A 115343-nucleotide genomic window follows, 5' to 3' on the forward strand; every position below is an offset into this window, starting at 1 on the left:
TAATCCACTTTTCTTAAATAAACTAATAATTTCTTTCCACTCTTTATCAGTTTTAATATCTGACATTAAAACACCTCCATGAATTGGATTATATCATGGAGATACTAATAATTGAATGTGTGGTGGGTTTGTCGCTTACGGAATTTCAGTGTTAACATTTTTTCAAGACTATTTAACAGTCACTTACACAAAAACAAAGAGTATATGATATACTATAGGCTAACTATATCGCTAAGCTATATATAACTAATATAGCTTAGCATTTTAATGTTAGGAGCAAATAAATATGAAAAGAATGATAATTGGTATATTTTTTATGATATGGGACGTCATCTTTTTTAACACTTCATATAACTTCGATATATGAATTAGAACCATATATTGGACTTTTTTTGATTAAATTGAATATCATGACAAATGGTGTTATAATTTGTTTAGGTAAATAAAAAAATCGAGGGATTTATTTAATTTAGTACTATGTTGTCGAAAAACATTGAAATAATAGTTTCTAAGAGGAGGGCTTTTAAGTGAAAAAACAATCTGTATATTTTCGATTAGTTAATAAATTATCTCTTAGAACCATAATTGTAATTCCAGTTTTTCTAATTTTGCTATTAGGTAGTTCTTTAATTTATTATCAAATTGAAACATTCTTTATTAAGTATAGTGCAAAAGTTATAGAAACTAATCAAGTAAGAATTAAAAATCATGTTTATGACCATTTAGATGATTATTTTGAGATTCCTGTCATGGTGAACAAATATAATGCTATTCTTGTAAAAAACAAACAACTCAATTTGCAGGATGAACAGCTGTTGGGGAGAATACTTTTAAACGAAGTAAAAAGCAACACTGCTATTGATTATGCATATTTTGCTAATAGTGATGGTGGAATAGTCTCATCAGGATTATATCAAGGTACTAATCGAATTTCTTACACTAAAGATATGAAAGCTGGAGAGTTTAGAATATATGAAGCTGATGAAGATGGTAATATCCTAAATTATATTAAATCTGTAGAGTTTGACTCAAGGAAAAAACCTTGGTATATTGAAGCGAATCAAGATGGGATACCATATTGGACTGGGGTCTATTCTGGTGCTCAGGAACCTATTTTAGGAATGAGTACTTCTTACCCAGTTATTTCACCTAGTGGAGTAAAAATAGGTGTTTTTGGAACAGATATTTTACTAGATCAATTGTCGAAATTTCTAAAAACTATAGAAATAACCAAGAATAGTGTTGTTTGTCTAGTCGATGAAAAAGGATTAATTGTGGCATCATCAACAAGTGAAAAACCTTTTAAAGATATTAATGGGTCACAAGTTAGATTGGCTGCTGTAGAAAGTAAAAATACTGTAATTAGAGAAGGATATAATAGAGTAATCACTAAATATAATCATTATTTTAATGAAGAAATAAAAGACAGAATTAAAGTAAGGGGAGAAGATTACTATTATTGTTTTAGTAAGTATTCTTATAATGATAAAATAAATTGGAATCTAATGATATCAATTCCTAGAGATGATTTAATAGGTGATATAGAGATGCTATTTTTAAAATTCAGTATAATATTTTTTGCCGTTGTCATATTAATATTGATTGCATATACAATTATCTCTAGATGGATAATGCAACCAATAGAATCTCTTAATAGTAAAGTGAATCAAATGACTAACGATAATTGGGGCATACAAATTGAAACAAATAGAAGAGATGAACTTGGTCAGCTAACTAGGTCGTTTAATAGTATGTCTATTAAATTAAGGGATTATATATTGATGCTAAATAATAAGCAAGAGGAGTTAGAGGAGATTAATACTACTTTAGAAGAACTTGTACATGAGAGGACAAAAGAATTAGAACTATTAACTATAACAGATAGTTTAACTAATATTTATAATAAAAGATATTTAATGGAGAAACTTAACCAAAATATTGAGAAGGCTAAAAGATACAATGAAACATTTTCTATAGTTATTTTTGATATTGATCACTTTAAAAAAGTCAATGATACTTATGGTCATTTAGAAGGTGATGTAACATTAAGAGAAGTATCAAATTTCTTAGCATCAACAGTAAGAGATGTTGATGTTCTTGGTCGGTATGGTGGCGAAGAATTTATGATTATTATGACAAGTACCAAACTTGATGAAGCTTATATCGCTGCTGATAGGGCTAGAGATAAATTAAGTAAATTGATTATAGGGAGTAAAAATATTAAAATAACAATTAGTGGAGGTGTTGCAGAATATAGGACAGATGATTCATTATTAGATATTATTAAAAGAGCAGATAATAATTTATACATAGCGAAAAAAAGTGGTAGGAATAAAATAATTAAATAGAAGACTTATATATACAAAATAGCGTTATATATCAAATAAGCTGTTTATCATAGCTAACTAGGTACTTAATCATTAGCTAAAATCATTAAAATTATTATCTATTAAAATTTCTTCAAGGGTTTTAATAATATCATAATTGATTTTATAATATTGATTTTCAAAGTAGATAGTTGTATTTTTATTATTATTTATATTATCAGAGTATAAATACATACTATATTTCTTACTTGAATCATCATATAAATCCATACGTAAATTATATATGACTTTATCAACATCCGTGGTAAATGTTAATAAAGAGTATTTACCTAATGAATTCTTAAGCTTTAAAAAATCATTATTGCTAAGTGTTAGAGGATCTTGACCTTTCTCAGCTACATTAATGATTACGATTCTATCAATATTAGAATAGTTGAGGTATTTAATAGGTTTTATTAAATGAATTATTATGATAATAAATAGTATAAATATAAGTAAATAATTGCTTTTCTTAAACATGTATATTCTCCTGCCTATAATTCTTATTATGAAACTCTTAAAAAAACTACATAGATTTAGTATTAACACAATATGAATTATTTAACTATACAATTTTAATAATATAAACATATGAAAATCTTTTCATGCCAAAACCATAGACAAACCCATACTCAATTTGTATAATAAACTTATCATAAAAAGATAATCACTATTCAATATTATTATATTAATATTCTAATAATTGGATTAGGTTAATAAAAGTATAAAGAATAAGGCTAATGTGGGAAAGGAACAAAAAAATGAAAAAAGGAAATATCTATCGAGAAGCAAGAGAAAAATTCAATGACAACAATCCATGTCCTCTCAACAGAGAAGAAGCAGCTGATAGATTACATGTCAGTGCTGCAACTCTAGGAAGATATGAAACAGGTGAAAATGCACCAAGTCCAGAAATTGTATACGCAATGAGTAAAGTATATGAGAATCCAGTTTTAAGACGCAAACACTGTTCAGAGTGCTGTCTCATTGGTAAAGAGGATCATCCATACACGGCTCCCAAAACACTATTTGAATCTGGTTATGGATTGATAAATGCCAATAGGGTACTGGAATCATTCAAAAATGAACTATTTGAAGTTTTGGCCGATGGAATCGTTGATAAAAATGAGATTATCAGACTAAGGCAGATAATACCTCAGATCAAAAACATACAAAAATTACTTAGCGATATAGAAATAGAAATAGAAAAACATTCTCTAAGATACGATATAGATGAGTAAAAAAGACAATTAAATAAGGCAAATTATATGAATGCTACATTAATCTAATATATATATCAAATATGAGTCAGTTTATTAGATGAATGTAACATTTTTGTTATTGAGACTTTTTCTATGTGATTCTATAATAATAGTATAAACGATATTAATATCACAATAAAATATTTTATGTGTATTTATACTATAAAGCTTTAGGAGGCATACATCATGAAACATACAATAATAGGAGTAGTCTTAGGAGCTATAATCAGCTTTCTGCTTGGAATATTAATACTACCAGTTATGAGCTTAAAATTCGTAGGGGTAATATTAGTAATTATAGTTTTTGCTGCAGTAATCACAGTAGTTGGTTACATTGGAGTATATGATAAAAAGAGCAGTAAATTACCAGTTATAATAGGTTCAGCAATTTTCTTGCTTTCAGTTGGATACCTAATAATTGGTGGAATCGCATCTTCAGCAATATTTAACGCTGGTACAAAACAGAAAATGTTAGATGTTGAAGAAGTTGTATTTGACGAAACAGTCTCTAACGTAGATATGGAAAACCTCATAATATGGGACGAATCAGATGCAATAAGGTTTGGTGAAAAGTTAATTACAGAAAAAGATCCTTCACTTGGCTCAATGTACTCTATATCAGAAGAATACGGGACACTTTCTGTAATAGAGGGTAAACCATTTTGGTTATTCCCACTTGAACACTCAAGCTTTTTTAAATACATCAAGAACAAATCAATACCAGGATATATTAAGGTAAATGCAACAACAGGTAAGGCAGAATTTGTTGATACAGAATTCAGTGTTGCACCATCAGCATTTTTTAGCAATGATCTTAAGAGGGTAGTATATTCAAAATACAAAAATTACGGTCTGACTGATTATTCATTCGAGGAAGACACAGAAGGAAATCCAAAATGGGTTATAACAGCTTACACACATAAAACTGGATTTTCTACTAAAGATGTCAAAGGTGTAGTAATAGTGGACCCAGTAACAAAAGATGTTGAATTTTATAAAAAAGGTGAGCAGCCTGAATGGGTAGATAGAGTTACTTCAGCTAAAATATTTAATGAACAACTGACTTATTGGGGAAAATATATCAATGGTTGGTGGAATCCTTCAGATACAGGAAAACTGAAGAATACAGAAAGTATCGGATATGTTTTCAAAGACGGCAATGTATATTTCTATACAGGAATTACGTCTTATGGAGGAGATGAAGCCACAACGGGATTCTTAATATATAATCCTCGAAATAGTAAAGCACACTATAATAGGATATCAGGATCAACAGAACAAAAAGCAATGGGCTTGATGGAAGAATTAGTTCAAAATGCTGGTTATACAGCCAAATATCCATATTTGATTAACATCAATGGTGAACCAACATATCTATCAACACTAAAAGGGAATAGTGGAAATGTAGTCGGCTATGCATTATGCTCAGTAAAAAATTATAGAGCAGTTGCATGGGGTAAGACACTTAGAGAAGCTCAGACTAAGTACAATAGAATATTGATTACAGAGGGGAATAATACTAATGCACTAAGTGAGCAATTTGATTCATTTGACCATAGCTTTGGAACAGTTTCAAGGGTTGGAGTATTCAAAGAAGGATATTTCCTAATTAAGATAGAAGGAAATAATACTCTATTCATTGTATCAGCTGACCAATATCCATTGGTAGCACTTACTGAAAAAGGTGACCAAGTAGTTATAACTTATATCCAGACAGAAGAAACAAACAAGATTGACGCTATAGAATTCAAGAATAGTTCAATAAATTAATTAATACAGAATAGATAACCACTTAGTTTAATTACTAAGCCGGTTATCTATTTTGTTATATATATTTTGAGCTTCTATACTGACTTTATTATTGGCAGTATCTTTTCCATATTTCATATCCACTTAAAGGCTCTATGAAGATGTCTAATATATTATTGTAAAAGCTTAATATCTAATTTATAATATGCTATAATAACTCAATGTAATACACTAAAGAAATGAAATATAGATTACAAAAATGTAAGATTGGGTTTGTATATGTAAGTTATTACAATGGAATATGAACTTTTTTTAATATATAATATACTAAGAAATTGATAAGGAATAAATACTAGAAATAGCTTTTATGATAGGAGAGGAATAAAAATATGTTGAAAAAAGGAATGCTTGTACAATTAATAATAGTAATAATTTTTAGTATAACAGCATGTGGAAAGGTTAAAACAACTGAAGAATGGTATGATAAAAATGTAGATGAAATAACACCTCTTGATTCAGAAGATTACAGTGACTTGGAGTTCTTGAAACCGTTGTTAAAAGATAAAAAGATAGTTTCTCTAGGAGAAAATTTTCATAGTGTAGGAGATTACATAACAATAAAAACTAGATTAATCAAATATTTACATGAGGAACTTGGATATGATGCAATAGGATTTGAATCAGGACTAGGCGAGTGTGAAATGGTTATGAACAGTAAAAATCTAACAGCAAAACAAATGATGGAATATAGTGTCTTACCAGTATGGCATTCACAAGAAACTCTAGACCTATTTGATTACATAAAAGAGCAGAAAGAAACCGACAATCCTCTTGATCTTTTTGGTTTTGATATGCAATTCACCAGTATGTATTTTATTGAATATATGGCACATTGGTTAGAAAAAGTTGATGAAAAGGTAGCAGGAGATTATTATAATATGGAAGTAGAATTTTTCCAGAGTTATTATACACTAATTAATAAATATGGTTTTGATACAGGACATAGAGAAAAATATCAAAAGATTATTGATAAATACACATCAGATTATGATAAAGTAATTGAGTACATAAAAGACAATAGAAGTACATTAGAAGCTATATATCGCAAAAATGATATGCTGTTAGATAGCGCACTTCGTACACTTGAAAACAGAATGAATATTGTTAGAATGAGTATGGTAGATAATGTTGAAGGATACGAAATAAGAGATGTTATAATGGCAGATAACGTAAAGTGGTATATGGAAGCTAATCCAGATAAAAAAATTATCTTATGGGCACATAATAATCATATTGCCAAAAACACTTCACAGATGTTTGCATTGGAGAGTGATGAATGGATTAATAGTTTTGTGAGTATGGGAGAACTATTAAGTAAAGAGTTAGGAAACGATATGTATGTAATAGGATTATACATGCAAGGAGGTAATGCATCAGCTATAACAACACAAGAGCCTTTTGATATACCATCAGTTCCAAAAGATAGCTTAGAAGAAATAATAAGTAGAAGTGGATACGAAACCTCTTTTGTTGATCTATCCCAGCATAAAAATAAAAATAAATTCAATAAATGGATGTTTACCAATCAATATGCAAGCGAAGACGGTTTGACTGCAGAGATTATAAGGTCTAATGTATCACAATTTATACCGAAACAACAATATGATGGAATAATCCTGTTAGATCAGGTATCACCACCAAAGAAATAGATGACAGATAGATTTTCATAATTATTCATACAATAAGAAATTATTACGAAAAAATGCATTTCATCCCATAAAATAAAAGCTATACTAAATATTAGAAGTCAAATTGATAAAAATTTATTAAAAGTTAGAACAAACCTTATCTCCATATGGGATAGACCGGAGCAGCAGTAGAAGCTACAGGAGGAAATATATATTTTGCTGTACCTCTTAGTTTTATGATTTATGTTGCTAGTACTAATGAAAATATGCCCGGTGAAAAACCAAGTAATATTGATGATGCTTTTGGCTGGACAGATGCAAGGAAAAATGAAATCTATGTAACAACTAAAAAACTAGAATATATATTGAAATCTGATTATAGGTATTTTATGGATTTGTATGGATATAAGAAGGTAATGATTAGAGTTTTGGAAAAAATGAAAGAAGAAATTGAAAATGAGACATATAAAATTTATCAAAATAATGATTATAATAAAATTTATATAGAGAGTCAGCTCAACTATATTGATAAACTGATTATGATGAATAAAAATGAAAAAATTTATAAGAAAAAGCTTAATAATGACTTAAAGGTTATTGAGCAATATGTTGGACGTGGTAGATTATGATTATAAAGGGAGATTTAATGAGTAGGATTAAGAGATACTGTATAATAAATTTGTTAGTAGTATTATGTATAACATCAGGTTGTAGCAATAAGAAAGGCAATACATATAATGAATTCTTGGAGGGTTTTTATGATTCATATTTTCAAATTGCAGAAACGTTATATCATTGTGATCCAGAACAAGTAGTAAATTTAATGGCAGCTAAAGAAATTCAAGATAAAATGAGTAGTATAGAAGAATTATTAGACAATATTAAAGATGACGTTCCAAAGGGTAAAGAAAAAAATTATAAAAAGCTAAGTGAATGGTATAAAGAATTATTAGTTATAGGTGATAAAAAGTATGAAGATTGGTGGGGAGTAACGGTGGAAGACAGAATTACAGTACAAAATACATTACTGGACATAGCCATAAGATATTCAGATTGGCAAGACAAGGAGAGTGGAATAATATGGGACAAATAATTAAAAAAAATAATTATAAATATATATTTACATATATAGCAACTATAATGGTTATATACCTACTAAATACATTAAACATTAAATTTATTCAACAACTTCCACTTGAGTATAATGAAGAAAGCACTATGATGTTATCAGCAATAATATGGTTTATCATAATATCAATGATTTACATACTATCATACGTAATATTAAACAAAATTACAAACTACAGAAATAATCCATTTTCATATTTTCTACCATATTTTGTTATAATATATTATTAGCCATAATATATTATGCTTGCATCAAGTTAAGAATCGACAATTGTATAACATATTATATTGATAACTGGTTTTGTTGGACAAACGTTGTTGCAGGCTTAATACCATCTGCATATGGTCTGAAAGTGTTATTATATCAAACAATAGTCTATAATATATGGATTTTACTATTAGCATCTATAGCTAAAATAATCAAAACCAAGTAATTCAATGATTAATGTTGCTGATTATCATTATAACATTGATAATCATAATCAGTAGAAATGCAGAAAAAAGGAAATGCTTGCAATACTTATCTTTTTTGTCATTAATACATCCTCCGTTGGACTTAAAGTTATTCCATAACCTCAGTTAAATATTGAATTATATTTTCAATGTTCTCTATATAATTTGGAGCCAAGGATGATAAATGTGTATAAATTTAGTATTATTAATTTAGGTGCTCCTTTAGTTCTTCAAGGCGGTTCGGTGGGAACTAGGTTAGAAAAAAATCATCCCCATCTTTTGGAAATATTTTTCTCATTTCACGATTGGATTTATCATGTTATTATATGAGTAAATATAATAATTATCTTATGACATAGAAAGGAACAATCAATATATAATAGACTTTGCAGACTACAAAGATATAGATGAATGAACATGGTTGATATTGTAAAAGACGATTTTCCAGGCTTGGATATGGATGATTACAGAAAAGGCATGGAAAAAACTATAGAACGGAAAACAGGAATACTAGCTAGACATTCATTTATGAGGTAAGAAAATAAACTAATAAAATAATTAGAAATAGAAATATGGAGGGTATTATGAATATACTATTTAAAGAGATAAATAACGATAATTGGGAAGAATGCTTTAATTTAAAGGTTTTTAAGGAGCAAGAAGAATTTGTCGCACCTAATTCATACTCATTGTTAGAAGCTCATTATGGAAAAAATTTATTTCCATTAGCAATATATGATGACGATATAATGGTTGGGTTTATCATGTATGAGATTGATGAAGAAGATAATAGTATGGCTATGTGCAGATTAATGATAGACCAAAAACATCAGAAAAAGGGATATGGAAGAGCAGCAGTACTAAAGCTTCTGGATTTCATAAGAGAAAAATATGGCAAGATGCCTTTTTATACTAGCTTTGAACCAGAAAATAAAGTAGCTGAAAAACTATATGAAAGTGTAGGATTCAAGAAAACAGGTGAAGTTTTGTACGAAGAACTCGTTGCTAAGATTGATTTATAAGTAGTTCTTAGATACTTCCTATATAGCTTACATATTTTTTAGAGATCAAAATTTAATTTTATTATATTTAATATATGCTCTATAGTTTGTATTTACAAGCTATAGAGCATATATTTTAGTGTAATTCATAAGGGGTTAGATGATTAAAGTAAATTATTGGATAGGCAACTTTAGATTTTTTTAGTATACTATAAGAGATGCAACAAATAATCTTGGATACACTAACAACATTAAAAGAAGACTATAGAAAATTATAGTTGATAAGAAGAAATATAGAAATTATTAAGAATACAAAGGAGTCCATAACCATGAGTAGTTATATAATGTACCTAGTAGCTATTATTTTACTAATTATATCATATTATAAAGATAAGAAAAAAACCAAAAAGGCTTTAAAAAAAGCCTGGAAATCATTTAATAATATCCTTCCTCAGTTTCTAGGAGTAATACTGTTTGTCGGTATATTGCTAGCAATATTTGATGCTGAATTCATCTCCAAGATAATAGGAGCTAGATCAGGCTGGATAGGGGTCATTTCCTCAGCTGTTGTCGGAGCAGTAACATTAATCCCAGGATTCGTTGCATTTCCAACTGCTGCAATGTTACTTGAAAGTGGAGCAGGATATATGCAAATAGGTGCATTCATATCAGCACTAATGATGGTAGGCGTAATAACAGCACCTGTTGAGATTAAGTACTTTGGTAAAAAACTCACCATAATAAGAAATATATTAGCCTTTGTATTTTGTTTTATCGTTGCATATATCATTGGAAAGGTGGTAGCTTGATTATGAAGACGCTAAAAAGATATACTTTTGCACTAATCATCATAGCCACAATAATATTACTATTAATATTTAATAGAGAGATAGGATTAAAAGCCATAAAAATTACAGGCAGTAATCTAAAAGAAATGATTCTCGTCATACCACCTGTTTTTGTACTGTTAGGATTATTAGATGTATGGGTTCCAAAAGAGACCATGATGAAATACATGGGAGATAAATCAGGTATTAAGGGAATAGTTCTATCAATAATACTAGGTTCAGCAGCAGCAGGACCACTGTATGGAGCGTTTCCTATAGCAGCTGTATTCATGAAAAAAGGAGTAAAATTCAGTAATGTATTAATATTCATAGGGGCTTGGTCAACCACCAAAATACCAATGTTCTTATTTGAAATATCAGCTCTAGGAGCAAGATTTGCTGTAACAAGATTACTGATAGATATCCCTGGAATTATTATAATTGCATTTATTCTAAATGGACTAATCAATAAAGATGAAGTAAAAAAAATATATGAAAATGCCAGCTCAATGTAATGGTTCATATTATTTTTTATCAACATGTAGTCTATCCATATGAATCTCTTGATAATCAGGCTAAGAATTATTATTCAATAATTGAAATTACTTCTTCAATAGATTTTCTACTAGGACTTTTAATTGGTAAGTTAGGAACTCCTATTGGTACTATAGCAGCAAGGGAAAAATCATTATTATTGAATTGTACAACTTCTGATATTTCTCTAGCCGCATAGTTACCACTTGTCATCCAGCAAGTTCCATAACCCATTGCTGCAGAAGCTAGAGTTAAATTTTCTATTAGTGCCCCTATACTTTGCATCTGTGGTGACATACTAATTATGTGATTTATTTCTTGCTCATAACCACCAGCTTCTTGTAATTCATCAAGACCGTTTGGAGTATAGGAACTAGCATATACAAGAATTACAGCAGGAGCATTTCTGAAAAGAGTAGCAAATCTAATGAACTTGGTAAAAGATGCTTTTTTGCTTTCATCATGTAATTTATCAGCAATCTCACTATTTTTATTTTCAATAGATTTGGCGATCTCTTCGATCTTTTGTGTATTCTTCACAACAACAAAATGCCAATTTTGAGCATTTTTTGCTGAAGGGCAGTATGTAGAAGCTTCAAGTATTTTCATTATATCCTCCATCGGAATCTCTTGGTTAGTGAATTTTCTAACACTATGCCTATTGTAGATAAAATTTAAATTATTCATATAATACATATCCTTCCTTTGTTTATTATAAAGATCATTTATTCAGCTTATCCACTACAAAAATATTTTGCTATACTTGATTTTTGGTGGTAGAAAAGTTGAATTAATTATATTATATAGTAAAAAATATATTTTATACATAACTAAAAAAATGGCATATTAAAATTATTAGTATTTTTTATAATTACAACTGATTATAAGTCGTTCTTAAAGCAACTAATAATTATTTGCATTTTATTAAAAGTAAGATAATAAAGTAATTAATTGAAAATACATTGAATTAATTGAACAAAATAAAATTAAGTGATATAATATATAATAAATATATAATTGATATCTATGTATAAACTTAATAGTATGAAATTTATTGGAGGGTGTTAAAGATGAAAAGCAGATTAAAAAGTACATTAATTTACGCTTTGTTTTTTGGAGGAATTTGGGGTATAACAGAAGCTACACTTGGATATCTATTGAATTTAAGTACTATTGGTATTAGTGGTTGTATTATGTTTCCTATTGGGTATTGTATTTTACGTAAAGCCTATAAGAAGAGTAATAATCTGTCGGTAATTTTTTATTCAAGTTTGATAGCAGGTATCATTAAATTAGTCAATTTGTTTATGCCTATCTCTCATCCTGTAAAAGTTATTAATCCAGCTTTTGCGATAGTTTTAGAAGGCTTGAGTGTAATGGCTTTAGTAACATGGAGTGTTAAGAAAAACAAGGAAATAGGATTTTCTAGTGCATTATTAGCAGGTTTTTCATGGAGAATCATATACTTTTTAGATGCAGTATTTCTATTCAATATTGGTATTCCATCCAGAATGATTAGTAAAGGACCACAAGAATATCTGTTGAAATTCTTCATAATTAATAACTTGGTTAATGCCTTCATCATAATGTTAATTGCAAAAGCAGAGAAAAAAGGTAAGATATTAAATGTTTCAGAAGGTGCTGTAAGACCTATCACTGCTGTATGTTCACTTGTATTAGCTGTAGGTGTTCAATTATTGATGACATATATAAAAACTATAGCATAGTACATATTTTATGATTGATAAAATTTTATATTTACAAAATGAGAAATGCTGTTATAATATGTATGTAAAAGTAAATATGTTCGGATGAAGATTGCGGAAGAATTATCGACCGCTTTTGGACGAACCTCTGGAGAGACTCTTTATGAGCACCGAAGGGGAAAACTAATCGATGATTAGTGAAACTCTCAGGTAAAAGGACAGAGGATATATTCACTATAGAATATATTTTGTAACCAGAGGTCAAATCATATGATTTGGCTTTTCTTATTAGTAAGCCATGGAATCATACCATTGGCTTTTTTTATTGCAATAAGATACTATATTTTTCTATATCAAGACATAAATTATTAAAGACGGAGGATTTTGGATGGATACAATGATTGAAATATTTAAGAGAATTGATAGTGTGGTTTGGGGACCTCCATTACTTATACTATTAGTTGGAACAGGGCTATATCTAACAATTAGACTTGGAATTATACAGGTCTTTAAACTACCTCTAGCACTCAAATATCTGTTTGGAAAAGACAAAGACAATAAGGCTGATGGAGATGTATCTAGTTTTGCTGCCTTATGTACTGCTTTAGCAGCGACTATAGGTACGGGTAATATTGTCGGGGTTGCAACAGCTATAAAAGCAGGAGGTCCAGGAGCACTTTTCTGGATGTGGATTGCTGCATTTTTTGGCATGGCAACTAAATACGCTGAATCATTATTAGCAGTAAAATATAGAGTAGTAGATGAGAATGGTCAGATGTCAGGTGGTCCAATGTATTATATAGAAAAAGGATTAGGGAATAAATTTCTTGCTAAACTTTTTGCTATATTTGGTATTGGTGTTGCATTCTTTGGTATAGGAACATTCACACAGATAAATTCTATAACAACTGCTGTAAACATTACTTTTAATGTTCCTGTAGCAGTGACAGCAGTTGTATTGACATTGTTAGTAACTTTCGTTACATTAGGTGGAATAAAAAGTATTTCAGGTGTGTGTGAATACATTGTTCCTTTTATGGCCGTTTTATACATAATTGCTTCTCTTACAATAATTATATATAATATAAAATCTGTACCAAGTGCAGTTTCACTGGTTATAAATAGTGCTTTTACACCAACGGCAGCTGCAGGTGGATTCTTAGGTACAACAGTTATGAAAGCTATTCAGAACGGAATATCAAGAGGAGTATTTTCTAACGAATCAGGACTTGGCTCTGCTCCAATAGCGGCGGCAGCGGCTAAGACTGATTCATGTGTTAAACAAGGTCTAATATCTATGACAGGTACTTTTTTCGATACTATCATAATATGTACAATGACAGGTATATCATTAGTTATGACAGGAGCATTCAAATCAGAGTTTGCAGGAGCCAAGATGACTAACTTGGCATTCAAGAAGGGGTTACCTATAGCTGGTGGAGAATTCATAGTTACTATAGGACTTATCTTTTTTGCATTTACAACAATACTAGGATGGAATTATTACGGTGAAAGATGTACTGAATATCTATTCGGTGTAAAAGGTATTATACCATACAAATTAATATTTATAGCATTAGTAGGAGTAGGGGCGTTCCTAAAACTAGACTTGATATGGGTTATAGCTGATATCGTTAATGGATTGATGGCAATACCTAATCTTATTGGAATCATAGGTTTAAGTGGAGTTATATCATTTGAGACTAAACAGTATTTTAGAGCTCTTAAGGAAGAAAAATATAGATAGTTACCTCAACTTTCCAACTTCAATATGCTATGCAGGTAAACCTTTAATTTATCTACATTAAATTAAAGGTGGGAAAGTATGGGGGTAGATAATGAGTCTGTTTAGCGAAGTATACGGAAAATATTATAGATTGATAAGTGAAATATTGAATGAAGCTCAAGATAAAACCGTTTCAGTGGAGTATATTTATGATTTGATAAGTAACCAAGGTTTTGGAGATACTTTACTGACTCTAGCTCCTAGAATTATAAACGATGATGAAGATAGTTATAATTTGTTAACCAAGAATAAAGAAGGTTACCAATCTATACTAGATAAGGAACCATCAGTTTTATTGACAACACTGGAGTTAAGATGGATAAAAACATTATTAATAGATAAGAGAATACAGTTGTTCTTGGATGAAGAAGAATTAAATGTATTAAAGGAAAAATTAGCAGATGTAGAAGAATTGTTTGACCAAGATACAATAATCTACATAGGTCAAGCAAAAGACGGAGATCCTTATGATGATATGATTACATTAATAATTTTAGAAAATTATTATATGCAGTTAATAATAAGAAATGTCTTAACATAACATACTTGAATTCAGAAAGTGTAAGAAGAAGTGCAAGTTACGCAGGGTACAGAATAGAATACTCAGCTAAAGATGATAAATTTCGGCTGAACGCAGTTTTAATCAATCGAGGTAAGATCGTATATCATAGCAAGATCAATGTGGCAAGGATAATAAGAGCAGAGATTATTGAACAAGCCAAGTATCCATCAGGTATATCTGAGTACATATACAATCATAAAATGCCCGAACCAATAGAAATCATTTTAAATAATGAAAGAAATGGCTTTGAACGAGTATTTGTCCATCTTTCCAACTATGAAAGAAATTCAGAATATGACGAAGAAACCAATACTTGCAGAGTTAAAATATACTATTATGACTTTGACGAATCAGAATTATTGATACAACTGTTATCATACGGACCAATTCTAAAAGTGGTAGGACCAGAAGGATTTAAGCGAAAATTAGTAGATAGGATTAACAGGCAGAATAGATTATTTAATACTCAGTTACTTAACGTGTATAATAAAAAAACATAATGAAGATAATAGAGTTAGAAAAAGTATATTTTGTGGAGATGAGACTATGAAATTAGTAGCAGGTGACATGATTTGGACTAATCTAACTAAAGTACCTAATAAATACCCATACCTAAGTAACAATATAGAATGTGATGCTCTTATAATAGGTGGTGGAGTAACAGGAGCAATTATTGCTTACTATCTAACTAAAGAAGGTATAAATACAGTTTTAGTGGATAAGAACATCATCGGTTATGGAAGTACGAGAGGATCGACAGCCATATTGCAATATGAAGTTGATACTGACCTATGGGGATTATCACATATGATTGGTGAAAAACAGGCTGTAGAATGCTTTAAACTCAGTGAAAAAGCTGTTTATGATATAAGAGATATTGTTAATACATTAGAAGATGACTGTGATTTCCAGTTAAAAGAATGCTTATATTATACTTCCAATTCCTCACATATCCCACCATTAAAAAAAGAATTTTATATTAGGAAAAAATATGGATTTGACGTTGAATTCTTAGATAAAAATAGTGCAAAAGATAAGTTTTCCTTTTCACTTGAAGCAGGAATATATTCAAAATCTGGAGGGGCATTAATTAATCCATACAAGTTTACTAATGCACTCATAAAAGAAGCAGTAAAAAATGGGCTTACTATTTATGAGAATACAGAAATCAATAATATTAAATCCCAAGATAACCATGTATTATTAAGAACTCCAAATGATTTTAGTATAAAAGCAAAGAAAGTAATTATGGCAGCGGGATATGAAAGCAAGAACTATATAAAAGAAGATGTAGTAAGTTTAACAAGAACATTCAACCTATGTACAAAACCAATAAAAGAATTTCATGGCTGGCATAATACCTGCATATTTAGAGATGATAATGATCCGTATATATATCTAAGGACAACAACTGATAATAGAATCATAATAGGTGGAGAAGATGAAAAAGTAGGTAAAGAGAGTAGTAAAATGTCTAATCTAACTAATGAAGATACAGTTTCTATTAAGAAATATGATATCCTCTTAGAAAAACTCAAGGCATTTTTCCCTGATATAAAAGACATTGAAGTAGAATATAAATTCAGTGGTCTATTTGGTGTCACTAAAGATGGTCTGCCATATATAGGAGAGTATCCTCAGATACCTAATACCTATTTTGCTTTAGCATATGGTTCTAATGGTATTGTTAATGGTATTCTTTGTGGACAGTTAATAAAAGATTTATATCTAAATAGTAAAAGACCAGAACTAGATTTATTCAAATTCCAAAGGTAACGAGATAGCTGTACTGTATGAAATAATTTCTAATATATATTAGAAGCTAAATGGTCATCATAATATTATCGGGTATATAATGGTTGAGCTTGAATTGAATATGCTTTATAAAGGTATCGTCAATTCAACTAAAGATAGTATATATGTATAAGCTTATATATTATCCCACGGAAGGTTTTATATGGTTAACAATAGTTTTATTATAATCAAATTTATTAGATTGTAATAAGGCTAGGTATAATCATATAGTGCCGAGCAATAATCATATATAGTGCTTATATTGGTTTTATATAGCCGAGAGGTTATATATTGCTTGTATAGTATTATATATGGTTGAACGAACCATCAACTTGGGTAATGAAATGTTAGATTATGGTTTAAATCATAGTTTGGCAAGAAGTTATCTTGGTTGGTGTAAGGTAAATCATTATATACTTGATTTATATAATCATATAAAATAGGACATAAACAAATATTTGAAATTGTTCCCATGATTTGAAGTTCTTAATATAATAATATATTGAATGATTTATATATTGACAATATCAAATACTTTGATTTTGTCAATTTTTTTATTGAATTATTTATCTATAATAGAAAGTGAATAAATACTATTTATATTAATACATTAAAAACAGTGTTTTAAAATAGCAATTATTACGATATATGATTATATAATATTAAATGAACATATTAGGGAGATTATTTCTAGATGGAAGATTTAGTTAGAATGTTAAAAGATTGGAAATCTTATAGTTAAAGGTTAAAAAGAGTATAAAAAAACAAAGCCGGGTAAATAACTTGGCTTATTTTGGGTTAATATTAGAATTCAAATGGAGGGATAACAATGAAAAATTATAATGGAATACCAGTTTTATTATTTGAAGAAAATGTTCCTGAATTTATTCAAACCAATAATAATGCTGTATTATCTATAGCTAATTCCTATTATAAATTTGGAAATGCTTCTTTAAAATGGCAATTTAAAAATAACAGTGAACTTATTATAAATAGAAAAATTGGATATAGAAAATCAAATGATAATGATTCTGATAAGAAAAGGGATAGTTTTGTGATATGGATCTATAATGAAATTCCAATAGAAGATAAATTAAAGTTTGAATTTGGTAGAAAAGATGAAAAAATACCATATTGTCATTTTAGTTTTGGACTTAATTTTCAAGGGTGGCGTTGTTGTTGGGTTATGTATGATAGGGATATGGAAGGTGCTCCAATAGAAGATATGAATTTGTTGACTATTAAGGCACCAAAAAATATTGTAGATCATACTCTTTACATAAATAAAATAATATTATCAGTACCTATAGATACAAGATTTCACTCAAGGGATTACCAGGTGCCTTTTGTCAATTTGGAAGCAGATAGAAAATCGAATAGTCATTGGATGAGTTTATTTACTTTTTCAGAGGTAGAGAAACATGCTCCATATGATAATGAAGTTACTACAAAAATGAAAAATGATTGTAATATTATTAGTGAGAGGTTTAAAGAATATATTTTAATAGATAAAAAAGACGACTTAGATTCTTTAATAGAAGAATATAAAAAATATAACATTAGTATCAAAAAAGATGTTATTAAAGGTAGAAGTGTAGACTTCTTACGATACTTTGAGTTATTTGATGTGTATGATGTTAATAAATATGCAGAGAAGTTTAATAGTATTAATGTAAAAAGCTATATAAACCTTATGTATAGGCTAGCTTTATTGTATTATAGAAGTAATCAAGTTAATAAATTGAAAATACAAGATATGTTTATTACACTTTTAGAATATTTATATTATCAAGGCTTTGCAGAAGGTAGTGGCATAGGAACATATCATCATTTTGGATATGATTTTCAAGATTATTATAAGGCAGTATACTTAATGAAAGAAGTTATTGAGAAAAAAGGTTATTTAGAAAGAACTCAAAAAACTATGAGTTGGTTTAGTGGACTTGGAAGAATTTTTTATAATAGTTATGAAGCTGAAGGTTGTAATATGGATGTACTTAATACATTTCTTCTAAGCATGCTTGCAAGTATTTTAATTATAAAACACAGTAGCAAGAAGGTAAACTTACTGAAACAATATGGCAAATGGCTAGATTATGCTGTAGATGAGAAAGATGGTTTAAAAGGACCTTTTAAACAGGATGGTTGTGGATTTCATCATTGTAATTTATATCCAGCTTATACTATAGGTGGTTTAAAAGGAGTAACTCCTATTATTTACCTATTAAGAAGTACTTTATTTCGATTATCCGAAAAAGGACATAAATTAGTAAAAAAGGTTACACTATGTTTAAGGTTATATAGTAACAAATATGAATGGCTAGTGAGTCTATCAGCTCGTCACCCAAAGGGAGAGGGCCAGCATTGTGAACTAGATTTATTACCATTTAAGTATTTAGCCTTAGCGGGAACACCAGATGGAAAAAGATGTATTGATGAAGAAATGGCAGCTGCTTATTTAAGATTAATAGACAATAAGAAGGATGAAACAGCAATAATATTTAGAAAATATGGTATTAAGGCAGAAGAATTAAGGGGTCATTGGTCATTGAATTATGGAGCATTGGCAATACATAGAAGAGATGATTGGCTTGTAGGTGCAAGAGGACACAGTAGATATTTATGGGCTAATGAAAGTTATATGGATGCTAATTTATACGGAAGATATATTACTCATGGACATCTACAGATTATGGCAGGTGGAAGTCCTATTAATAATAGAGATAGTGGATATGTACAAGAGGGGTGGGATTGGTGTAGTTGGCCTGGAACAACAACTATTCATCTACCAATGGAAAAGATGAAAGGGAAGGTTACAAATGTTGATAACTATAGTGGATATGAAGAAATGCTTTTGTCAGATGAAACATTTGTAGGAGGACTTAATATACAAAATGAGAATGGTATGTTCGCTATGAAATTACATGAACATCCAAAATACGAAGGAAGTCATATAGCAAGAAAGTCTGTATTTTTCTTTAATAATAGAGTAATATGCTTGGGAAGTAATATAAATAACAATAATAGGATGTATCCAACTAGAACAACGCTATTTCAAAATCATTTAAGTCCTAAAGACCAAGAACTTATTATTAACAAAAAAATTATAACTAATGCCAATTATTGCTCTACATATACCATAAATGAGGGAATATGGATAATGGATAACAAAGAGAATGGATATTATTTACCAGCAGGGCAAATATTAAGTATAAAAAAAGGTATTCAGTATTCAAAGGCACAAAACACAGGGGAAGATACTAAGGGAAGATTTGCAAAAGCTTTTATTGAACATGGAAAGGCACCACTGAATGGTGAATATGAGTATATGATTATAATTAAATCCAATTATGATGAACTGGAATATATAAAAAATATGCAACTTAATAATTCAATCTATGAAGTCATTCAAAAGGATGAAAAGGCACATATTGTTTTTGATTATGAAACAAATATCATGGGATATGCATTTTTTGAAATATCAGAAGATATTGATAAAGGTCTCGTTGCATCAATAGACACACCTTGTATGGTTATGACCAAAGAGGTAGATGAAAAAGTTATATTGAGTATTTGTGACCCTGATTTACGATTATATAAAGGCACTGATAAAAGTCAATATGACAAAGATGGCAATAGAAAAGAAGTAAGTGTTTATTCTAGAAAATGGATTAATAATGCAAGTAAACAGTACCTATTAACAATTAAAATTAAAGGAAAATGGGAATGTATTGGAAAAAGAAAAGAATGTAGGAAAATAGTAATTGAAAATAATAACAGTATTATACAATTTATGGTAAAAGATGCTAAACCCATTGAGTTGGAATTAAAGAAAATTAAATAATTATAATAGAGGAAATATCTTTACTAAGAAAAAGGTTAAAAGAGTAAAACTGTTGATATAGTCAACAGTTTTACTCTATCCAAAATAACAACAAGTTCCAATTTATCTCTTGGAAGGGAGAACAACTGAGAATGAAGATTTTTAAAATTAGAAGAGTATATGTAACATGGGTTGTATGCTATTCGGTTATTATACTGATTTCTATTCTATTTAACGGTTTTAACGGTTACAATGTTAATAAACTCATGATGGATGAAGTTAGATTGAATAATCAATTAGTGCTGAAACAGTTTAAGCAAACGGTTGATGAAGAATACATAGAAATAAAAGCGTTAATTTCAGAGATTGCTATGAATTCTCAATTAGAAAAAATATTATATTATAACAAGCCAATAACGGGAGAACAGCGATATAATATTCATAAGTTTATGGATAATATATATAATAAATATTTTTTATCCTTTAAGTCTGAGCGATTTTATTTTTATTTATCCTTTATTGATTCAATTATAACTGATTCAATATTTATGGATAGTAAACATTATTATGAATATTATGCTTATCAAGATTTTGATAGTTACGAAGAATGGCTGGGGATTATGAATAATAAGCATTATAATTATGTTATAAATAATAAGGGCAATAATAATCACAAAGTAATGTTTATAAAATCTCTACCCATATTTAATGCTGATAAAGCATACGGCAATATCTGTATTATTCTTGATTTATCAATTATTATGGAATCTGTGATACACTCCATTGATCAGTTAAATGGTACACTAGCTATTATTGATAAAGATAATAATATTGTATTCTCAACAAATGAATATCACATTTCGAAAGATTTCTATCAAGATAAGCTAATGGATAATGAAGATTTATTAATTTATGATAACAACATTATTTCATATATGACTTCTCAAAATGAACAGTGGAAATATTTATATATAATACCAAAAGATATCTATGCTAAAAAAACTAAAATAATACAAAACAAAATCTTCTTTTTTATGATTATATATTTAATTATAAGTAGTACTTTAGTGTATTTTATTATTAATAAAAATTATAAGCCTATTAAGCAATTGATTAATAGTTTTGGCAGAAAACAAAAAACAAATGTTAAAAATCAAAATGAATTTCATATTATTAGAGAATATATTAATATGATGGATGCAGAAAATAAAAAATTAGATACCTTCATTAATAAGCAGAAAAATATATTTAAAAATGAATTTATAAGAAAATTATTGAAAGGTCAGCAGATTAATTATAGTGATCAAACTTTACGCCAGATTGACTTGAATTTTCAATCCGATTTATTTGCAGTAGCTTTAATTTATATAGATAGTATAGGGGATGAATTAAAGGATGATTATAACTTTCATTTAATACAGTTTATTATAACCAATGTTTTTGAAGAAGTTATTGGTATAAAGGAACAAGGACACATTCTCTATATAGATGGAGTTTTAATATGTCTTATTAACATGAATAGTAATCAAGATCATAAGGATCAACTTATAGAGCGTATTAGTGAAGCAGTTAACTTCCTAGATATCCAGTTTAATATTGAATTAACCGTAGCAGTTAGTAATATTCATAAAAGTATATCAAATATTGTAATGGCTTATGAAGAAGTATTAGAAACAATTAATTACAAGTTGATTATGGGAGATGATAAAATATTAGACTATAATGACATTATGAACGTAAATCATATTGAAAAATACTATTATCCTATAAAAAAAGAAAGGGAATTATCTAATGCTATTCAATGTGGTCATTATGAAGAAGCTAAAAAAGTTCTGAACAGTATTTTCAAAGAGAATTTTGAAGCCAATACCCTTTTGCCAAAGGTAGCAAAATCTCTAGTACTTGAGTTATCAAGTACCATAATAAAAGTATATAAAGATTCCAATATAGTTAATGAAGAAGAACTTGTTAATGAAGTAATTTTATTCGAACGTTTATTAAGCTATGATAATATTATTGACATTAAAAATGGTATTTTGGATATCATTAAGACTTATTCTAACAGAGTCAATAACTATAATAATAATGCGGATAAATACATCAAATACGATATACAAAACTATATAATAAAGAATATAGATGATCAAGATTTGAATATTTCAACTATAGCAGAATATTTTTCTTTGCATCCGTTTTATTTATCAAAAATATATAAGGAAAAGAATGGGGAAGGTATTTTAGATACTATAACAAAAATACGCATTAAAAAAGCAAAGGAATTATTACAGAAATATACGGTAAAAGAAGTTGCAAAAAAAGTAGGTTATACCAATACGAGAACATTTACTCGAGGATTTAAAAAGCTAGAAGGGATGACTCCTGGTGTATGGACAAAAGCAAATAAATGATATATATTTGCTTTTGACAATTTTTTTTTGCTTACTATGAGCCTATAATAAAGTGGAAAGGAGATGACTTAGAGTGAGCAATAAACAAGGAGTTTTTTTTATTAATAATAAGGCAACTAATTTATTACGTTATTGGCAATTATATATAATGCTAATTCCTTTTGTCTTATTTTATATTATATTTTTGTATAAACCCTTGTATGGTATTCAAATTGCTTTTAAAGATTATAGTATCTTTAAAGGAATAGAGGCGAGTCCTTGGGTAGGATTCAAACATTTTTCAACTTTTTTTAATAGTCCATATTTTATGAGAACCTTAGTCAATACTTTTTTAATTAATTTATATGGATTGGTATTTGGATTTCCATTACCTATTATATTGGCTTTGTTGTTAAATGAAGTTAAAAATAAATATTTCAAAAATAGTGTTCAAACAGCCATATACTTACCACATTTTATTTCAACTGTGGTTGTAGCAGGTATAGTAACTAATTTTTTAGCACCTACTAATGGTATTGTAAACATTATTCTTGAAAAACTAGGTGGAGAAAAAATATATTTTCTAACCAAACCAGAGTATTTTAGGACAATCTTTACCAGTATGAACATATGGAAGGAAGCTGGATTTGGTACAATTGTGTATTTATCAGCTTTAGCTGGTATCGATCAAAATTTATATGAAGCTGCTAAGATTGATGGTGCTAATAGATGGAAACAAACATTACATGTAACTATGCCTAGTTTAGTACCCACTATTGTTATTTTATTAATTCTTAAGATGGGTTCTATTCTGAAAGTTGGTTATGAAGCTATTATATTATTGTATCAACCAGTTACCTATAAAACAGCAGATGTAATAAGTACTTATGTTTATAGATCAGGAATAGCTGATTGTCAATATGATTTTGCAACAGCTGTTGGAATCTTTAATTCAGTCGTATCATTAATCTTGGTTTGGACGGCCAATCGATTAAGCAAGAGAATGTCAGAGACTTCGTTATGGTAGGTGTGAAATAATGAAAATAAGTGTAGGAGAAAAGATATTTAATAGATTCAATTATATCTTATTAGCTTTAATAGCTTTTATAGCTTTATATCCTGTAATCTATGTATTATCGGCATCTATTAGTTCTGCAGATGCGGTATCTACAGGAAAAGTGTTACTATTCCCAAAAGATATAACATGGGTGGCCTATAAAAATGTTTTTCAAGAGAAAGGTATATGGTTAGGTTATGCTAATACTATTTTCTATACATTAGTAGGGACAGGGGTCAATCTATTTATTACCATATGTGGGGCTTATCCTTTATCAAAAAGAGAATTACCTGGACGTAAATTCTTTACTATAATGATTGTTGTTACTATGTGGCTAGATGCAGGTATCATTCCATTTTTTTTGAATCTTAGAGATTTAGGTTTACTAGATAAAAGGATTACAATTATTATAGCCTTTGCATGTTCCACATTTAATGTCATATTACTTAGAACCTTTTTTGAAAATGTTCCTAGATCTTTGGAAGAAGCAGCAAAAATAGATGGAGCTAATGATTTTAGTGTTTTAAGAAAGGTTTATTTACCACTATCAAAACCTGCATTAGCTACAATTGGATTGTTTTATGCTGTTACAAGATGGAATGGATACTTTTGGGCTATGATTATACTAAAAGATAATAGTAAAATACCTTTGCAGGTTGTATTAAAAAAAATGATTGTTGAAATGTCTGTTTCTACAGAAAACATGGATGTAGGTTCAGCTTTGGGGCTTGAAAACTTAATCTATGCAACTATTATTGTATCCATTGTTCCTATGATGATCCTTTATCCTTATATTCAAAAATATTTTAGTAAAGGTATTATGATGGGTGCTGTAAAAGGTTAATAAATGTTTAGAGGTTTTAATTTAAGGAGGAAGATTATGTTAAGAGGAAAGAAAATTATAAGTGTTTTATTAATACTAATAATGGTATTAGCCATTTCAGGATGTGGTGAAAAGAAACAAACAGATAACCAAATATCTAAGGAAAGTTCAAGTAGTACTGACAATAACCAGTCAAAAGATAATAATGATGAAATAGAAGCAAATTCAATGTTAGTATCAGATAAAGCTATTACCTTTAAAGTGTTTGAATATTCAGATAAACCATTTAAAGATGATTATCCTGTTATAAAGAAGATTAAAGAACTAACAAATGTTAGTTTAAAAGGGGTTCTTAATGATAGTATAACAGATCAAAAACAGGCTTATAATATGATGATTAGTTCTGGTGATATAGTAGATATTATATTCTTCTATAGAAATGAATTATTCAGAGATGGTGTTGAAGGTGCTTATATACCTTTACAAGATTTAATAAAAGAACATGCTCCTAACATTCAAGCTATTCTTGACCAATATCCAGAAGCTAAAAAAACAGCAACAGGTCCAGATGGAAATATGTATTATGTTCCTAACTTCAATGATGGCCAAGCAGCTACTGGATATTATATTCGACAAGACTGGTTAGATAACCTAGGGCTTGAAATACCAAAGACAGTAGACGAATTTTATAATGTATTAAAAGCTTTTAAAGAACAAGATGCAAATGGTAATGGTGATCCTAATGACGAAGTTCCTTATTTCTGTAGGGATAACCAAGCTGTTTTAACACATTTATTATATATGTGGGATGCTAAAAATGAATATTATGTAGATAATGGTGAGATTAAGCATGGACATATTGAACCGGAATTTAAAGTTGCTATGACAGAATTAGCAAAATGGTATAAAGAAGGACTTATTGACGCTGAGTTATTTACTAGAGGTGGTAAAGCAAGAGATATTATGTTAAATGATAACATTGGTGGTTCAACTCATGATTGGTTTGGAAGTACAGCTTCTTACAATGATAAACTAAAATCATCTATTGATGGATTTAACTGGGTACCATTTCTTCCTCCAGCATCCACTTCAGGTAAAGTAATTGAAAGTCGTTCAAGAGGAACAGGGAACAACCGTGGAGCAGCTATTTCAAGTAAGTGCAAAGATCCTATTTCTGCTATTAAATTCTTAGATTTCTGCTATTCAGAAGAAGGTAGAAGATTGCTTAACTTTGGTATTGAAGGTGAAGATTATACAATGGTTGATGGAATACCTGTATTCAAAGATGAAGTATTATCTGAGGATAATGTATTAGTTGCTCTTAGAAAAAGAGGGATACAAATTAATCTTGCATACCAACAAGATTTTAATTATGAAAAACAGTGGATTAATCCAATTGCTAAACAAGGTATGGAAATGTATATTAATGCAGACTGCTTTTTCCCATCATTCCCATATATGAATTATACAACAGAAGAACAAGATCGACTTAATGAATTAAATGCACCTATTAAAACTTATGTTGCTGAAGTAGTTCAAAAATGGATTTTAGGTGTTGAAGATATTGATGCTACTTTTGATAAGTATTTAGAAACACTTGAAAATATGGGAATAAAAGAAGTTTTAGACATACAAAATAATGCGTATAAACGTTATTTAAATCAAAATTAAGAACTACAAGAGTATGTAACTCATAGGTGTAAAAAAATCTCTAACCTAGATATAATGGTTGGAGATTTTTTTTATTGAAAATATCAAGCAGGAGTATCATCTTAGTTAATAACTTATACTTTTTATACAATTGGTTAATACTTAATTAATAATTATTTAAAATAATATATAACATAATCTTAATAACTTACTGGTATTATATATTTTGATAAAATGTTTTTTTAACAATACATAATATAATCTAAGTTAGTGGAAAGGAATGGACTATAAGAATGAAAAAACTAAATGCAACTATAATAATAATTACTGTTCTAGCTATATTTTTTACAGGTTGTTCAACTAAGGATAAACCAACCTCTACTACAGAAGAATCTGGAACAATAGATTCAGGTAAACAAAATGAAGAAGATATTACAGATAAAGATTCAGATTTAGAAAAACAACCTGAGCAGGAGGTTGATAATATAAGAATAAGCGACCAAGAATTAAATATTGAGGCTAAAAACTTTACTGAGGATGATTTTGGTATAAGTAATGAGTCACCAGAGCAAATAATTTTTTCTAAGGTAAAACTACCAGATGATTTTACAATAGAAGATGTTATCATTAAGAAACATGGTGGTATCGACTGGAATTATTCCAGTTATGTTTGTTCTTTTCAACTATTGATAGGGGATAGAAAACAGGCTCGGTTCTCATTCGGTAATGATGGTGGAGATGAAGATGAGAGCATTTTAATTGAGAGTAAATACAGTTTACAGTCAGGTTATCTAGGATGGGATGAGCATATTGTATTATTATCCTATGATAAAGAGCTAGGAGAAATATGTTTTGATTGTACTGATTATTTCAATAAATCTATGATTAACTATAAATTCAAGAATTATAGTGATGCAAGTAATTTAAAGCTGATATCAGCAAGTATAACATCATTTTATCTAATCTATGACAAAGAAGGTAAGAAATTCATTGATACATACTCTTATGGTAAGGATGGAATAACTTTTGTTAAGAAACAATTATTCAAAGATGATGTAGTTGATATCTATGAAAGTGTAAACACAATATTTGTTGAGTATAAAAATGAGGATAAGCGTTATGTAGCTATATGTAATAAATCCTTTGCTGTGCTAGATGTGATTCAATTGGACAGTAAGATAAAGATTGATTCATTTAAATATAATCTTGAAGGAGATGAGAAATGCCAATTAAAACTTTATACTAAAAAAGATGATAAATTATACGAGGCGGATATACCTATAAATAATAATTACTCTCAATTATATTCGTATACAGTACTAATAGATCAAGATTCTAATTATAACAAAAAGTATGAACACCATTATATTATCAATAAAGGAAATTGGATATTTGATAATGGTAATATTGTTGAAGATGAAAAATTATTAGATGGTAATTATGGTGGGATCAATTATTTCTTGTTAAAAAATGGAGACATAGTCAAAAGTAATTCTGAATATGATTTGTGTTACATGCTAGAAAAACCATATAATAACGTTACTAGATTTATGAAGATAAATGATTACTATGTTGGATTAGATGGTAGGGACGAGATTTGTTATATTGATGAAGAATATAAAGATAGAGGTATTAATAGTGATTTCATAGGTGAGAAAATGTCTTTTGACAATATAATATTTGACTCAGTTAATGAAACTATAACTTACATTAATAAAGAACAAAAAGCTATATATACAATAAATAAAGATGGTGAAAGAAAACTTGATGCAATAATTCCAGATGAGATATGGGAAGCTGCTTATAAAGAACAGTATAATAACTATTTAAAAATGGGGTATGATGAGAAAGGAATAGGTATCATAGGATACCATATATTATATTATTATGATTGTACTGATAAAGAATGGAATACTGTAAAAACAGAGGAAGAGATTAGATACATACCTGATTATGGATTTACATATAGTGATATGGATAGTTCATATATATTTGATACAGATAAACATGTATTTCGACCTTACTATATAAATAAATCAGAAATATATAACGACATGATTGTTGAAGATATGTTATATGTTAATGTATATTCTGAATATGAATGTGAAGAGGTTATGGAAGATACTAACCACAAAATCTTAGAGTCAGAATATGTACCACTAGAGACACCTAATAGAAATTATCGTTTAAGTGATTATAAGATGGCAGATAACCACAAAGTTTTTAAAGAATATGCAACCAACTCCTTATATAGTCTTGATAAGGATAAATGGAATAAAATTATCTCTGAGCCAGTAAGATTATATAGTATCACAGATAAAGGTATCTTATATACAGGTTATGAAGATAGAGCATATTTATATTATTATAATTTTAATAATGGATCCACCATAACACTATATGATGATTGTTATGTAAGTGACTTGGAATTAATAGGCGATTATGCGTATTTTAGACCAGTTAATTATTATACATTAAACAGAATTGATCTTCAAAATGAGATGATGGAATCTTTAAAAGTTGAGAAATCAAGATTGCAGTTTAAAGCTTCAGATAACTATATAGCTATTAATACAGAAGGAAATAATAATATAAATATTATTGACTTGAATAAATTTGAAATAATTGATACTATTGAAGGCTCAGATTTCAAATGGAATGATGATTATTTATACTATGATTGTAGTGGATACTTAGTTAAATATGATCCATCAAGAAAAGAAAGCATAATAATGGCGAATATTACTTATCCATCTATTCAAGCAATACATAAAGATAATATTTACTTCTTAATTTGTTTTGATGGTCCAGCACCATTAGAAATGATGTCTGTAGATAAAATCTATGAGTTTGATGATAGTGATACAGTAGTAGACTATTATTTATTATACAATGAAACAGATTATGTTACACATCTATTAATATATGATAATAACAAGAAAAGACTTAAATCTTTGGAGGATGCAGATAAGATTACTTGTGAAGTAAATGGGAATGTTATTAGATTCAAAGGAGATTCTTATGAAACTAAGGGGAAATGGCAAGAGATTGTTGTCGAAGAGGAAGCAAATGTAAAAGTTATTAAGTTGAATTAAATATTGCTATAAAGCAAACAATTAAGCTCAAAAAGTTATAAAAAGGAGTATATTATGAAAAAAAATAATATTGTAGGTAAACTGAAAAACATGACCAAAAAGCAGAAAATGATAGCTATTATAATGTCTGTAGTTATTCTTGCTGGTATTACAACAAGTGTAGTTATGTTGTCTGCTAATAGTAACAAGGAAAATAAAGACTTAGTAAATGCTAATAATAAGAATAAAGTAGAAGAAGAGGCTAATATGGCGGAAAATAATATTCAGGATATGCCCGAAAATACTGATATTCTAGTTGAGTCCATATCCAATACACCGTATGGCATTGATACAAAACCAAGATTAAAAGTAACTTCTAAAACTCCTATGAGAGAAGATGCCATAAAGAAAAATTTGAGTTTCAGTCCTCATAGAAGTTATGATATTGAGCAGGTAAATGATAAGGAATATATTCTATCAGTCAATTCTCCTTTTGCAAATAATGAGCTTGTAAAAGTAACTTATAATACCAAGGAAGAGAAATTAGGATGGGCTTTCCAAACAGTTAAAAAATTTGGTGTATCTACAACTCACCCAGCTAATGAAGGTTATAGTGTTCCAACTAATACAGGTATAGAAATACAATTCACCAAAGATATAGGCGAACACAACTTCGACCAATATTTTAATATTAAGCCATCTGTTGAAGGTGAATTCAAATATGAAAAAGATAAAATAATATTCGTTCCAAAGAATAAATTAAAAGAAAGAAAAGAATATGAAGTAACCATTAAAAAAGGATATAGTGATGGTACAGAGACTATAGACAAAGATTATTCGTTCACTTTTAAGACAGATGGACATAATTTTAATGATAAGTATCTTAATCTATATGGTACTACAGAGTCTATTACATATATGAAACCAAATGAACCACAAATGCTTACATGCTATGCTAATGGCAATGATGAGGAAAAGAAGATAAGTCTTAGTATATACAAATATAAGGACAAAAAGGATTTTGTAAAAGGTTATTATGATAGAAATGATATTGATATAGATAAATATGCCTCAAGTCTCACTGCAACTGAGAATTATACATATGAGGTGACTGCCAATGATTTTGGATATGAGGATGTTATTGAATTACAACATCTAGATGAAGGTTATTATTTCTTAAAAGCCAAGTATTATGATTCAGTGGATTATATGTTCATTCAAGTATCTCCTTACAACGCATATACAGCAGTTGATAATGATAAGGTAATGGTATGGATGGTGAATGGAACAACTAGTGAGTTAGTAAAAGATGCAAATATAGTAATTGATGATAAGAATATAGGTAAAACCGATGAGAATGGTTTTGCATTTTTGGATAAAAAACAAGAGTACAGTGAAAATGTGCTTATGGAACTACAGAAAGGTAATGATGATCCATTGATGATTCCATTGGTAATAGATGATCATTCCAAGAATCCTAACTGCGTTTATTGGTCTTACATATATTTTGATAGAGGGATATATCTACCTACTGATGAGATAAATGTATTTGGTTTTGTACAAAACAGAGAAGGCAAGAGTATAAAAAATGTCAGGGTAGAATTGTTGAATGATAATAATACCCTTATGGAAGCAAAAGAGGTAAAATTAAGCAACATAGGTACTTATGAAACAAAATTCAATATAGATAATTATCTTGATAGTTATCTAAGAATAAGGGTAATAGTAGATGGTGAATACGAGATTGAAAATGAGTATATAGATATTGCCAGATTCGAGAAACCTACTTACAAACTGGATACTTCCCTTGATAAAGAATTCATAATGATGGACGATACAGTCAACTATTCAGCTGATGTTACATTCTATGAAGGAACGCCAGCTGCTGATTCACATATCTCTATAGAAACAAGTGGATTCAGTTTGCTTGGTAAAGAAACGAGTTCCAGTAAAGAATATATTTGTGATGAAAAGGGACATAAAGAAGTGGAGTTAATACCTTATCTTGATACAACTAAATGGAAACCTAGATTTATCAACATACGAACAAGGTTTGATGACTTGGATAGGAATTATATAAGAGATGTGTCCAGTGTTATTCTCTTTCCAAGAGATATAATGATAGAGACAGAGGATAAAAAGATATCTGATGAAGAAGTTGAGATATCAGTTAACCTAAATAATATTGATACAAGTAATTTTAATGGACAGTTATATGATTATGAGTCATATAGGGGAGATGGGATTTCCTCCAAAGATGTAGAAATAGAAATAGAGGAAACCTATTATGAAAGGATTTATCAAGGCAAAGAATACGATTATATAAATAAAAGAAGCTATGACAGTTATACATATGAAAGACATGATAACATTTTAGGTACTATAGAGGGAATAACAGACGAGAATGGTGTATTAACCTTCAACTATGATGAAATAAAGGAAAATAGAGGATATAGATTCTATATACGAACCAAAGACAGCAAGGGTAGGTTGATTGAACAGATTCACTATTATTCAGAAGCCTATTATGTTAATGATAACCAAAACTACTTGCAGAGATATTCATTGCATATGAACAAAGATTTATTCAAAAAGAATGACAATATGGAACTAGCTATTAAACAAGGGAATGAAAATATATCAGAAAGAGAGAATGACAAATCTTTATTCTTTATATGTAAAGAAGGAATAATTGATTATATAATCAGTGATGATACAAAAGTCGATATTAAATACTTACAAAAATATATTCCAAATGCTACCATATATGCTGTATATTTTGATGGCAAATCATTACATAATGATTATAGTATGAAAAGATGGTTCGGATATGACTATGAAGACGAAAAGCTTAATGTAAATATTGAGACAGACAAGAATGATTATAAACCAGGAGATAAGGTAAAATTAACAGTCAAGGTAACAGATAAGGATGATAGACCAGTTACAGCTGATGTAAATATAAGTGTAGTTGATGAAGCATTCTTTGCAATCTGTGAAGATTCTACATGGGTGTTATCTGATCTCTATAGAAGTGTATTTTCATCAGGATTAACAAGTCAATTTCTAGCAGCTTACAATATATATAATAATTTTGGTGGAGCTGAATGCGGTGGCGAAGGTGATTCGGAAATAATAAGAAGTAAATTCAAGAACACAGCAGATTTCGGCATCATCAAAACAGATGAAAACGGGATATGTACCAAGGAATTTGAATTACCAGATAACTTGACTAGCTGGAGAATTACATGTACAGCCATAAATGACAAATTAAAGGCAGGAAAAGAGAAATATAATATAAATGCAAAATTGCCATTCTTTATATCATCACTTGTATATGATAGTTATATGAAAGGTGATTATATCAACGCTACCATAAAAACAGGTGGTGCTAAGCTTAAAAAACAAGATTCAGTAGAATTTACTGCCAAGATAGAACAAGAAGACGGTAAAGTAGTAGAGGTAACTGAAACAGGAAAAGGCCATGAGTATGTTAACATTCCTATTGGTAAACTTCCAGAAGGTAAGCATAAGATAACTATTATAGCTAAAACTGGTAATTATAAAGATGGTGAACAATATGATATCGAAATAAAAGATTCTCTTCATTATTTTGATGTTATAAAACAAGAAGACCTAAAAGAAGATATGGAAATAATAAGTAATGACCAATATGTCAATCTTATATTCCTCAACAAAGATTTATGCGAATATTATCTTGGTTTACTGGATATATATTATTCAAACTATAACGATAGAAGTGAGTATATAATATCATCCAATATAGCAGGAAAAGAGCTGAATAAGAAATTTGAGACAGATTTTAAATTAGATGAACCAAGATGTGAAGAATTCGTATCTTATAATGGATTATATAGAGATTTTTCATATGGAAACAATAGTGCAGAGATAACAGCCAATCTAATATCAGTAGGCTTTGTAGAAGATAGAGAGAAACAGATAAACGGACTACTACAAGTAGCTAGAGATAAAGATAAGACTCTAAAAGAAAACATAGCAGCTCTATGGGGATTATCCTTGTTGGATGAACCAGTGTTACTAGAGACAAATGCAATGTATACTAAAATAAATGGCACAAGTGAAACACTAAGTTTTGAAAAGATGTATATGATGTTGACTTTTATTGAAAATGGAGAGTTACAAAAAGCAAAAGAAGTATATAATGATATAAAGGATAATCATGTTAAACAAAAACATGAGATGCTATATATAGATGATGCTGATACAGGTAATAAATTTACAGCTATGATGATGGTGGCAGCTATTAAGTTAAACAACTTGGAAGATGCAAAAGGTATGTATGCTCACCTACAACATAAAGGTGAATATAAATATCCTACCATAACAGAAAGACTCTATTATCTGCAAAACATGAAACCAAAAGAGGATAAAGCATCTTTTAAATATGAATTAGATGGCAAAGAAGAAACTGTATCATTAGGAATAAATAGATATCATTCCTTGGATTTAACTAAAGAACAAGCAGGAAGTATCAAGTTCTCAGAGATTGATGGCAATGTTAGGGTTATAAAAGATTTTATTGGAACAGTAAAGGACATTGAAAAGACCGACAAATACAATATAGAAAGATGGTATTCTTCAGATGGTTCAGGAGAAGACATAAAACAAGGGGAGATTGTAACGGTCCATATAAAAGTCAATGTTCTTGATAACCGTTTATCAGCATTTGTATTAGAGGATATTTTACCAACTGGACTAACTTTCATAGGTAAAGAGAAGACGAATTCCGATAAACTAGGTGTATGGGCAGATAATGAAGCAAGAAGAACTAAATTACATGTATATGTTGGTTGGGATTACAGGATGGCTGATGAATACAGCTTTGAGATTACTTACAAAACAAAAGCAATTCTAGCAGGAGAATATATTGCAGAGCCAATCATAATCAGAGATTATATGAATGATGAAATAACTTGCAGTAAAGAAAATGTTGTGAAAATAAAATAGCAAATAACAAGGAATGAGATAATGAAACGATTAATAATTAGTATTATAGTATTTATAATCATAATGACTCTATCATCTTGTAATAAAGAAAAATCAGATAAGATTGTTGTTGACGATGCTGTAAGTACTGAAACTGAAATAATTATACCAAGGGAAGAAGTGAATGAGGTTAGACCACCTTTACTTGATAGCTGTAATTTCATAGATGAAAGATCATTTATCAAATCCATAAATGAAAGTACACTAATAAGTGAAGAGGACAATATTATAGCTGGGATAATACCACATCATGATGTAGCCAGTAAATATGTGGCTTCATTATATATGACTATAGCTAACAAAAAACAACCAGAAGTCATTATATTGATAGGACCCAATCATCCTGGTGAAGGACCAAGATTCCAGATAGGTAATTATGATTTCAACACAAGAGCAGGAGTTGTAAAGAGTGATTCTGATATAATAAATAACTTAGCAAATTATCCTGACATTAATTATGCCATAGAAGAAGTTTTTAAAAATGAGCATTCAGTAGGGCTACATATGAATTACATAAAACAGTATTTCAATAAATCGAAGGTCGTTCCTATCACAATAGGTGAAACTAGAAACGATGAGGGTATATTAGATGTGGCTAAAGCAATAATAACAGAAATAAAAGATAAAGAATTTATTATCATAGCTTCAATAGATTTTTCACATTATCTTACATTGGAAGAAGCTAATGAAAAAGATGAAATAACCAGAAAAATCATTGAAGAATCAGATGTAGATAGAATGATTGGTTTGAGTAATGACCATATAGATTCACCTTCTTCCTATGCATTACTAATTGAAATACTTAATGAACTTGGAATAGACTATACTTGCAAAATTAATGGACATGATAATTCAGCTAATATAATAGGAGATAAAACGATACAAGAAACTACCAGTTATTTTTCGGTTAGTTATATTAAGTAAGTTGATTCAGATACCCTGCTTTACTACTAAGGCAGGGCTTTTTTATTTATAATCTTTTAAAATTACAAAAATGTAAGGTTAGTAAGTATAATGTAAGTCAATGGAATGGTTGTTAGTTCCTCCAAGGGGTAAAATACAGTTAAAGACAGAGTCAGATATGTATTAGGAGGAATTGTGATGGCAAATGTAATTGAAACAAAAGGAATAAAAAAAATATATAAAGCCAAAGGGATAGAAACTTATGCTGTAAATGGTGTGGATATATCAATTGAAGAAGGCGAATTCTTTGGAATAATGGGTCCTTCAGGGAGTGGTAAAACAACTTTGTTGAATCTTATGTCAACCATTGATTCGCCAACAGAAGGACAAATCAATTTTAAAGGCATGGACTTGGCTACAATGAAGGGAAAGAAGTTAGCAGAATTTCGTAGAAAAAACATTGGATTCTTATTTCAGGATTTCAATCTGCTTAATAACGTAAGTATAATGGACAATATTGCTCTACCACTAGTATTGGCAGGAGTCAAAACAGCAACTGTCAAAAAGAAAATTAACGAGTTAGCTTCCTTCTTTGGATTGTCAGAGCATTTATATAAATATCCATATCAACTATCAGGTGGACAGAAACAAAGAGTAGCAGCAACAAGAGCTTTGATTACAAAACCTGCTGTAATTCTAGCTGACGAACCAACAGGCGCACTGGACTCAAAATCTGCTTCAGAACTATTAGAAAATCTTAGAAAGACCAATGAAAAATTTGGTTCAACTATAGTAATGGTTACTCACGATGCCTTTACAGCTAGTTATTGTGATAGAATAATTTTTATTCAAGACGGTAAAATATTGACTCAGTTAAAAAAAGATGGAAACAGAAAAGATTTATATAAAAGAATTTTGGATCAGTTAGCTAGCATGGGAGGTATTAACCATGAATGCGATTAGTATTGCTTATAAAAATATGAAAAGTAATCTTGGTCTATATAAGCTTCATTTTCTTGCGCTGGTTTTCTCTGTAATGGCATATTATCAATTCAGTGCCATGAGATATAATCCAGAAGTGCTGACTGTATCTGAACAAGAGATGGTATCAACTCTAGGACATGTAACAGATATTATGCTTATAGTATTTCTCTTATACTTTTCATGGTTCTCAAGTTCTTTTTTCCTACAACAGAGGAAAAAGGAGATTGGATTATATACATTAATGGGAGTAAGCAACTATAAAGTAGCTTTAATCTATGCTATGGAAAACCTGATAATGAGTACTTTGGCTATTATTACGGGATGTCTTATAGGTGCTGCTTTTGGTAAACTGTTCATGATGATCTTAGCAAGATATTGCAATATGGGAGTAGACATCAAGTTTTTTATATCAGGTAAAGCAATCCTAGAAACAGCAATCATTTTTGGGGTTATAAGTTTGTTCTTCTCAATAAAAGGATACATTAATATCATCAGAAGTAGTCTTTTATCCCTTATAAACGCAATGAAAAAAGAAGAAGCAATTCCAAAAGCAAGTATAATAACAGGAATATTATCATTAGTAGTAATTGGAGCTGGATATTACTGTACTAGATTAGCCATGGGACTGAATTTTTTACTTTTTACCCTCATAACTACTATACTTGTTATAATAGGAACTTATATGCTATTTAGAAGTACCACAACCATTATTCTAAAAAGATTGATAAAGAATAAAAATATACTATACCGTAAAACCAACATAATGACTATATCCAATCTATGCTATCGTATAAGAAGAAACTATAAGGTATACGCAACTATAGCAATACTTCTTACTAGTACCATTACAGCATTTGGAACAGTAACATCACTTAACTATACCAATAATAGTATAAAAGATATTGATTATCCGTTTTCATTTACTGTATTAGCTGATAATGAGCAAAGAAAAGATGAAATAAATAGGGTACTACAAGATGAACAAGTTGATATGGCATTTGATAACCATTTTGAAATATTAAAAGTGGATAATGCCAAAACAAAAGATTATAATTATCGTGGTGCTACAATTGTACGATACGAGGATTATAAAAAAGTTATTAATAATGTTGGATATAAATTTGATAATGGGATATTCGCAGATAAGCCTCTAAATGACTTTGAAGGCATGTTCAATGAGAATTCCCATACCTTATTTAGCTTGTTTAAAGTAAATGAAGTAGAAATAAACGGACAGAAAATAGATATAAGAAAAATGTTTAGAGCACCACTATATGGAACAGGAATACCTGTTGATGCTATTATTGTTAATGACAATACCTATAAAGCTTTTGAAAGCATAGGTGAAAAATATTATTTCAATGGGTATAAACTAAAAGATGAAACCATACTAACTGTGAAACATTATAGGAAATTAATAAAACAATAAGACTTTATTAGCCAATAGTTTGCTAATTTAGAAGAAAAAGTGTTTTGTGATTATACTTACGCTCACTAGGCAGCAAAATAGTATATGTATATGTGAAGTAGTGAGGCAGGACGCCGAACCCAGCTTTTTGCTCAGGACGAGCAAGTAGCTGGCGAAACATATACATATACTATTTTGTAAAAGCCAAGTCAGAACAAGATACTTTTTCTGACTTACCTGTATAATAAAACATGTAGTTTCACGCTTTAAAGTATGATATAATTAATTCTGCTGACTAAAAGGAGGAACTACATGATACGTACAATTTTTTGGTTTATAGCTTTTTGGATATATCAAGTATATAGTTTGTTCAACCGCTTTAGATACTGGTATCTAGGAAAACTAGGAAATGAAGAAAAACAATTACAGGTATTACAAAAAACAACAACCAAATGGGCTAAAAACATGGTTAGATTTACAGGAAGTAAGGTAATAGTCGAAGGTGTAGAAGATATTCCAGACAGGAATGTCCTATTCGTATCTAATCATCAAGGTAATTTTGATATACCATTATTGATGGGATATATACCTAGATTAAAAGGTTTTGTAGCAAAAGTAGAGCTTGAAAAGTTACCTATAGTAAGTGGATGGATGAAAAAATTAGGTTGTCTTTTTCTGGATAGAAGTAATCCAAGACAATCATTAAAAGTAATTCTAAAAGGAATAGAAGAATTAAAAAAAGGACAAACATTGGTAATCTTTCCAGAAGGAACAAGAAGTAAAAGTAATGATATGGGTGACTTCAAAAAAGGCAGTTTAAAACTAGCTATAAAATCAGGAGTACCAATAGTACCTATTACTATTAATGGTTCATACAAATTACTGGAAGAGAAAAAAAGAATAAGAAAATCTAATGTAAAAATAATAGTTCATCCACCAATATATATGGATGACATGTCAAAAGAAGACAAGGACAATTTAATCACTAATGTCTACAATATAGTCCGATCTGGATTAGATAAATAAAATAATATAAAAATTATTATAAGCAAGTATTTTCTATAACGAGAATACTTGCTTTGTGTTTACGGATATTCTATGCTATAATTATATTATTATGGATATAATTTCCTAATTTTATAAAATATTATTTAAAATGGGGTGGTTATTTTTGAGAGAGTTAGTTGAAAAGCAGAGAAAGTACTTTTTAACACATGAAACAAAAGATATAGCTTTCCGCAAGAAACAGTTAAGCCTATTGAGAGAAGCTATACAAAAATATGAAACCAGACTCTTTGATGGCTTGAATAAAGACTTCAGAAAATCAAAATTTGAGACTTATGAAACAGAAATAGGTATGGCCCTAGAAGAAATAAGATACACCATAAAACATCTAAAAAAATGGGCAAAACCTAAGAAAAGACCAACACCATTAGCACATTTTAAATCAACTAGTAGAATATATTCAGAACCATATGGAGTAGTATTAGTAATGTCTCCATGGAATTATCCATTTCTATTAACTATTTCACCAGTTATTGGAGCTATGGCAGCAGGTAACTGTGTAGTAGTAAAAACATCTAGGTATGTACCTCATACATCATCAGTAATAAAGGAAATGATTGAAGAATACTTTGATCCAAAATATATAACTGTTGTTGAAGGAGGACGTGACGTCAATACAGCATTGTTAGCCGAGAAATTTGATTATATATTCTTCACGGGAAGTCCTACTGTAGGTAAAATAGTTATGGAAGCTTCGGCTAAGAACTTGACACCAATAACATTAGAATTAGGCGGAAAAAGTCCTAGTATAGTAGATGAAACAGCCAATATCAAGATAGCAGCCAAAAGAATTATTTGGGGAAAATTAGTCAATGCAGGTCAAACCTGTGTAGCACCAGATTATATTTTGGCTCACAAAAGTATCAAAAATCAACTCATTGAAGAACTAAAGAAAGTTATAACTAGTTACTATGGTGATAACATCTATAAATCACCTGATTTCCCAAGAATAGTTAATGAAAAACACTATAACAGAGTATCTGGTCTGATTAATAAGGATAAAGTTGTTTTTGGTGGCGAAACAATTGAAAAAGATAATTATGTATCACCTACAATAATGGATAATGTAACATGGGATGACGACGTAATGAAAGAAGAGATATTTGGACCATTAATCCCAGTACTCGAATTTGATAAAATAAGAGATGTCATAACACTACTGAATAATAAACCAAAACCATTAGCATTATATTATTTCTCTACTAATAAATCCAATATAAATGAAATACTAAAAAAAGTCTCATATGGTGGAGGATGTGTTAATGATACAGTGGTTCATCTTGCTAATATTAATATGCCATTTGGAGGAGTAGGAAACAGTGGAATGGGCGGCTATCATGGCATAGATAGTTATAGAACATTTAGTCACCATAAAAGTATCCTCACAAAAGCAATGTGGATTGATATACCAGCTAGGTATCCTCCTTACAATGAAAAAGATCTAAAGACTATTAGAAAATTATTAAAATAAAACAGGGATACAATTAGTACTCAATTATAAATCACAGCTGTAATAAAAATATCTAATTGAATAAAATATACTATTGAAAATATGATTATATATAAGATATAATTAGAATAGTAAAAAATTTACATCTTGGTTATGTATTATTACTAGAGGGAGGATCAAAATGTTAAGAAAATTACAAACAAAGATTATTATTATTATGGTTTTAAGTTTTGTTTTAGTTACTAGTTCTATTGCTATTGTACTTTTAACAATGGCTACTAATTCAGTAAAAAATGATGCATCAAATCATCTTACTTCTTTGGCGGAACATGAGTCTACAATGCTAGATAATAAGTTTCTAGTAATCCAAAAAGAGGTTATGGCGTTAGAAGAATCATTAGTAGTATTTTTACAAGATGAGAATTATAAAAATATTGATGATAATGAAAATCGACAGAAATTAAGGAAAAATCTGGCAAAAATGGTAGGGAAATATGCTAATATAATAGAAGGAAATATGAATACATATGTCCAATTTAAACCAGAATTTGCCAAGCTTGACTTGCAAGTAGTATATAGTAAAGAAAATGATAAATATGAAGATCAGGGTGAAGTTATAACAGATGAAAAAGATCTAACAGTTAGATCTGATGAATTAAACTGGTTTTTTGAGCCTATTGAAACTAAAATAGGTGTTTGGAGTCAGCCTTATCATGATAAATTCTTTGATGTAGAGCTGATTACATACTCTTATCCAATCACCTATAATAATGAAATCATTGGAGTTGTAGGTACAGATATTTTATTTGATGACTTTAAAAAAATAATTGGAGATATTAAAGTATATGACACATACTGTGCTTATTTATTAGATGATGAATACAATTACTTAGTACATCCAGATTATTCAAGAGAAGATTCTTTCATTAATTCTATAGATAGGGAGAATTCTACAAGTGTAGAGAAAAAATTAAATGATGCAGATTATGGAATTATCAATTATAAGATTAATGGAACAAAGAAAATGATGGGTTATAATCGTCTAGAAAATGGATGGGTATTGTGTGTAGCCCCGCCTATTAAACAAATTTTTAGTTCCATTTATACAATTAGGTATTATGTAATTTTGATATCTATAATAGTATTTGCAATCTCATTTATTATCTCATTCATTATAGGTAAAAAGATATCAAAACCAATTATGGAAGCTTCACAATATGCAAATACAATGGCTACAGGAAATTTAACTCTGAGTATTGCTGAAAAGTATTTGAAGAATAAAGATGAGATTGGTTTATTAGCAAAATCTCTTGATTTATTAACAGGTGAATTTAATGTAATGATATCAGCAATTATTGAAACTTCTACAGAAATATCTACAGCATCAGGAGATTTATATACTAGAAGTACCGAAGTATCTAGTATATCTAATGAAGTAGCTCTTACTACAGAAGAAATTGCAAAAGGTACTACAGAGCAAGCTCAGAGTACAGAAAATGGTGCACAAAAAATATATGAGATGGGTAACATAATTGAATTAAATAAAGAGTTAGTCAATAATATTAATGAAAAAACCAATCATATGTCTAATCTAATTGAAGAAGGTTTAATAATAATTAATGAGTTAGTAAATATATCAAATGAAACAAAAGATTCAGCAACAAATATTTCTGATATAATTTATCAAACTAATGAAAAAGCCAATAATATTGGAGAAGTGAGTAATTTAATTAAATCCATTTCTGAACAAACTAATCTATTAGCTCTAAATGCGGCAATTGAAGCAGCAAGAGCCGGTGATGCAGGCAAAGGGTTTGCAGTAGTTGCAGAAGAAATTAGAAATCTTGCTGAACAAACTACTCATTCATCAGATAAAATAGATGAAATGGTAAAACAACTTACGCAAAGTTCTGTTGTTGCAGTTGATACAATCAATAATGTTCTTGATATTGTGAAAAAACAGTCTCAATGTGTACAAGAAACGGAAGTTAAGTATAATGAAATATCAGATGCTATAGATACTTCAAAAGATGGTTTAAACAAATTAAATGAATCCGAAGAACAAATGGCACATAAAAAAGTTGATGTTATGGATACGATACAAGGACTTTCTGCAATAGCTGAAGAAAATGCAGCTGGAACACAAGAGGTATCAGCTTCCATTGAAAGCCAAGTAACATCTATAAATAATATAGAAAAATCCAGTCAGCGTCTTGCTAAATTAGCTGATGAATTAGTAGCAGCTACATCAAAGTTTAGTGTCAAATAAATATTTGTTGGAAATAATATTATAAAAGTGCGCCCAATATGGGCGCACTTTTCTCTATAATAAGTATTTGTTTTACTAATAGATAAACTTCTAGCGATGGTACTAGGTACATAATTAAGTTCTTCTATTGCAGTTAATGATTTTGATTTAGTTGACTTTTTTTAGTTAGTAATAACATAAAAAGTATATTTGATTTTAATATATTTAATATAAATATATTAAAAAATAATATAAAATATAATAATATCCTATTGATATAATTAATAAACATAAGTTATAATATTAAGATATATTACAACTTTTATTACTTAATAGTTACTAGAGGAGGATACAAATGTTCAAAAAATTACAAACGAGAATAATTATCACTATGGTTTTATCTTTTATTTTAGTTACTAATATTATTGCTATTATATTATTAACAATGACATCTAATTCAGTTAGAAATGACGCATCAAATTATCTTATTACTTTAGTAGAACATGAATCATTAATGCTAGATAATAAGTTTCTAAGTATTAAACAAGAGATTATATCATTACAAGAAACAATATCAATTTTTATACAGGACGAAAATTATAAAGATATTAATAACATTGAAGTGCGACAAAAATTAAGGCAAAATATAGCAAAATTAGTAGATAAATATTGTTATCTATTAAAAGGTAATGTTAATACATATGTTCTATTTAAACCAGAATTTGCAGATGTTGACTTACAGGTAGTATATAGTAAAAAAAATAACATATATGTGGATATGGGAGAAATAGTAACAGCTAAAGATCTAACAACTAAATCTGAGGAATTAAATTGGTTCTTTGAGCCCATGGAATCTAAAGTAGGCGTTTTGAGCAAGCCTTATTATGATAAATATTTTGATAAAGATTTAGTTACATATTCTTATCCAATTACATATAATGACGAAGTTATTGGGGTGGTAGGTACAGATATATTGTTTGAAGACTTTGAAAAAATGATTAGAGATATTAAGGTATATGATACAAATTGCGCATATTTATTGAACGATGATTTAGATATTTTAGTACATACCGATGATTCTATAGAGGGCTCTTTCATGGATTGTATTGAAACAGATAATTTGTCTGGAGTAGAAAAGCAATTAGCTGATATTAATAAAGGAATCATTAATTATAAGATTAGTGGAACTAAGAAAATGATGAGCTATTCTCGTATGAGTAATGGATGGATATTGTGTGTAGCTCCTCCTATCAAACTAATTTATGCTTCTATTTATACAATTAGATATTATGTTATTATAATATGTATAATAGTATTCTTTATCTCATTAATTATTTCATATTTTATTGGTAAAAGATTATCAAAGCCAATAATACTAGCTTCACAATACGCAAATACTATGGCAACAGGAGATTTAACTCAAAATGTTTCAGATAAGTATTTTAACACCAAAGATGAGATTGGTTTATTAGGGAAATCACTTAAATTATTAACTGCAGAGTTCAATAAGATAATATCAGCTATTATTGAAACATCTGAGAATATATCTACGTCTTCACAAGATCTCTATTCCTTGAGTACTCAAGTATCTAATATGTCTAATGAAGTAGCTCTTACTACAGAAGAAATTGCAAAAGGTACTACAGATCAAGCTCAAAATACAGAAAGTGCAGCACAAAGAATATATGAGATGGGTAATATGATTGAGATAAATAAAGATTTAGTCAATAATATTAATGAGAAAATAAATTATATGGCTAATCTAATTGAAGAAGGCTTAGTTATAATTAATGATTTAGTAACTACTTCAAGTGAAAATAAAGAATCTGCAACTAACATTTCTAGTATTATAATTCAAACAAATGAAAAGGCTAATAATATCGGGGAAGCAAGCAAATTAATTAAATCCATATCTGAGCAAACAAATCTATTAGCTTTGAATGCGGCAATTGAAGCAGCTAGAGCTGGTGATGCTGGCAAAGGGTTTGCAGTAGTTGCAGAAGAAATTAGAAATTTAGCTGAACAAACTACCCAATCATCAGATAAAATAGATGAAATGGTAAAACAACTGACACAGAGTTCTATTGTAGCTGTTGATACTATAAATAATGTTCTTGATACTGTAAAAGAACAATCAAGATGTGTAGAAGAGACAGAAATGAAATATAATGAAATTTCAAATGCTATAGAGATATCAAAAGATGGTTTAAATAAACTTAATGATTCAGAGGTAGGAATGGGACAGAAAAAAAATGAGGTTATGGATACTATTCAAGGACTTTCAGCTATAGCTGAACAAAATGCAGCTGCAACACAAGAGGTTACGGCATCTATTGAGAGTCAATTAACTTCTGTAAATAACATAGAAGAATCAAGCAAAAAGCTTGCTAAATTAGCTGATGGGCTAGAGATAGCTACATCAAGATTTAATGTGAAGTAATATATAACATTATATAGGTGACAGATATTTAGTACTGTTAGGAAAAATCACCTAAAGAAGAAACAAGAGAAAGAATATAGAATATTATTAAGGAATTGTTTCAATATCTTAGATTTGAATATAAGCTGTAAGGGATTAATTATTAGTAAATTGTAGAATAGAGCGGTGGAATTACAAGAGATTGTGATTTCACTGCTTTATTTTATGGAAGAATAACCCAAAGATTGTGAGTATCAATAGCTATGATGGGAATATTAAAAATATTATTTGTGTATAAAATAAATACTTAATTTAACAAAATAATAACCTAATTATCAAACTTTTGTAAAGATAATGAGTTATTTTGTATAAATAACAAGAAAATAAAAAAAATTATTAATTGACATTTAATATTAATATATGTATAATATTTGTGCATGCATTTTTAGGGATAATTTAACAAGTGAGTACATAATCTCATTAATCCTTTGTCCTTATGTAAGGAAATAACAAATGAAAGGGGGATTTGTGATGGCTAAAAATCCATTTGATCTAGAAGTAAAAGTTGATAAAATTAATGGTGCAGAACTAGAAGGGCTATATACGTCTACTTGTTATACATCATCTTGTTATACGTCTACTTGTTATACATCTACTTGTTATTCATCTGAATGCTATACTGGGCAAAAGATGTGTGGATACACTCATACTTCAAGTTGCTAATGTATAGAGTTAGAGTAATATTAAACATCAAAAAACATCAAAAAGATGTTTTTTGATGTTTATATGAAATGAAAGGAGAAAATAATGAATACACAGAGTATATTCAGATGTCTTGATTTTTTTGCACTACGGATGCCTATACTATCTACTAATGTATTTGAAAATAAGTTAACATCCTTAGATGAACCTATCTTAGATGAATTATGGGAATTTACACAAGACCCATTAATAAGAGAAGCAATTGCTGTTTCAAGTATATCACTTCTGGATGCTCTAACTAACCTTTCATCAGATAGTCCATCTCGTAAAAGAGAACAAGCTACCAAAGCTTTTTTACGTTATTTGATTAGAATGTCTACTAGACCAACACCTTTTGGTTTGTTTTCTGGTGTGGCGTATGGAGAATACGGAGAGTATTATAAGGTTGCATTAAGGAGCACTGAGTATCATGAAAAGCGTACTCGTCCTGATATGAATTGGTTATTCAAGATAATAGCACAAATAGAGAATACCCCTAATATAATTAAGCAGTTAATAGTAATAACAAATACTATGGCTTATGAAGTGGGTAATAGAACATATCTTCCATACTTAACAAATTTAGGTCAAGCTAAGGGTAGCGGCAACAAAATGGAACGTACATCAGTACGAACTACAAGTGCCGTCAAACAAGCACTTAACTTAGCAAAGACACCTTTGACCTTTGAAGAATTAATATCAAAATTAAATGTTGAATATCCAGATACACCACGGGAGCAAATAAACCAATTTGTTTATCAGTTATTTAAACAAGAGTTGTTAATTTCCGATTTACGCCCACCACTAATAGAGGTAAATCCATTGAATTACCTATTACAACGAATAAAATATATAAAAGGAATAGATAAATTAAAAGCTCAGTTACAAGAAATCTCCTTCATGATAGATATGTATGATAGAACTCTATTAGGAGAAGGCGAAGAATTATATCGAAACATAATTAAGAAGATGAAGAAAATAACTGAAAGTAAAAATTATCTACAAGTTGATCTTAAGATTCAAACGGATGAAGTTGTTTTACCCTTTTCTATTAAAGAAGAGGTGGAAAAAGTAGCAGAAACACTATGGAAAATCAGTAATAATGAATATGGATTATCACATTTCTCAGAATATAGAAATGATTTTATAAAAAAATATGGATCATCAAGAGAAGTTCCATTATTAGAGTTATTGGATGAAGAGATAGGATTAGGAGCACCAGCAACATATGAATATCCACCTTCCAAAAGAAGACCAAAGAAAAATATAACAAAATATCAACAACGTAAGAAATACTTATTATCACAATGGTTAACCATGAGCTTATTAAAAGGAGAACAAGAAATTGTTCTAGATGATTATAAAATAGAAGAATTAGCAGGAGAAGATATTGATAGTCGCTATACTCCTCGTTCTTTTGAACTCTTTTTTTCATTGGCTGCCGATTCAAAAGAAGCTGTAGAAGCAGGAGATTATACTCTTATAAGTGGAGCAACAGCACTTTCCTATGGTGCGGGAAGGTCAATTGGGCGTTTTAGTGACATTATGGGTTCAGATTTTCAAGATTATCTTAAAAATGTTGGGAAATTAGAACAAGAGATGTGTTTTGATAAAATAATAGCTGAATTGGTATACTTACCCATAGATGGCAGAGCAGCTAATGTTGTATTAACCTATGAAAATCGTAACTACGAGATTGTTATGGGAACAACATCTTCTAAGAAATCAGAGAATATTATTCCCTTATCAGATTTGGTAGTTGGTATAGATAAGAGAGGATTTTATCTTCGCTCATTAAAGTTTGATAAAGAGGTTGTAGCTGTAGTTAATCATATGTTCAATGGCTCTAAATCACCTAATGTCTATAGGTTTCTTAGAGAATTGGCTATGGAGAGACAGAGGAATATTGAAAATTTCCATTGGGGGGAATTTGACTCATTGCCATTTTTACCTCGTATAAAATATGGACGTTGTATTTTATCGCCTGCTAGATGGATTCTTAATAACGAGACATTATCTATTGATGAAAATATGAATAAAGAAGAATGGATAGAAAAATTCAATATATACAAGAAAGAATGGCGACTTCCCCAATATGTCTATTTGACTCAGACAGATAATAGGTTATTATTGGATCTAAATGAGAATGAGCATATTGAAGAAATACGGAGGGAATTCGGTAAACTCAATTTTGGGCAAGGAATCATATTAACGGAATTGGGGCATGAATTAGGGGAACTACCTAAAAATAATAGGGGTAGATATTATACTGAATTTGTATTTCCAATTATAAAAAATTCTACAGTAAATAATAGAGAATCCATACCTAAAAATCAGTATAAACCAATTGATCCTGTTGAACGTTTTAGACTTCCAGGAAGTGAATGGATGTATGTTAAATGGTATGGAGTCTGTAATCGTATAGAGGAATTTTTGGGAGGACCGTTAAGAGAGTTCTGTAATAAGGCAGAGCAGAATGGTTGGATTGGGTCAAGTTTTTTCATGAGATATTCAGATCCAGAGGCACATATAAGGTTACGATTTTTTGGTGAACCTAAGAAATTACAAAGTGAGTTATTACCACAGCTCAATAATTTTGCTAAGAATTGTTTAGAGGAAGGTATGCTCTCACGAATGGTTATTGATACATATGTCCCTGAACTTGAACGTTATGGTGGTCGGGAATTAATGAATATTGCAGAGCAATGGTTCTGCATAGATAGTAGAATTGTAATGGATTGGATAAGATCAAATGAACAAGGTCTTTTACCTATAGAAAAGGATTTGTTGGCGGTAATTAGTATTATTGATATCATGGAGCAATTTGGATTAACATTTGATGAACAACTTGCTTTTTTGGATAAGATTGTGAACTATAAAGATTATCTTGATATGTTTAGGTCTAAGAGGTCCCTCTATGTGAAATTAGGGGATGCAAGAGATGGATTTGCAGAACTTAGGAGACATGAAGCAGGACAATTCATATTACCAGCATTACAGGGAAGAAGTAATACATTGCATTATTATGGAGAACAATTATCTAAGAAAGAACTTAGTGGAGATTATTATGTTAAGTCCATTGACGCAATGCATAGTATAATTCATCTTCATATAAATAGATTATACGGTATTGATAGAGGTGATGAAACAAGAGTACTTACTTTAACACGACATACGCTACACAATTTAGTATACATTCGCAGGAGGTGAACATAATGGCAGTAGATAGAGAGGATTCAAGTATAATATCAGTAGCTAATATTTTAAAATCATTTAGATATTGGCCTCGTATTATGAGGCTGTTGTGGGCTACAGATGCAAAAAGTTTGATTGCAATAATGATTTTAAATCTATTTCATGGTATTTCACCAATTATTGTTTTGATATTGACCAAAGACTTGATTAATTCCATTACTTATTCTTGGACTAATGGGTTTAATATAATTCTTAAGGCATTTGCTATATTAGTTGCATTTACACTTTTGAGTCAGTTGCTGAATCTAGTTCAGAGTTATATAGAGAGCTTATTCAAAGTCCTTTTGATGAATAGAATCAATAAGCTCATAATGGAAAAATCAGTATCATTATCATTAAAAGATTTTGAAAACTCGGAAGTGCAAGATGCTTTGAAGCTTGCACAAAATGAAGCAGGTCATCGTCCATATCAGATTATGCAGCAGATGATGTCCCTCATAAGTGGTATTGTGACACTTATTTCTGCAGCAGGAATGCTGATAATTTTTAAATGGTGGATGGCTTTTATATTACTTATTATACCACTTACATCGTTTTACTCTTTTCTTCGTATAGGACAGCAAGAGTTTCTAGTTCAGTATAATCGTATACCTAAGATGAGAAAGGCATGGTATTACTCTTATCTAATGACAAACGATAAGAACTTCAAAGAAGTGAAGCTATATCAATTAGGGAAATATCTTCAAAGATGTTACAATGGACTATTCAAAAGCTTCTATAAAGAAGATAAGAAGATAGCTAAAAAAAGGTTAAGTACTGGAATTATATTTCAAGTTATTAATGTTATAGCTAATGTATTAATGATGATAGTTGTACTTAGGTCTGCATTTCTTAGAGAAATAGAGATTGGTACTGTAGTAGCACTGACTCAAACTATAACTATGACACAGAGTAACTCCCAAGCACTAATTTCTGGATTGCTTTCATTATGTCAGCATAATCTTTTTCTAAAACAGCTATTTATATTTTTGGACTTGAAAGTCAGTAAGACTAATAAAGGTCAATATACTGATATTATGGATATTGAAACCGTTGAATTCAAAAATGTATCTTTTATGTATCCAGATACTAATAGGTATGCTCTTCATAACGTTAGTTTTAAGCTGAAACGTGGAGAGACAATGGCAATTGTTGGACGTAACGGTTCAGGTAAAACAACCTTGATGAAGATATTAACTGGGTTATATGATGATTTTGAAGGTGATATCCTTATTAATGGAATATCAATTCGTTCGTTTAATCAAGAAGCATTACGCAAACATATAGCTGTAGTTTGTCAGGACTTTGTCCAATATGAACTTAATATGAGGCACAACATAGGATTTGGTAATGTTAATAGACTTGAACGTGATGAAGAATTGTTAGAATCAGCACGAAGAGCAGGAATAGATAGTTTAGTAGATCAATTACCACAAGGATTAGATACCCAGATTGGAAGGTTGTTTGATCAGGGCAGTCAATTATCAGGAGGACAATGGCAGAGGGTTGCAATTGCCCGTGCATTTATGCGTAAAGCTGATTTGTATATACTTGATGAACCTAGTTCCATGCTAGATCCTGAGTCTGAACTCCAAGTGTTTGCAAAATTCAGAGAATTAATTCATCAACATATAGGTATATTTATTTCACATCGATATACCTCAATAAAGTATGCAGATCATATAATCATGATGGATCAAGGAGAAATTGTTGAACAAGGAAGTCATCTTGAATTGATGAAAAAAGACGGTATGTATGCTTATCTATATAAAATGCAGCTTTCTGCATATAGTGATAACGATAAGGAGGAAGTACAATATGAAATGGTCTCAGGTGACAGATGAAAAAATCTGTAATAAGATACAACAGATTGTAGATGAAGGAGCACATAGATTAGTTAATCCAGAGCAGATACAACAGGATATGCTTGAATTAATTAAGATACGTAAAGAATCTGGAGCTGAGTATATACCTTGGTCACCTACTGATTTAGCCAGAGGGTATAGTGGCTTTTGTGTGATGTTTGGAGCTTTGGATAAAGCTAATCCTCAAGGGGGATGGGATAATATTGGACATTCCTATTTACAAGACATACAGAAAGTAATTATGAAAGAGAGTATCAGAGAATTCAGTCTTTGGACTGGATTAGCTGGTGTTATTATAGCCGCAAGAGCATTATCAAGAGGTGGGACAAGATATGGGAACTTCATAAAAGAGTTAAATTCATTTTTCATCAAGTCCTTTCCTAGTATAATGCAATATATGGAATCAAGACTAGAGCAAGGTATTTCTCTAAAAGAGTTTGATGTTATTCAAGGGTTGAGTGGTATTGGGCGTTATGTGCTCTGTTTCATTGACGAACATGATATGAAACTGGCAATGGAACAGATTCTTACATATCTAATTAAGGTATGTGAAGATAAAAAATATAAAGGTTTGGTTGTACCTGGCTGGTATGTATATTCTAATAGATATACTGGATATGATAGCCAATATCCTAATGGTTACTTCAACTGTGGAATGTCACATGGTATACCTGGTGTTCTTGCTTTGATGTCCATAGCTATGATGAAAGGAGTAGAAGTATCAGGCCAACATGAAGCTATACATAAGATTGCTCAGTGGATAATGAAGTGGAAAGAAAATGATGAATTTGGACCACTATGGCCTGCTAGAATTACATGGGAAGAGAATCTGGAAGAAAAAGCACAAAATGTTGTTCCACGAGAAGCTTGGTGTTATGGAGGTCCTGGAGTTGCACGTGCACTTTGGTTAAGCGGCATAGCTGTTAATAATGATGAATACAAGAGTGTAGCACTAGAAACATTTAGAGGAACAGCCATGAGACCAGAGGAAAAATGGAATATAGAATCTGACACATTCTGTCACGGGAGAGCAGGATTACTTCAAATGGTACAGAGAATGTATTCAGAAAGTGGAGATAAATTGATTGGAGAGTTGAGAGATAAATTATTAGAGCAAGTAATAGATTTATGGAATAAAGAAGCGCTTTATGGATATCAGGAAAAAGAACTTTCAGACAAGCAGGATATAGGTGGATTACTAGATGGAGCAGCAGGAGTATTTACAGTATTAATAGGATTGATACAGGAACAAGATACTGATTGGGATTTAATATTTTTGATTAGTTGATTAAAATATTATAATTTGGCATTTAAGTCAATATATATGAATGAATATTATATATTATTAGATTTGAATATGCTATTTACTAATTTTTATAATACAATAAAAAAATAGACTAAAGTAAAATATTAGTCTATTGATAATGTTGTTGCAATCTTCCAAGTTCTCTATCTAACTCAGAATCTATCTGCTTATCTATTTCTTTTTTATAATCTGTAATAAGCTTTGATTTTTCTTTATCTAATTGTTTTATAGTTTCATTAACTTTGTCATTTACGACTTTTCTAGCATCTTCCGCTTTTGATTGTTTATAAGCTTCTAAATCATTTTTAATATCATTTTTATAATCTTTAATATAATTATCTAATTTTTTCATAGCTTCATTTGTATTTCTTTCAAGTCCTGAATCCTTCTTTAATACAGCATCTTTAACAGCGACTATTCCTTTTATTATTCCACTATATATATCAATATTAGCTGCATAAGCTACTGTGTTAATAAGGATAATAGAAAGTATGCTTATAGTAACTATTTTTTTGAATTTTTTCATTTATAATTCCTCCCCATTTCTTTTTACAGGACTCATTATAGATGATTTATTATCAAAATACTACATGTATATGTTGGTAATTATACCATATCCATTATATACTCTTCGTCTGGGATTGAAGCCATAAGCACTCATCTTCGTTAAGATAAGGAGAAAGCTTATTATATACTTCGCAGTGATAATTATTTAACCAATCTTTTTCATCATTGGTAAGTATTGTAACATCAATACCTTTTAAATCTATAGGACAATAGGATATTGTGTCAAACGCCATAAAACGACCATCAGAATTATTCATTACTTCCTTAACCAATATAGAGTTTTCTATACGTATACCATATTTGTTTTCTTTGTAGATACCTGGTTCGTTAGTAAGATACATTCCTTCTTCAATTACTACATCTTTAGATTCTCTGCGAATTCTTGCTGGTCCTTCGTGTACACCTAATAAATAACCAACTGAATGACCAGTTCCACACTTATAATCCATATATTCTTGCCAAATAGGCTGTCTTGCAATAACATCAAGATTAGAACCTGTTGAACCATATAAAAAGATTAAACGTGCAAGGGCAATATGGGATTTTAGAACTAAAGTATAGTCATGACGTTCTTCCTCTGTAATATCACCCAATACAATAGTACGTGTTATATCTGTAGTACCATCATAATATTGTCCACCAGAATCAACTAAGAAAAATCCTTCTGGTTTCAATGTCTTAGTAGTTGCCATATCAGGCTTATAATGCATCATTGCTGCATTTTCCCTGTAAGCTGGGATTGTTGCAAAACTATCTTCAATATATAGAGGATTTTCTTTTCTGAAACTTGCTAATTTTTCTGCTGCAGTGATTTCTGTTATATTTCCACTTGGAACAGCTTTTTCTAACCAATATAAGAATTTTACTAGCGCAACTCCATCTTTTATTTCACATTCTTTTAGATTTTTGATTTCGGTATTGTTAAGTTTAGCTTTTATAATAGCTGTAGGTTCAAGTGTTTCTACAATACGGTTAGAAGAATCAATCATTGACTTTAGACCGTAATTTAACTTAGTAGGATCATATATAACCGTTAAATTCTTAGTATATATTTTTATATCATCAAATATATCATCATAAGATTTTATGACAATATTTTGTTCTTCAAGTATTATTCGTATATCTTGAGGAACTTTGTCAAGTTGTATATATAGTATAGCTTCAGTCAGAGTTATTATTCCATAAGCATATGGGATAGGGGTATATATTATATCATTACCTCTAATATTAAATAGCCAAGCAATATCATTGAGAGAGCTGATTAGATATATTTCAGAATCTTTCTTTTTCATTTCATTTCGTATTGAATCAATTTTCTCGGCAGATGTTGAACCTGTATATTTTATGTCATGATAAAAAACTCTGTCAGTAGGTAGGGCTGGTCTGTTCTTCCATATATTTGATATAAGGTCTACACTACCTACAAATTCTATTTTATCATTATTTATTATATTTTTAAGCATTTTCATATCATTCACTGAGAATAAACGCTGGTCAAAGCCTATTTTTTCACCAACCTTAATGTTATCTTTTAACCATTCTTGATATGTAGGCACACCTGGTTCAAGCATTTTATATAGAACAACTTCACTATTACTAAGTTGTTTTTCAGCTTGAATAAAATATCTGCCATCAGTCCAGAGACAACTTTCTGACATAGTAATGATAACTGTACCTACTGAACCTGTAAATCCAGATATGTAAGCTCTGCTCTTGTAGTATTCAGCTACGTATTCGCTTTGATGGGGGTCAGCACTAGGGATAATATAGGCAGATAAGCCTTCCTTATTCATTTCTTGACGTAATAATTCTATCCGCTCATTTACTGTAATTTCAGCCATTTTCATACATCCTTTCATAACTTTTTATAACGTAGATATAATCGTTACTGGTATTGTATCAAATTATACTTTTTAATAAAAGCCTATAGCATAAATAATATTATTAAATTAAAATAAAAAATTAAAAACTTATTAAACAATAGTTATTATATGTTTTAGTATATATGTTAAGCTCTTTCACTTTAGCAATGTCAAATGCATATAATAGTAAAAAAAGCAGAAGGATAGTATATGTTTAACGAAGAAGTTGAAGCTACTAGATTCGGTAGAGGAAGACGTCCTTATCGATACCCTTATTATTATCCATATTCATATTACAGGAGATATCCCTACTATTATAGAAGAAACCCCTATTATGTAAGATATCCATATTATAGAAGACCTTATTACTATGGAAGACCTTACTATTACGGAAGACCTTATTACAGACCATATAGAGGAAGAGGCAGAGGTAGACTATATGGTATGGAAGAAGATAATTATTCAGACATCATATATGTATAGAAGGACAAAATATAAAAGCGCAGAAAAATCTGTGCTTTTATATTTGGATTAATATAAATTCGTATTATCTTTTTAGGATTAATCTAGGTGCGATTATATTGATAAATTAAAATAATTAACCTAGAATAGTTTGCAAATCATGGTCTGGTGTTGAAATCGACTGCAGATTAAATTTATCGACCAATACTTGTAGAATGTTTGGGGTTATAAAAGCAGGTAATGTAGGTCCCAGATAAATATCTTTCAAACCAAGGTATAACATTGTTAGTAATACCGCAACCGCTTTTTGTTCATACCAGGTTATGATATAGGACAATGGAAGATCGTTCACATCACATTCAAATGCTTCTGATAAAGCTAAAGCAATCTTAATAGCTGAATAAGCATCATTACATTGACCTACATCCAGTATTCTTGGGAAAGGACCGATAGAACCAAGATCTAATTTGTTGAATCTATATTTACCACAGGCAAGGGTTAATATGATAGTATCTTTTGGTGTCTTTTCAGCAAATTCTGTATAATAATTTCTTCCAGGTCTAGCGCCATCGCAGCCGCCAATCAAGAAGAAATGCCTTATTTTACCGTCTTTGACAGCATTAACAATTGCATCAGCATTACTTAGGACAGCCTTTCTGGCAAATCCCATAGGTATTCTTTTCTCTGGTTCATCGGTAGTGAAGCCTTCTAATTCTAAAGCTTTTTCAATAACAGGTGAAAAATCCTTATGACCATCAATAGTAGGGATGTGGGTTACATTAGGCCAGCCAACAATACTTGAGGTGAATAACCTGTCTTTGTAATTTTCCCGTGGTTTCATTAAGCAGTTACTTGTCATTAATATTGCTCCAGGCAAGTTATCAAACTCTTTCTGTTGATCTTGCCAAGCACCACCAAAGTTTCCTATTAGATGCTTGTATTTTTTTAATCCAGGATAAGCGTTACAAGGAAGCATTTCTCCATGAGTATATATATTAATACCTTTTCCTTCAGTTTGCTCAAGCAAATCTCCTAAGTCATTTAAATCATGACCTGATACTACAATAAAAGGTCCTTTTTTCTTGGTTATGAGCATTTCTGTGGGTTCTGGGTCACCATAAGCACCAGTATTTGCTGCATCAAGTAGCTCCATACATCTAAAATTGGTTTTACCAAGTTCCATGTTTAGGTTGAAATAATCTTCAACAGTTAAATCTCTATTAAGGGTAGAACCAAGAGCTTTGAACATGAAACTAGCTATTTCAGCATCATATTTTCCAAGTACATATGCATGATGAAAATATGCTCCCATACCTTTTATACCATATATTAACAACTCTCTTAATGAACGAATATCCATATCTAAGTCTTCATCATCCATAACACCTAAGTTCTTCATATTAGGAATACTAAGAATCTCTTCTTTTGTTTCAGGAGCAATATAATCTGCTCCCTCAGGTGCGTCAGAGGTGGAAGCTTTATTCATTAAGGCCTTTTTATAGTAATTAGTTTTTTTGATATATTTAACGAATCTTTCAGGTGCAAAGTTAACATTAGTAAGTGTTGCGAATACACACTCTGTACAAAACTCTCCTAATTCTCTAGGTATATCCTGTCCATCTTCAATTAATCTTGTTGCATAATATCCTAATCCTTTTAATATGAAAATTAGAACGTCCTGCATTTTAGCTACATCAGGGTCTTTGGTGCAAATTCCCATTTTAGTACATCCTTTACCACCTGCTGTTTGTTCACATTGATAACAAAACATAGCGTTGTCCATATATACTTCCTCCTTAATATTGATATTTTTTCTTCATAGTTATCTTAGGCTAATCACAAGAAGAATATTCTACAATTGGAAGATTATTATATTAAATTATGCATTAAACAATAAATAATGGATTTCTGATTAAATAGCAATTCTTAATAATTACTTATCTATGATATTAAATAGAATATAATCGTGATATAATGATACTTATATTTATTAGATACAAAGACCAAATAAATGAAAGGAGTAATATATATGATACATAATGTCAAAGATAACTCATTAATCTTATTTCAAGGAGATAGTGTTACTGATAGTGGTAGAACAAGTAATGAATATTTAGAACTTGGTTTTGGTTATGCTAATATGGTTGCATCATGGTTAACAGCATTACACCCAGAAAAACAATTACAATTTCTTAACAAAGGAATAAGTGGTAATAGAGTTTCAGACCTTAAAAAAAGGTGGCAAGAAGATTGTATAGATCTAAGACCAGAAGTAGTTTCTATATTAATAGGTATCAATGATTGCTGGCGTAGATATGATAGTAATGATCCTACTTCAGTTGATAATTTTGAAACTATATATAGAGAGATTCTTATGAATATAAAACAAAAATTAGATGCTAAGATAATAATTATGGAACCTTTCTTATTACCTGTAATTGAAGAATCAGAAGGCTGGTCTGCTGGGCAGGGTAGATGGAGAGAAGACTTAGATCCTAAAATCCATGTAGTAAGATCTCTAGCAAGAGAGTTCAATGCTACATTAATTCCTCTAGATGGTATATTTGCAAGAGCAGCAACAGTTCAACCTATGGAGAAATGGACTTTGGATGGAGTTCATCCTACACAAGCAGGACATGCATTAATAGCAAGACAATGGTTAAAAGCTTTTTCAGTAATGTAAATAATTTATATATGGATAATTAAAATAAGTTAATAAATGACTTGATAAAATAATAAAAAGATTATATAATAAAAGAAAACGATTACTATACATTATGTAATTGAATTCTTTTATTTTTATATTAACTAGTGTATGGCATATGTTTATGTGTCATATGATGAAACAAGTATATATAGAAGATGTATATTCTTATATTTTTTGTATTCATAGTAAACGATTACTATAGTTGTTTCATATTAGTTTCAATATCATATACTACCTCTTTATTAAAGGGGTTAAGGTTAATAAATTTTAAGGAGGAATAATTTATGACAGGTACAAATAGGTTACAAGGTAGAATGCCAAAGGTAGGAATCAGACCAACAATTGATGGTAGACGTGATGGGGTTAGAGAATCACTTGAAGATCAAACAATGGATATGGCAAAAAGTGTTAAAGAGTTTTTAGAAGCAAATCTTCGCCATCCTAACGGTTTACCAGTAGAATGTGTTATCGCTGATACAACTATAGGTGGGGTAGCTGAATCAGCAAAATGTGCTGATAAATTTGCAGCAGAAGGAGTTGGAGTATCTATCACTGTAACTCGTTGTTGGTGTTATGGAACTGAGACACTTGATATGGACCCATCAACACCAAAAGCTGTTTGGGGATTTAACGGAACTGAACGTCCAGGAGCAGTATATCTTGCAGCAGCATTAGCAGGTTATGACCAAATAGGAATTCCAGCATTTGGAATCTATGGAAAAGACGTTCAAGATCTAGATGATACAACAATACCAGAAGATGTAAAAGAAAAATTATTACAATTTACAAATGCAGGATTAGCTGTTGCTAATATGAAAGGCAAATCATATTTGTCTCTTGGAAGTGTTTCAATGGGAATCGCAGGTTCTGTTGTTGATCCAGCATTTTTCAAAGATTATCTTGGTATGAGAAACGAATATGTTGATATGTCTGAATTCATTAGACGTATAGATAATAAGATATATGATCCAGTTGAATACGAAAAAGCTATCAAATGGGTAAAAGAAAATTGTGTTGAAGGTGAAGACCGTAACGATAAAGAATTAATGCATACTAGAGAGCAAAAAGACGATGAATGGGAAACTGTTGTTAAGATGACTCTTATCGCAAAAGACTTAATGGTTGGTAACCCTCGTCTAGCAGAGTTAGGTTATATCGAAGAATCATGTGGACATAATGCAATAGCTGGTGGATTCCAAGGTCAAAGACAATGGACAGATTTCATGCCTAACGGTGACTTCATGGAAACAATCCTTAATTCATCCTTTGATTGGAACGGTATCAGAGAAGCATTTGTATTCGCTACAGAAAATGACTGCTTGAATGCAGTACCAATGTTATTTGGACATTTACTTACTGGAACAGCTCAGATATTCTCAGATGTAAGAACTTATTGGAGTCCTGACTCTGTGAAACGTGTAACAGGAAAAGAATTATCAGGCAAAGGTGCTAATGGAATTATCCACTTAATCAATTCAGGTTCAACTACTCTTGATGCAACAGGACAACAATCAATAGATGGAAAACCAGCAATGAAACCATTCTGGGAAATTACTGAAGAAGAAACTAAAAAATGCTTAGATGTAACTACTTGGGGACCAGCAAGCTTAGGATACTTCAGAGGTGGCGGATATTCTTCAACATTCAAAACAGATGGTGAAATGCCTGTAACAATGGCAAGAGTTAATATCATAAAAGGTCTAGGACCTGTTCTACAAATAGCAGAAGGTTACACTATTGACCTTGATGAAGACATTCATGATGTACTTAACATGAGAACTGACCCAACTTGGCCAACAACTTGGTTTGCACCAAACTTAACAGGCAAAGGTGCTTTCATAGATGTATATTCTGTAATGAACAACTGGGGAGCTAACCACGGTGCAATAAGTTATGGACATATCGGTGGTGACCTTATCACACTAGCATCTATGTTAAGAATACCTGTAGCTATGCACAATGTACCAGAAGAAAGAATCTTCAGACCTAAAACTTGGGGTGCATTCGGACTTGACGATTTACAAGGTGCAGACTACAGAGCATGTAATAACTTTGGACCAGTTTATGGTAAATAATCAAGAGCATATTTACTTATAGGGTATCCAATGTCATTTAGTTAAGAAAAAGCATAAAGAGTTTTGTTCTAAAAATAGAACAAGGCTCTTTTTTTCAACAATTATTTTTTTAACAATAAAATAACACTTGGCAAATCATAAAAATTAGGTAAAGCCTCTTAAATATATCATTCCTGTAAAAAATGCAAAGGAGCTACACAAAAATAACTTGAAGAAAATAAAATAATTATATATAATATAGTAAACGATTACTATAGATTATAAAAATAGAAGATAATGATGGGATGATAGTATGGTCACTATAAAACAAGTAGCAGAAAAAGCAAATGTATCGACAGCAACAGTATCTAGAGTCATTAATGGAAACTATCCAGTTAGTGAAAAGGTAAAAAATAAGGTTATGAAAACTATAAAAGAATTAGGATATAGACCTAATTCAATAGCTAGAAGTCTTAAATGCAATAAAACATATATGGTAGGAATGGTTGTACCTGATATCTCTAATAATTATTTTATGGATATTGCAAGAGGTGTAGAAAGTGTTATCAGCCCTCTAGGATATAGTCTTATCTTCTGTAGCACTAATGAAAATACAGACAAAGAACTAAGACTATTGAATGCATTAAATGATAAAAGAGTTGATTATGTCCTATTAGCATCAAGTACACAAGAAGACCATAAATTACAGAAATTTATAGACCAGGGTATGAACATCATTATGATTGATACAAGTCTTGAAAACCTTCAGATCGATAGTGTCGTAGAAGATAATTATAATGCAACGTACAAATTAATTTCATATGTCATAGATCAAGGACACAAAAGAATTGGTGCAGTAAATGGACTACTAAGTGTTAGTACTGCAAAAGAACGTTATAATGGCTTTTGCAAGGCACTAGAAGACTATGATATTTCTTTAGAACAATCATATATAGTAAACGGTGCTTACAATAGAAAAAAATCATACGAAGAAGTAAAATTCATGATTCAAAGAAATATAAATAATCTACCAACTGTACTATTCGCCGCAAATAATGATATGGCAGAAGGTGCTATGATTGCATTAAAAGAAATGAATCTAAAAATACCTGATGATATATCTATAGTTTCATTTGGAGATATCAATCTAGCAGAATTGATTGAACCAAGATTGACAATCATATCTCAGAATGCTGTATTGATTGGTCAGAAGGCTGGAGAATTAATGTTGAAAAAAGTTTCTGGTAATAGTGAAAACGATATTACTAAAGTTACAATACCGTCAGAAATCATCATAAGAAATTCCGTAAAATCAATTTTAGATTAAGTTTACATAAATGTATTATATTATTTGAATCTTATATCCAACAATATACAGTATTTCTAAATAATTATAGTGGATTATTATACTTGTAACATGTATAATTATTATATTATGTTAACTTAGGGGTGAATGGAATTGAAAAATAAGAAGTTGGTTATTATAGTGATTAGCGTTTTTATATTGATAACATCTATTACCATGTTTTTATCAACTAAAAAAGAATATGAAGATATGACATATAATGAGTTCGTTAACTATGTTGAACAAAGTTTAGTTGGGGAAGTAACAATAATTGATGATAACACGTTGTATGTTAAGTTGAAAGATAATGAGAAAGAAGTATATAAAGTTCCAAATCCTCTAAAGGATGGTTTTAAAGAGTATCTGTTATTACAGGACATTAAAGTAGGAGTTGGAAGTAGTTCAGGGCTTGAAAAAACTTTTCAGACTGTTGGTGTTGGATTGCTTCTTATTGGAGTATTATGGTATATCAGAAAAGGTTCAGGCAATAACAAACAAGTCATAGTTGATGCCAATAAGAATAAGATAAACAATAACAATGTAGTCAATTTCAGCAATGTGGCTGGAAATGAAGAAGCAAAAGATTTAGTAGGAGATATTATTGATTTTATTAAGACACCTGAAAAATACTCTTCAATGGGAGCTAGAATGCCTAGAGGTGTATTATTATATGGTCCACCAGGAACAGGTAAGACTCTTATGGCAAAAGCAGTTGCTGGAGAAGCAGATGTACCTTATTATGCAGTAAGTGGTTCTGATTTTATACAGATGTATGTAGGGGTTGGAGCTAGCAGGATAAGACAATTATTTAAAAAAGCCAAAAAAAGTGAAAAAGCAGTTATTTTTATAGACGAGATTGATGCAATTGGTAAGACAAGAGCAGGTAGAGCTTCAGCAAGTAATGATGAAAGAGATCAAACATTAAATGCTCTTCTTACAGAGATGTCAGGTTTTAATGATAACGAGGGTATAGTAGTAATTGCTGCGACTAACCGTATTGATACACTCGATCCTGCGTTACTAAGACCTGGTAGATTCGATAGACAAATTGAGATAGGGTTACCAGACTATAATGCTAGAAGAGATATAATATCTTTACATGCCAAGAATAAACCTATTAATGATACAGTAGATATTGATAGTATAGCTAAGGATACAGTATATTTTAGTGGTGCCATGTTAGAGAATCTAATGAATGAGGCTGCTATAATTACAGCAAACAGTAATGAAAAATCTATAAGAAAAGAACATATAGACAAAGCGTTCTATACAGTTATAGCAGGTGCAGAGAAAAAGGATAGAAGTAATATTACTGATAAAGATAGACAGATAACTGCATATCATGAGGCAGGACATGCACTAATGACAAAATTATTATTACCAGATAACATTATATCAAAAGTTACTATAATTCCAAGTACCAGAGGTGCTGGTGGATTCAGTATGAGTATACCAAAAGATAAAATGTATCAGAGTAAAAAAGAAATTATTAGTAATATAAAAGTTTTGCTTGCAGGTAGAGTTGCTGAAGAAATCATTTTTGGAGAAGATGGTGTAACAACTGGTGCAAGTAACGATATTGAAAAAGCATCCAATCTTATAAAAGACTATATTGTAAAATATGGTATGGATGACAACTTTGGATTATTTAATTTTGAATCAGCGGGTGTTAATGATATGGCAATAATAGATCAATGTAGAGAAGAAATCAAAAAAGCGTATATAAGTGCAAAAGATATATTAGAAAAAAATAAAGTATATCTTAGTAGAATTGCAAGTATGCTTATTAAAAAAGAAACTATTGATAATAATGATATAGAAGAGATTTGTGCATAAATTATACAAGTATGTAATATTGGAAGAAGATAATATTAAGTAAATTATGTAATCAGCAACGATATAGTCAATTAGTCATATGAATTTTCATATGGCTTTTTTTGTCTTGATGTTAAAAAAATGTTGACATATAAAGTCCAACTGTATATAACCATTTTATACAGTTAAACTATATAGTTTTGCTGTATAGCCAGAGGATACGGTTATTAAGGTTGATTATAGAGTTTTTAATAAGAGGGATGCTTATGAAGATTATTTGATGTTGTTTAAAGATAGTGGTTGGGAACATATTTGTGGAAATCGTTCTTGTGGAGCTCAATATTTTAAGAGAATTGATGAGAGTAGTGATTCTGATATATTTTCTGATCTTTCATCAAAAGCTGGTAGATATAAAAGGTTATCTAATGTATGGATGTCTTTAGCAGGTTACTATAGCAAAATAAAATGTGAAAAATATTATAGAAAGAGTGGAACTTTTTACCAAGAGCTTTCGTCTAACTAGGGATGGAAAAATTACGTAGTTATTTAAAATGTTAAGGAGGATATTTATGAGAAGAGTGTTGAAGAGAGTTATGGCAACAGTATTATGCATTTTAACGTTGTCACAAGGAATTTATGCTAATGAATTAGTTGCTGTGAAAGAAAAAGAAGTGGATAGCAGCATATTGAAAGTGGATGAAATTGCAGAAATAGTAAAGAAAGAATTAAAAATAGGTAAAGAGTTTGAAGTAGAAGATTCAAGTTTGTCTACTGATGATTATTATCTTAAAAAAGTATGGAACTTGATATTTGAATCAGATGATAAGAATATTCAGGTTAGAGCTGATGCTGAAACAGGCAAAATCATCGAATTTGAACATTGGGGTAGAAACGATGGTGAAGTATTAAAATATACTAAGGACCAAGTAAGAAAAACAGCTGAAAAGTATATTGATGATAATTATGCTAATATAAAGAAGGAACTAGTTGAGATAGAAGAAGATAAGTTCAATAGATATATTTCTTATTATGGAAGAGATAATTATGTATTTATTTATGCTAGAAAATTGAATAATGAAATATTCAAAGATAATTATATATCAATCTCAGTATCAGGAATAACTGGTGAAATCACTGGATTCAAGTTTGTTTGGGATGATAGTAAATATACTAAGAAAAATGGTGAGATCTCTGAAAAAGAGGCAAGAGCTATTTTTGAAAAAGAAGATGCATTGAAATTAAAATATATAAAAGTAAACAAAGAAGATGATAAAAATACTATATTAACTCTAAAACCAGTTTATTATTATGAGATGATGAATTCTGGTCATCTTGATTCAGTATCAAAAAAATTCTACGATGTTGAAGACATATACTCATATAATGGAGATGAGATAGTTTATAATGAAGCAATAAAGAGCGAAAAGCAAGCTGATGGTCTAGATATGGGTAGAGAAATGATACCTGAAGAAGGTGCAATCTCTAGAGAACAAGCTCAAAAGACTATCTTAGAGAAAATATCAAAAATAACAGATACCAAGAATCTTGATATTAAACGTAGTAACTATCAAGGTTGGTATAATGGAATAAATGGTAAATTCTGGAATATGACTTTACAGAACGATGAAGATAACTTATATGTAAATGTAACATTAGATGCAGATTCTGGTAAGATATTAAAAATAAATTATAATAAACATTCTTACAGGAATAATGACTCAATCAATAGATTGAAATTAGAGTTAGCTTCTGGAAAATTGACAAAAGAAGATTTTGAAATGAAAGCAAAACTCATGTTAGCTGCAGGTGAAATAACAAAAGAGCAATATGACAATAGGTCAAAAGATATTGAAGAGAATGCTAAAATAGATACTGATGCTCTAAATAAAAAAGCGCAAAGTATTATGAGTGATATGTTCCCTAATATAGATAAGAAGGGATATTCTATTGATATAGAACCATCACAAGATGAAAAAGTAAAGGCATATGTAAAAGGTACAAGAGTAATTAATGATATTGAATATAGTAGAAATGGTTTTTATATGGAATTTGATGTAGAAACTAAGGAAGTTGTAAGATTCTCATTTGACTGGTTCTACAATATAGAAGTTGAAGAACCAAAAACCATTATTGCTGAAGATAAAGCAAGTAAGATATTTTATGACCAAGTTGGTTTTGACAAAGAGTTAATACAATTAAAAGATAAAGACAAAGAAGAAAAAGAAAATGTTTTATTACCATTAAAAGATTTAGCCCTAGTCTATAAATTGAAGCCATACAGATTCTCATATATTGATATTGAAAATGGTAAATTATTAGATTATAGCGGAGAAGAATACAAAGATAATGATGAGGCGGAGTATTTTACAGATATAAAAGATAATAAATATGAACGATCAATAAAACTTATGAACAAAATGGGATTCATAAGAGAAACTAACGAGAAATTCTCACCTAATGCAACATTAACTAAAAAAGATGCAATCAAGTGGATTGTTCTAACACTATCAAGACAATATGAGTATATACCAAGTGCTAAACGAAATTACTTTGGTAATGATGAAATCAGCTTCAAAGATATAGATGAAGATGATGAATATTATAGATATGTTGTTGATGCTGTAAGAATGAATATTATTGAAGATGGTAAGTACTTCAATAAAAATCATAAAGTAACATTAATGGAAATGACAAAATGGATTATCAATGGTATGGGACAGAAAGATTTAGCTGAGTATACAGATATTTTTGCTAAAGAGGAAGGTGTAGCAAATGATGATCAAGGTTATATTGGATTAGCTAAATATTATAAACTAATTGAAAACACTGCTAATATTGAAAAAACTAAATCAAAAGCAGAGACAATTGATATTCTATATGATTTTATTGCTAATCTAGAAGAAAGTAATAAATAAATATTTGAATTGCATGGACATGATGGTGATGATGTAACATTGACTGATAGACCAAATTTGATTAGTTTTAGCTAGTTTATAGTGTATTTTCTTAAGTATAAAAGATTACTTTGTTTCGTATGGACAAAGTAATCTTTGCTTTATAGTGCTTGCTTTACATTCTCATTGTTATTAGCTTTTATATTTTGTAGCTTTTAATATAGCTAATCAGATATTTCAAATTTAATACTTTTTAAAACTCCTAATATTTTAGAACTGTTTTTACTAAAAATTTCTTGGTTAGTATTAACTGTTGCTCCATAAAATTCTTCATCAAAAACTAAATATATATTTACCTCTTCTTCTAAATTATCATACATAATTGTTCCAGAGTTACCATTGCTAGTATTGAAAACCTCTTTTAATTTTTCTGGAGGTATTACTATATGACCATCTTGACCATATACATAAATCCAATTATTTTTGTCATCCTCAATATAAATCATAATACCGTTTTGAGGATCGTCATCTACATTATTATCAGATATTACTTCCCATGTTATGGGATAATCTACACTAAACTTAAATCTTTCATTGTAATAAGTTCTTGAGTTATCAATTTCAAAATTAGTTATATCTAAAAATTTTTCTAATTCATTTTTGTTAGTTACATCTGATTTACCTTTATCTTTTAGGAGTGTAGCTTGGTTATTTATATTTTCCGTTTTTTTTGATTCAGTATCTGATGAATGAAATATAATTATAGCTATAATTATTAATGAAAATATTATTGATATATAGAATTTTATATATTTCATATAGTATATCAGCCTCCTTATACTATATTTCTTGTCTGCTAATTGATCATAAGTCCAATTTGCCAATTTTGGGATATGTACCATTTTTAATACCATTATAAAAACTTAATGTAGTTTGTCTTGATATGTCCCAGCAAAAACTAGTAAATCCTGAACAATCGTTACCATATCTAGGTTGTACATATTGAGTATTGCCTGAAGTAAAATAAAGTGGGTCATAGAAGTTATCTTTTTCAGTTCTAGCAGAATAAACGTTGAATAGCCATTACTCTCTAATGTTAATTGATTTGTTGTTGTTTCAAGGTCAACAATAGTAACATCTGTTTTCAAGATAGATGATTGTGTACTTGAACTAGAGTCTTGAGCATTAATATTTGTAATGGGTAACATGCTACAAATAATAACGATAATACTTAGATACTTCATAATTTTCATATTAAAAACCTTCGATTTTTATATAATACATATTTATTATAATACAAAAAAAATAAAAAAAATGTCATAATTTGATTGTTAAATAAATAATTTTTATTTTATTAAAGATTTATAGCACTAATTATTTATAGGAACGACCTGTTTTGTCTAAAGATAAGTTTATGAAGTATGGAAAATTATATGTGTTATATCTATTGAGAATATTGATAATAATTGGTATAATAAAGCTGATGCTATAAAACAAAAAAGGTAATAAGTACTAAAATAATTGCTAAAAATAGGTATAATTCACTAAAAGAATTTATTGCAACGTTGTTTGGTGATTAAATTTTATATAGTTTAAGTATTAAAAATATAAAATAATTAATAATTTCATAGAAAAAGTTTGAATTATATTTTAAGTACAAAAGGATATCTAGATTAAGACAGTACTTGACAAATCATAGTAACTAATGAGAAAATAGCTATACATAGTCTTTAATTGATAGGATAACGTAATATTTACTACAAGGGAGTGGCACTATGTACAAGATGGATAACTATAACGATGATTTGTATCAATACTTGTTTGATAAATATTATAGACTTGTTTATACAACTGCATATAGAATCGTAAAGAATAAGGAAGACTGTGAGGAAATTACTCAAGATGCCTTTAGCATTGGCTTTAAAAATATGAACAAAATTAAGAATTTTGAGCATTTTAAAAATTATATATTAAAAGCTGCCTATAATTTAGCAATTACACGAGCTAAGAAAAATACTACTCGCAATAATTTATTTCCTACAACCATCAATGAGGATATAAGTAGCGATAAAGATACTATAGGAGAGGCATTTGAAGATATTTACGTAGAACAAATTATGGACAAGTTACCTCATATTGATAGAGAGGTAATGTTGTTAAGCATTCAGGGGTATAAAGTTAGGGAAATTGCTCAACTATTAAGCATATCTGTACCAAATGCAAAAGTCAAATTGCATAGGACAAGAAAATTACTAATGCAGAATATGAAGGGGGAGTTAATTTATGAGAAACAGCAACAACAGCAACAAAAACAAAGCGTATAGTGAATTAGATGAAAAATTAAAGATTCATCTAGAAAACAGTACGAATGATGTACATATTGATGAGGATGCAAAAAATAAAATCTGGAATAATCTAAGTAAGGAAATACATGAAGAACAATTAAAAAAGAAATTTAGGGTTAGAAGAACTTATAAAGCTGTAGTTACAGCTTGTATAGTGATAGTAGCATTGGTCTCAGTTGATTTATCTAGTAACGCAAGTTTATTCAAAAGATTACTAACTAGTGTAAGTGGTAATATAATACAACTCCATTCAAGGGATTCTAAACCTTATGAAGAAAACAGAGATCCGGAACTTGATGCTAAGGTAGCGGAGATTAATGAAATAAATGGTAAAAACTTTATTTCTCCAATAATACCTGAAAACTATACGGTTAAAAACATAAATGATAATGGTAATATGTTAGTAATTACAATGGTTAATAATGATAATAATATTTTAAGGATAAGAGAAAAAGAAGTTAGTAAGAGTGAAACAGGCACTACCTCACAATATAATCAAAATCAGTATGATGTAGAAACTTTTAATAATAATGGTATTGAATATACTATGTTAAAAAGTGAAAATTTTAATATAGGAATTTTTGTTAAAGGTGATGTTGAATTTGAAGTTATTGGAATTGATTATTCAACAGTATTTGATACCACATTATCTCTGCAAAATTAACTAGGGGGTTGATTTAAATATCAACCCCTTTTTACTATTAAAAAAATCTAAATATATACTAATTAATTTTATATTAATATGTAAATTTATTTAGCAGTTATTTCTGGAGAGATATTAACTTTAACAAAGTTCTCACTATCAACTGTAGCGTAATGATATGTTTTAAGTCGATATTTTGATCCAGAATTTGCTGGGCTATAATTAGTAAGTTTATCAATGCAATCAGTATTATTTTCAGTATATGTAAGCGTATGTATTGTTGACCAATAGCCATTTACTTTTTCTTGAACATTGATTTCTAGTTTTAATTTATCACATGTTTGATTAGAAAAAGTACTACTTAATATTGTAAGGTAACCATCTGTCTCACTTACGCTATCAGTACAATAAGATAATGGGTCATCTACTGAATCTAATGTAGCTCTAAGTAGTGTATTACCAATTCTTGATTCTTCCACTATCATGCGATCTCCTTGTGCATTAACTCCTACTGATAAAACTGATGTTAATAAAACCGTTAATAATAATAATTTAATCTTTCTCATTTGTAATCATTCCTTTTCTTATTTTTTATTTTATTTTTTTATCATAAAAACGTCTACATTTATATAAGGGCAAAAAGCCCTAAAAGGTTACAAAAATATATAAAAAAATTCTTTTTCTACGTAATTAGTAAATTATATGCTGCAAATAAAAGTATCGATTATTGTTGAATCTATGCCTGTTTTCAAGTAATAAGAAATGATCTAAAAAAGTTTAAGTTTAATAATTGATAATTTTTGCATTAATTTTCCTATATATACATATAGAATATATTATAAATCAATTAATACTATAAATCAACAATAATTATATAATAATCGTAATATTGTCATAATATTATATTGTTGTTATTTTGAGAAAGAGGTATGACATGTATGGAATTAATATAATCAAGAATTAATATATGTGTTAATAGGAGTCTGAATTGGAAACAGGTAATAGTACCTATTTCTAAAATCTGTCATGAAATTTTTTTGTTCATTGAGTCTAATATTGATTTATTATCAAAATGGTTAGGATCTTTCTTTCTTAATTCAAGTTCATCTAATATCATTGAATAAACATTTTCAGTGATAAAATATTTTTTTGAAATGATATAATAAACGATAATTGCCATTATCAATGGAACAATAGCTATTCCTATACGTAAAATCAATAGCATATTATCAGTGGCAGTAGCAATTATAGCATTAGCTTCTTGACTTCTCATACTTTCTGAAATTCCCACTGATGACTCAAGATCTGAAATCTTTGTTGAAAGACCATAAATACCACTTGATATTAAAACAATGGTTACTATAGCTTGCTGAACAGCTCCAGAAATCTTTGCAGTCAAAGGTCTTAATGAAAATGATACCGATTCATTTCTTTCACCAGTCAAGTATTCATCATACTCTATAGTATTTGAAAATTGAACTAAGATAACTAAATAGATTAATCCGTATCCACCAAAAATAAGTACTCCACCAATACAAAAAGTTATAATACTATGAGGAAGAATAGGAATGTAACCTGTCAAGAAAAATACTATATATCCAATGATACTTAACCTAAAAGCATGTTTTACAATTTGCATCCGATTGAATTTTTTAGTCAGTATAGGGTAAAGAGCTGTAGAAATCAAAGAGATAAGAGCATAGACTGCAATAAAGATAGTCATGTTCTTTCCATCATATCCAAATTCAAAGTAGAACATATTTATTCCAAGAGCATTAATAATTGATTGCAATAAATAATGAAAGAATAGGGCAATAGTTATCCATAATAATTGATCATTACTTTTAATCATCTTGAACATCTTAGAAAAGGATACTTTTGGTTTATCATTCAATACTCTTTCGGGTTTTTCTTTTACAAATAATACACAAATGATTTGACATACAATGAATAGAAGACCAACAAAGATAGCAATATTTCCATAAGCTGTAACCATATTTCCGGTAGTTAGGATAGGAACCAATCCACCAACAAAAAAAGCACCAACGTTTGCAAAGAGTGCAACCAATGTTGTGAGCTGGTCTCTAGTTCTTGGCTCGCTTGATAAAGAGGGTAACATGGACCAGTAGGCAATATCATTCATGGTGAATGTCATGCCCCATATTAAATAAGCGATTCCAAAGAAACATACAAAACCCCAGCCCTCAGGTCTAATCATGAATAGAGACATTATAATGAATCCATTAATTATAGCGCCTATAAATATCCAAGGTTTGAATTTTCCCCACTTTGTATGAGTATTTTCTATTATCATACCCATTAGTGGGTCATTGACACCGTCCCATATCCTGCATAGAACGATTATGATTGTCAGAGCACTAAATTGGGCAACACTAAGCCCCATAGTAAACTGTATGTAGGTTAATAAAAATAATGAGACTAAATTAAAAGCTGCATCCCGGCCAATACCTGTTGAAGAAAACACCCATTTTGAAACACTATCAACATCACAAACATAATTTGCTGTACCTAGATTTTTCATAGTATTCCCCCAAGAAATTTATTTTTTAACCTATGATTAATTACAAAAAGCAAAAGTTAACTCCTTTCAAAAGATATATTTTGTGTGTTAATTCGATGATTTTACTTTTTGTTGATTAATCTACCTATACAAAAATTATAGCAGATAACAATATTTTGTCAAATTGTGCATATAACCCATTTTAGTTAAATAATTTAATTCAATAACTAATATTAATTAAGATATTATGAAATATGTACCTTAGTAATGAAATAAAAAAATATGTATTAATATTACAAAGATTAGATAATAATTATTTATATTACTAGATCTTTGTTTTATTATTAATACATATTTATAAAAAGGTATAAATAATAGTTGTGTTATTATTCTTCTATCTCTAGTGATTTTATACCATATTCTAATTTATTACTTAAGCTTATTAATTTATCCCTGATACGTAATCCTTCATCACCAGCTTGAACAATTGGTTGATAATTATTATATTTTGTATCGCCAGATAATCTAAAAGGTACTATAGAAAGTCTGATATCTATTATTTCTTTATCATCCAAATCTATTTGTTGTCTTAATAATATTGTATCAACGTCTTTGTGTCTTTCATCGTATAATATTTCATTTCCACCAAAAACAAAATTTCCAAGACTATAGGCTATATATTTACCATTATATAACTCAATTCCTTGTAAAATGTGTGGATGATGACCTATAACCATATCAGCTCCACAGTCAATTGCAAAATGTCCTAATTTTTTTTGATAATTAGTAGGCATATTATTATATTCTATTCCCCAATGAAAAGAACATACAATTACATCAGCACCATCTTTATTGGCTTTTAATATGTCTCTTTTAACCTTATCAAATATATCTTCAGGCTCATCTTTAGCCATGTGTCCTATAAAGGCTACTTTGATGCTATCAATGTTTTTAATATAAATATACTCATTTCCAGATACTCCAATATCAGCATCATTCATATTTTTAACTGTATCAGCATATCCTTGTTCTAAATAATCATAGCTATGATTGTTTGCTATATTTACAACTTCAATACTAGAAGAGGTTAGGAAATTAGTATATTCTTTTGGACCTTTGAATCTCCATTTTTTATTAGCAAGTTTTGTTGCATCCGTTAATGTACCTTCAAAATTAATTAGTGTTATATCATCTGATTTAATCCATTTAAATGCGTTTTTGAAAGGATATTCATAATCGTTGTTATTAGCAGACAAAACATCTTCAAATGATTTTCCTGTTGTAACTTCTGGAAAACTACCTAGAGTACAATCTCCTATGGCAGTAATGGTTATTATTTTTCGATGGTGATTTACTATATCTGTATCTAGTTCATCATCAATATTAGACTTATCATCCTTTTCTATTTTATCATTGGATTCTGTTTCAGTACTCGTATTCTTAGTTTTATCATCACTAGTCTCCTCATCAATTATAGGATTATTCTCTTCAGATTGAATATTACTGCATCCTCCAATCATAAGTATAAAACAGCTAATAGCTAAAATAGTAACTATAGATTTTTTTATTGTATTTTTCATATGTGCACCCACCTATTTATTTATTTTCGTTAGTTTCAACATATAGAAATTATAGTATTTTAATAATATTATAAGCTTTTACCTTAATAAATTCAATGGGTCCTTATTTTATAACTATAGTCTATGCACATGTGAATCTATTACTATATCAATAATTAATAAAGAACAGATAAATTAGTTTTATTGAATATTATTAAAAGGTTAATGAAATAATAAAAATGAGGTATGTAAGAGATTTTCATTCATATCATATCAATAAAATAGATGAAGGAGACATTATAATGGAACATAAACAAGACGACAGAAGAGATAATGTAGATAGAATTCAATACAATATCGATAAAACAATACAGAATATTCATTTGGCTGATGAAATGATTGAAGAAACTGATGACGAGAAGATGAAGAAGACATTACAAGAAAAAAACAAAAGAAGAGAAGAATCATTAAACAGTATGAGAAATGAAATAGAAGATGAAGCAAGAGATAAGAAAGATGGATATAGATAAGAATTAGCTGACCCCTCATGGGGTCTTTTTTCTTATAGGACTTCCTACAGAAGACAAGACGTAACCTCTTATCTTGCTTGGATTTTACATAATAAAAATTTGTTCTTGCTATTATTGTTAATAATGTTATAATAAAGAAAGAAAAAACAACAATAAAAAAGGGTGGGAATAGGTGGTTTTATGTTAGCAATTGATAGAAGAAAAACAATATTAGAGATAATTAATAAGGAAGAAAGTGTAAAAGTATTAGATCTCAGCAAACAATTTAATGTTACACTTGAGACAATAAGAAGAGATCTTGAAAAACTAGAAAATGAAGGCTACATAACAAGAAGTTATGGTGGAGCTGTACTTAATAAAAGCACTAATGAAGACATATCCATTAACATAAGAGAAGCAACTAATAAGGAAGACAAAAATCTAATAGGAAAAGCAGTAGCTGATTTAATTCAAGATGGAGATACCATTATGATGGATTCCAGTACAACTGCTTTATATGTTGCCAAATACCTAAAAGGTAAAAAAATCACAATAATAACTAATGCATTAAAAATACCAATGGTTTTAGCAAGTGATTCTAATATACAAGTCATATCAACAGGTGGAACACTAAAAAGTACTTCCTTATCATTTGTAGGACACTGGGCAGAATCAGTAATTGAAAAATACTATGTAAATAAAACAATAATCAGCTGCAAAGCGATTAACATTGAACATGGAATCATGGAACCACATCAATTGGAAACAGAAGTGAAGAAAAAGATGATAAAAACTTCTGAACAGGTGATATTAGCTGTTGATAGTAGTAAATTTGATAAAAAATCATTTATCAAAGCTTATAATCTTGATAAGATAGATATTATTGTTACTGACAAAGAATTATCCAATAAATGGGTTGAAAATTTACATGATAATAAGGTAGATGTAATAAAAGTAGGTGAGGGGATAGTGTAATTACTTATCTACTTCAAATAAAACAAAACAAATGGAAACCAACAATAAAACAGTACAAATATACAAAATTTGTGCTGTTTTTTTGTTGTGAATACACTTGACTAATGTTGGTTGTTCTGTTATTATTATATTAAACAAAGATAATAAAAGAAAAACAAACAAGAACAAAGAAGTTTTAAATATATTATTAGGAGGATTAACAATGATAGGTGAATATGAAGTAAAGAAACAAATATGTGAAATTGGTAGGAGAATCTATGATAGAGGTATGGTTGCAGCTAATGATGGTAATATTAGTGTGAAAATATCTGATAATGAATTTTTATGTACTCCAACTGGAGTAAGCAAAGGTTTTATGACTCCAGATATGATTTGTAAAGTAGATATAAACGGAAATGTTTTACAAGCAAATAAAGGATTAAAACCATCATCCGAAATAAAGATGCACTTAAGAGTATATAAGCAAAGACCAGATGTAAAATCAGTTGTTCATGCTCATCCAATCTATGCAACAAGTTTTGCTATAGCTGGTATACCACTTACTCAACCAATTATGCCAGAAGCGGTTATATCACTTGGTTGTGTACCAATCGCTGAATATGGAACACCTTCAACTGATGAGATTCCTGATGCTGTTGAAAAATACTTAGAAAATTACGATGCAGTATTATTAGAGAATCATGGTGCATTAAGTTATGGAGACAGTCTAATGACTGCTTATTTCAAAATGGAATCATTAGAGTTTTATGCGCAATTACTATATACATCAAAACAACTTGGTGGACCAAAAGAATTATCAGATTCACAAGTTCAAACATTATATGATCTAAGAAGTAAGTTCAATTTATCAGGAAGACATCCTGCTAATCTTTGTAAATCAGATGGAAGCAACTGTAGTGCAGCTAAAGAAGAACAAGTAAGTGATAATGTAAGTGCAATCGTTGCTGAAGTAACTAAGAGAGTTATAGAGCAGTTAAAATAATATTTCTCTTGAGGAGAGATTGGGTATGAAGCGTTCAATAAGATTTGAAATACTTGACAAAAGACCAATTAACCAAGATGGATATATCAATGAATGGCCAGAAAAAGGATTTATTGCTATGAATAGTCCTCTTGATCCCAAACCATCTGTAGAGGTTATGAATAATTCTATAACCAAGATGGATGGAAAATTAAGAGAAGAATTCGACTTCATTGACCAGTTTATTGCAGATTATGCAATTGATATAGAGCTGACACAAGAAATGATGGCAATGGATTCCTTAGATATAGCTAGAAAATTAGTTGATATACATATAAAAAGAGAAGAAATCATAAAAATCATCAAAGGTTTAACTCCTGCTAAGATATGTGAAGTAGTTGGACATCTTAATGTAGTAGAGATGATGATGGCTATGCAGAAGATGAGAGCAAGAAAATTACCTGCAAACCAAGCACATATAACCAATCTGAGAGATAATCCTGTACAGATAGCGGCTGATGCAGCAGAAGGAGCACTTAGAGGATTCGCAGAAGAAGAAACAACAGTAGCAGTAGCTAGATATGCACCATTTAATGCAATAGCATTGTTGATTGGTGCCCAAGTAGGTAGAAAAGGTGTACTAACTCAATGTGCGGTTGAAGAGGCTATTGAACTTGACCTTGGAATCAGAGGATTGACTACTTATGCAGAAACCATATCGGTATATGGAACAGAATCTGTATTTATTGATGGTGATGATACTCCTTATTCAAAAGCGTTTTTAGCATCAGCTTATGCATCAAGAGGATTAAAAATGAGATTTACCTCTGGTACTGGTTCAGAAGTGTTGATGGGTAATGCAGAAAGTAAATCAATGTTGTATCTTGAAACAAGATGTATTCTAGTTACAAAAGGTGCTGGTGTTCAAGGGTTACAAAACGGTTCTGTTAGTTGTATTGGTATTCCAGCGTCTGTACCATCAGGAATTAGAGCTGTACTTGCTGAGAATCTAATTGCTGCAATGCTTGATTTGGAAGTAGCATCCTCTAATGATCAAAGTTTCACTCACTCTGACCAAAGAAGAACAGCAAGAACAATGATGCAATTCTTACCTGGAACTGATTTTATATTCTCAGGTTATAGTGGAACACCTAATTACGATAATATGTTTGCTGGTTCCAATTTTGATGCAGAAGATTTTGATGATTATAACGTACTACAACGAGATCTAAAAATCGATGGTGGACTTAGACCAGTGAAAGAAGAAGATGTTGTTGATACAAGAAGAAAAGCCGCAAAAGCTTTACAAGGTGTATTTAGAGAGCTGAAACTTCCTGACATCAACGATAAAGAAGTGGAAGCGGCGGCTTATGCTCATGGTAGTAAAGATATGCCTGAGAGAGACATATTAGCTGACCTTGCTGCTATTGATGATATGATGAACAAAGGTATAACAGGACTTGATATTGTAAAAGCACTACATAACGCCTCATATATAGATGTAGCTGATAGCTTGTTAAATATGTTGAAGCAGAGGATAACAGGTGATTACTTACATACCTCTGCAATATTGGATGATGAATTTAATGTTATAAGTGCTGTCAATATGGAAAATGATTATATGGGTCCTGGTACTGGATATAGAGTATCAGGTAAAAGATGGCAGGAAATAAAGAATATTCCACATATTATTAATCTTGATGATCTATAAAGGTGGTGAAATAGTGGAATTAACTAATGAGCTTATTGAACAGATTACCAGATTAGTTGTAAAAGAGCTTAATAAGAAAACGCCTATAATAAATAAAGAGAATGAAGATAGTAAGCAATATGACTCTATATTTAGAGAACTACAGAAATCTGAACGTGGAATGAATAGAAAAGAAGTGGTGATAGGCATTGGACCTGCTTTTGGAAGTGTAATTAAAAAGACCATTAATAATTTGGAACATGAAAAAGTAATTAAGGAAATCATGGCCGGAATTGAAGAAGAAGGAATGTTACCTAGAGTAATCAGAGTTAATAAGACTTCAGATGTAGCTTTCATAGGCAAAGAGGCAGCTAACATGTCTGGATCAGGAGTATCAATAGGTATTCAGTCAAAAGGAACAGCCATAATACACCAAAGAGATCTATATCCCCTTACTAACTTAGAATTATTCCCACAAGCACCCCTTTTAACTTTGGATATGTATAGGCAGATTGGCAAAAATGCTGCAAGATATGCAAAAGGAATACAGGTCAAACCTATTGAAAGTAAAAGTGATTTTACTGTACGTGCAAAATATCAGGTAAAAGCGGCACTAATGCATACTAGAGAAACTGAATTTGTAGTAACTACTAAAAAATCAGTAGATATTAGGTTAATCTAAAAGTTTTGTAATGGGGAAAGGAATGAAAGTCATGGTAAAATACCCCTTGCCTAAGGATAAAGTAAGAAGTTATACAGGTAAAAAATTAGATAGTATCAATATGGAAAGTGTTCTAGATGGGACTGTTACACCAGAAGATATAAAAATATCTAAAGAAACTTTGAAGATGCAAGGTGAAATAGCTTATAGTTCCGGTAAAAAACAACTTCAGCAAAATTTTAATAGAGCCAGTGAGTTGACTAAGGTTGAGGATGAATTGATACTTGAGATATATGATAAATTAAGACCTAATAGGGCTACTAAAGATGAACTGTTAGATTATGCCAATACTCTGGAAAATAAATATTCGGCTGTCATGTGTGCTGATTTTATTAGGGATGCGGTTAAGGTGTATGAGCGTAGAGGGATATTGAAAAAAGATTAGATTGATTCATGGATAAGGGTCAGGGTAAAGTGTTACAATCACTTGCCTTACTCTGGGAAGCGATCGGTCTGCGTGATTGTAACACTTTACCCTTCTGTATTGTAAGAAATAGTTGTATGAGAAATATATTAACATTAATAACATTAATGAATAGGTGATTTTGATGAAGTATATTGCGGGGGTTGATATTGGTAATTCAACAACTGAAGTATGTATTGGTTTGATAAATGATAGAGGGATGCTTAAGTTTTTAGCTAGTGCTAATGTAGAGACTACTGGTACTAAGGGTACTCCTAGTAATGTAGAGGGGATTAAAAATGCTTTAATAATAGCTATGGATAGGGTTCATAAAAAGATGGATGACCTGTCTGTTATAAGAATTAATGAAGCGGCTCCAGTTATCGGCGATACTGCTATGGAAACAATTACAGAAACAATTATCACAGAGTCAACTATGATTGGGCATAATCCTGATACACCTGCAGGTGCAGGGATAGGGACAGGGTATATTTATCCTATAGAAGAGATTGATAAGTTGCCATGTAATCGGTCGTATATATGTTTAGTATCAAAAGATACGGGTTATGAGCAAGCGGCGGAGAAGATTAATAGATTAATGGAAGTTTATGAAATAAGTGCAGTTGTAGTTCAGGAAGATGAAGCGGTACTTATTTATAATAGATTGAATAAGAAGATTCCAATAGTGGATGAAGTAAAGTACATTGATAAGATTGAGATAGGTATGAAAGCCGCTGTGGAGGTTGCACCTGAAGGACATACCATTACTAGGTTATCCAATCCTTATGGTATAGCTTCAATATTTCAGTTGAATGCAGAAGAAACAAGACATGTTGTGCCTATTGCCAAGAGCTTTGTTGGAAGTAGATCAGCTATTTTTATCAGAACACCAAAAGGGTCTGTAAAAGAACAATCAATAAAAGCTGGTGAGCTCACTATACATGGTGAGAAATCAGAAGAAAAAGTCAAGGTGGATCTAGGTGCTGATGAGATAATGAAGTCTTGTAATAAGGTGGCACCAATTGTTGATATAGATGGAGAATCAGGTACTAATATAGGAATTATGATAGATGGAATCAAAAAGAATATGCATGAGTTAACAGGTCAAGAAGGTACTGTTAAGATACAGGACATTCTAGCTGTGGATACGTTGATTCCAGTAGATGTCAAAGGGGCTTTAGCTGGAGAAGTTTCTATGGAAAATGCTGTAGGAATTGCGGCTATGGTTAAGACAGAACATCTACCTATGGAGAAGATAGCTCGTAGATTACAGGATGAAACGGGTGTACATGTTAAGATAGCTGGTGTTGAAGCTGTTATGGCATCATTAGGTGCATGGACTACTCCAGGCACGGAATTGCCCTTAGCTATTCTTGATCTTGGTGGAGGATCAACAGATGCAGCTATATTAGATGAAACTGGACTTGTAAAATCTGTACATCTTGCAGGAGCAGGACAATTGATTACTCTATTGATTAATACTGAATTAGGACTTAATGATTTGGCTTTGTGTGAACATATTAAAAGGAATCCTCTTGCAAAAGTAGAGAGTTTATTTCATATAAGAATGGAAAACAAGGATATCAAATTTTTTGATAAACCAATGTCTCCAAAGCTATTTGGTAAAGTAGTGGTCATGGATGAAGAAAAGATGATTCCTATTAATAGTAGTATAACTATGGAAAAGATTGTAGATATCAGAAAATCTATCAAGAAAAAAGTATTCGTACAGAATGCGATACGTGCATTGACTCAGATAGCACCTGATAATCATATTAGAAATATACCTAATATAGTATTGGTTGGAGGAAGTGCATTGGATTTTGAGATACCTGATCTGATTCTAAATGAACTATCGAAATATAAGATTGTTTCAGGTAGAGGAAATATCAGAAATTGTGAAGGACCAAGAAATGCAGTGGCTACAGGGTTGTTGATGTCCTATAAAGGTCAGGGTAAAGTGTTATAATCACTTGCCTTACTCTGAGAAGCGATCGGTCTGCGTGATTATAACACTTTACCCTTCGGTGGTATGTGGCTGTAGTGTGGTGGATATTATTTTGATTATAAGGTGATTTGATGGAGCATAGAAGACCAGAGATACATGTGTGTTATTCTAGACAAAATAAAGAGTATGTAAAAGATATATTGGCTGGTATAGAAGAAGAGGGATTGTTTAGTTATTCCTATGAAACTAAGGACTGTGATGCTATAACAAGTGCTTATGAGGCTTCGGAAAGTTCGTTGCTGGGTGTTGGGATAAGTGTTGTACAGAATCATATAGTTTTGCATGTTAGTAATCTTAAGGTGGGAGAGCCGCTTTTGAAGATTGATATAGTTGATAGATCTAGCTTTAGAGTATTTGGTAACAATGCGGCTAGATATGTAAAAGGGATGCCTTTTAAACTATAGATTTTGATACTTTTTATTTTGGGATGAAAGGAAAATCGATATGAAAAACAGTAATCATGTGTTTACAAAAAGTGGAGATGGTGGATATACAAGATTATATGATGGCACATCTGTGGATAAAGATAATATATTCATAGATACCAATGGTAATTTTGATGAACTAACGTCCTATATTGGTCTTATAAAATCAGGTTTAGATGATGTAACTATAATTAGGCAAATAGAAAAAATACAGAATAGACTTATTACTTTGATGAGTATTGTAGCTGGACTTGAAGATAGAGAAACTGGATTAGCAGAAGAATTGGATTTATTAGAAAAATGGATTGTTGAATATGAGGGTAAATATCCTAAGCAAAAGAAATTTATTCTACCAGGAAATACTAGATTATCGGCTCAGATAGATGTTGCAAGGACAATTTGTAGACGTGCTGAGAGAGGTTTAGTGAAGTCTTATAGAGAGAGACAGTTGGATAAAGATTATCTGAAATATGTTAACAGGTTATCAGATTATCTATATGTGTTAGCAAGATATCAGGAGTTTAATCAAGTGATTATGGAAAAAGTTAAAGATGTATTGGATAATATTTCAAGCAAAGTAAAAGTGTCAGAAGAAGGTATTAATCTAGAACAGGCTAAAGAACTTATAGAAAGAGTACAAGACAGGGCTAAAGAAATAGATTTAAATGTTGTAATAGCCGTAGTCAATAAAGAAGGTAATCCTATTGCAGTAAATGTAATGGATGATGCATATATAGCAAGTTATGATATTGCTCTTAATAAAGCGTTTACTTCTGTAAGTTTGAAGATGAGTACACATGAACTTAGTGAGTTAGCACAGCCAAATAGTCCTTTATATGGTATACAGTTTACTAATAATGGCAGGATTGTAATATTTGGTGGAGGAACTTTATTATTACATGATGGTGAGATTATTGGTGGTCTTGGTGTTAGTGGAGGAAGTGCTGAGGAAGATACCATGCTTGCTGATTATGGAGCTTCAGTAATATAAGACATTATAAGATACTTAAAATAAGGAAGGAGTGTGGATTAAGTGGTAAACAACGTTGATATTGAGTCTATTGTTAAGAGTGTTATTGCTAATATGAATAACACGGGTACTATACAAGAAAACAAAAATTTTTCATATGGTATTTTTGAGAATATGGAAGATGCTATTAATGCTAGTATCAAGACTCAAAGAAAAGTTAGACAATTACCTCTTGAATTTAGAGAAAAGATTATAGCGAACATAAAGAAGAAGACCATTGAAAATGCTGAGACAATGGCAGAGATGGGTGTAAAAGAAACTGGGATGGGTCGTGTAGGTGACAAAATATTAAAGCACAAATTAGTTGCTGAAAAAACACCTGGAACAGAAGATATTAAAACTGTTGCTTGGTCAGGAGATAGAGGACTTACTTTAGTTGAACAAGGGCCATTTGGTGTTATAGGAGCCATTACTCCATCTACCAATTCAAGTGAAACTGTTATTTGTAATACTATAGGAATGATTGCAGGTGGTAATACAGTAGTATTCAATCCACATCCAGGAGCTATAGGAGTTTCTAATTATGCTGTAGAATTAGTTAACAAAGCATCTGTGGAAGTTGGAGGACCTAATAATATAGCATGTTCAGTTAAGAAACCAACTCTTCAAAGTGCAGATACAATGTTTAAGCATAATAGTATTGGACTTCTAGTTGCAACAGGAGGACCTGGAGTAGTGACAGCCGTTTTATCATCTGGTAAGAGAGCTATTGGAGCTGGAGCAGGTAATCCACCAGTAGTTGTTGATGAAACAGCGGATATTAAAAAAGCAGCTTATGACATATTTAATGGAGCTACTTTTGATAATAATTTACCATGTATCGCTGAAAAAGAAGTGTTAGTAGTGGAAGAGGTTGCAGATGAGTTAATCTATTACATGGAAGAAGCTGGAAGCTATAAGATTGAAGGCGATGAAATTGATAGATTGACTAGTACAGTACTAATTGATAAGAACGGTAAGACTGTTCTTAATAGACAATATGTAGGAAAAGATGCTACATATATACTTGATGCTATTGGAATTACAGTAGATGAAAATATCAAATGTATCATATTTGAAGCAGATGAAAATCACCCATTAGTAATAGAAGAATTGATGATGCCAATACTTGGAATTGTAAGAGTAAGTGATGTAGACAAGGCTATTAATTTAGCAGTTGACCTTGAACACGGTAACAGACATTCAGCTCATATGCATTCTAAGAATGTTGATAACCTAACCAAATACGGAAAATTAATTGATACAGCTATTTTTGTGAAAAATGCTCCTTCATATGCAGCATTAGGATTTGGCGGAGAAGGATATTGCACATTTACAATAGCAAGTAGAACAGGTGAGGGGCTTACATCAGCAAGTTCATTTACCAAGAAAAGAAGATGTGTCATGGCAGAGAGTTTATGTATTAGATAAAAAAATATTAAGAGAGGAGTTATTAGAAGATGGAAATAAATAATATTGATATTGAATCCATTGTAAAACAGGTAATAAGTGAAGTGGCTGGTAATGATAAAGGAACAAAAGTAGAAACTTCTACAACTAATTCAGTTATACCAAAAACAGCCAAAGTAGCTATGTTGAAAAGTAAGAAAAACATTGAAGTACAAGAATTTGAAATACCTGAGATCAGTGATGATGAAATGCTTATCAGAGTTGAAGGTTGTGGTATCTGTGGTACTGATGTACATGAATACAAGAATGACCCATTCTCATTGATACCAGTTGTTCTAGGACATGAGGGAACTGGTGAAATAGTTAAGATAGGTAGAAATATTAACAGAGATACTGTAGGTAATCCTATAGGAATTGGGGATAAGATTGTGACCTGTACAATTCCTTGTGGAGAATGTGATAATTGCCTTACAATGCCTGATAGAGACAACTTGTGTGAGAATTCAGGTATCTACGGACTTATTCCTGATGATGATAAGAAATTTAATGGATGGTTCGGTGAATACTTGATTATAAGAAATGGTTCTACATATTTTAAAGTAAATGATATGGATTTGAAGACAAGAATGCTTATTGAACCAGCAGCAGTTGCAGTTCATGCAGTAGAAAGAGCTAAGACAACAGGATTACTTTCCTTCAACAGTAAAGTGCTTATTCAAGGTTGTGGACCTATCGGTTTGATGGTAATGGCTGTCATCCGTACTATGGGTGTTGAAAACATAATAGCAGTTGATGGAGATACTAAACGTCTTGATATGGCAAAAAGATTAGGTGCAAAACAAACAGTTAATTTCAGACATTATAAAGATAGTGAACAATTGAAACTAAGAATAAAAGAGATTACTGGAATGGGTGCAGATTTTGCTTTCCAATGTACTGGTGTACCACAAGCGGCAGCTAACATATGGAGCTTTGTAAAACGTGGTGGAGGTTTATGTGAAGTTGGATTCTTCGTAGACAACGGTAATTGTTCAATTAACCCTCACTTTGATATATGTAATAAAGAAATAACAGCAGTAGGTTCATGGGTATATAAAGTATCAGATTATCCTATTACATTAGATTTCTTGAGAAGAGCAAAAGGAATTAATTTACCAATTACAGATCTTATTACACATGAATATCCACTTAATAAACTTAATGAAGCAATGGATACTAATATGAAACAAGCTGGAATTAAGATAGCTTATGTTAATAAGTAAAATGACTCTTAGTAATATGAAAGGAATGTTTCTATGAATCAAGCAGTAGGACTTATAGAAGTTTTTGGATTAGTTGCAGGTTTTGTAGCAGCTGATGCGGCATGCAAAGCTGGTAATGTTACTATACAGTCATTTGATAAGAATAAACCTCTAAATGCTGATAAATTACCTGTTCCATTGTTAGTATGCTTGAAAATCCGTGGTGGAATCGATGATGTAAAAGCGGCATTAGAAGCTGCTGAAGAAGCAGCCAATAATCTTACAGGTGTATATTCAAAACATATGATAGCTAGACCAACTGAGGAAACAGAAAAGATGTTAGGACTTAATTGTTTAAAAGGTTAGATAGATTTAGTAAGTAAACAAGAATAAAATTTTAGAAAATAATTAATTAAAAACAAGGAGGAAATTATTATGCAAGAAGCATTAGGTATGGTAGAAACAAGAGGATTGGTAGCAGCTATTGAAGCGGCTGACGCAATGGTAAAGGCAGCAGATGTTGTTTTAATAGGAACTGAAAAGATTGGATCAGGACTTGTAAGTGTTATGGTAAGAGGAGATGTAGGAGCAGTTAAAGCGGCTACTGAAGTTGGTTCATCTGCGGCATCAAGACTAGGTGAATTAGTGGCAGTTCATGTAATACCAAGACCACATACAGACATTGAAAAAATACTACCAAGTATTAATTAATTTTGACTAATAAACCCAAAATATATTGAACTTGATATATTGAATAACCTGGTTATAGTGTCAGAAGTATAGCTTTAATTTGTAATATAGCATATATTGTAAAATTGCTTTTGACACTATGACATTAATACAAGTTTGATATATAGAAAGGAAGAAAAATAGTGAAGGCTTTAGGCTTAGTTGAAATATCAGGATTAGTGCCTGCAATAAATGCATTAGATGGTATGTTAAAAACTGCTGATGTAGAATTTGTGACATGGGAAAAGAAATTAGGTGGAAGGCTTGTAACTATTATTGTGACAGGAACAGTCTCATCTGTCTCAGAAGCTGTTAGCTATGTGGCAAATATGAAAGATATTAAGTTGGTAGCTCATGCAGTTATTCCCAGTCCTCATGAAGAATTGGATAAATTAATTAAAATGAGTACTGAGAAATATAAATACTTGAATGGTGGTGAATAAGCCAGAAGTTATGGAAAATCAAGAAAAAGTAGTAGATAAAGCAGTAGTTATGATGGAAGATGAAAAATTGGTAAATAAACCAGAAGAAAAGAAGACAGAAGAAAAGAAGACAAAAAATACTCGTAAAACAAAAAATAGTAAGAAAAAATCAGCTACAAAAGAAACTATAACTGAAAAAATTAAATCTGACACTATTAATAAAACCAATAAGGAGGAAATTAGAATGGAAGCTTTAGGAATGATAGAAACAAGAGGTTTAGTAGCAGCAATTGAGGCAGCAGATGCAATGGTAAAAGCAGCTAATGTTACATTAATAGGAACTGAAAAAATTGGATCAGGACTTGTAAGTGTTATGGTAAGAGGAGATGTTGGAGCAGTAAAAGCTGCAACTGAAACAGGTTCTGAGGCAGCATCAAGATTAGGAGAATTAGTAGCAGTTCATGTAATACCAAGACCACATGGTGATGTAAGTAAAATTTTACCAAGTATAAAATAGTCTTAGATGTATAGTTATTAATTTTAATAGCTAACTGAACTTGAATGAGAGACTAAATATTCAGTAGAACTTTCATAGGTTTGAGAGTGAAAGGAATTGATGTAGCGTGGATCAATCAGCATTAGTTGATTTAATATCAAAAAAAGTGTTAGAACAAATTAACCAGACAAAGGGTGGTATTCCAGTAGGTGTGTCTGCTAGACATTTGCATCTAAGTAGAGAAGATGTTGATAAACTATTTGGAAAAGGTTATGAGCTGACACCTATTAAAGAGTTGATGGGTGGTCAATATGCAGCAAAAGAAACAGTAACAATTGTTGGAACGAAACTTAGACCTATTGAGAATGTAAGAGTACTTGGACCTATACGTCCAAAGACTCAGGTTGAAGTATCTAAAACTGATGCTGTGAGACTTGGACTCAATCCACCAGTAAAACCTTCTGGTGATCTTGATAGTGCAGCACCAATTACCATAGTTGGTCCTAAGGGTGCCGTATCATTAGATAATGCCTGTATTATAGCAATGAGACATATACATATGTCACCTCAAGATGCTGTAGATTATGGTGTGAAAGATAAACAAATTGTAAAAGTGAGAGTGTCTAGTGACAGAGGTGGTATGTTGACTAACGTATTAGTTCGTGTTCATGATACATACACATTACAGATGCATATTGATACTGACGAAGCAAATGCTCTTAGTATTAAATGTAATGATAGTGTAGAAATTGTATAAATAATATAATTTTCTAAGGAAATGACAGTGTACAATGTTATTTCCTTAGAAAAAAATGAGTCAGGGGTATAGTGTTATAATCACTTGCCTTACTCTGAGAAGAGATTGGTCTGTGTGATTATAACACTATACTCTTTCTTTTGTGCAAGATGGTAGTAAGTGTAGTTGTAACTGGCGGATTCATGAGTTATATATATGATTAGAGTACGATAAATAGATTTTAGCCATAAGTAGGTGAATATAAAATGATAGTTGGTAAGGTAATAGGTACATTAGTTTCAACTAGAAAATTAAATAATTTGGTTGGAAGCAAATTTTTGATTATTGAGAGTGCATCTAATATGGGGACAGATAAGAGAGTTGTTGCGGTAGATCAAGTTGGTGCAGGTATTGGTGACTATGTTCTAGTGGCGTTGGGAAGTGCTGCAAGGATAGGGGCAACAAGAGAGGCATCTATTGATGCGGCAGTCGTTGGAATAATTGATGATGAAAATGGTATAATAGATAAGTTGAACTAAAACCAAGGAATATATATTGAATTTATTAGGTGTATAGATGTCTAAGTTCAATATATATAGATATTATTGAAGTACTGAGGTGGTAATAATGGATTATGCTCTAGGTATGGTTGAATTTAAGAATATTGCCATGGGTATAACTGTAACGGATTTAATGGTAAAAGCAGCAAATGTTAGTATTGTAAAGTCGATGATAACATGTCCGGGAAAGTATATGGTAATTATACGTGGTAAATTAAGTGCAGTAAATGCGGCTATTGACAAGAGTAAAGAGTATGAAGAACTTGTGACAGATTATTTTATATTAGGTAATCCCCATGAGAGTATTTTTAATGCATTTGATGGTAAATACGAAATTAATAAAGATGAAGCAATGGGTATTATAGAAACTTCTAATGTACCATGCCTTATTGAAGCTGCCGATATGATAGCTAAGACAGCAAGGTGTTACATATTGAAAATAAAGATGGCAAGAGAACTTGGTGGAAAAGCATTAGTATTATTTGCAGGTGAAGTAGCTGCTGTTGAAGCATCATCAAAAGTTGCAATTAGATATGTAACTGAAAAAGACAAATTGATTAGTCATTCAATAATTGCAAGTCCTGATCCTATGATATGGGATGCTATCATTAAATAAATATAGGTATGTAGGTCACTGGATTAGTTCAGTGGCTTTTTTATTTTGTAAGATGTAAATCTGTTTGTGTTAATAATATATAAATTCCTGCTTAAAAATCACCTCTCCCCAAGTTGGTAATACCAAAATCTCTTTTAAATTATAACATATATAATATGCTATAAAAAATATAATAAAGTTTACCCCAACAAATAATTAATTTAATTAGGAATATTTAAATTAATAATTATATAAACTATTTGATATTGTAATAACATATAATATGATTTAAAATGCAGTTACCAAAACTTATTGATTTAGGGGGATGCTATATGTTTAAAAATTTAAATGAACTAAAAAATTATTGCAGAGAAAATAATATTAAAATCATTGATTTTAAAGTTATTGATTTAGCCGGAAAATGGCATCATCTAACCATTCCAACAACAAGATTTACTGAAAAGACTCTTGAAGATGGTATTGGCTTTGATGGTTCAAGCTATGGTTTTCTAACAGTTGAAAAATCGGATATGGTATTTATTCCAGATTTAAGCAGTGCATTTGTAGATCCTTTTAATGAAGTACCTGCATTAACCATGATTGGTAACATCTATTCTATAGGAGATAAGATAGAAAGGTTTGAAGGAGATCCGAGATATGTTGCCGAAAAAGCAGAAAAATATATGACAGAAACAGGTATCGCAGACAAGACTTTATATGGACCTGAATTTGAATTTTATATTCTCGACCATATATCATATAAAACCACTCCTAACCATATGGAAGTTTATCTTAATTCCGAACAAGCAGATTGGAATATGGGGAATAAAGAAAAGAATCTAGGATTTAAAGTTGGTCATCATAATGGTTACCATGTGGATATTCCTAATGACGTTAGTTACAATCTTAGAAATAAGATGGTATTGACTCTTGAAGAATTAGGTGTACCAGTGAAATATCATCATACAGAAGTTGGAGGACCTGGTCAATTAGAAATAGAATTGAGCTTTAGTGGTTTGCTAGAAATGGCTGATCGAACTATGTTAACTAAATATGTTTTGAAAAACGAAGCAATCAGAAATGGTAAAACAGTGACTTTTATGCCTAAACCAATATTTGGGGAAGCAGGAAATGGTATGCATGTACATTTTCAATTATTCAAAGACTCCAAACCTATCTTCTATGATGAAAATGGATATTCTGGTTTAAGTGATAAAGCACTATATGCAATAGGTGGAATACTAAAACATTCACCAGCACTAATGGCATTCACCAATCCAAGTACTAACTCATACAAACGACTTGTCCCTGGATATGAGGCACCAGTTAGTATCTGTTTTGCTACTGCTAATAGAAGTTCTGTTATTAGAATACCAGGTTATGCAAAAAAACCTGATGCTAAACGTTTTGAATTCAGACCATCTGATGCGACATGTAATCCATACATAGCTTATTCAGCTCTAATGATGGCAATGCTAGATGGAATAATAAATAAGGTTAATCCTACCAAAGAAGGTTATGGTCCATACGATATTAATATTTTTAACCTTCCAGAAGAAGAAAAAGCTAAGATAAAAGCATTACCAAAATCACTTGATGAAGCAGCAGATGAACTAGAAAAAGATTATGAATTCTTATTAAAAGGGGGGGTATTTACAAAAGGTATAATTAGAGACCAGTTGAAACGTATTAGATGTGATGCATCAAAAGTAAATATTATGCCTAATCCAATAGAGTTTGAAATGTATTATGATTTATAGGTATAAAAGGATTACTTATAAATAATTTTATGCTAATCTTTTATTTGAGTGTATTATGATGGTAATAAATAAAGATAATAAAAACGGTAAGCTGATGGGTGGCTTACCGTTTTTTATTAATTTCTATCTTTTGTAAGAATTAGGAATCCAATTCCAATAATAGCGATTGGCCATACTAGGTCAAAACTAAACCAATCAAATATCTTTTCTAATATTGATATACCACCAATAATAACTAATATAATTCCAAGAATTGTTCTACCATTACCATTGTGAGTTCCACTATCATAAGTGTTATGAGCATATTCTATAGGTTCAAATGGAATGACAATTGAACAGATTATGTATATTAATACACCAGTACCCCATGTAAAAAGTGTTATTAGAAATAGAATTCTAACAATAGTTGGATCTATATTAAAATATTTTGCAATACCTGAGCAAACACCACAAATCATTTGGTTATCTCTTGAGCGAAAAAGTCTTTTATCCATAGTCATACACTTCCTTCACATATTTTTAGTATTTGAAGTAATAAATAATATTATTAATATGAAATAGATAATTTGTACATATTAATATATATAATTTATATTTTATTATATTGTGTTTTATTATATTACATTTTATAATATAACACAATAAGATTAATATCAGATTAAGTTTGGGTTAATAATAATGAATATAATTTGTTTTTTAGATAATACAAAAAAGCTAGTGATAACGGAGGAATAACATGGATATTGATTTGTATGTTGTAGCTATCACACCAGGTATTGCACTAGCATTGGGCATATATTTGACAGATAGATATGATAAAGAACCATTACATCTATTAATTAAGATATTTATTTTTGGTGGCATAAGTATTTTACCTGCTATACTTATAGAAAGGATATTAGCATACTTTAATATTTTTACTGGATTGTTAGAAATAGCATATATAGCTTTTATAGTTGCGGGTTTAACAGAAGAATTTGTTAAAAGAGTAATAGTCAAGAGTTTTGCGTATCATCATAGAGCTTTTAATGAAAAACTTGATGGTATTGTATATGCTGTTTTTGCCTCACTAGGATTTGCTACTGTAGAAAATGTACTATATGTAGTTTTTAGATACTCTAATGTATCTACAATTGGTTTACAGAGAGCAATTTTTTCAGTCCCTGCTCATATGCTGTTTGCAATAACTATGGGATATTATCTATCATTGGCAAAGTTTGCTGAGAGCGAAAGACAAGGAAAATACTATCTAAGATTATCTTTATGGATTCCAGTATTATTACATGGATTATATAATTATATTTTAATGTCAAAAAGCAGCACTTTATTTATAATATTTATTCCATTTGTTATATTTTTATGGAGCTATAATCTTAGAAAGTTGAATAGATACTACAGAGAATCTAAAGAGAGGTTTATGAATAATAAAAGATGATTTTAATTAGAGGCTGTTGAGACAGCCCCTTTTCTAATCTCAATACTATTTAATTTTAAAACTATATTTAGTATAAGCCTTATAAGTATCTTCTGGGCCTAAAATATTTGAGTCAAAACAATCTTGATTAATAGCATCTGGATAATATTGTGTTTCCAAACACAATGCTAAATGTTTTTTTGTAACCATATTAGAAGCTAATTTTATACCTGCCTTCATTAGATTACAAGCATAAAAAACTACAGCTTTCTGGTCTGTTACAACTTCCATATAACGTCCGCTTTCTTTATCATACATAGATGCTGCTATATTACCATCATCATTAATCATAAAAGGATGGTCGTAGCCACCGCCTGCATTCTTTAACTGTGGTTCATCATTTCCTATATCACTACCAACTAATTTCATTTCTCGAAAGTCAAAAGCAGTTCCATCAACATCAGCTATACCAGTAGGAATTATTTCAGTATCAACAAGTCCATATTTATCTGCATTAATATGTAAATATTGTTCTAATATATCTCTTTTTCCATTACCTGATAAGTTGAAGTAAGAATGATTAGTCATATTAACGATTGTTTTTTTATCTGTTTTACCACTATAATAGATTTCTAATTCGTTATTATTATTAAAAGTATAAGTAACATTTATATCAAGATTACCAGGAAAACCTTCTTCTCCATCCTCGCTTATATAATTAAGATAAAGAGATACGCTATCTTTTTTTACAATCCCTGTGACGTTCCAGATAACTTTATCAAAGCCTTTTAAACCACCATGTAGAGTGTTGCCATTATTATTTGGAGCTAAGTTGTAAGTAGTGCCTTCTATTTCAAATGAAGCATTTGAAATTCTTCCGGCTACTCGACCTACAAGGCTACCAAAAAAAGGTGACTTCTCTTCATACTCTTTTAATGTATCAAAACCAAGAACTATATTTTCAATATTACCATCTTTATCAGGTACCATAATATTATTAATGATTCCACCATAATTAAGAATGCTTACACTACAATTATTATCATTGTGTAATGTATATTTAGTTACTTCTTCTCCGGATTTTGTAAAACCAAAATTAGTAGATTTAATTTCCATAGTTATTCACTCCTTTAGTATAGATTATACAATAAGTTTTTTAGTCTTTCAATTTTTAATTACACCTAAGGTTACTAGATAACAAAAGTATAGTAATATGTGAAGTATTATTATTTGTATTGCAAATTTGGTATATATATAATATTATTATATAGACATGATTTTTTATGGAAATACAGCATTTTCAAATAAAATAACAGAGGAGATTACTATGGATAATAATGTATTAGCTAAAGTGGAAGGCATAGAAATTACAAAAGAGCATTTAATGAATATAATGCGTTCTTTACCACAACAACAAATGATGGAAGTAAGTACAGTAGAGGGAAGAAAAAGATTACTGGATGAACTTATTGCTGCTGAGCTTTTTTATTTAGAAGCTTCTGCTAACAAATTAGACGAAGAAGAAGAATTCAAAAAAATCTTAGAAGAAGCAACTCATAGTCTTTTACAAAGATTCGCTATCCAAAAATTACTAGAAAAAGTTACAGTAAGCGAAGAAGACATGAAAGCTTATTATGACAATAATAAAAAGTCTTTTGTTTCTTCAGAGGAAGTAAGAGCAAAGCACATTCTTGTAAAAGAAGAAGAAGAGGCTAATAGAATAAGAAAAGAAATCGAAGAAGGAAAATCTTTTGATGAAGCAGCTAAAGAATATTCAACTTGTCCATCAAAAGATAAAGGTGGAGATTTAGGATTCTTTGGTAAAGGAAGAATGGTTCCAGAATTCGATAAAGCAGCCTTTGAATTAAAAGTTGGAGAATTAAGTGATGTAGTAAAAACTCAATTTGGATATCATTTAATTATTGTTGAAGAGAAAAAAGAAGCTGCAATCAAGACTTATGAACAAGTGCAAGAACAAATCAAACAAACTCTTATAAGAAATGAACAAACTAAGGTATATACAGATAAGTTTAATTCATTAAAAGAGCAGTATAATGTTGAAATCAATGAAGATGGATTAAAATAATTAGAAGTTTGAAGGGGCTGTATTATCCGTCAGCCCCTTTTTTAAGGATGTGAACATATGGAATTTTATAAATATGTTGAAAATCTAACAGAGGACAACAAAAAAGTTTTTAATATTATTTTACGTTTTGGACCTCTTACTAAAAAAAAGATTATAAAATATACCAATATGAAACTTACTACTCTTAATAGATCTATGACTACATTAATGAATACTAGATTTATTGTTCAGATAGGTGAGCAGGAGTCAACTGGAGGAAGAAAGCCAACATTATTTGATGTTAATCCTTTTGAATATTACTTTGTTGGAATTGATATTTCAAGAACTTACTCAAAAGTTATTATAACAAATCTTAAGAGAGAAATTCTATTCGATGAACAATTCCATATGAAGCAGGATATGACACCCGATAGAACTGTTAGAACTATAAAAGAGGTGTTTAATAAAGGATTAAATCAATTGGGAATCATAAAAGAAAAAATAGTTGGTGGAGGTCTGGGTACTATAGGTCCATTAGACTCTACACTGGGCATTATATTCAAACCAAATAACTTTTATGCAAAAGGTTGGAATAATATTCCTATAAAGGATATGTTGGAAGATGCTCTTGATATGGAGATAATTATTGATAATGGTGCTAATACTGCTGTATATGCTGAATATTTATCTGGTTCATTAATTGAATATTCCAATATTGTTTATGTAAACTGTGGTATAGGTATAAGAATGGGAGTTATTGCAAATGGTAGAATAATTCCTACTATCAATAATGCAAATGATGCTTTTGGACATATGGTAGTCAACTATGATGGAGAACCTTGTTATTGTGGTAAAACAGGATGTGTAGAATGTTACGCATCAATCTTATCTATTGTTAAAAAATATGTCAGTCTTATCAAATTAGGAAGAGCTACAACTATCAATAAAAACACAAACAGTATAACTTTTAACGATATAATCATAGCTGCTGAAGCAGGTGAGTATCTAGCTAATGAGGTAGTTAAATTTGCTGCCAAAATACTAGGGATTGGTTTAGCTAATTATGTCACTATTGTTAATCCTAGTAAAGTTATCCTGAGTGGACCTGTTATAAATTTATCTGATATATTTTATAATTTTTTACTTAAGTATATTGAAAAACATATTTCAGGAAATCAGAGTAATATTGTATTTGTCAAGGGTGGAGATTATAAAGATAATGCAATAGCGCTAGGAGCTGCCCAATTATTTATCAAGAATAAGTTAATATGAATGTTACAATTAAGAACACGAGAATATGCCATTATAAGTAATAATATAAAAAACGAGCTTTGTAATAAGCTCGTTGTGTACACTGATATTTAGTTTATATCGTAACCTGCTATGCGTTTTATTTTCTTCAGATCCCTGTTTGTTTTTATAAACTTAATGAATCCTAATATTCCAATTATAGTTCCAAATGGTACCAATATCATTCCAATAATTTCTATTGTGAGATTATCAGTAAATTTAATAAAAGAAGAACCAGCTACAATTAGACTAAGAGCAGTTCTTATGTATGCTAATAGTGTTCTTTCATTTGCTAGAAAGGTTCTGTCAGTGGCTAGTAAATCTCTCAATATCAAAGATTCTTTTTTGAAAGAATAAACTTCATTTTCTTTAGTTTTATTTTGCATTATAATATTCACCTCTTTGTATTATATTCTATATGAAAATAACTTTAGATATCTTTTGTATTATATTATAAGTATATTATAACACTTTTGACCAAAATAGCAAGAAGTTTTATTATGATTTTTTACTGAGCAATATACAACTAGTGTAATAAATATATAGAATAAATTTATAATTAATAAGAAATATACAACTATTTGTAAAAAAAAGCAGAAAAAGACACATAAAAGACAAATTAAATACATACTAATTACACTTACATTATATATAATTCTATTGACGACATAATTACAGACATAAAGTTAGACAGAATGTTAGACAGAATGTTAGACAGAGTGTTAGACGTGATGTTATACATATGTTATACATAATATGACATTAAGATCGACATAATATTATGCAGAAGCGCAAAGGCGCACAAAAATATAATAGAGAATCCCCTCTCATTATAACCCAGAAGAAAGAGAATCTTTAATGATTCTCTTTCTTATTGGAAAGATTTATATCATTAAAACTCTCAATACTGCTAATATCCCTTTTTATGAAATATTGTACTTATCTAATTAATATAGATAAATTCAAATAAATCAATTATTGACCTAACTTTATATTTATGGAATAATATTTACTATGAATAAATAAGGAAGGTGATACGCTTGAAGTTAATGTTTATATCAGATATACATGGATCTTCTTACTATGCTACAAAAGCAATAGAAAAATATAAAGAAGAAGGTGCTGATTATATAGTTTTACTTGGTGATATCTTGTATCATGGACCAAGAAATTCACTACCAAAAGAATATGAACCCAAAAAAGTAATACAATTACTTAATGAATTAAAGAATAAGATTATTTGTGTAAGAGGAAATTGTGATGCAGAAGTAGATCAAATGGTCTTGGAATTTCCTATTATGAGTGATTATAATGTCATATTTCATAATGACAAAAGAATATTTGCTACGCATGGACATTTGTTTAATGAATCAAACATGCCACCTATAGAAGATGGAGATATAATAATTCATGGACACACTCATATACCTGTTGCTAAGAAATTAGATAATAGATATATACTTAATCCAGGTTCCATTTCTTTACCAAAGGAAAATAATCCAAATAGTTATGGGATTATTGAAGGAAAAGAATTTATAATAAAAGATTTTGGTGGAAATATAATTAAATCAATTGTATTAGAATAGTCAATGACTAAGTTATTAAAAGACCAGTATCCTATTATAATGTTTTGCAACTAACCTGAACAGTTTAATTGCTAAATTATAAGAGATACTGGTCTAATTTATTTTGGTTAGAATTAGTTGGAATTAATAATTATCATATTTATTACTATCATCAATAAGGGTATCGCTGTTATTATCTTTTGATATATTTTTTAATGCCATAACAACAATGATAGTTGAAATTCCGTAATATATGATTAATTTAAATCCAAGTGCTACTGCCAATCCAAAGCTATTAATCAAGAGCATTATAATTGCTGGTAAAGTCAAAGCATATATGCCGATCTTATATAATTCATTATAGCTTAGATTTGTTTTTAATACAGAGCTTGCAATAAGTCCAATGATACTTACCATTAAGCTTTCAAATAATTTTAGTAATACAGTACCAGCAATTATTAAAAAGACAATAAATCCAATCGCAAGTCCTCTAAAACTAGTTAATATCTCTAATACTGATTTTTTATCAATATTAAAGTCTCGCAAATCTTTGAATTCTAATGGCATAGGAGGGCTTCCTGCTTGATTGATAATAATTCGTTCAGGAGTAACTAAATATCCCATAGAATAACCTACTAAATCATTCAATGTATATTTATCTGTCATATCAACGATAAAAATAAAATCATGCTTTTTAGTTAAGACTAAAGGTTCATTCATATCAATATTAAGGATACCATTACTAACGGTTATCTCAGGCATATCATCTGATTGTAATAATTCTATAGTATTATCAATAGAAGTATTAGTCTTAACAGAAACAATTATACTTAACGTAATCCCTATGAATAATGCTAATAGTATAAGATAACCAAAAGATTTACCTAATCTTTCGTGTCTTATACTAGTGTAAACACGAAAATCAGTAAAACTTTTTATGAATTTTACAAAGATATTAGGGCTTTTTATATTTTCCATATTATATCCCCCTTCATCATAATTTTTTGAATTTCTTTTTTGGGAATGGAATTAATTACCTAATTCTCTTGTATGTTAACATAAATTTTTTTTAAGTTCAAGATTCTATATGCATTAGATGTAATATTTTTTGGGAGAATTGAGTAAGTTAAAGGTATGTAACAAATATTTAATGTGTAAGATTATTGTAGAATAGATTTATTTAAAGTATAATGTAGAAGTAAGTACTAAGGAGATAACTTCTAATATACACTAATTGATAAAGGAGCAAAACAATGTCATATATTGAATTAACAACACCTTGTATTTTCGGGGTCGAATCTATTTTAAAAAAAGAAATTATAAAATTAGGTTATGAAATTAAGAGAGTAGAAGATGGAAGAATAACCTATATCGCAGATGAACTAGGTGTTTGTAGATCGAATATTTGGCTAAGGACAGCAGAAAGAGTAATGATAAACGTAGGGGAATTCACTGCTACTAGTTTTGAAGAATTATTTGATAAAACAAAAGAATTACCTTGGGAAAGATGGATACCACAAGATGGTAAATTTTGGGTTAAGAAAGCATCTTCTATAAAATCTAAGCTTTTTAGTCCATCAGATATTCAATCAATAATTAAAAAAGCAATAGTTGAAAGATTGAAAAAAACATACCATGTTAATTGGTTTAATGAAGATGGTGAACACTATCCTATTAGAGTTTTCATAAAAAAAGATAGAGTATCTATATGTTTAGATACAAGTGGTGAAGCTTTACACAAAAGAGGATATAGAACATTTACTAGTAAAGCACCTATTAGTGAGACTTTGGCATCTGCTATAATACAATTATCACCGTGGAACAAAGATAGAATCTTGGTTGACCCATTTTGTGGTAGTGGAACTATTCCTATCGAGGCTGCAATGATAGCTATGAATATGGCTCCAGGACTTAATAGAGAATTTACAGCTGAAAAGTGGAAAAACATTATTCCTGTCAAATCATGGTTTAAGGCAGTAGATGAGGCTAATGATGTTATAGATACAACATGTGAATTAAACATTGCTGGTTATGACATAGATTATAAAGTTCTAAAACTTGCAAGAGAAAATGTCAAGAACGCTGGTGTTGATGATAAAATCCACTTTCAAGAAAGGGATATGATAAAAACCAGTAATAATAAGAAATACGGATTTATTATCACTAATCCACCTTATGGTGAGAGACTTGGAGATAAGGAAACTGTTATAGAGTTGTACAAAGATATGAAAATTACTTTTGATAATAATCTTGATGATTGGTCTTATTTTATTATCACTGCATTCGATGAATTTGAGAGATATTTTGGAAAGAATGCTGATAAAAAAAGAAAATTATACACTGGAATGATGAAGGCTAATCTATATCAATATTTTGGAAGTAGACCTCCTAAAAGATTGAATCCTATTAATTAAAATACATTATAGAAAAGAGGTTATATATTGAAGATGAAAAAAAACATAAAAATGCTTTTTATATATGTATTTACAGTTATCTTTATTGTGCCTACTTCTATATGTGCTATCGATACACAAGAGGTTTCAGTTATTTTAGATAATGAATATATAGTATATGACGATTATTATGGAATACCGTATATTGATGATAATAGCAGAACTATGGTGCCATTAAGGCTTACATTAGAGTCGTTTGGAGCTGAGGTAGAGTGGGTAGGAGAGTTGAATTTAGTAGTTATAACACATGAGGATACAGTAGTTAATGTTCCAATAGGTGAAAAGTTTATATATAGAAATGAAGAAAAAATTGAAAATGATACATATGCTGTAAATAAACACAACAGGATTTATCTACCTATAAGAATTGTTATGGAAGCTTTTGGATGTGAAGTATTATGGGATGGTGATAATAGAGTAGTTATAATCAATTCTGATCATGGTTCTTATAAAGATAAAGCTAATGCTAGGTTTGATCTAAGAGAAGAAGGAAATGTTACTTCTGTCAAGGACCAAAAAGAACTTGGTACATGCTGGGCATTTGCGGCTCTTGGCTCCATTGAATCAAGTTTGTTAAAACAAACTGGGAAAATATATGATTTTTCTGAAGATAATGTGAGTCTGAAACATGGTTATAACTTAACTCAAGATCAAGGTGGAGATTTTATGCTTGCATTAGCATATTTCGCTAGATGGTCTGGTCCTATATTAGAAAGTGATGATATCTATGGGGATGGAATCTCATCACAAAATGTAAAAAGTGTCAAACACCTGCAAGAAGCTTATTATATACCTCCTAACAGTTTTAAAACAATTAAAGATACTGTTAAGAACTATGGAGGTGTTCATACATCCATTTATTGGGAATACAGAGATACAGAAAATGAAAAGTATTATAATAAAAATAATTATTCATTGAACTATAATGGTAAAGAAGAAACTAACCATGATGTTGTTATTGTTGGATGGGACGACGAATATACTAAAGAGAATTTTATAATACAACCAGAAGGAGATGGAGCTTTCATCTGTAAAAACAGTTTTGGTACTGATTTTGGAGAAGAAGGATATTTTTATATTTCTTATTATGATGCTTATATAGGTAAACAAAATATGGTATATAGTAAAGTAGAAGATAATGATAATTATGATAAAATATATCAGGCAGATTGGCTTGGTTTGGTGGGGAAATTAGGATTTAATACTGACACAGGGTATTTTTCGAATGTTTATAAAACAGGTAATCAACAAGAAGAGTTAAAAGCTGTTAGCTTCTATACAACAGGGATTAATTCTAAATATGAAGTATACCTTGTAGAAAACTTTTTAGGTAAGGATGACTTGAAAAATATGATTTTCCTTGAAAGTGGATTCAGGGAATATAGTGGTTATTATACTATCAATCTAAAACAGCCTATAAAACTTGATACGAATAGAAAATTTGCAGTCATTGTCAAGATGACTACTCCTGGTACGAAGTTTCCTATTGCTGCTGAATTTGACAGGGATGTAAAATGGCTAGGCAAAGTAGATTTGAGTGATGGTGAAGGCTATATAAGTTATGATGGAGAAATTTGGGAGGATACTGAGGAAGTATTACAGAGTAATGTATGCTTGAAAGCATTTACAGACATAGTAGTTGACCAACCAGTTAAAGATACTGCTGAGCAATCACAAAAACAACCAGTTGAGCAATCCGATACAGATAATGTATCAAATCAAGATGAGTCTACAGATAAAATAGATTCTTCTCATAATAATGAACCAACACAGGAGTAGACTTATTGGTAAGTAATTAGAGTGATTGTACGGAGGCAATAATGGAAGATAAATTAAAACAATTATTGGAACAACTAAAAAACGCTGGAAAAGTATATATACAACCTCACAATATTCCTGATCCAGATTCTATAGCAAGCAGTTTAGGTATTAAGTTATTATTAGAAAATTATGGAATTAAGTCACAGATTATTCATGTACAAACAATTGAAAAAGCTAATTCAAAAAAGATGGTTGAACTATTCAATATAAAAATGACAGTTAAAAATGAAATGAAGTACAATAAAAATGATTTTGTTATATTGGTTGATACACAGTTAGGTAATTCTAATGTAACTAATTTAATTAAGCAAAATGTAATGGTAATAGATCATCATGAGATCGTTAATGATACAGATACTTATCTTTTTAAGGATATTAGGTCACATATTGGTGCATGTTCATCAATAGTAGCAGAATATTTTCATTCTAATGATATACAATTGACTGTTAATGTAGCTACTGCACTATTGTATGGAATAATGATGGATACTGATAATCTATCTAGGCGGGTTAATGACCTTGATATAGAAATGTTTTATTTCTTATATAATCAAGCAGATATCAGTATGATAAAATCACTGAAATTAAATCAGATTGTAAAATCTGATTTAATTGCATATGCAAAAGCATTGAATAATGTAGAGATATATGGGTATTTGGGTTTTGTTCATATAGAAGATTGTAATGATTCTCTTCTTGGGACTATCAGTGATATGGTTAATACTATAGAAGGTGTATCTGTTGTAGTGGCGTATGCCAAGAGAATGGAAGGAGTTAAATTTTCTATTAGAAGTGAAAGTATTAAGATTAAAGCTAACAAATTAATGCGATTCATTATGGCTCATAGAGGTGTTGGAGGAGGACATGATGAAATGGCTGGAGGTTTTATGCCTGCTGATAATATGGATTTCTTGAATAATAAACGATTAGATACATTTATTAGACATAGAGCTATTAATTATGTAGAGAAGGAAGATTGTGATTTATAAAAAATAATACGTTTACTTTTACTAGCTAATAATGATATTATATTAATATGTTATTGTTTTAATATTATATTTTTGAGGTGATCTTATGATAGAAAAAACATTTAAAATTAACGGATTAGATGGACATAAGATTTTTGTAGCTAGTTGGATGCCAGAAAACAATGAAAAAATTAATGGTGTTGTTCAGATAAATCATGGAATGGCAGAACATTGTTTAAGGTATAGAGATTTTGCCAAGTTTCTTACTGAGAATGGTTATGGTGTATATGCTCATGATCATAGGGGGCATGGACAGAGTCTGGGTATAGAAGAAGATATAGGCTTTTTCAATGACAAAGAAGGTTGGAATAATGTTGTAGATGAAGCATATAAGGTAACAGAGCATATTAAAAAAGAAAATAATAATACTAATATTTTTGTATTAGGTCATAGTATGGGCTCCCTTATAACACGTGGTTATATACAGAAGTATGGGAAAGAGGTCAAAGGGGCTGTTATAAGTGGAACAAGTGCTACAAAAGGTTTCTTGGGAGTGGCAGGAATTGGAGTAGCAAGATTGATCTGCTTAACGAAAGGTAACAGATATAAAAGCAAGTTGCTAACAGACCTTAGCTTTGGCAGTTTTAATAAGAAATTTGCACCTAACAAGACAGAATATGATTGGTTGAGTAGGGATGAACAACAAGTTAAAAAATATGTAGATGATGAGAAATGTGGTTTTATGTGTACCTCTAGATTCTATGTGGATCTATTAGAAGGTCTATCAAATATCTCTAAAAAACGAAATATTCTTAAAACGCCTAAGAACCTACCTATATTATTTATTTCTGGTGATAATGATCCTGTTGGTGATATGGGGAAAGGAATTAAAAAAGTTACGGATACATATAAATCATTAGGATATAATGTGAAGGTTATATTATATGAAGGTGGAAGACATGAAATAATTAATGAAACTAATAATACTGTAGTTTATGATGATATAATTGGTTTTATTAATAGTTTGAAATAACGGATAGAATTTATAAAAATGTTTTAGTGAGAGCTATGTAATATGGTACTGAGATAAGGATATTACCATGTTATATGGCTTTTTATATACAAGTAAGTCAGAAAATCCTCACTACTCCACATATACATATACTATTTTGCTTATAGTCGAACCTTAGAATAGTTTATTTTGAATGATATATCCTAATATGATACAATAAATTAATATATTTATACTTGATATAGTAATTGATAATTATAGATATTATTATGAAACTGAAAGGAACATTATTAATGAAAAGAAATGACGTAAAAATTATTATTGGAGTACTAATAATAGCGGGTGTATTCTATTTTTTTAATCAATATAGAATCAGTAAGATGGATATAAATAAATTATATGTGGAGATAAAAGTTGAAGGGGAATTGTATAAACGAGTTAAGTTAAGTGATGAGAAAGAAATTAAGCTTGAAAGAGAAGAGGGGTATAATATTATAAAAGTACATGATAATGGTGTGGAGATGCTTGAAGCTAATTGCCCAGATCATATCTGTGTCAGAACAGGTTTTATTAATAAAGTTGGTAGTACCATTGTTTGCCTTCCCCATAAGGTTTATGTGGAAATTGTTGGAGATATGGAGGGTGGATTAGATGCTATATCAGAGTAAAATTAAAAAACTAACCAAAGTGCAGAAAATGGTATTTATTTCTATGTTAATAGCTTTTGCTTTGGTATTAGGATATCTTGAAAGAACATTTGTACCAGTAATGCCTTTTCCAGGCGTGAAATTAGGGTTGGCTAATATTATTACTTTGACAAGTCTATATTTCTTGTGTTTCAGAGATGCTTTTTTGCTAGTTGTATTAAGGGTAACTCTAAATAGTTTTTTTACAGGGTCTTTCATAACAATATGGTATAGTTTAACAGGAGGTATACTTAGTTTGATAGTAATGTTTTTACTCATACATTATGATAAAGATAAAATAAGTATTGCTGGTATAAGTATTATTGGAGCGGTAGCTCATAATATTGGACAACTCATAGTGGTAGCTATAACAACTGAAAGTGTTAATGTAGCCGCAGCGTATTTTCCTATTCTAGCGGTTTCTGGTATTGTTACGGGTATACTTATTGGATTAACAGTTAATTATTTGTTACCATACATACTTAGAATATTTTAATTAAGATATTAATATTCTAAGGAATGACATATTTCCCAGGAAATTAGTATAAATAAATAATGGAATATTTTGATTAGTTTACTATTTATGTGAAAATAGCAGTAAACTTATTTTTTTTGTTTATTTATATTAATAATATATATTTACAACAATAGGGATATTACGAAAATATTACATGAAAACCCAAAATATTACGATTATATTACATAATGCAGTAGTATCTTTTTTAATATAGTTTTTTTTGTTATAATTTTGTAGAACTTAGATATTTACTAAATGATGGGTAGTTAATAAGCAAAGAACGAGGGGGAGAATCATGATACGGAAAATCATCACCACTGTATTATCAATTACGATGATGTTAAATCTGTTTTCAGTTAATGCAAATGCAGAAACCAGTAATAACGGAAAATTTTTTATTAAATATGATGGACAAATTTATAAATATAAAAATAGATTTGTAAAGCTTGTAGTTGATGGAAAAGTTATTGAAACTGGGGATATGCCTGCTATCGTAATAACTGAAGATGTAAACGGTAAGAAAGTAGCAAGAACATTGGTACCTGTAAGGGAAGTATGTGAATCAGAACAGATAGGAGCCAAGGTAGATTGGAACTCATCAAAGCAAGAAGCTTACATATCTTATGAAGATAAGTTTATTGTACTAAAAGTTAACGATAAGAAAGCAATAGTTAATAACAAAGAGGTTATGTTGGATATACCGGCTAAGCTGATACAGAATGTAAATACTAAGCAATGGAAAACTATGGTACCTATTAGATTCATTGCAGAAACTTTTGGATATGAAGTTAATTGGAATAAAGAAGAATATAGTGCTGAAATGACCAAGAACAATAATAAACAACAGAGTAATGATAATAAAGATGAACAATCAGGAGAAAATGACCAAACTGACGTAGAGGATACGAATAAAGATACTGAAGCAGGTGAAGATTCTATGCCTACTGAAGACCAAGATTTAAATAATGATAGTGATAACAATAATAATAAAAATGAATTATTAGATAGCTTGGAATCTAGTGGAGCTAAGAATGAATTACCAACTGAGTTGAAAAGCAATCCAGTAGTATGGATGGTTGATGATAATGTGCTATCAAAAATAAATGATAGATATACAGAGACAACTATTACCAGAAAATTATGCCCAACTACGAAGGTCAAATCAGTAGATTATGAAAATGACAAAGTTAATAAGAGATTTGTGATAGAGACTTCAAGCCCAATTACAGATGTTAAGAAATCTTATTGGAAGAACAAATTAATCATTGATGTGGATAATTCAAAATGGGATATGGATAAATATGAAAAGACATTTGATGATAACCCTATAATAACAGGAGTTCGTTCTAGTCAATTTGCAGATACAATAACTAGAATCGTATTTGATTTAAAAGGTGAAGGATATAAATTCAATGTTTATCTATCAGAAGATAGGAAAAAAATAAATATTGAAGTTCAAAATAATTCAATCTATGGTATACACCTTGGACAAAATGACAAAGGTGACTATATTAAGATTTTAGGAGTTAAAGCTCCTGATGTAAAACCATTTAGGTTAAGTAATCCTAATAGAATAGTTTTTGATTTACCAAATACAGAATCACTGCTTAGTACTAGATCTTCGACAGCAGAAGGACAATATGTAAAAGAAATAAGAACTGCACAATTTGATGAGACCACAACTAGAATTGTAATTGAGACAGATGGACAAGCAGATTATACAATATCAGAAGAAAGTGGCTCCGCTACTATTATTCAGCTGATTGAACCATCTTATAATAATATAAAATATATTAATTATGACAATCCTACTATAGTGCTTAAAAAGAATGATAATGAAATTAATATATCCAATATTAAATGTACAGATGACTACACAAATAAAAAATACATAATTCAGTTACCTGGTGATTATAAAGAGTTATTTGGTAACGGTACAATTAGAATTAATGACGGTATTATTAACTCAGTTGATATTAAAAATGATAAAGGTAATACATTACTAACAATTGATGAAAATAGCATTTACGATTATAGAATAACTGAAGACAAAGATAATATATATATTAAAGCATTCAAGCCAAAAAAATTATATTCTAAGGTTATAGTAATTGACCCAGGACATGGAGGAAAAGATCCTGGTGCATCAGATAATGGATTGGTAGAAAAAGAGCTAAACTTTGATATTGTTTTATACTTAAAAGAATATCTAGATAAAGAAAAAGATATCAAAGTATATTATACTAGACTTGATGATTCATACCCTACATTAGGTGATAGGACTGATTTAGCTAATGATGTAGACGCAGACTTTTTTGTTAGTGTACATAACAATTGGTATACTTCAAGTGCTCATGGAACAGAAGTATATTACTTAGCGCCATCAAGTAACCCAGGAATGACTTCAATAAAACTTGCAGAAATATTCCAAAAAGCAATTGTGAGTGCGGTAGGAACGAAAAATAGAGGTATCAAATCAGGTAATCTATTTGTGCTAAGAAACACTGATATGCCTGCTATTTTAATAGAAGTGGCATTTTTATCCAATCCTATCGATGTTGCAAAATTGAAAAGTGAAACTTTTAAGAAAAACACAGCTAATGCAATATACAAAGCAATAATAGAAACTTTCAAAAAATATCCAACTGGAAGATAGACACTTATCGAGGGAACAATTACAAATTGTTCCCTACAAATATATTCTACTTACAATAAGATGCACAATATTACAAAAAAACACTGTTGTAGCTTTCGCTAATTAGGTATAAAATATAATTACCAAATATTTACAAATAAAAGGGGGAAGATTATGTATAGTGTTATTAATGCTTTTGTAGTATCATTAATAACTATGGGTTTGGTTATTAATACGGTTTCTATGAAGAGTAATATATTTTATTATGAATTTGAACAACAAGATGAAGGGATATTAACTAGTCAGGAAATTGATTTAAAAGATAATAAAAATGTAGAAGAAAACATAAGATATACATTACAATACTTATTTGATAATAATGAAGGTTATTATTCATTTATACCAGAGAAAGTGACAATCACTAATATTTTATTTATTAATGGTTCTCTAGAAATTGAGGTATCAGAAGATATGCTTAATTATGGTGGTACTGCTAGAGAAATCTCTATGGTAGATCAGATTCTAGCTACAGTCTTTGCTAATAATGAAATAGAAGAATTTTCACTTTTTATAGAGGGTGACCGAGAAGTTCTTAATGAAGGAACAACTATAAAAGAATATACAAGAGATGAATGGGAAGAAAGGATGAAAACAATTGAGTAGAATTGATGGAAGACAAAATGATGAACTTAGAACAGTTAAAATTACGAAGGATTTTATTAAGTATCCAGAGGGTTCGGTTTTAATAGAAATGGGTGAAACAAGAGTTATTTGTAATGCTTCTGTAGAAGATAGAGTTCCACCTTTTAAAAAAGATTCAGGAGAAGGTTGGGTAACTGCTGAATATTCTATGTTGCCTAGAGCTACTCTTGATAGAAATACCAGAGATATTAGCAGATTAAAAAAGAATAACCGTTCTGTTGAAATTCAGAGATTGATTGGTAGAGCACTTAGGTCTGTAATAGATTATAAAGCTCTTGGTGAAAGAACAATAACTTTGGATTGTGATGTTATTCAAGCTGATGGTGGGACAAGGACTGCTTCTATAACAGGTGCTTTTGTAGCGCTAGTATTAGCTTGTAAAAAGCTTTTGAATGATGGATTGATAGATAAGATGCCTATTTCTTCTTATGTGGCTGCTATTAGTGTAGGAATAGTTGATGATGAGGAATTATTAGATCTATGTTATGTAGAGGACAGTCATGCGAAAGTTGATATGAATGTTGTTATAACTGACAAAGGAGAATTTATTGAAGTACAGGGTACAGGTGAAGAATCTCCTTTTACTAGGGAGGAGTTGAATAAGTTGTTAGATTTGGGTGAAAAAGGAGTAGAGGAGCTTATTAAGTTGCAAAAAGAGGTATTGGAGGATTAATTATTAGTTGGCTAACGTGTGGGTAGAGGAGTGCGTAAAAATCAACTATTACACAGCTCTAGAGGCTACGTTGGTAGAATGATAATAATGTTAGGTAAGTTTTAATGTTTGCATTTTTACTTTTATATATTATTTATTAGTTTTTACTTGTAATTAAATAGATTAATACTGAAGATAAGAGGAGACGTGTTGATGAAGGAAAAGATTATTTTTGCTACTAAGAATAGGGGAAAGATAAAAGAGATAAATATGATTATGGAGGATACTAATTATGAGGTTATATCTATGGAGGATGCAGGGATAGATATAGATATAGTTGAGGATGGGTCTACTTTCTTGGAGAATGCAATTATCAAGGCTAAAGAAGTTATGAATATTGCTGAGTGTATTGTTATGGCTGATGATTCGGGACTTGAGGTAGACTATCTTGATAAGGCTCCTGGTATTTATTCTGCACGATTTGGTGGAGAGAATACTTCTTATAGGATAAAGAATAAGATGATTATTGATAAGTTGGATGGAGTAGGGGAAAAGGATAGGACGGCAAGGTTTGTGTGTGCTATTGCTGCGGTTTTTCCTGATGGTGAAATTTTAACTACTAGAGGGACTGTAGAAGGGATTATTATTCATGAAGAGAGAGGAAGTAATGGATTTGGTTATGATCCTATTTTTTATGTACCAGAATATTCATGCACAACAGCTGAAATGGATAACGAATTAAAGAATAAGATAAGTCATAGGGGTAAAGCATTAAGAAGTATGAAGTCTAAAATGGAAAGTTATAGAAACAGTAATAATAGGTAGTATTAAATATTGAGAAGGAATGGTTAAAGTTATATAACGGAGAGAATATATGAAGATACTTGTAATTAGTGATACACATGGAAATTTGAGAAATGCAATAGAAGTAATTAAATATACAGGAGATATTAATAGAATAATTCATTTGGGTGACTATGAGAGAGATGTTGAAGAACTAGAGATAATATCTAATGTACCTATAGATTTTGTACCTGGTAACTGTGATTTTAGTTCTTATGCACCTAGTGAAAAAATACTTAATTTTTATGATTTAAAAATATTGATTACTCATGGACATTACTATAATGTCAAATGGGAGTATAATACTATATTAAAGGCTGCTAAACAAAAAAAGGTAGATATTGTGTTATTTGGACATACACATGTATCATTAGTAGAGAATATAGATAATATTACAATTATTAACCCTGGGAGTATTTCATTACCAAGGGATGGTAAAGGGTGTAGTTTCTGTATATTAGAGATAGAAGAGAATGGTAAATTTCATATTACAATAAAAAAACTGGAAAAAAAACAAAAAAACTATTGACATTTGTTTGAAGCGTGTGTATAATAACTCTTGCGTTCGAAAAAGAACAGCAAATATCATAAGCAACGGGGTGTGGCTCAGCTTGGCTAGAGCGCTTGATTTGGGTTCAAGAGGCCGCAGGTTCGAATCCTGTCACCCCGATACCTTATGCGGGTGTAGTTCAATGGTAGAACACCAGCCTTCCAAGCTGGATACGTGGGTTCGATTCCCATCACCCGCTTTGTAATTAGAAATGATTACAGACAAGGCATTGAACTTGTGATGTGCCTGTAGCTCAGTTGGATAGAGCAGTGGCCTTCTAAGCCACGTGTCCGGGGTTCGAATCCCTGCAGGCACGCTAGGCAATTAAATATAAATTGCTAAATATATGGTGGGTATAGCTCAGTTGGTTAGAGCGCAAGATTGTGGCTCTTGAGGCCGTGGGTTCGAATCCCATTACTCACCCTATAATATAATGGGTAGTCGCCAAGCGGTAAGGCACTAGACTTTGACTCTAGTATGCGTAGGTTCGAATCCTGCCTACCCAGTTTTGGGCTACTAGCTCAGTTGGCTAGAGCACTGGACTCTTAATCCAGGTGTCCTGGGTTCGAATCCCAGGTGGCTCAGTTTTACAAAAATAAAAAAATAAAAAAATTACTTGACATAATTAAATAATTGTTATATTATTGTATAGGTAATTTACACAATGCGCGGATGTGGCGGAATTGGCAGACGCACTAGACTTAGGATCTAGCGCCTAACGGCGTGGGGGTTCGACTCCCTTCATCCGCATTGATAAGAAGCACTTGGTTATCCAAGTGCTTTTTGATTGTGTACATAACATATATATCATATTAATATAAATATATGCAATTAACATAGGTATAAAATTATTCTTTTCAGTAATAAGAGTTTATTATAATGGTTCATCTAAAAAACTAATATTTTCTTCTTTGCATAAATTACTATTATGAAATCTAGTATCAAATGTTACTTCTTTTACAAACCAACTAGGCGGGGTAAAATTATTTGCTGATTCCTCGCTGTCAAATTCCACTTCTGCCATAATTAGTCCTTCTAATTTATCATTAAAAATATCCAGTTCTACAGTTAGTGAGTTATCAAGAGGAATATAATACCTTTTTTTACTAATTAAATTGTAATCTACTTTGGATTTTAAAGTATTATATTGTTCTTTTGAAATTTCATCTTCAAATTCTTGTCTTACCATTAAACCTGAAGATTTGTAGGTCACATAGTAAGATTTATCAGTTTTTCTTATCCTAATGACAGGATTAGTACTGATATAACCTTGTTCTATATTAATATGTGGGTATCTTGCTATTTTGTTGAGTGGTAAGTTAATAAGATATTTTTTTTCTATTTCCATAGGGTTATTACTCCTTTTAATATTTATTAATATTGAATTATCTATTATATACTAGATAGAAGAATACTTTGTTAAACTTATAGCAATGCTATAAGTTTATTAATAATAAATATAATATCAATACTAGAGTACTGCTATAGAAAATAATAGTAGTTGAACTATGTTTCTTTGGTGCATAGAGATATTTATCTTTTAAGAACTCTTTTATTTCTTGCTTTGATCGTAATGAATATTCTTGCTCTAAAAGATATTTGTATTTTTTAGAAACAGATGCTTTATAATGTTTGGTAGAGTATTTAAAAACATTAAAAGTTCCTTGATCATCAATGAACACAATTCCAGTGATAATAAAGATAAATAAATTAACCAAAAATAGTTTTTCTAAAAAAATGTTAAATAGTGTTATTGAATGGGTTGTTAATCTTTTGTCAAAAAAAGCAAGTAATAAACTAACTATTGTAGCAATCAATATATAAATAATAATTCTTTTAACATTTTTTTTCATAATAATCCTCCGTTGATTAAACAGTATATATACATGTTCTTTTTTTATTCAATAAGAATAATAAATATTATATCATAATATATTTAATTTCAACATACATAGATTTTAATTTCATCATAATTCAGCATATAGGATTCGATTTTATAAGTTATTATTTTTTTATAAAGAACAAAAATAGGTATAAACCTACAAAATATCATATGGAATTTAATGCAAAAATGCTATGATATGGCAGAGTATTACCATATTAACCTATTATCAAAACCTTTACAAAGAATAAAATATGATATATAATTATTTAAGTATAATTTTGTTTTACTGATTTACAGAGTAACGCAAAATTATCAAAACCCGACTATAAGGATACATAAAAAAATAATATCTAGGGTGGGATAACAAACAATTTTAAAGGAGGATTTTTATGAAGAAATTATTAGCTTTACTACTAGTGTTGACAATGACATTTTCACTAGCAGCATGTGGCAACAAAGATAAGGATAAAACTCCAAGTGATAACAAAACAGTAAGTGAAAATGAAACTGACAAAGACAAAGACAAAGATAAAGACACAGAAGAATCAGATAAAAAAGAAAAGGTATTAAACTTACTTGAGATTACTAACATACCTTCATTAGTAACTTGGAAAGCTACTGACCAAGTATCATTCCAAGTACTAGGTAATATAGTAAGTGGATTATACATTTTAGGTTTAGACGGAACTCCACAACCTGAACTTGCTAAATCATATGAAGTTTCACCAGATGGTCTTACTTATACATTCCATTTACGTGAAGGTATTAAATGGGCTACAGTTGATGGTGAAGAATATGATGAAGTAACAGCTAATGACTTTATTTTCGCTTGGAAAAAATTATTAGATCCAAAAGAAGCTGCTCAATATGCTGTAATGCTCAAAACTGCTTCAATTAAAAATGGTGCTGACGCTGTTGATTTGAATAATGATATTGTTATTCATGAACAAACACTTAAAGATTTAGAAGGATTAAGTGTAGATAATTATGAAGATACTGAAGAAGCTTCAGCTCAAAAGCAATATGACGAAGCTAAAGTTGAATTAGAAGAAAAGATTACTAAGCAAAAAGCAAAAATAGAAGAAAACTATGGAACTCTTGATGAAGCTAAAGAAAAGCTTAATAAGTTAATTGACAATTTAGCTGTAACAGCTGTTGATAAATATACATTAAAAATTGAACTTGATAATCCAGTTCCATATTTCCTTGATTTAATGACATTTGCATCATTCTTCCCAGTATCAGAGAAATTCTATAATGAAGTTGGAGCAGATAACTACGGTAAAACTGTTGACAAATTCTTATATAATGGTGCTTATATATTTAAAGAGTGGAAATTATCTGAAAGACATTACTTTGTTAAAAACCCAATATATTGGGATGTAGCTAATGTAGATATTAATGCTCTTGACTACCGTGTAATTGAAGGTCCTAACAATGATACAGTTGTTCAAATGTACTTAGATGGAGAACTTGATAGTGCAGGATTAGCTGGTGAAAATGTTGAAAAATACGGAACTAGACCTGATACTGTTCAATTAGGTGAAACAACAGTATTCTATCTTGACCTTAATCTTAACAATGGAGCTTTAACTCCAACTAAGAAAGTTCTTAGAGACCCAAGAGCAAGAAAAGCTATTAATATGGCTATTGATAAATCATATATTACTGATGTTGTATTAGGCAATGGATCAATTCCTATTGATTTCTTCTTACCAAAAGGTTTTGTAAGTAGTGCTGCACATGATGGAAAAGGATTCCGTCAAGTAGCAGAAGATTTATATGGTGGTGGAGAAGGTTATAACAAATATAACCCAGAAAAAGCTAAGGAATTATGGAACACAGTTTTAGAAGAGCAAGCTATTGATAAACTTACATTAGAATGTATTATTAGTACTTCAGAATCATCTGCAAAAATGGGAACTCATATCAAAGATGAATTAGAGAAAAACTTACCAGGAGCTACTGTAGAGTTAGTTATATTACCATTCGCAGAGAGACTTAAGAGAACTACTAACGGTGATTTCTCAATGTCTGTAGGTGGATGGGGACCTGACTATCCAGATGCTATGACATTTATGGATATGTGGGTAACTGGAGGAGCTTATAACAGAGGTCATTTCTCTAGTGAAGCATATGATGAAGGTATTGAAATAACTAAGAGTGGTGAATTAACTGCACCTGATAAATCAAAAGAACGTTTTGAAAAATTAGTTGAATTAGAAAAAGTATTACTTGAAGATAATCAAGTAATTGCTCCTTTATTCCAACGTAATAGATTAGCACTTAGAAATCCTAAAATTAAAGATCTAACATTACAACAATTTGGTGCTGATTATATTTACAAATGGGCAAAATTAGAAGACTAATTTTGAACTAATAATTTTACATTTAATTTTAAGTTTTGGCAGGGAATATCCTGCCAAAACTTATGTTTATTACTATTTTAATTCGCTAAAGCACTAATTGATGGGAGGTTAATTCATGATTCGTTATGTCATACAGAGAATCAGTTTGATAGTTTTAACGTTATTTATAGTTCTAACTATTAATTTTTTCTTGTTACGTCTAATGCCGGGAACACCTTTTGATAATCCAAAAATTACCCCTGCACAACAAGAATTAATGAAAAGAAAATATGGACTTGATGATCCAGCATTTGTTCAATATTTTAGATATTTAAAGGGAGTAGTAAGAGGTGATTTAGGAGAATCTTTTAAACTTCAAGATCAACCTGTCACAAAATTAATAAAAATAAAATTGCCACACACTGTAAAAATCGGAACAATAGCTCTAATATTTGGTGTTATTGTTGGGATTTTTCTTGGGGCTTTATCAGCAATATATAAAAATACCATACTAGATCATATTACAACTATTTTGGCAGTAATTGGTGTTTCTATACCATCGTTCGTAGTTGCTGCATTTTTGCAACAGACTTTATGTGCTAATTTAGATTGGTTTCCATTCTTATATAAACCAGTAGATCCAACAAGAAATGTTTCGGTTTTTGATTCATTTTATTCTTCACTATTACCAGCATTTGCATTATCATTATTTGTAATATCTTCAACAATGAGATACATGCGTTCTGAGCTAGTAGAAGTGTTGGGTAGCGATTATATCTTGCTAGCACGTGCAAAAGGATTGAGTAAACCTAAAGTTATATTTAAACATGCTCTTAGAAATGCATTAATTCCTGTGGTAACAATAATTGGCCCTATGACAGTTAGTTTAATGACAGGTTCACTCATTGTAGAAATGTTCTTTGGTGTACCAGGATTATCAAAACTAATGGTAACAGCTGTATATTCTAATGATTATTTCTTAATACTAGGTGTTAACTTATTCTACAGTTTCTTATTTGTAGTAGTTATTTTAATCATTGACTTATTATATGGAATCATTGATCCTAGAATTAGACTAAAGGGAGGTGGGGTATAAAATGGCAGTTTCAAAAGATAAATTTAAACTAGTTAACCATGACTTATCTAATATTGATAATATAACTACAGAAAGTACAAGTTTTTGGAAAGATGCAAGAAGAAGACTTAAAAATAATAAAGCTTCTATGATTGGATTTTATGCTATATTATTTTTAATTGTTATGTCTATTATTGGACCTATTAGTCCAATTAATCAAAAGAATGCTAATGGAACTGTATTTAAATACGATCATGCTCCAGTATTAAATGATGAAAATGGGACGGAAATTCCAAAGAAAGATATTGCTTTTCTCCCACCAAGAGTTCCCGGATTAGAAAAACTAGGAATATTTGATGGACATGCTGATATAGAGATTGGAACTTTTGATTTAATAATTGGAAAGCTTCCAAAGACAGATGAATTTGATGAATTAAAAAAACCATTCAAAAGAAAAGATTTGATTGAAAAAATACAAATACCTTATCATCCATTTGATATAAATATTATAGAGATTTACGAAAATGACAGTAATATATGGATGGCTAAGATAAAAGTAAAGGCAACAGAAGAAATAAAAGAATTACCATATGAAGAATTAATAAGTGAATATTCTAAATTCAGACCAGGAACATTTGTGTTGAAGAAATCAGAAATTGATGAATATGGTGTAGAAATGGTTAGTTTAAACGCTGATTTTTATGCTATCCAAAATATTAAAGAGCGTTATTTTTGGTTTGGGACAGATAGATTAGCTTTAGATAACTGGACTAGACTTTGGATTGGTGTTAGAGTATCATTAATTATTGCCCTTGCGTCACTTATTATTGATTTTAGCATAGGTATAATATACGGTACTATAGCAGGCTTCTACGGAGGTACTAGAGTAGATACCATTATGATGCGTATTACTGAGATATTAGGAAGTATTCCTACATTGGTTCTTATGATTATATTCTTAAGTATAAGTAAAACTATCGGAAGTTTCATAGATGGTATTTTACCAGGGCATCAAGGATTACCTACTATAAGATTAATTATTTTAATATTAGCAATGAGCTTAACTGGATGGATTGGAGTATCTAGAGTCGTTAGAGCTCAGATTCTTAAGTTAAGA

The 115343-nt window shown here is 30.1% G+C and carries 93 protein-coding genes, 7 tRNA genes, 1 pseudogene and 1 riboswitch (1 of these 102 running past the window's edge); of the genes and pseudogenes, 85 read left to right on the top strand and 16 right to left on the bottom strand.

Annotated elements, in window-relative coordinates:
- Nucleotides 1-527 precede the first annotated feature (527 nt).
- Entirely contained in the window at nt 528-2348 is a 1821-nt protein-coding gene (locus tag N4A55_RS00485) for a diguanylate cyclase (RefSeq protein WP_293753434.1), read from the top strand.
- 72 nt (nt 2349-2420) lie between these two features.
- Here the strand turns inward: N4A55_RS00485 and N4A55_RS00490 are convergent, their stop codons facing one another.
- A complete protein-coding gene (locus tag N4A55_RS00490; RefSeq protein ID WP_293753435.1) occupies nt 2421-2846 on the bottom strand; it encodes a hypothetical protein in 426 nt (141 codons plus the stop codon).
- 281 nt (nt 2847-3127) lie between these two features.
- On the opposite strand from N4A55_RS00490, the gene N4A55_RS00495 reads away from it, so the two are divergent.
- The 8 genes from N4A55_RS00495 (at nt 3128) to N4A55_RS00530 (ending at nt 10989) form a co-directional block, all read left to right on the top strand.
- Nucleotides 3128-3607, top strand: a complete 480-nt coding sequence (locus N4A55_RS00495; protein WP_293753436.1) for a helix-turn-helix domain-containing protein — start codon at nt 3128-3130, stop codon at nt 3605-3607.
- A gap of 207 nt (nt 3608-3814) precedes the next feature.
- Nucleotides 3815-5398, top strand: coding sequence for a hypothetical protein (locus N4A55_RS00500; RefSeq protein ID WP_293753437.1), 1584 nt, complete (start codon nt 3815-3817; stop codon nt 5396-5398).
- 368 nt (nt 5399-5766) lie between these two features.
- Nucleotides 5767-7086: an erythromycin esterase family protein gene (locus tag N4A55_RS00505; protein ID WP_293753438.1), complete on the top strand. Its 1320-nt coding sequence runs from the start codon at nt 5767-5769 to the stop codon at nt 7084-7086.
- 215 nt (nt 7087-7301) lie between these two features.
- Complete coding sequence (locus N4A55_RS00510; RefSeq protein ID WP_293753439.1) at nt 7302-7694, top strand: hypothetical protein; 393 nt, start codon at nt 7302-7304, stop codon at nt 7692-7694.
- Between the two features lie 17 nt (nt 7695-7711).
- Complete coding sequence (locus N4A55_RS00515) at nt 7712-8158, top strand: hypothetical protein (RefSeq protein WP_293753440.1); 447 nt, start codon at nt 7712-7714, stop codon at nt 8156-8158.
- 1072 nt (nt 8159-9230) lie between these two features.
- Nucleotides 9231-9668, top strand: coding sequence for a GNAT family N-acetyltransferase (locus tag N4A55_RS00520; protein ID WP_293753441.1), 438 nt, complete (start codon nt 9231-9233; stop codon nt 9666-9668).
- Between the two features lie 308 nt (nt 9669-9976).
- The gene (locus N4A55_RS00525) at nt 9977-10456 is read left to right on the top strand and encodes a permease (RefSeq protein ID WP_293753442.1); all 480 of its coding nucleotides are present in this window, start codon (nt 9977-9979) and stop codon (nt 10454-10456) included.
- A gap of 2 nt (nt 10457-10458) precedes the next feature.
- On the top strand, nt 10459-10989 hold the full coding sequence (locus tag N4A55_RS00530; protein ID WP_293753443.1) for a permease: 531 nt from the start codon (nt 10459-10461) through the stop codon (nt 10987-10989).
- A 70-nt stretch (nt 10990-11059) separates the two neighbouring features.
- Here N4A55_RS00530 and N4A55_RS00535 read toward each other — a convergent pair whose 3' ends face one another.
- Entirely contained in the window at nt 11060-11695 is a 636-nt protein-coding gene (locus tag N4A55_RS00535; RefSeq protein WP_293753445.1) for a nitroreductase family protein, read from the bottom strand.
- A 383-nt stretch (nt 11696-12078) separates the two neighbouring features.
- On the opposite strand from N4A55_RS00535, the gene N4A55_RS00540 reads away from it, so the two are divergent.
- From N4A55_RS00540 to N4A55_RS00650, 23 genes are all read left to right on the top strand, one after another.
- On the top strand, nt 12079-12735 hold the full coding sequence (locus tag N4A55_RS00540) for a hypothetical protein (RefSeq protein ID WP_293753446.1): 657 nt from the start codon (nt 12079-12081) through the stop codon (nt 12733-12735).
- Between the two features lie 117 nt (nt 12736-12852).
- Nucleotides 12853-12946, top strand: a riboswitch (glycine riboswitch).
- Nucleotides 12947-13102: 156 nt separating this feature from the next.
- Nucleotides 13103-14461 carry an alanine/glycine:cation symporter family protein gene (locus N4A55_RS00545; RefSeq protein ID WP_293753447.1) on the top strand — a complete coding sequence of 453 codons (1359 nt, stop codon included), beginning with the start codon at nt 13103-13105 and terminating at the stop codon, nt 14459-14461.
- A gap of 91 nt (nt 14462-14552) precedes the next feature.
- Nucleotides 14553-15041, top strand: a complete 489-nt coding sequence (locus tag N4A55_RS00550; protein ID WP_293753448.1) for a hypothetical protein — start codon at nt 14553-14555, stop codon at nt 15039-15041.
- A gap of 5 nt (nt 15042-15046) precedes the next feature.
- Nucleotides 15047-15562, top strand: a complete 516-nt coding sequence (locus N4A55_RS00555; protein WP_293753449.1) for a hypothetical protein — start codon at nt 15047-15049, stop codon at nt 15560-15562.
- A gap of 46 nt (nt 15563-15608) precedes the next feature.
- Nucleotides 15609-16838, top strand: coding sequence for an NAD(P)/FAD-dependent oxidoreductase (locus N4A55_RS00560; protein WP_293753450.1), 1230 nt, complete (start codon nt 15609-15611; stop codon nt 16836-16838).
- Between the two features lie 847 nt (nt 16839-17685).
- Nucleotides 17686-20700 carry a chondroitinase family polysaccharide lyase gene (locus tag N4A55_RS00565; protein ID WP_293753451.1) on the top strand — a complete coding sequence of 1005 codons (3015 nt, stop codon included), beginning with the start codon at nt 17686-17688 and terminating at the stop codon, nt 20698-20700.
- A gap of 131 nt (nt 20701-20831) precedes the next feature.
- On the top strand, nt 20832-23087 hold the full coding sequence (locus N4A55_RS00570) for a helix-turn-helix domain-containing protein (protein WP_293753452.1): 2256 nt from the start codon (nt 20832-20834) through the stop codon (nt 23085-23087).
- A gap of 73 nt (nt 23088-23160) precedes the next feature.
- Nucleotides 23161-24093 (top strand): ABC transporter permease, encoded by a 933-nt coding sequence (locus N4A55_RS00575; protein ID WP_293753453.1) that lies wholly within the window; start codon nt 23161-23163, stop codon nt 24091-24093.
- Nucleotides 24094-24103: 10 nt separating this feature from the next.
- Nucleotides 24104-24967: a carbohydrate ABC transporter permease gene (locus tag N4A55_RS00580; protein WP_293753454.1), complete on the top strand. Its 864-nt coding sequence runs from the start codon at nt 24104-24106 to the stop codon at nt 24965-24967.
- Between the two features lie 36 nt (nt 24968-25003).
- Nucleotides 25004-26617, top strand: a complete 1614-nt coding sequence (locus N4A55_RS00585) for an extracellular solute-binding protein (protein ID WP_293753455.1) — start codon at nt 25004-25006, stop codon at nt 26615-26617.
- A gap of 272 nt (nt 26618-26889) precedes the next feature.
- The gene (locus tag N4A55_RS00590; protein ID WP_293753456.1) at nt 26890-29691 is read left to right on the top strand and encodes a hypothetical protein; all 2802 of its coding nucleotides are present in this window, start codon (nt 26890-26892) and stop codon (nt 29689-29691) included.
- Nucleotides 29692-29745: 54 nt separating this feature from the next.
- The gene (locus tag N4A55_RS00595) at nt 29746-34659 is read left to right on the top strand and encodes an Ig-like domain-containing alpha-2-macroglobulin family protein (protein ID WP_293753457.1); all 4914 of its coding nucleotides are present in this window, start codon (nt 29746-29748) and stop codon (nt 34657-34659) included.
- A 21-nt stretch (nt 34660-34680) separates the two neighbouring features.
- A complete protein-coding gene (amrB, locus tag N4A55_RS00600) occupies nt 34681-35622 on the top strand; it encodes an AmmeMemoRadiSam system protein B (protein WP_293753458.1) in 942 nt (313 codons plus the stop codon).
- 177 nt (nt 35623-35799) lie between these two features.
- Nucleotides 35800-36564 (top strand): ABC transporter ATP-binding protein, encoded by a 765-nt coding sequence (locus N4A55_RS00605; RefSeq protein ID WP_293753460.1) that lies wholly within the window; start codon nt 35800-35802, stop codon nt 36562-36564.
- Nucleotides 36551-38014 (top strand): ABC transporter permease, encoded by a 1464-nt coding sequence (locus N4A55_RS00610; protein ID WP_293753461.1) that lies wholly within the window; start codon nt 36551-36553, stop codon nt 38012-38014. Before N4A55_RS00605 ends, N4A55_RS00610 begins: the two co-directional genes overlap by 14 nt.
- Nucleotides 38015-38305: 291 nt before the next feature.
- Nucleotides 38306-39019: a lysophospholipid acyltransferase family protein gene (locus N4A55_RS00615; RefSeq protein WP_293753462.1), complete on the top strand. Its 714-nt coding sequence runs from the start codon at nt 38306-38308 to the stop codon at nt 39017-39019.
- Between the two features lie 130 nt (nt 39020-39149).
- On the top strand, nt 39150-40529 hold the full coding sequence (locus N4A55_RS00620; protein ID WP_293753463.1) for an aldehyde dehydrogenase: 1380 nt from the start codon (nt 39150-39152) through the stop codon (nt 40527-40529).
- 160 nt (nt 40530-40689) lie between these two features.
- Nucleotides 40690-42777: a methyl-accepting chemotaxis protein gene (locus N4A55_RS00625; protein WP_293753464.1), complete on the top strand. Its 2088-nt coding sequence runs from the start codon at nt 40690-40692 to the stop codon at nt 42775-42777.
- Between the two features lie 334 nt (nt 42778-43111).
- Entirely contained in the window at nt 43112-45196 is a 2085-nt protein-coding gene (locus tag N4A55_RS00630; protein WP_293753465.1) for a methyl-accepting chemotaxis protein, read from the top strand.
- 510 nt (nt 45197-45706) lie between these two features.
- The gene (locus tag N4A55_RS00635) at nt 45707-45898 is read left to right on the top strand and encodes an elgicin/penisin family lantibiotic (protein ID WP_293753466.1); all 192 of its coding nucleotides are present in this window, start codon (nt 45707-45709) and stop codon (nt 45896-45898) included.
- An 84-nt stretch (nt 45899-45982) separates the two neighbouring features.
- Nucleotides 45983-49126: a lantibiotic dehydratase gene (locus N4A55_RS00640; protein ID WP_293753467.1), complete on the top strand. Its 3144-nt coding sequence runs from the start codon at nt 45983-45985 to the stop codon at nt 49124-49126.
- Nucleotides 49127-49131: 5 nt separating this feature from the next.
- Entirely contained in the window at nt 49132-50994 is a 1863-nt protein-coding gene (locus tag N4A55_RS00645; RefSeq protein WP_293753468.1) for an ABC transporter ATP-binding protein, read from the top strand.
- Nucleotides 50969-52303: a lanthionine synthetase C family protein gene (locus N4A55_RS00650; RefSeq protein WP_293753469.1), complete on the top strand. Its 1335-nt coding sequence runs from the start codon at nt 50969-50971 to the stop codon at nt 52301-52303. Before N4A55_RS00645 ends, N4A55_RS00650 begins: the two co-directional genes overlap by 26 nt.
- Nucleotides 52304-52430: 127 nt before the next feature.
- On the opposite strand, the gene N4A55_RS00655 is transcribed toward N4A55_RS00650, so the two are convergent.
- A complete protein-coding gene (locus N4A55_RS00655) occupies nt 52431-52847 on the bottom strand; it encodes a hypothetical protein (RefSeq protein ID WP_293753470.1) in 417 nt (138 codons plus the stop codon).
- Nucleotides 52848-52941: 94 nt separating this feature from the next.
- Nucleotides 52942-54729, bottom strand: a complete 1788-nt coding sequence (locus N4A55_RS00660) for an aminopeptidase P family protein (protein WP_293753471.1) — start codon at nt 54727-54729, stop codon at nt 52942-52944.
- Nucleotides 54730-54960: 231 nt separating this feature from the next.
- Here N4A55_RS00660 and N4A55_RS00665 point away from each other — a divergent pair, with 231 nt between their 5' ends.
- Entirely contained in the window at nt 54961-55233 is a 273-nt protein-coding gene (locus N4A55_RS00665; protein ID WP_293753472.1) for a hypothetical protein, read from the top strand.
- A gap of 115 nt (nt 55234-55348) precedes the next feature.
- Here the strand turns inward: N4A55_RS00665 and hcp are convergent, their stop codons facing one another.
- Nucleotides 55349-56995 (bottom strand): hydroxylamine reductase, encoded by a 1647-nt coding sequence (gene hcp / locus N4A55_RS00670; RefSeq protein ID WP_293753473.1) that lies wholly within the window; start codon nt 56993-56995, stop codon nt 55349-55351.
- A gap of 246 nt (nt 56996-57241) precedes the next feature.
- Between hcp and N4A55_RS00675 the strand changes: the two genes are divergently transcribed.
- The 6 genes and pseudogenes from N4A55_RS00675 to N4A55_RS00700 all read left to right on the top strand — a co-directional run bounded on the left by N4A55_RS00675 (nt 57242) and on the right by N4A55_RS00700 (nt 66048).
- Nucleotides 57242-57895: an SGNH/GDSL hydrolase family protein gene (locus N4A55_RS00675; RefSeq protein WP_293753474.1), complete on the top strand. Its 654-nt coding sequence runs from the start codon at nt 57242-57244 to the stop codon at nt 57893-57895.
- A 308-nt stretch (nt 57896-58203) separates the two neighbouring features.
- Nucleotides 58204-59994 carry an L-fucose isomerase gene (locus N4A55_RS00680; protein ID WP_293753475.1) on the top strand — a complete coding sequence of 597 codons (1791 nt, stop codon included), beginning with the start codon at nt 58204-58206 and terminating at the stop codon, nt 59992-59994.
- A 292-nt stretch (nt 59995-60286) separates the two neighbouring features.
- Complete coding sequence (locus tag N4A55_RS00685; protein WP_293753476.1) at nt 60287-61300, top strand: LacI family DNA-binding transcriptional regulator; 1014 nt, start codon at nt 60287-60289, stop codon at nt 61298-61300.
- A gap of 132 nt (nt 61301-61432) precedes the next feature.
- Complete coding sequence (locus N4A55_RS00690; protein ID WP_330666267.1) at nt 61433-63154, top strand: ATP-dependent metallopeptidase FtsH/Yme1/Tma family protein; 1722 nt, start codon at nt 61433-61435, stop codon at nt 63152-63154.
- A 202-nt stretch (nt 63155-63356) separates the two neighbouring features.
- Nucleotides 63357-63656, top strand: a pseudogene (locus N4A55_RS00695) (DUF2812 domain-containing protein); the annotation flags it as partial.
- A gap of 46 nt (nt 63657-63702) precedes the next feature.
- Nucleotides 63703-66048, top strand: coding sequence for an S-layer homology domain-containing protein (locus tag N4A55_RS00700; RefSeq protein WP_293753479.1), 2346 nt, complete (start codon nt 63703-63705; stop codon nt 66046-66048).
- A 203-nt stretch (nt 66049-66251) separates the two neighbouring features.
- Here N4A55_RS00700 and N4A55_RS00705 read toward each other — a convergent pair whose 3' ends face one another.
- Together N4A55_RS00705 and N4A55_RS00710 are read right to left on the bottom strand one after the other, a co-directional pair.
- Nucleotides 66252-66845 (bottom strand): hypothetical protein, encoded by a 594-nt coding sequence (locus N4A55_RS00705; RefSeq protein ID WP_293753480.1) that lies wholly within the window; start codon nt 66843-66845, stop codon nt 66252-66254.
- Nucleotides 66846-66950: 105 nt separating this feature from the next.
- On the bottom strand, nt 66951-67271 hold the full coding sequence (locus N4A55_RS00710) for a hypothetical protein (RefSeq protein ID WP_293753481.1): 321 nt from the start codon (nt 67269-67271) through the stop codon (nt 66951-66953).
- Nucleotides 67272-67802: 531 nt separating this feature from the next.
- Here N4A55_RS00710 and N4A55_RS00715 point away from each other — a divergent pair.
- Both N4A55_RS00715 and N4A55_RS00720 read left to right on the top strand, forming a co-directional pair.
- Nucleotides 67803-68351, top strand: coding sequence for an RNA polymerase sigma factor (locus N4A55_RS00715; protein WP_293753482.1), 549 nt, complete (start codon nt 67803-67805; stop codon nt 68349-68351).
- Nucleotides 68311-69036, top strand: a complete 726-nt coding sequence (locus N4A55_RS00720) for a DUF4367 domain-containing protein (RefSeq protein ID WP_293753483.1) — start codon at nt 68311-68313, stop codon at nt 69034-69036. The genes N4A55_RS00715 and N4A55_RS00720 overlap by 41 nt, the downstream gene beginning before the upstream one ends.
- A gap of 86 nt (nt 69037-69122) precedes the next feature.
- Here the strand turns inward: N4A55_RS00720 and N4A55_RS00725 are convergent, their stop codons facing one another.
- The 3 genes from N4A55_RS00725 to N4A55_RS00735 form a co-directional block, all read right to left on the bottom strand.
- Nucleotides 69123-69581: a hypothetical protein gene (locus tag N4A55_RS00725; RefSeq protein ID WP_293753484.1), complete on the bottom strand. Its 459-nt coding sequence runs from the start codon at nt 69579-69581 to the stop codon at nt 69123-69125.
- Nucleotides 69582-70039: 458 nt separating this feature from the next.
- Nucleotides 70040-71557 carry a glycoside-pentoside-hexuronide (GPH):cation symporter gene (locus tag N4A55_RS00730; RefSeq protein WP_293753486.1) on the bottom strand — a complete coding sequence of 506 codons (1518 nt, stop codon included), beginning with the start codon at nt 71555-71557 and terminating at the stop codon, nt 70040-70042.
- 365 nt (nt 71558-71922) lie between these two features.
- Nucleotides 71923-73116, bottom strand: a complete 1194-nt coding sequence (locus tag N4A55_RS00735; protein WP_293753487.1) for a CapA family protein — start codon at nt 73114-73116, stop codon at nt 71923-71925.
- 281 nt (nt 73117-73397) lie between these two features.
- Between N4A55_RS00735 and tlp the strand changes: the two genes are divergently transcribed.
- The 19 genes from tlp (at nt 73398) to glnA (ending at nt 89745) form a co-directional block, all read left to right on the top strand.
- Nucleotides 73398-73625, top strand: a complete 228-nt coding sequence (gene tlp, locus N4A55_RS00740; RefSeq protein WP_293753488.1) for a small acid-soluble spore protein Tlp — start codon at nt 73398-73400, stop codon at nt 73623-73625.
- Between the two features lie 180 nt (nt 73626-73805).
- On the top strand, nt 73806-74579 hold the full coding sequence (locus tag N4A55_RS00745) for a DeoR/GlpR family DNA-binding transcription regulator (protein WP_293753489.1): 774 nt from the start codon (nt 73806-73808) through the stop codon (nt 74577-74579).
- 202 nt (nt 74580-74781) lie between these two features.
- Entirely contained in the window at nt 74782-75561 is a 780-nt protein-coding gene (locus N4A55_RS00750; protein WP_293753490.1) for a class II aldolase/adducin family protein, read from the top strand.
- Nucleotides 75562-75586: 25 nt separating this feature from the next.
- Nucleotides 75587-77251 (top strand): propanediol/glycerol family dehydratase large subunit, encoded by a 1665-nt coding sequence (locus N4A55_RS00755; RefSeq protein ID WP_293753491.1) that lies wholly within the window; start codon nt 75587-75589, stop codon nt 77249-77251.
- 13 nt (nt 77252-77264) lie between these two features.
- A complete protein-coding gene (locus tag N4A55_RS00760; protein WP_293753492.1) occupies nt 77265-77912 on the top strand; it encodes a propanediol/glycerol family dehydratase medium subunit in 648 nt (215 codons plus the stop codon).
- A 22-nt stretch (nt 77913-77934) separates the two neighbouring features.
- On the top strand, nt 77935-78336 hold the full coding sequence (locus N4A55_RS00765; protein WP_293753493.1) for a diol dehydratase small subunit: 402 nt from the start codon (nt 77935-77937) through the stop codon (nt 78334-78336).
- A gap of 163 nt (nt 78337-78499) precedes the next feature.
- Entirely contained in the window at nt 78500-80323 is a 1824-nt protein-coding gene (locus N4A55_RS00770; RefSeq protein WP_293753494.1) for a diol dehydratase reactivase subunit alpha, read from the top strand.
- 110 nt (nt 80324-80433) lie between these two features.
- A complete protein-coding gene (locus N4A55_RS00775; RefSeq protein ID WP_113672250.1) occupies nt 80434-80766 on the top strand; it encodes a glycerol dehydratase reactivase beta/small subunit family protein in 333 nt (110 codons plus the stop codon).
- 40 nt (nt 80767-80806) lie between these two features.
- Nucleotides 80807-81778, top strand: a complete 972-nt coding sequence (locus N4A55_RS00780; protein WP_293753495.1) for a cob(I)yrinic acid a,c-diamide adenosyltransferase — start codon at nt 80807-80809, stop codon at nt 81776-81778.
- A gap of 42 nt (nt 81779-81820) precedes the next feature.
- Nucleotides 81821-83227 (top strand): aldehyde dehydrogenase family protein, encoded by a 1407-nt coding sequence (locus N4A55_RS00785; protein ID WP_293753496.1) that lies wholly within the window; start codon nt 81821-81823, stop codon nt 83225-83227.
- Between the two features lie 29 nt (nt 83228-83256).
- A complete protein-coding gene (locus N4A55_RS00790) occupies nt 83257-84468 on the top strand; it encodes a zinc-dependent alcohol dehydrogenase (RefSeq protein WP_293753497.1) in 1212 nt (403 codons plus the stop codon).
- 33 nt (nt 84469-84501) lie between these two features.
- Nucleotides 84502-84813: a BMC domain-containing protein gene (locus N4A55_RS00795; RefSeq protein ID WP_293753498.1), complete on the top strand. Its 312-nt coding sequence runs from the start codon at nt 84502-84504 to the stop codon at nt 84811-84813.
- Nucleotides 84814-84879: 66 nt separating this feature from the next.
- Nucleotides 84880-85158: a BMC domain-containing protein gene (locus N4A55_RS00800; RefSeq protein ID WP_113672246.1), complete on the top strand. Its 279-nt coding sequence runs from the start codon at nt 84880-84882 to the stop codon at nt 85156-85158.
- Nucleotides 85159-85319: 161 nt separating this feature from the next.
- Entirely contained in the window at nt 85320-85619 is a 300-nt protein-coding gene (locus N4A55_RS00805) for a BMC domain-containing protein (protein WP_330666269.1), read from the top strand.
- A gap of 217 nt (nt 85620-85836) precedes the next feature.
- Nucleotides 85837-86115, top strand: coding sequence for a BMC domain-containing protein (locus tag N4A55_RS00810; RefSeq protein ID WP_113674441.1), 279 nt, complete (start codon nt 85837-85839; stop codon nt 86113-86115).
- 106 nt (nt 86116-86221) lie between these two features.
- Nucleotides 86222-86851, top strand: a complete 630-nt coding sequence (gene pduL / locus N4A55_RS00815; protein ID WP_293753499.1) for a phosphate propanoyltransferase — start codon at nt 86222-86224, stop codon at nt 86849-86851.
- Nucleotides 86852-87096: 245 nt separating this feature from the next.
- On the top strand, nt 87097-87369 hold the full coding sequence (locus N4A55_RS00820) for a EutN/CcmL family microcompartment protein (RefSeq protein ID WP_293753500.1): 273 nt from the start codon (nt 87097-87099) through the stop codon (nt 87367-87369).
- Nucleotides 87370-87457: 88 nt separating this feature from the next.
- Nucleotides 87458-88006: a BMC domain-containing protein gene (locus N4A55_RS00825; protein WP_293753501.1), complete on the top strand. Its 549-nt coding sequence runs from the start codon at nt 87458-87460 to the stop codon at nt 88004-88006.
- 311 nt (nt 88007-88317) lie between these two features.
- Complete coding sequence (gene glnA, locus N4A55_RS00830; protein ID WP_293753502.1) at nt 88318-89745, top strand: type I glutamate--ammonia ligase; 1428 nt, start codon at nt 88318-88320, stop codon at nt 89743-89745.
- Between the two features lie 116 nt (nt 89746-89861).
- Here glnA and N4A55_RS16980 read toward each other — a convergent pair whose 3' ends face one another.
- Nucleotides 89862-90239, bottom strand: coding sequence for a PspC domain-containing protein (locus N4A55_RS16980; protein ID WP_293753504.1), 378 nt, complete (start codon nt 90237-90239; stop codon nt 89862-89864).
- 242 nt (nt 90240-90481) lie between these two features.
- Here N4A55_RS16980 and N4A55_RS00840 point away from each other — a divergent pair, with 242 nt between their 5' ends.
- Complete coding sequence (locus N4A55_RS00840; protein ID WP_293753505.1) at nt 90482-91180, top strand: PrsW family glutamic-type intramembrane protease; 699 nt, start codon at nt 90482-90484, stop codon at nt 91178-91180.
- A 45-nt stretch (nt 91181-91225) separates the two neighbouring features.
- Here N4A55_RS00840 and N4A55_RS00845 read toward each other — a convergent pair whose 3' ends face one another.
- On the bottom strand, nt 91226-92275 hold the full coding sequence (locus N4A55_RS00845; protein WP_293753506.1) for an aldose epimerase family protein: 1050 nt from the start codon (nt 92273-92275) through the stop codon (nt 91226-91228).
- 211 nt (nt 92276-92486) lie between these two features.
- Between N4A55_RS00845 and N4A55_RS00850 the strand changes: the two genes are divergently transcribed.
- On the top strand, nt 92487-93245 hold the full coding sequence (locus N4A55_RS00850) for a peptidylprolyl isomerase (protein ID WP_293753507.1): 759 nt from the start codon (nt 92487-92489) through the stop codon (nt 93243-93245).
- A gap of 57 nt (nt 93246-93302) precedes the next feature.
- The gene (locus N4A55_RS00855; RefSeq protein WP_293753508.1) at nt 93303-94496 is read left to right on the top strand and encodes an ROK family protein; all 1194 of its coding nucleotides are present in this window, start codon (nt 93303-93305) and stop codon (nt 94494-94496) included.
- Between the two features lie 89 nt (nt 94497-94585).
- Here N4A55_RS00855 and N4A55_RS00860 read toward each other — a convergent pair whose 3' ends face one another.
- A complete protein-coding gene (locus N4A55_RS00860; protein WP_293753509.1) occupies nt 94586-94900 on the bottom strand; it encodes a YidH family protein in 315 nt (104 codons plus the stop codon).
- A gap of 654 nt (nt 94901-95554) precedes the next feature.
- Between N4A55_RS00860 and yfcE the strand changes: the two genes are divergently transcribed.
- A complete protein-coding gene (gene yfcE / locus N4A55_RS00865) occupies nt 95555-96100 on the top strand; it encodes a phosphodiesterase (RefSeq protein ID WP_293753510.1) in 546 nt (181 codons plus the stop codon).
- Nucleotides 96101-96223: 123 nt separating this feature from the next.
- Here yfcE and N4A55_RS00870 read toward each other — a convergent pair whose 3' ends face one another.
- Nucleotides 96224-97057 (bottom strand): DUF1189 domain-containing protein, encoded by an 834-nt coding sequence (locus N4A55_RS00870; RefSeq protein WP_293753511.1) that lies wholly within the window; start codon nt 97055-97057, stop codon nt 96224-96226.
- A gap of 275 nt (nt 97058-97332) precedes the next feature.
- Here N4A55_RS00870 and N4A55_RS00875 point away from each other — a divergent pair, with 275 nt between their 5' ends.
- From N4A55_RS00875 to N4A55_RS00960, 18 genes are all read left to right on the top strand, one after another.
- Nucleotides 97333-98493: a THUMP domain-containing class I SAM-dependent RNA methyltransferase gene (locus N4A55_RS00875; protein WP_293753513.1), complete on the top strand. Its 1161-nt coding sequence runs from the start codon at nt 97333-97335 to the stop codon at nt 98491-98493.
- 33 nt (nt 98494-98526) lie between these two features.
- Entirely contained in the window at nt 98527-100311 is a 1785-nt protein-coding gene (locus N4A55_RS00880) for a lectin like domain-containing protein (RefSeq protein ID WP_293753552.1), read from the top strand.
- Nucleotides 100312-100352: 41 nt separating this feature from the next.
- Nucleotides 100353-101342 carry a DHH family phosphoesterase gene (locus tag N4A55_RS00885; protein ID WP_293753514.1) on the top strand — a complete coding sequence of 330 codons (990 nt, stop codon included), beginning with the start codon at nt 100353-100355 and terminating at the stop codon, nt 101340-101342.
- Nucleotides 101343-101427: 85 nt separating this feature from the next.
- A complete protein-coding gene (locus N4A55_RS00890) occupies nt 101428-102354 on the top strand; it encodes an alpha/beta hydrolase (RefSeq protein ID WP_293753515.1) in 927 nt (308 codons plus the stop codon).
- 272 nt (nt 102355-102626) lie between these two features.
- Nucleotides 102627-103001, top strand: coding sequence for a NusG domain II-containing protein (locus tag N4A55_RS00895; protein ID WP_293753516.1), 375 nt, complete (start codon nt 102627-102629; stop codon nt 102999-103001).
- Complete coding sequence (locus N4A55_RS00900; protein ID WP_293753517.1) at nt 102985-103515, top strand: Gx transporter family protein; 531 nt, start codon at nt 102985-102987, stop codon at nt 103513-103515. Before N4A55_RS00895 ends, N4A55_RS00900 begins: the two co-directional genes overlap by 17 nt.
- 316 nt (nt 103516-103831) lie before the next feature.
- Nucleotides 103832-106192, top strand: a complete 2361-nt coding sequence (locus N4A55_RS00905; protein ID WP_293753518.1) for an N-acetylmuramoyl-L-alanine amidase — start codon at nt 103832-103834, stop codon at nt 106190-106192.
- A gap of 153 nt (nt 106193-106345) precedes the next feature.
- Complete coding sequence (locus N4A55_RS00910) at nt 106346-106834, top strand: GerMN domain-containing protein (RefSeq protein ID WP_293753519.1); 489 nt, start codon at nt 106346-106348, stop codon at nt 106832-106834.
- Entirely contained in the window at nt 106827-107546 is a 720-nt protein-coding gene (gene rph / locus N4A55_RS00915) for a ribonuclease PH (RefSeq protein WP_293753520.1), read from the top strand. Before N4A55_RS00910 ends, rph begins: the two co-directional genes overlap by 8 nt.
- A 192-nt stretch (nt 107547-107738) precedes the next feature.
- The gene (locus N4A55_RS00920) at nt 107739-108350 is read left to right on the top strand and encodes an XTP/dITP diphosphatase (protein WP_293753522.1); all 612 of its coding nucleotides are present in this window, start codon (nt 107739-107741) and stop codon (nt 108348-108350) included.
- Between the two features lie 49 nt (nt 108351-108399).
- On the top strand, nt 108400-108897 hold the full coding sequence (locus N4A55_RS00925; RefSeq protein ID WP_293753523.1) for a metallophosphoesterase family protein: 498 nt from the start codon (nt 108400-108402) through the stop codon (nt 108895-108897).
- Between the two features lie 66 nt (nt 108898-108963).
- Nucleotides 108964-109038: transfer RNA gene (locus tag N4A55_RS00930), tRNA-Pro, on the top strand.
- A gap of 8 nt (nt 109039-109046) precedes the next feature.
- A tRNA-Gly gene (locus N4A55_RS00935) sits at nt 109047-109117 on the top strand.
- Between the two features lie 43 nt (nt 109118-109160).
- A tRNA-Arg gene (locus N4A55_RS00940) sits at nt 109161-109234 on the top strand.
- A 33-nt stretch (nt 109235-109267) separates the two neighbouring features.
- Nucleotides 109268-109341 (top strand) — tRNA-His (locus N4A55_RS00945).
- Between the two features lie 11 nt (nt 109342-109352).
- A tRNA-Gln gene (locus tag N4A55_RS00950) sits at nt 109353-109424 on the top strand.
- A gap of 4 nt (nt 109425-109428) precedes the next feature.
- A tRNA-Lys gene (locus tag N4A55_RS00955) sits at nt 109429-109502 on the top strand.
- Between the two features lie 84 nt (nt 109503-109586).
- A tRNA-Leu gene (locus N4A55_RS00960) sits at nt 109587-109668 on the top strand.
- A gap of 124 nt (nt 109669-109792) precedes the next feature.
- Here N4A55_RS00960 and N4A55_RS00965 read toward each other — a convergent pair.
- Nucleotides 109793-110266, bottom strand: coding sequence for a CYTH domain-containing protein (locus N4A55_RS00965; RefSeq protein WP_293753524.1), 474 nt, complete (start codon nt 110264-110266; stop codon nt 109793-109795).
- A gap of 88 nt (nt 110267-110354) precedes the next feature.
- On the bottom strand, nt 110355-110771 hold the full coding sequence (locus N4A55_RS00970) for a DUF3899 domain-containing protein (protein WP_293753525.1): 417 nt from the start codon (nt 110769-110771) through the stop codon (nt 110355-110357).
- A gap of 421 nt (nt 110772-111192) precedes the next feature.
- On the opposite strand from N4A55_RS00970, the gene N4A55_RS00975 reads away from it, so the two are divergent.
- The 3 genes from N4A55_RS00975 to N4A55_RS00985 form a co-directional block, all read left to right on the top strand.
- The gene (locus tag N4A55_RS00975; RefSeq protein WP_293753526.1) at nt 111193-113172 is read left to right on the top strand and encodes a peptide ABC transporter substrate-binding protein; all 1980 of its coding nucleotides are present in this window, start codon (nt 111193-111195) and stop codon (nt 113170-113172) included.
- Between the two features lie 115 nt (nt 113173-113287).
- Nucleotides 113288-114247 (top strand): ABC transporter permease, encoded by a 960-nt coding sequence (locus tag N4A55_RS00980; protein ID WP_293753527.1) that lies wholly within the window; start codon nt 113288-113290, stop codon nt 114245-114247.
- A gap of 1 nt (nt 114248) precedes the next feature.
- Nucleotides 114249-115343, top strand: the 5' portion of a protein-coding gene (locus N4A55_RS00985; protein WP_293753528.1) for an ABC transporter permease. 336 nt of this gene lie beyond the right edge of the window; only the first 1095 of its 1431 coding nucleotides appear in the window; the start codon lies at nt 114249-114251; its stop codon lies off the right edge, out of view.

Source organism: Vallitalea sp. (genome assembly GCF_025211055.1).
Lineage (GTDB): Bacteria > Bacillota > Clostridia > Lachnospirales > Vallitaleaceae > Vallitalea.

Excerpts from the sequence above, each read along its gene's own strand:
- N4A55_RS00490 (WP_293753435.1), bottom strand. The coding sequence starts at position 2,846 with ATGTTTAAGAAAAGCAATTATTTACTTATATTTATACTATTTATTATC.
- N4A55_RS00495 (WP_293753436.1), top strand. The coding sequence starts at position 3,128 with ATGAAAAAAGGAAATATCTATCGAGAAGCAAGAGAAAAATTCAATGAC.
- N4A55_RS00500 (WP_293753437.1), top strand. The coding sequence starts at position 3,815 with ATGAAACATACAATAATAGGAGTAGTCTTAGGAGCTATAATCAGCTTT.
- N4A55_RS00505 (WP_293753438.1), top strand. The coding sequence starts at position 5,767 with ATGTTGAAAAAAGGAATGCTTGTACAATTAATAATAGTAATAATTTTT.
- N4A55_RS00510 (WP_293753439.1), top strand. The coding sequence starts at position 7,302 with ATGATTTATGTTGCTAGTACTAATGAAAATATGCCCGGTGAAAAACCA.
- N4A55_RS00515 (WP_293753440.1), top strand. The coding sequence starts at position 7,712 with ATGAGTAGGATTAAGAGATACTGTATAATAAATTTGTTAGTAGTATTA.
- N4A55_RS00520 (WP_293753441.1), top strand. The coding sequence starts at position 9,231 with ATGAATATACTATTTAAAGAGATAAATAACGATAATTGGGAAGAATGC.
- N4A55_RS00525 (WP_293753442.1), top strand. The coding sequence starts at position 9,977 with ATGAGTAGTTATATAATGTACCTAGTAGCTATTATTTTACTAATTATA.
- N4A55_RS00530 (WP_293753443.1), top strand. The coding sequence starts at position 10,459 with ATGAAGACGCTAAAAAGATATACTTTTGCACTAATCATCATAGCCACA.
- N4A55_RS00535 (WP_293753445.1), bottom strand. The coding sequence starts at position 11,695 with ATGAATAATTTAAATTTTATCTACAATAGGCATAGTGTTAGAAAATTC.
- N4A55_RS00540 (WP_293753446.1), top strand. The coding sequence starts at position 12,079 with ATGAAAAGCAGATTAAAAAGTACATTAATTTACGCTTTGTTTTTTGGA.
- N4A55_RS00545 (WP_293753447.1), top strand. The coding sequence starts at position 13,103 with ATGGATACAATGATTGAAATATTTAAGAGAATTGATAGTGTGGTTTGG.
- N4A55_RS00550 (WP_293753448.1), top strand. The coding sequence starts at position 14,553 with ATGAGTCTGTTTAGCGAAGTATACGGAAAATATTATAGATTGATAAGT.
- N4A55_RS00560 (WP_293753450.1), top strand. The coding sequence starts at position 15,609 with ATGAAATTAGTAGCAGGTGACATGATTTGGACTAATCTAACTAAAGTA.
- N4A55_RS00565 (WP_293753451.1), top strand. The coding sequence starts at position 17,686 with ATGAAAAATTATAATGGAATACCAGTTTTATTATTTGAAGAAAATGTT.
- N4A55_RS00570 (WP_293753452.1), top strand. The coding sequence starts at position 20,832 with ATGAAGATTTTTAAAATTAGAAGAGTATATGTAACATGGGTTGTATGC.
- N4A55_RS00580 (WP_293753454.1), top strand. The coding sequence starts at position 24,104 with ATGAAAATAAGTGTAGGAGAAAAGATATTTAATAGATTCAATTATATC.
- N4A55_RS00585 (WP_293753455.1), top strand. The coding sequence starts at position 25,004 with ATGTTAAGAGGAAAGAAAATTATAAGTGTTTTATTAATACTAATAATG.
- N4A55_RS00590 (WP_293753456.1), top strand. The coding sequence starts at position 26,890 with ATGAAAAAACTAAATGCAACTATAATAATAATTACTGTTCTAGCTATA.
- N4A55_RS00595 (WP_293753457.1), top strand. The coding sequence starts at position 29,746 with ATGAAAAAAAATAATATTGTAGGTAAACTGAAAAACATGACCAAAAAG.
- amrB (WP_293753458.1), top strand. The coding sequence starts at position 34,681 with ATGAAACGATTAATAATTAGTATTATAGTATTTATAATCATAATGACT.
- N4A55_RS00605 (WP_293753460.1), top strand. The coding sequence starts at position 35,800 with ATGGCAAATGTAATTGAAACAAAAGGAATAAAAAAAATATATAAAGCC.
- N4A55_RS00610 (WP_293753461.1), top strand. The coding sequence starts at position 36,551 with ATGAATGCGATTAGTATTGCTTATAAAAATATGAAAAGTAATCTTGGT.
- N4A55_RS00615 (WP_293753462.1), top strand. The coding sequence starts at position 38,306 with ATGATACGTACAATTTTTTGGTTTATAGCTTTTTGGATATATCAAGTA.
- N4A55_RS00620 (WP_293753463.1), top strand. The coding sequence starts at position 39,150 with ATGGGGTGGTTATTTTTGAGAGAGTTAGTTGAAAAGCAGAGAAAGTAC.
- N4A55_RS00625 (WP_293753464.1), top strand. The coding sequence starts at position 40,690 with ATGTTAAGAAAATTACAAACAAAGATTATTATTATTATGGTTTTAAGT.
- N4A55_RS00630 (WP_293753465.1), top strand. The coding sequence starts at position 43,112 with ATGTTCAAAAAATTACAAACGAGAATAATTATCACTATGGTTTTATCT.
- N4A55_RS00635 (WP_293753466.1), top strand. The coding sequence starts at position 45,707 with ATGGCTAAAAATCCATTTGATCTAGAAGTAAAAGTTGATAAAATTAAT.
- N4A55_RS00640 (WP_293753467.1), top strand. The coding sequence starts at position 45,983 with ATGAATACACAGAGTATATTCAGATGTCTTGATTTTTTTGCACTACGG.
- N4A55_RS00645 (WP_293753468.1), top strand. The coding sequence starts at position 49,132 with ATGGCAGTAGATAGAGAGGATTCAAGTATAATATCAGTAGCTAATATT.
- N4A55_RS00650 (WP_293753469.1), top strand. The coding sequence starts at position 50,969 with ATGAAATGGTCTCAGGTGACAGATGAAAAAATCTGTAATAAGATACAA.
- N4A55_RS00655 (WP_293753470.1), bottom strand. The coding sequence starts at position 52,847 with ATGAAAAAATTCAAAAAAATAGTTACTATAAGCATACTTTCTATTATC.
- N4A55_RS00660 (WP_293753471.1), bottom strand. The coding sequence starts at position 54,729 with ATGGCTGAAATTACAGTAAATGAGCGGATAGAATTATTACGTCAAGAA.
- N4A55_RS00665 (WP_293753472.1), top strand. The coding sequence starts at position 54,961 with ATGTTTAACGAAGAAGTTGAAGCTACTAGATTCGGTAGAGGAAGACGT.
- hcp (WP_293753473.1), bottom strand. The coding sequence starts at position 56,995 with ATGGACAACGCTATGTTTTGTTATCAATGTGAACAAACAGCAGGTGGT.
- N4A55_RS00675 (WP_293753474.1), top strand. The coding sequence starts at position 57,242 with ATGATACATAATGTCAAAGATAACTCATTAATCTTATTTCAAGGAGAT.
- N4A55_RS00680 (WP_293753475.1), top strand. The coding sequence starts at position 58,204 with ATGACAGGTACAAATAGGTTACAAGGTAGAATGCCAAAGGTAGGAATC.
- N4A55_RS00685 (WP_293753476.1), top strand. The coding sequence starts at position 60,287 with ATGGTCACTATAAAACAAGTAGCAGAAAAAGCAAATGTATCGACAGCA.
- N4A55_RS00700 (WP_293753479.1), top strand. The coding sequence starts at position 63,703 with ATGAGAAGAGTGTTGAAGAGAGTTATGGCAACAGTATTATGCATTTTA.
- N4A55_RS00705 (WP_293753480.1), bottom strand. The coding sequence starts at position 66,845 with ATGAAATATATAAAATTCTATATATCAATAATATTTTCATTAATAATT.
- N4A55_RS00710 (WP_293753481.1), bottom strand. The coding sequence starts at position 67,271 with ATGAAGTATCTAAGTATTATCGTTATTATTTGTAGCATGTTACCCATT.
- N4A55_RS00715 (WP_293753482.1), top strand. The coding sequence starts at position 67,803 with ATGTACAAGATGGATAACTATAACGATGATTTGTATCAATACTTGTTT.
- N4A55_RS00720 (WP_293753483.1), top strand. The coding sequence starts at position 68,311 with ATGAGAAACAGCAACAACAGCAACAAAAACAAAGCGTATAGTGAATTA.
- N4A55_RS00725 (WP_293753484.1), bottom strand. The coding sequence starts at position 69,581 with ATGAGAAAGATTAAATTATTATTATTAACGGTTTTATTAACATCAGTT.
- N4A55_RS00730 (WP_293753486.1), bottom strand. The coding sequence starts at position 71,557 with ATGAAAAATCTAGGTACAGCAAATTATGTTTGTGATGTTGATAGTGTT.
- N4A55_RS00735 (WP_293753487.1), bottom strand. The coding sequence starts at position 73,116 with ATGAAAAATACAATAAAAAAATCTATAGTTACTATTTTAGCTATTAGC.
- tlp (WP_293753488.1), top strand. The coding sequence starts at position 73,398 with ATGGAACATAAACAAGACGACAGAAGAGATAATGTAGATAGAATTCAA.
- N4A55_RS00745 (WP_293753489.1), top strand. The coding sequence starts at position 73,806 with ATGTTAGCAATTGATAGAAGAAAAACAATATTAGAGATAATTAATAAG.
- N4A55_RS00750 (WP_293753490.1), top strand. The coding sequence starts at position 74,782 with ATGATAGGTGAATATGAAGTAAAGAAACAAATATGTGAAATTGGTAGG.
- N4A55_RS00755 (WP_293753491.1), top strand. The coding sequence starts at position 75,587 with ATGAAGCGTTCAATAAGATTTGAAATACTTGACAAAAGACCAATTAAC.
- N4A55_RS00765 (WP_293753493.1), top strand. The coding sequence starts at position 77,935 with ATGAAAGTCATGGTAAAATACCCCTTGCCTAAGGATAAAGTAAGAAGT.
- N4A55_RS00770 (WP_293753494.1), top strand. The coding sequence starts at position 78,500 with ATGAAGTATATTGCGGGGGTTGATATTGGTAATTCAACAACTGAAGTA.
- N4A55_RS00775 (WP_113672250.1), top strand. The coding sequence starts at position 80,434 with ATGGAGCATAGAAGACCAGAGATACATGTGTGTTATTCTAGACAAAAT.
- N4A55_RS00780 (WP_293753495.1), top strand. The coding sequence starts at position 80,807 with ATGAAAAACAGTAATCATGTGTTTACAAAAAGTGGAGATGGTGGATAT.
- N4A55_RS00790 (WP_293753497.1), top strand. The coding sequence starts at position 83,257 with ATGGAAATAAATAATATTGATATTGAATCCATTGTAAAACAGGTAATA.
- N4A55_RS00795 (WP_293753498.1), top strand. The coding sequence starts at position 84,502 with ATGAATCAAGCAGTAGGACTTATAGAAGTTTTTGGATTAGTTGCAGGT.
- N4A55_RS00820 (WP_293753500.1), top strand. The coding sequence starts at position 87,097 with ATGATAGTTGGTAAGGTAATAGGTACATTAGTTTCAACTAGAAAATTA.
- N4A55_RS00825 (WP_293753501.1), top strand. The coding sequence starts at position 87,458 with ATGGATTATGCTCTAGGTATGGTTGAATTTAAGAATATTGCCATGGGT.
- glnA (WP_293753502.1), top strand. The coding sequence starts at position 88,318 with ATGTTTAAAAATTTAAATGAACTAAAAAATTATTGCAGAGAAAATAAT.
- N4A55_RS16980 (WP_293753504.1), bottom strand. The coding sequence starts at position 90,239 with ATGGATAAAAGACTTTTTCGCTCAAGAGATAACCAAATGATTTGTGGT.
- N4A55_RS00840 (WP_293753505.1), top strand. The coding sequence starts at position 90,482 with ATGGATATTGATTTGTATGTTGTAGCTATCACACCAGGTATTGCACTA.
- N4A55_RS00845 (WP_293753506.1), bottom strand. The coding sequence starts at position 92,275 with ATGGAAATTAAATCTACTAATTTTGGTTTTACAAAATCCGGAGAAGAA.
- N4A55_RS00850 (WP_293753507.1), top strand. The coding sequence starts at position 92,487 with ATGGATAATAATGTATTAGCTAAAGTGGAAGGCATAGAAATTACAAAA.
- N4A55_RS00855 (WP_293753508.1), top strand. The coding sequence starts at position 93,303 with ATGGAATTTTATAAATATGTTGAAAATCTAACAGAGGACAACAAAAAA.
- N4A55_RS00860 (WP_293753509.1), bottom strand. The coding sequence starts at position 94,900 with ATGCAAAATAAAACTAAAGAAAATGAAGTTTATTCTTTCAAAAAAGAA.
- N4A55_RS00870 (WP_293753511.1), bottom strand. The coding sequence starts at position 97,057 with ATGGAAAATATAAAAAGCCCTAATATCTTTGTAAAATTCATAAAAAGT.
- N4A55_RS00875 (WP_293753513.1), top strand. The coding sequence starts at position 97,333 with ATGTCATATATTGAATTAACAACACCTTGTATTTTCGGGGTCGAATCT.
- N4A55_RS00880 (WP_293753552.1), top strand. The coding sequence starts at position 98,527 with ATGAAAAAAAACATAAAAATGCTTTTTATATATGTATTTACAGTTATC.
- N4A55_RS00885 (WP_293753514.1), top strand. The coding sequence starts at position 100,353 with ATGGAAGATAAATTAAAACAATTATTGGAACAACTAAAAAACGCTGGA.
- N4A55_RS00890 (WP_293753515.1), top strand. The coding sequence starts at position 101,428 with ATGATAGAAAAAACATTTAAAATTAACGGATTAGATGGACATAAGATT.
- N4A55_RS00895 (WP_293753516.1), top strand. The coding sequence starts at position 102,627 with ATGAAAAGAAATGACGTAAAAATTATTATTGGAGTACTAATAATAGCG.
- N4A55_RS00900 (WP_293753517.1), top strand. The coding sequence starts at position 102,985 with ATGCTATATCAGAGTAAAATTAAAAAACTAACCAAAGTGCAGAAAATG.
- N4A55_RS00905 (WP_293753518.1), top strand. The coding sequence starts at position 103,832 with ATGATACGGAAAATCATCACCACTGTATTATCAATTACGATGATGTTA.
- N4A55_RS00910 (WP_293753519.1), top strand. The coding sequence starts at position 106,346 with ATGTATAGTGTTATTAATGCTTTTGTAGTATCATTAATAACTATGGGT.
- N4A55_RS00920 (WP_293753522.1), top strand. The coding sequence starts at position 107,739 with ATGAAGGAAAAGATTATTTTTGCTACTAAGAATAGGGGAAAGATAAAA.
- N4A55_RS00925 (WP_293753523.1), top strand. The coding sequence starts at position 108,400 with ATGAAGATACTTGTAATTAGTGATACACATGGAAATTTGAGAAATGCA.
- N4A55_RS00965 (WP_293753524.1), bottom strand. The coding sequence starts at position 110,266 with ATGGAAATAGAAAAAAAATATCTTATTAACTTACCACTCAACAAAATA.
- N4A55_RS00970 (WP_293753525.1), bottom strand. The coding sequence starts at position 110,771 with ATGAAAAAAAATGTTAAAAGAATTATTATTTATATATTGATTGCTACA.
- N4A55_RS00975 (WP_293753526.1), top strand. The coding sequence starts at position 111,193 with ATGAAGAAATTATTAGCTTTACTACTAGTGTTGACAATGACATTTTCA.
- N4A55_RS00980 (WP_293753527.1), top strand. The coding sequence starts at position 113,288 with ATGATTCGTTATGTCATACAGAGAATCAGTTTGATAGTTTTAACGTTA.